Below are 115,343 nucleotides of genomic sequence, written 5' to 3' on the forward strand. Positions count from 1 at the left end.
TCCAGATATGCGCCTGAGGCGTCATTTTCGGGTCATCGTCCAGTGTCGCCACACGAACAATGACGTGGGGTTGGGCCAAGCGTTCAGCCATCAAGTGTGATCCGCAGACCGAACAGAAATGCCGAAGCTTGCCCGGCGACGATTCATAGCTGCTCAGACGGTCCTGACCTTTGGTCCAGCGAAAATGTTCGCGCATGACCCCGGCTGTCGAGGCGAATGCCGCCGCGTGTGCCTTGCGACAGGTTTGGCAGTGACAATGACTGATGGGCATGTCGAGGCTATCGACTTCGTATTCGATGGCTTTACACAAACAGCTGCCATGCAGGCTATTCATCGCGTGCTCCTGATTGCGTGAGGGTGGCTGCCCGCAGCAAAGCGTCAGCCGTGGCTTCGATGTCTTCACGCAAATGTAACTTCTCCAGCCAACGGTCGGGAATGCCCTGCACACCGTAATGAGCCCCGGCCAACTGGCCAACGATGGCGGCAGTGGTATCGGCGTCGTCGCCCAGGTTGGCGGCTTTCAGGATGGCGGCTTCAAAACTGTCAGTCTGATGAAAGCACCAGAGGGCCGCTTCCAGTGAAGCAACGCAGTAACCGCTGCCATGGATTTCGCTTTCAGGTTTACCGAAATAATCGCCTCGCGCGATGGCGGCCACTTTGGGTTCCAGGCATGTCGTTTCTGACAAGCTGAGTACTTCTGCCTTGGACGCGCCTTGCAACGCTCGGTAGATCAGCTCGGCGAACAACTGACAGCATTCGATCGCTTCCGGTGCGGCGTGGGTGGTTCGCGAGCTGTGTGCGGAAAAGGCGAGAACTCGGTCGCGGTCGGGAAAGTAATACAGCACCACCGGCACCAGGCGCATCAGCGAGCCGTTGCCTGCCGTGCGGGGATCGGTGGAACCGGCGAACGGTTCGCCAGTTTCCTGATAACGCGTCAGGGCGTCGCGTACGGTCATGCCAATGTCGAAGCATTCACCCGTCGAGCTCAGATAACCCCATTGCCACCAATTCAAGTAACGACCCATCTGATCGGCCGCCTCGAAGCCGTTTTTACTCAGCAGACTTTCGGCCAGGCACAGCGCCATCGAGGTGTCATCGGTCCATTGCCCGGGTTTCAGATTGAAAGGGCCGCCACCCACCATGTCGGTCAGGGGCTTGAACGAGCCGCGTGGCTGGAACTCGACGCTGGTGCCGACGGCATCACCGCAGGCCAGGCCCAGCAGGGCTCCGCGATAACGCTCCGTAAGTGAAAGCTGCATGAATCGTCCTTGTCTGAGTCAATTTCGTTTTTAACGTTAGCAGTTTTGGTCTACTCGTTTTGTTTTCAAACCAGCAGTTACACTTGGAAATGCAGCTGAATATTTCGTACAGGGTTGATTGCGATACCCGATTGATACAACTTTAGGGTTGGTCTTGTGGTCTTACAGGCCTACTGTTCAGTACAGGAGGTGACTTATGAATCCAGCATCAGATCGCATCGAAAGGAAGATCCTGCTCAAAACGCCGCGCTCGCAGGTCTGGCGTGTGCTGGCCAATGCCGAAGCCTTTGGGCAGTGGTTTGGCGTGGCGCTGGAGGGCAAGCGTTTTGTCGCCGGTGAATGGACCCAGGGGCAGATTACGTACCCGGGTTATGAACACTTGCTGTGGAACGTACTGGTGGAGCGGGTCGAGCCGGAACGGGTGTTTTCGTTTCGCTGGCACCCGTATGCCGTGGAGCCTGAGCTCGATTACTCCCAGGAACCCACCACGCTGGTGAAGTTCGAGCTCGAAGACATGGATGAAGGCACGTTACTCAAGGTCACCGAGTCCGGTTTCGATCACATCCCTCAGACGCGCAGGCTCAAGGCGTTCCGCATGGACAGCCGCGGTTGGGATGAACAGATGAACAACATCGAAGAGTTTCTCAAAGTCAGTGCCAAGGCCCGCGAGCGTCAGGAAGAGTGATGGCTGCATGTTCGAACCTTGGCTGAAACGCTGGGCGCTGGTGCCGGACGGTGAACCGATCATCACGCCCGGCAGTCGTTTATTACCGGTGCGCATGGGTGATGTGCCGGCGATGTTGAAGATTGCTGTCGATGCCGAAGAAAAGTTCGGCAATCTGTTAATGACCTGGTGGGGCGGCGAGGGCGCTGCCCGCGTCTATGCCCATGACGGTGACGGGTTGTTGATCGAGCGTGCCATGGGCCAGCGATCGCTGATGCACATGGCGCTCAACGGTCAGGACGACGAAGCCAGCCAGATATTGTGTGCGACATTGGCGCGGCTGCACGCGCCGCGGCCGTCGCCACCACCGCCCCTGGTTCCATTGGCGCCATGGTTCAAGTCGCTGCGTTTGGCGGCTGAACAGTTTGGCGGCCCTTATTCCCTCAGTCTCGCCACTGCCGAAGTCTTGTTGGCTGAGCCGCAGGACGTCGTGGTGCTGCACGGCGACATGCATCACGACAATGTTCTGGACTTCGGCCCGCGGGGTTGGCTGGCCATCGATCCCAAGCGGGTGATCGGTGAGCGCGGATTCGATTACGCCAACCTGATCTGTAATCCCGACTTGCCGACGTCGACTGATCCTCAGCGTTTCCACAGGCAGATAGCGGTGGTGGCTGACGCCGCCGGCCTCGAGCGTCGACGGTTACTGCAATGGGTGTTGGCGTTTGCCGGATTGTCGGCAGCCTGGTTTCTCGAGGATGACGACGCCCTGGCGGCCGAAGGTCAGCTACAGGCCGCGAAACTCGCGGCTTCAATGCTCGATACCTGAGCCGTCTAAGGGTTTTCGGAAGGGCGGCTATAGCGAATGTCCTACACGCGATGGTAGCTATGTCGTCTATTGCACATTGGATCCGAAGCGTAATCTAGCCTCATCAACCGAAGCACAGGAAGTGCTCGGGATCACGGATGATCGACCATAAGCAAGGAATCGCTGCCGACAGGGAGTCGTAATGGTCTTGGGAAAACCCGCTTCGGCGGGTTTTTTTTGGTCTGTCGAAAAGGCTTTGGGCAGATTAGTTTCGTGTAGCTGGAGAGGGCTTCATGACTGAATGGTCAATGGCTTACGCCAGAGCGCTGGTATGTCCTCTGTTTACGCTTCACCGATGTGTTTAATCTGGATCCATCAACTGAGTCGCAGGAAGCGCTCAGGATCACGGATGATCGACCATTGGCCAGGACGGCTGCCGACAGGATGTCGAAATGGTCTTGAGAAACCCGCTTAGGCGGGTTTTTTTATGGGCGATGGAAAATCCTAGGCGCATCATTTTCGCCGGGGGAATCGGCAGCCAGGCACTGGCTGCCGGTCGGGATGGATCAGCGTGCTGACAACTGATCGAGTTTCGCTGCTGCACGTTCAGTGATTTCCGAGCGCAGTTTCAATGACCCGGCAGCACGTTTGCGGGCTTCCTCCAGCACTCTGACCGGAGCCGTCTCAGGGCTGCCCGACGCAAACGGCGGTGCCGGGGCGTATTCCAGCTGCAACTGCACCAGCTCTGCCGTGTCCTTATCGAACAGCTCCGCGGCCAGGGTCAGGGCAAAATCGATGCCCGCCGTGATCCCGCCACCGGTTAGAAGATTGCCGTCGCGCACCACCCGATCCTTCACCGGGATCGCCCCCAAAGGCACCAGCAATTCGTGATAAGCCCAGTGAGTGGTGGCGTGTTTGCCCTTCAGCAACCCCGCTGCACCGAGCACCAGCGCGCCGGTACACACCGACGTGACGTAACGCGCGGTGGCAGCCTGCGTCTTTATGAAGGCCAACGTCTCTTCATCCTCCATCAACGGCCCGACGCCACTGCCGCCGGGAATGCAGATCACATCCAGCTTCGGGCAATCGTCGAACGTGGTGGTCGGTTTCAGCACCAGGCCCGTGCTCGCGGTGACCGGCATCAGGTCCTTCCAGATCAAATGCACCTTCACGTCCGGCAGCGAGGCCAGCACGTCGTAAGGGCCGGTGAGGTCCAGTTGCTGAACCTGTGGAAACAACAGAAAACCGATCTGCAACGTCATGGCATTTTTCTCATGAAGTGGGTGGACGACTTCACTTTAGGCTCGTAGGATTTGGCGTATACGCCAATAACCCCACGAATTACGCCAATCATGCCGAAAACCATTCACGTGCTCGCCTTTGCCAATGTGCAATTGCTCGACGTCACCGGGCCGTTGCAGGTGTTCGCCTCGGCCAACGATATTTCCCGCCAGCAAGGTTTTCCGTCACCTTATGCGCCGTCGGTGATTGCCAGCGGCGGCGGGGCGGTGATGTCCTCGGCGGGGTTGGCGCTGTTGGCCGAGCCGTTGCCCGAAGAGGGTAGTGACACGTTGATCATTGCCGGTGGCTGGGGCGTTTACGACGCGGCCGAAGACCAACCGCTGGTGGCGTGGGTACGTGAACATGCGACGGGGTGTCGGCGGGTAGCGTCGGTGTGCACCGGGGCATTTTTGCTGGCGGCCAGCGGCTGGCTCGATGGCCGGCGGGTGGTCACTCACTGGACCCGTTGCGAGCAGTTGGCGCAGCAGCATCCGCGGCTGCAGGTTGAGCCCAATCCGATTTTCATCAATGACGGTCCTGTCTGGACCTCGGCCGGGGTCACCGCCGGTATCGATCTGGCGCTGGCCATGGTCGAAGAAGATCTTGGCCGCACGATGGCCCTGGAAGTTGCCCGGCAACTGGTGGTGTTCCTGAAACGTCCCGGCGGCCAGTCGCAGTTCAGCGTGACCCTCTCTTTGCAAAAGGAAGGCAACCGTTTCGACGAACTTCATGCCTGGATCAGTGAAAACCTCACCAAGGAGTTGGGCATCCCGACCCTGGCCTTGCAGGCCGGCATGAGCGAACGCAGTTTCGTCCGCCACTACCGCGCCGACACCGGCCAGACTCCGGCCCGGGCCATCGAACTGATTCGGGTCGAGACCGCCCGACGTTTGCTCAGCGATACCGGCGTGCCGATCAAACGGGTGGCGGTGCAATGCGGATTCGGCAGCGAAGAGACGCTTCGACGCAGTTTCCTGCGGGCCATGGGCGTGACCCCGCAGGCCTATCGCGAGCGTTTCAGCGTCAGCCCTCCAGCAGATCCAGTATCGCTCTGAGCGTTGCCTCGGGCGCTTCTTCGGGAATGTTATGCCCGACACCTGCCAGCACTCGCCGCTCATAACGCCCGGTGAAATGGGCGATGTCTTCGTCCATCTCCGGTGCCGGTCCGACGCCATCGTCCGCCCCACACAGGGAAATCGTCGGTACGTTGATCGGCGGCTGTCGGGTCAGGGCTTCTTCGATCCACTCCAGCGCCGGGTCGCCGGGCGCGTACATGAACCGGTGGCGGTAGGAGTGAATCACCACCTCGACGAAATCCGGATTATCGAAGGCCGGGGCACTAAGGGGATACAGCTCAGGGCCCTTGGTCCAGGTCGGTGACCACAACGTCCAGAGTAATTCACACAAGGCTCGACGATTTTTCGTCAGGCCTTCGACGCCGCGTGGCGTGTGGAAGTAGTACTGATACCAGAGGCGGTACTCGGTTTCCGGGTCCAACGGTTCGGTGGAATGGGGAATGTCCTGAAGGTTGTAACCGTCGCCGGTCACCAGGCAACGAATACGCTCGGGCCATAGCGCCGCCACGATGCACGCCGCCCGACCGCCCCAGTCGTAGCCGCACAGGGCGGCTTGTTGAATGGCCAACGCATCCATCAGATCCAGCAAATCCTGAGCGAGGGCGGCTTGTTGTCCGGAGCGCAGGGTGTCGGGGTGGTTGAAACGGGTCGGGCCGTAACCGCGCAGATACGGGACGATGACGCGGTAGCCCTTGGCGGCGAGGGCTGGGGCGATTTCGTCGTAGGCGCGGGGGGAGTAGGGGAAGCCGTGGAGGAGGATGACGGCTTCGCCGGTGGTGGGGCCGTGTTCTTCGTAGGCGAGCGACAGACTTGGAGTTTTGGTGAAGTGGATCAGCGCTTCATTGTTCATTCGACACTCCAGAGAGGTTGAATTTGCCTAATTCCTAGACTTCCACTTCCGCCACTTGATTGAAGTACTTCGACCGATCCGGCGTAAACGTCACCACCATGTTGGTCCGCGAACAGGTCAACGCCCGTTCTTCACCCAAATCAATGTCCAGATCTTCCCCGCGTAACCCTTGCCACTGAGCGAGGTATTTGAGGGATCCGTATTTTTCGAGTTTTTTCAGGCTGCGGCTGACGCCACCTTTCCAGCCCAGCACCGGGAGTTCGCCGGCAAGGCAGCGTTGGGCGAGTTCGGGGAAACGGGCGGCGCGTTGGCGGCCGATTTCCCAGCATTTGATCAGGCCTTTGTCCTGGCCTTCCCACAATTCATCACGGTTCAGGCCTGACCGGAGTGGGGTGTCGATGCTGCGGTGGATGCGCTGGGTCATTCTGGTTCCTTGAATTCGGGTTTTGTTGGACAGCTCCGCTGTACCCGTTGACGGTCGATGGTAGGGGGGGAAGTAACGGCTGGCAACAAAGGATTTTCGGGTGTGGAGGCGGGTTTTGTTTAAGCAATGTAAGGCTTTGGCCTACGCAAAACCTGTGGCGAGGGAGCTTGCTCCCGTTCGGCGGCGAAGCCGTCGCAGACTCCGCCACCGCGTTTTATCTGACACACCGAGTGGGGCTGCTTCGCAGCCCAGCGGGAGCAAGCTCCCTCGCCACAGGGCTACCTGGTTTCACGGCTGCCAGAAACTCTTCTCCCCACTCAATTTCCGATCCAGAAAACTCGCCGCACTGATCAGTGCCAAATGCGTCAGCGCTTGCGGCGTATTGCCCAGATGCCGCGCATGGCTGTCGAACTCTTCGGCGTACAACCCCAGCGGGTTGGCGTACCTCAGCAACTGTTCAAATTCCAGATGCGCCTTTTCCACCCGGCCGGCGCGGGCCAGGCATTCGACGTACCAGAATGAGCACGCGGCGAAGGCGCCTTCGGTGCCGTCGAGGCCGTCGATTCGGGTGTCGTCATTGCGATAGCGGTAAACCATGCCGTCGCGCACCAGATTCTTTTCGATGGCGTCGAGGGTCGCGAGCCAGCGCGGGTCTTTGGCGCTGACGAAACGCACCAGCGGCATCAGTAGCATTGAACCGTCGAGGGCGGTGCCGCCGATGTACTGGACGAAATGTCCGCGTTCTTCGTTCCAGAAGTTTTCCCAGATGTCCGCGTAGATGGCCTGTCGGGTCTGGTCCCAGCGGGCGAACGGGGCGGGCAGTGAGCGTTTTGAGGCGAGGCGAATGGCTCGGTCCAGTGCGACCCAGCACATCAGCCGCGAGTGCAGAAAGTGATGCTGCTCGCCGCGCATTTCCCAGATGCCGACGTCCTTTTGCTCCCAGGTTTCGCAGACCTGATCGACCACTTCCACAGCGTGTTTCCAGCCTTCATGGGAGATGGCGTCACCGTATTTGTTGACCAGGTACACCGCGTCCATCAACTCGCCGAAGATGTCGAGCTGGACCTGATCGTAAGCCTGATTGCCAATCCGTACCGGTGTCGCACTGCCATGGCCGGAGAGGTGCGAGAGTTCGGTTTCCGGCAGTTCCTGGCGGCCGTCGATGGCATAGAGGATGTTGAGTTTCATCGATTTGCCGTGGCAATCGCTGACCCGCCCGCGCAGCCAGCGCATGTAATCATTGGCTTCCTGAACGAAGCCCAGGCGCATGAACGCGTAGACGGTGAACGAGGCGTCGCGGATCCACGTGTAGCGGTAGTCCCAGTTGCGCTCGCCGCCAGGCGTTTCCGGCAGGCCGAAGGTCGCGGCGGCGAGGATCGCCCCGTGTTTGCGCGAGGTCAGCAGCTTCAGCGCCAGGGCCGAGCGATTGACCATTTCCCGCCAGCGGCCGCGGTAGTTGGATTGGCCGATCCAGTCGCGCCAGAACTTCAGGGTTCGTTCCAGGCATATCGTGGCGACGCCTTCCTTGAACCGCGGATCGTCGATACCGCCCAGCATGAACTCGGCGGTCTGGTCCTGTTCGAGGGTGAATTCGGCGACTGCCGCATGGCCATCTATGCGTAAAGCCTGATCCGAAGACAGGCGCAGGGACGGCTGATTGGCGGCCTCGAAGGTCACGTCTTCTTCATCCATGCGCGCGCGGGTCTTGGCGCGAGCGTAGTCATGGCGCACGGCGCAGCGCATATAAAACGTCGCCTGGCCGCTGACCACACGAACCCGGCGCATCAGCACCGGCGTGGCATCTTCGCTGTCGCCGATGGGCAGCAGGTCGGTGACTTCGACCACCGCGCGGTCGCTGAGCCATCGGGTTTGCAACACATTGGTGTCGGGCAGGTAAATCTGCTCGCGGCGAGCGTCGGGTAAATCCGGGGACAGTTGGAAAATCCCGGCTTCAGGCGTATCCAGCAACGAACAGAAGATCGATGGGCTATCGAATTCCGGCCAGCAGAAAAAATCCACACTGCCCTTGTCGTTGACCAGTGCCGCGCTGCGCATGTCGCCGATGATGCCATGGGCATCGATAGCGCTTTGTCGTTCGGGATGATGATCAGCCATTGCCGCGAAACTCCGGATAAAGGCTCATGCCGCCGTCGATGAACAGAGTGGTGCCGACGATGTAGTCGGAGGCATCGGAGGCGAGGAAGACCACCGCGTTAGCGATGTCCTCGACATCGCCGACCCGGCCGTAGGGGATGAGTTTGAGCAGTTCCTGCTCATGGTCGCCTTCGGTGGCGGCTCGGTTGATGGCCGTACGAATCGCCCCCGGTGCGATGCCGTTGATGCGGATGCGTTGGTGGCTGACTTCCTGGGCGAGGGTTTGCATCAGCATGTCCACGCCGCCCTTGGACGCGGCGTAATTGACGCGACCGGCCCAGGGGATGCGCTGGTGCACCGAACTCATGTGGATGATCTTGCCGGCGGCCCGGGACACGCCTTCGCGAACACCTTGCTGGTTGAAAATCCGCAGTGCCTCGCGGGCACAGAGGAACTGGCCGGTGAGGTTGACGCCAATCACCTGGTTCCAGTCGGCGAGGCTCATGTCCACGGCCGGTGCGTCTTTCTGCATGCCGGAGTTGGCGACCAGAATGTCCAGAAAACCGAAGGCTTCGAGGGTTTGCGCAAACAACCGTTCAACGTCTGCTTCTTTCGAAACGTCGGCACCTATGGCGATGGCCCGACCGCCTTCAGCATTGATCTGCCGGGCCAGTTCTTCAGCGGGAGCAGCCTGGGAGTTGTAGTTGATCACCACGGCGGCACCGGCGGCGGCCAGTGCCTTGGCGGCTCCGGCGCCGATGCCTGAACTGGCACCGGTGATCAGGGCGACTTGTTGGTCGAGGGAAATCTGCATGAATGTCAGCGCCTTGAGTTGAGGGCTTAACTAGCTGACTGGTTTGAGTTGCAGAGAGTTCAGCTGCAAGGTCAAAAGATCGCAGCCTTCGGCAGCTCCTACAGTGGAATGCGATCTCCTGTAGGAGCTGCCGAAGGCTGCGATCTTTTGATCTTCAAGGCCTTCACATTGAACCAACAATTAGCTGCTTTCCCCTTGATCAGTCTTTGTGGCAACTTGCAGGCCCTTGTTGAGACATGCACCTATGGCAAACCCCTACCGCGAGCTGTTCAAAGCCCCAGGCAGCGGCGCTTTTGTGCTGGCAGGGATGATCGCGCGCATGCCCATTTCCATGACCGGCATCGGCCTGATCACCATGCTCTCGCAATTGCAGGGTGGCTACGGACTGGCTGGCGCAGTGGCGGCGACGTTTGCCCTGGCCACGGCGTTTTGTGCACCGCTGGTTTCGCGACTGGTGGATCGTTTCGGGCAGCGCCGGATCTTGCCGGTGTCGGCGCTGATCGGTGGCGGGGCGTTGTTGCTGGTGTTGCTTTGCACGCGCTTGCAGGCGCCGAACTGGACGTTGTTTGTGTTCGCCGCGCTGGCCGGTTGCATGCCGAGCATGTCGGCGATGGTGCGGGCGCGCTGGACCGAGGTTTATCGCGGCCAGCCAGAGCTGCAAACCGCTTATGCGTTGGAGTCGGTGCTGGACGAGGTCTGTTTTATTGTCGGGCCGCCACTGTCGGTGGGGTTGTGCGTGGTGGCGTTCCCCGAGGCGGGGCCGTTGGCGGCGTTGCTGATGCTGGCGATCGGGGTGACGGCGTTTGTGCTGCAACGTGACACCGAGCCGGCGATTCATCCTCATGACGACCATCATCAAGGCTCGATCATTCGTTCCAGCGAGATTCAGTTGCTGATGCTGTTGATGGTCGCCATGGGCACCATCGTCGGCGTGGTGGACGTGGTCAGCGTGGCGTTCGCCCAGCAGCAGGGCCAGCCGGCGGCGGCGAGCATTGTGTTGTCGGTGTATGCCATCGGCTCGTGCCTGGCCGGTTTGGCGTTCGGCGCGTTGCGCTCGAAACTGCCGTTGCCGCAACTGTTCCTGTACGGCGGGGTGGCGACGGCGGTGACCACGTTGCCGTTGCTGCTGGCGACGAACATTCTCGGGCTGTCGCTGGCGGTGTTCGTCGCCGGGTTGTTCTTTGCTCCGACGCTGATTGTTGCGATGGCGTTGGTGGAGCGCATCGTGCCGCCGGCCAAACTCACTGAAGGCCTGACCTGGCTGGTGACCGGATTGAGCATCGGCGTGGCGATCGGTGCGGCCAGTTCCGGGTGGCTGGTGGATGCGTTCGGCGCGCGCAGTGGGTTCTGGGTGGCGATTGCGGCTGGCGCTGTGGTCCTCGGTTCCGCAGTCCAAAGCTTCCGCCACCTCAAGTAAATCAAACACAGAACCTGTGGCGAGGGAGCTTGCTCCCGTTGGGTCGCGCAGCGGCCCCAAAACCATCCACGGTGATTTTTCAGGTACACCGTATCTGCCGGTTTTACGTCTGCTGCGCAGCCGAGCGGGAGCAAGCTCCCTCGCCACAGTCCTGTGTCCGACTAATTCCCCTCGGCGCTCATCCGTTCTCTTAACAGACAACTTTTCGAGGTAAACCCGGTGACCCAGCTGACATTGCTCTGCCTGCCCTATTCGGGCGCGAGTGCCATGGTCTACAGCCGCTGGCGGCGCAAACTGCCGGAGTGGCTCAAGCTGCAACCCGTGGAACTTCCGGGCCGAGGTGCCCGGTTTGGCGAACCCTTGCACACCGACATGCGACGTCTGGCGCTGCAACTCGCGCAGGAACAAAAAGCCACGCTCAAGACGCCGTATGCGCTGTTTGGCCATAGCCTTGGCGCGTTGCTGGCCTGTGAGATGGCCCATGCGTTTCGCTCGCTGGGCTGTCCGGAACCGGTGGCGCTGTTCGCTTCGGGCACCGCCGCACCGACCCTGCGTGCCGACTACGACCGGGGTTTCGCCGAGCCCAAAACCGATGCCGAATTGATCGAACAATTGCGCACCCTCAACGGCACCAGTGAAGAGGTGCTGGCCAACGAAGAACTGATGAGCCTGACGCTGCCAGTGTTGCGCGCGGATTTTCTATTGTGCGGACGTTTCGAGCCGCAACAGCGCCCGTTGCTCAAGTGCCCGGTTCACGTGCTCGGCGGCAAGGCTGATCGTGCCACCACCGAACAGTTGATCGGCTGGAGCAAGGAAACCCACGGCAGTTTCTCGGTGGACATGCTGGCTGGCGGACACTTCTTTATCCATGAGCACGAAGCCAAGGTATTGCGGGTGATGAAGGATCAGCTGGAGGTTCATCATCGGCGGCATGCCATGGCAGTCAGCGCCTGACGCAATACCTGTGGGAGCGAGCTTGCTCGCGATAGCGGCGGCACATTCAATATGGATGTGACTGACAGACCGCTATCGCGAGCAAGCTCGCTCCCACAATGATTTTCGACACACAGACACTCCGCGTTCTACCTCCTTTCTGATACTTGTTCTCATTCGCTAATTTTTCCGGTCTGCATTCGTTTTATAGGGACGACGTGCCTTTGTGCTTCCCGCCACTGATCCGGATGCTAAGAAATGAATGCTGAAGACTCCTTGAAACTTGCTCGCCGGTTTATCGGGTTGCCCCTGGAAAAGCGCCAGATGTTCCTTGCGGCCTTGCAAAAGGAAGGCGTTGATTTCGCCCGGTTTCCGATTCCTGCCGGCGTCGAAGCCGAAGATCGCCAGGCGTTGTCGTACGCCCAGCAGCGCATGTGGTTTCTCTGGCAGCTGGACCCGCAAAGCGGCGCCTACAACCTGCCGGGCGCGGTGCGTCTGACCGGGCGTTTGAACTTGTCAGCGCTGGAGCAAGCCTTTGCCAGCCTCGTCGCGCGCCACGAAACCCTGCGCACGGTGTTTCAGCGCCAGGCCGACGACACCTTGCTGCAAGTGCCGGCCAGCGCGCCGCTGGTCATCGATCAGGTGGATTTCAACGCATTACCGGCCATGGAGCGCGAAAGGGCCGTCGCCCAAGTGGCCGAGCAGCAATCCGTACTGCCGTTTGATCTGGCAACCGGCCCATTGTTGCGCGTCACCTTGCTCAAACTCACCGAGCAGGAACACGTCCTGCTGCTGACCTTGCACCATATCGTTTCCGACGGCTGGTCGATGAACGTGTTGATCGACGAGTTCATCCGCTGCTACGACGCTTTTGAGGCGGGCGCACAACCGCAATTAGCGCCGTTGCCGATCCAGTACAGCGACTACGCGTTGTGGCAGCGTCGCTGGCTGGAGGCCGGCGAACAGGCGCGTCAACTCGACTACTGGCAGGCGCAACTGGGCGACGAGCACCCGGTGCTGGAACTGCCCACCGATCATCCGCGCCCGGCGATGCCGAGCTATCGCGGCACCCGTTACGAGTTCGCCGTCGACGGTCAATTGGCCGAGCAGCTGCGGGCCACGGCGCAGAAGCACAACATCACCCTGTTCATGCTGTTGCTCGGCGCCTTCAACGCGCTGCTGCACCGTTACACCGGGCAGACCGACATCCGCGTCGGCGTGCCGATTGCCAACCGCAACCGCGCCGAGATCGAAGGCCTGATCGGCTTCTTCGTCAACACCCAGGTGCTGCGGACCCAGCTCGACGGCCAGACCCGCGTCGACGATTTGCTGCGTGCCATCAAGGAAACCGCCCTCGGCGCCCAGGCCCATCAGGACTTGCCGTTCGAGCGCCTGGTCGAGGCGCTGAAACTGGAGCGCAGCCTCAGCCATACGCCGCTGTTCCAGGTGATGTACAACCACCAGCCGCAAGTCGCGGACATTTCCACGGTCAGCACCGCGTCCGGTCTGGCGCTGGGCGTGATCGAGTGGGAAGGGCGCACCACCCAGTTCGACCTGACCCTCGATACCTATGAAAAGGGCGGCAAGCTGCACGCCGCGCTGACCTACGCCAACGACCTGTTCGACGCCACGACCATCGCGCGCATGGCGCAGCACTGGACGCATTTGTTGCAGGGCATGGTCAGTGATTCGCAGCAGCGCATCAGTGATTTGCCGCTGCTGGAGAACGCCGAATATCAGCGGATCGTGCATGACTGGAACCGTGCTGACGAAAGCTTCGCGCAGGATCTGTGCATTCATGAGCTGATCAGCCAGCAAGTCGCCGCGAACCCGACGGCATTGGCGGTGACCTTTGCCACGAAGCAGCTGACTTACGTCGAGCTCGACAATCAGGCCAATCGTCTGGCTAACAAGCTGATCGAACTGGGTGTTGGCCCGGAAATCCGCGTTGGCGTGGCGATGCAACGTTCCGACAACCTGCTGGTGGCGTTGCTCGCGGTACTCAAGGCCGGTGGCGCGTACGTGCCGCTGGACCCGGATTACCCGGCCGAACGCGTTGCCTACATGCTTGAAGACAGCCGCGCTTTGGTGCTGCTGACCGAGCAAGCTGTCGCCGCAACTTTGATCGTCACCGCCGACACCCAAGTGTTGCTGATGGACGATACGGAGTGGGTCGCTTACCCAAGTAGCGCGCCGATGACTCGCGTCACGCCGGACAACCTCGCCTACGTGATCTACACCTCCGGTTCCACCGGCAAACCCAAAGGCGTGGCCATCGCCCATCGCAATGTGCTCGCGCTGATTGACTGGTCGAAATCGGTCTACAGCCGTGAAGACATTCAAGGCGTGCTGGCCTCGACGTCGGTCTGCTTCGACCTGTCGGTGTGGGAACTGTTTGTCACCCTGGCCAACGGCGGCTCGGTGATCATCGCCCGCAATGCCCTGGAATTGCCGCAACTGCCGGCCCGTGATCAGGTGCGCCTGATCAACACCGTGCCGTCGGCGATCAATGCGTTGCAGCGCGACGGGCAGATCCCGCCGAGCGTGCGCATCATCAACCTCGCCGGCGAGCCGTTGAAGCAGAGCCTGGTGGACGCGTTGTATCAGCAGTCGACGGTCGAGCATGTCTACGATTTGTACGGCCCGTCCGAAGACACCACCTATTCGACCTGGACCCGTCGCGAGGCCGGTGGCCGCGCGAACATCGGCCGGCCGCTGAAACACACCGCCAGCTATTTGCTCGATGCTGACCTGCAACCGGTGCCGCAAGGCGTGTCCGCCGAGCTGTTCCTGTCAGGCGCGGGCATCACCCGCGGTTACCTGGCGCGTCCGGGCATGACCGCCGAAAAATACGTGCCGAACCCGTTCGCCAGCAACGGCGAACGCCTGTACCGCACCGGCGACCTGACCCGTTATCAGGCTGACGGCGCGTTGCAATACGTCGGTCGCATCGACCATCAGGTCAAGGTCCGGGGCTTCCGTATCGAACTCGGTGAAATCGAAGCGCGGCTGTTGCAGCAGGACGCGGTACGCGAGCTGGCGGTGTTGGCGCAGGACGGCGTCAACGGTCAGCAACTGGTCGCGTACATCGTGCCAACCGATCCTTCGCTACTGGACGACATCGACGCTCAAACGACCCAGCGTGAAACCTTGAAAGCTGCACTGCGTCAGCATCTGCCGGACTACATGGTCCCGGCGTTCCTGCTGTTCCTCGAACACCTGCCACTGACCCCCAACGGCAAACTCGACCGTAAGGCCTTGCCGGCGATTGACGGCTCGCAGCAACAACGCGAACACGTCGCGCCGCGCACTGCGATGGAAAAATCCCTCGCTGCGATCTGGCAGGACGTGTTGGCGATCGAAAATGTGGGTCTTGAAGACAACTTCTTCGAGCTGGGCGGCGACTCCATCGTTTCCATGCAGGTGGTCAGCCGCGCCCGTCAGTCCGGGATCGTGTTGAGTCCGAAAGACCTGTTCCAGCATCAGACCATTCGCAGCCTGGCCCAGGCAGCCCGCAGCGGTGAACAGCCGCTGATCGAACAAGGCCCGGCGGTGGGCGTGGTGGCGTTGGCGCCGGTGCAACAGTGGTTCTTCGAGCAAGCCATTCCTGAGCGTCAGCACTGGAACCAGTCGCTGCTGCTGGTGCCGCGCGAGGCGTTGAACGGTGCTGCGCTTGATCGCGCTTTAGAACAATTGCTGACCCATCACGACGGCTTGCGCCTGCGATACGAACAGACCGAAAACGGCTGGCAGCAGGCTTATGCCGCGCCGACCACTGAATCAGTTTTGTGGCAGCGTCAGGCGCAATCGCTCGAAGAACTCAACGCCTTGTGCGACGAAGCCCAACGCAGCCTCGACTTGCAGAAAGGCCCATTGATGCGGGCGCTTCTGGTCGCGATGGCCGACGGCTCTCAGCGTTTGCTGCTGGTCATTCACCACTTGGCGGTGGACGGTGTTTCCTGGCGTGTGCTGCTGGAAGATCTTCAACAGTTCTACAGCGACAGCACCGTTAAGATGGCGAAAACCAGCACCTATCAACGCTGGGTCGCCCGCCTGCAAGATCATCTTCCAGCCTTTGAAAACAGCCTCGGTCACTGGCAGACCCAACTGAAAAACGCGCCAAACGATCTGCCATGCGACCACCCAACCGGCGCGCTGGAAAACCGCTTCGAACAGAAACTCGAACTCAAACTCGACGCCGAGCAAACCCGCAAACTACTGCAACAGGCCCCGGCGGCCTATCGCACCCAGGTCAACGACCTGCTGCTGACCGCCCTGGCGCGTGCGGTTTGCCGCTGGAGCGGGCAGGGCAGCGCGCTGATCCAGCTCGAAGGCCATGGCCGCGAAGATCTGTTTGATGACATCGACCTGACCCGCACCGTCGGTTGGTTCACCAGCCTGTTCCCGGTCAATCTGATGCCGTCCAGCGATCTAGGCGCGTCGATCAAATCCATCAAAGAACAACTGCGCGCCGTGCCGGACAAAGGCCTCGGCTATGGAGCGCTGCGCTACCTCGGCACACCAACGATTCGCGCCGAACTGGCGGCGTTGCCGCAACCGCGCATCACCTTCAACTATCTGGGGCAGTTCGACCGTCAGTTCGACGATGCCGCGATGTTCGTGCCGTCCACCGAAGGCAACGGCATCGCACAAGATCCATCGGCACCGCTGGGCAATTGGCTGACGGTTGAAGGCCAGGTCTACGGCGGTGAGTTGTCGCTGAGCTGGGGCTTCAGCCGTGAGATGTTCGACACCGCGACCATCCAGCGTTTGGCCGACGATTACGCGCTGGAACTCAACGCGTTGATCGATCACTGCTGTGCCGTTGAAGCGCCACAAGCCACACCGTCGGACTTCCCGTTGGCGCGCATCAGTCAGGCGCAACTCGATGCACTGCCGGTAGCTGTTTCGACCCTCGAAGACCTTTATCCGCTGTCACCAATGCAGCAGGGCATGCTGTTCCACACCCTGTACGAACCCGAAGTTGGCGCCTACATCAGTCAGTTGCGCCTGGACATTCAAGGACTCGATCCGCAGCGATTCGCTCAGGCCTGGCAAACCGCGCTGGAGCGTCACGACATCCTGCGCAGCAGTTTCCACTGGCAAGGCCTCGACACCGCGCACCAGGCGATTGTCCGCCAGGTCGCGTTGCCGCTTGAAGTGCTTGAAGCGACCGACACCGATGCGCTGGCCGACGCCGAGCGCGCCCAGGGTTTTGCACTGGGCACCGCGCCGCTGTTCCGATTGAAACTGGTCCGCACAGGCGCCAATGACTGGCACCTGATCTACACCAGCCACCACATTTTGATGGACGGCTGGAGCAACGCACAGTTGCTGGCCGAAGTGATCCAGCACTACGCCGCCGGGCAATCGCTGCCGGCACCGACCGGGCAATACCGCGATTATCTGGGCTGGTTACAGCAGCAATCGGCCACCGCGGGCGAGCAGTTCTGGAAAGCGGCATTGGCACCGCTCGAAGCGCCGACGTTGCTGGCCGAAGCCTTGCGCCCGCCGGTGGGTGCCGAAGGCAGCGAAGAATACCGCGTCGCCCTCGACAGCCGCGCGACCCAGCGTCTGGCCGAGTTCGCCCGTCAGCAGAAAGTCACCCTCAACACCTTGCTGCAAGCGGCGTGGAGTCTGTTGCTGCAGCGCTACACCGGTCAGGATTGCGTGGTGTTCGGTGCCACCGTGGCCGGGCGTTCTGCTCCGCTGCCGGGGATCGAAGAGCAGCTCGGCTTGTTCATCAACACGCTGCCGCTGGTGTGCGCGATGAAGCCGGATCAAACCGTCAGCCAATGGCTGGGCGAGTTGCAAGGGCTGAACCTGGCCATGCGCGAGTTCGAGCACGTGCCGCTTTACGACATTCAGGGCTGGGCGGGGCAGCAGGGTTCGGCGCTGTTCGACAGCCTGCTGGTGTTCGAAAACTTCCCGGTGGCCGAGGCGCTGAAACAGGGCGCGCCGGCCGGATTGTCGTTCGGCAACTTGCACAACCACGAGCGCACGCACTATCCGCTGACCTTGGGCATCGAACTGGGCGAAGGCCTGAGCCTGGACTTCAGCTACGACGCGGCGCGGTTCAGTGCGGCGCAGGTTGCTGAGTTGTCGGCCAATCTGCAGCATCTGCTGACGCAACTGGTGGCGCTTCCGGACGCGGCATTGGGCACGCTGGAGTTACTCGATGAGGCCGGAAAAAATGCTGTGCTCGCAGTCAGCCAACCGGCGGCAGTTGAGTTATCCACAGCACTTTTGGCGCACGAACAAATCGCGGCTCAGGCCGCCGCTACCCCAGACGCGATGGCGTTGCAGGTCGACGGTCAGTCCCTGAGCTACGGCCAATTTAACGCGCAGGCCAACCGTCTGGCCCATCGTCTGATTGAAAACGGTGCCGGCCCCAGCAAGCGCGTCGGTCTTGCGCTGAACCGTGGCCCGCAACTGATCGTCAGCCTGCTGGCGGTACTCAAAACCGGCGCGGCTTATGTGCCTTTGGACCCGAAATACCCGGCTGAACGCCTGGCCTACATGATCGACGACAGCCGCCTCGACGTGCTGCTGTGCGAGTCCGGTCTGCTGGAAAATGTGCCGGGCGTGCTACGTCTCAGCCTCGAAGACAACGCCGACTACTCCGACAGCGACCCGCAAAACCACGCGCTCGCCGACGACCTGGCCTACATCATCTACACCTCCGGTTCCACCGGCCAGCCCAAAGGCGTGGCCATCGCCCATGCCGCGCTGCGCGAGTTCTGCCAGACCGCCGCCTACTATTCGCGGCTGTCGGCGTCGGACCGCGTGTTGCAGTTCGCGACCTTCAGTTTCGACGGCTTTGTCGAACAGTGCTTCCCGGCGTTGTGCGTTGGCGCGGCGTTGATCATGCGCGGCGACGATGTGTGGGATGCCGGCCGCCTTGCCGCCGAAATCGTCCAGCAGGGCGTAACCGTCGCGGACTTGCCGGCGGCTTACTGGTATTTACTGGCCCGTGAATGCGCGAGTGGTGTGGTGCGCAATCTCGGTGAGTTGCGCCAGGTTCACGTCGGCGGCGAAGCCATGTCGGTCGAAGGTCTGCGTTTGTGGCATCAGGCTGGTTTGAGCCATGTACGTTTGCTCAACACCTACGGCCCGACCGAGGCGACCGTGGTGTCCAGTGTTCATGAATGCCATCTCGAGGATGCCAGCGACGCGTTTGGTATCCCGATTGGTCGAGCCATCGCCGGTCGCGCGCTGTATGTACTGGACGCGGCCGGTCAATTGCTGCCCAACGGTGGCGTCGGTGAACTGTGCATCGGTGCCCCGGTCAGCCTCGCTCAAAGCTACTTCGACCGCCCGGCGCTGACCGCCGAACGCTTCCTTCCGGACCCTTTCGCCCGTGAGCCGGGCGCGCGGCTGTACCGCAGCGGCGATCTGGCGCGCTACAACGCTGAAGGGAATCTGGAATACGTCGGCCGCATCGATCATCAAGTGAAGATTCGCGGTTTCCGTATTGAAATGGGCGAGATCGAAGCGTGCCTGCAAGCCCGTGAGGACGTGCGCGAAGCGGCGGTCATCGCTCAGGACGGCACGCAACTGGTGGCGTATGTCGTGGCCAACGGCACGGTGGTTTCAGAGACGGAATATCTGGACGGCCTCAAAGCCGTTCTGCGTCAGTCGTTGCCGGAATACATGGTGCCGAATCACCTGGTTCTGCTGCCGAAACTGCCGCTCAACAACAACGGCAAACTCGACCGCAAAGCCCTGCCGCGCGCTGAAGCGGGCGATGCACAACGCGAATTCGTGACCCCGGCTGAAGGGCTGGAAACGCAACTCGCGCTGATCTGGCAGGAAGTGTTGCAGGTCGAACGCGTGGGTCGTGACGACAACTTCTTCGAGCTGGGCGGGCACTCGTTGCTGGTGCTTCAGGTGATCTCTCGGGTGCGTCAGCAGTTGCAACTCGAACTGTCCGTCAGCAGCCTGTTCTCCGCGACGAATCTGGCGGAATTTGCCGAGCGTGCCGCACTGGCGAACGCCAGCGACCAGCCGGTGCTGCAACGTGCAACGGTCGATCAGCCACAAACTCTGTCGTACGCCCAACAGCGCCAATGGATTCTCTGGCAGCTGGACCCACAAAGCTCGGCCTACAACATTCCCGCCGCACTGCGCCTCAAGGGCTCGCTGAACCGCGAAGCCCTGTGCGAAGCCTTCACTCAATTGCAGGCCCGTCACCAAACCCTGCGCACAACCTTTGAGCAGGACGGCCAGCAAGCGCGTCCGGTGCTGCACGACAATCTGGCGCTGCAACTGGATGAGCGCACGGTCGATCAGTCGTCGATCGACAAGGCCGTAGACGAAGAAATCGCCCGTCCGTTCGACCTGCGCAACGGCCCGCTGTGGCGCGTGTTGCTGCTGCAAGTGAACACCGACGAACACGTGCTGGTGCTCACCGTGCACCACATCGCCGCCGATGGCTGGTCGATGCAGGTCATGGTCGATGAATTCAGCGCGCTGTATCAGGCGGCCGTCGAAGGCAAGGCCGCGAACCTGAATAGCCTGCCGGTGAACTACAGCGACTACGCCCGTTGGCAGCGTGACTGGCTGGAAGCCGGGGAGGGCGCACGCCAACTGACGTGGTGGCGCGAGCAACTGGATGGCAGCGAGGCACCGCTGGAATTGCCGAGTGAACTGACCCGTCCGGCCCGTCGCACCGAGCGCGGCGCCAGCCTGGTGCTGAACGTTGATGGCGAGTTGCTGGCCGGTTTGCGTCAACGTGCCCAGGAACAACAAGTGACGCTGTTCATGCTGTTGCTGGCGAGTTTCCAGACCTTGCTGCATCGCCAGAGCGGACAGTCGAGCATCAGCGTCGGCGTACCGAGTGCCGGTCGTTCGCGCCTGGAAACCGAAGGCCTGATCGGCTTCTTCATCAACACCCAAGTGCTGCGTGCCGAGATCGACGGGCAGCAGTCCTTCAGCACTTTGCTGCAACAGGTCAAGCGCGTGGCATTGGGCGCTCAGGCCAATCAGGACTTGCCATTCGAGCAGTTGGTCGACGTCTTGCAGCCGGACCGCAGCCTCAATCACAGCCCATTGTTCCAGGTGCTTTACAACCACCAGCAGCAGTTGGGTGCGAGCGTCGAGCGCAGCGTTGCCGACTTGCAGGTTGAGCGCCTGCACTGGCAACAACTCACCACGCAATTCGATCTGGTGCTGGATACGCAGGAGCAGGGTGAAGCACTGGATGCCAGCCTGACTTACGCCACTGACCTGTACGACGAGGCGTCGATGAACCGCCTCGCCGAGCAGTGGCTGAACCTGCTGCGCGCAGTGGTCGCCGATCCGCAGCAGCGTGTCGCCGAGCTGCCGTTGCTGCAAGCGCCGCAATACGATGCGTTGATCCAGCACTGGAACCCGACGTTCCAGGTGCAACCACCATCGCCAACCTTGCACCACTTGTTCGAAGCCCAGGCTACCGAGCGGCCGAACGCAATCGCACTGGTCTACGAAGGCGAGCAACTGACCTACGCCGCGCTCAACGCCCAGGCCAACCGACTCGCGCGCAAATTGCGTGAACAGGGCGTCGGCCCAGAGGTGCGTGTAGGCATTGCCACCGAGCGGGCGATGCCGCTGGTGGTTGGGTTGCTGGCGATTCTCAAGGCCGGCGGCGCCTATGTGCCGCTCGACCCGCAATACCCGGCCGAGCGCCTGAGCTACATGATCGAAGACAGCGGCATCACATTGCTGCTGACCCAACAACACTTGATCGACGGTTTGCCGGCCCGCAACGGCGTGCAGGTTCTGAGCCTGGAGTCGTTGCAACTGGATGCCTTCAGCGACAACAACCTGCCAGCGCTGGCAACCCCGGACAACCTCGCCTACGTGATCTACACCTCCGGTTCCACTGGCCGGCCTAAAGGTGCATTGCTCAGCCATGGCAACGTCGGGCGTCTGCTGACCGCCACCGCTTCCGAGTTCAATTTCGGCCCGGACGATGTCTGGACCCTGTTCCATTCCTACGCCTTCGATTTCTCGGTGTGGGAGCTGTTTGGTTCGCTGTGCACCGGCGGGCGTCTGGTGATCGTGCCGTATTACATCAGCCGCGAGCCGCAAGAGTTCCATCGCTTGCTCTGTGATGAAGGCGTGACGGTGCTGAACCAGACCCCGACTGCGTTCCGCCAGTTGTTACCGATTGCCTGCGCCAGCCCACGAAACATGGCCCTGCGTCAGGTGATCTTCGGCGGCGAAGCGCTGGAAGTCGCGAGCCTGCGTCCATGGTTCGAGCGCTTCGGCGACCAACCGCCAACCCTGGTCAACATGTACGGCATCACCGAAACCACGGTGCACGTGACCTACCGCGCCATCCGCCTCTCCGACCTCGACGGCAAGGCCCAAAGCCCGATTGGCCTGCCGATCCGCGACCTGCGCTGGTACCTGCTCGACAGCCAGTTGCAACCGGTGCCGGTGGGTGTGGCGGGCGAGTTGTACATCGCCGGCGCTGGTCTGGCGCGTGGTTATCACGGGCGTTTCGGCCTGACGGCCGAGCGTTTTGTGCCGAGTCCGTTCGATGCGTCGCAACGCCTTTATCGCAGCGGCGACCTGGCCCGCCAGCGTGCCGACGGCAGCATCGATTACCTCGGCCGGATCGACCAGCAAGTAAAGATCCGCGGCTTCCGCATCGAACTGGGTGAAATCGAAGCCGCACTGCTGGCTCAACCGGGCGTGCGCCAAGCGGTGTTGAGCGTGCATGCCGGCGACGGCTGCCCACAACTGTGCGCCTACGTGGTGGCCGAGCAAACCCCGCATGACCCGATTGCATGGCGCGACAACCTGCGCGCCGCGCTCAAGGTCGATCTGCCGGATTACATGGTGCCGAGCCACTGGCTGCTGCTGGACGCCTTGCCGCTGACCGGCAACGGCAAGCTCGACCGCAAGGCTCTGCCGGTGCCTGACGCTCAGGAATGGCAGCGCCCGTTCGAAGCCCCCGAAGGCGACCTCGAACGGCAACTGGCGGCCATTTGGGCCGACGTTTTGGGCGTGGCGCAGATCGGCCGACGCGACAACTTCTTTGAATTGGGCGGGCACTCGCTGCTCGCCGCCCAGGCCAGTGCCCGTGTGGAACTGGAGCTGGGCATCGAGCTGCCGCTGCGCGCGCTGTTCGAATCCACCGACCTTCAGGCTTATGCCGCCATGGCCGGGCAACATGCCCCGGCTGATAACGATGCACGTCTTGATGCGCTTGAGTCGCTTCTCGACGAGATGGAGATCAACTGATGGAACACACCACTGCCCAGCGTATCGCCACCCGCTTCGCCGGCCTGCCTGCCGACAAGCGCCGCGAGTTTCTGACACGCATGCAAGAGCAGGGCGTGAGTTTTGGCCAACTGCCGATTCCGCCTGCTGCCGAGCCGCAAACGACCTTCGAACTGTCGTACGCGCAGCAGCGCCAATGGTTCCTCTGGCAGCTTGATCCGCAAAGCTCGGCGTACAACATTCCCGCCGCGCTGCGCTTGCACGGGCCGCTGAATGTCGCGGCGTTGCAGCAGAGTTTCGACGTGCTGCTGGAGCGGCATCAGAGCCTGCGCAGCCGTTTCGTCGAAGACGACGGTCAGGTGGTGCAGACACTGGCCGGGTTCACTTCGCTGCCGATCGAACAGATCGATCTGCGCGATGAACCTCAGGAACAGCGTCTCGATCTGGCCATGAAAGCGGTCGAGCAGGAAATCGCCCGGCCGTTCGATCTGCAGCACGGTCCGCTGTTGCGGGTCAGCCTGTTGCAACTCGACGCCGAAGACCATGTGCTGTTGCTGACCCTGCACCACATCGTCACCGATGGTTGGTCGATGGGCGTGTTGGTGGAGGAGTTTTCCCGACTCTACGCCGCGCATTGCCAAGGCCAGAATGCAGCGCTGGAAGCGTTGCCGATTCAGTATTCCGATTACGCCCTGTGGCAACGCCGCTGGATGGAAGCGGGCGAGCTGGAGCGTCAACTCAACTGGTGGCGCGAAACACTGGGCAGCGAACAACCGCTGCTGGAATTGCCCACCGACCGTCCACGCCCGGCGCAACCGAGCCAGCGCGGTGCACGTCTGGATTTCGCCCTCGATGCGACCTTGGCCAGCGGCTTGATGAGCCTGGCCAAACAGCTCGGCGTCACACCGTTCATGCTGTTGCTGGCGAGTTTCCAGGCCTTGCTCTATCGCTACAGCGGTCAGTCCGACCTGCGCGTTGGCGTGCCGATTGCCAACCGTAATCGCGCGGAAACCCGTGGGCTGATCGGCTTCTTCGTCAATACCCAGGTGATGCGTGCTGAACTGGATGGACGTCTGCCATTCAGCCAATTGCTCGACCAGACCCGCGCTGCTTCGCTGGATGCTCAGGATTATCAGGACTTGCCGTTCGAGCGTCTGGTGCAGGCGTTGCAAGGTGAACGCAGCCTCAGCCACAGCCCGTTGTTCCAGGTGATGTTCAACCACCAGCAAGCCAAACCGGCGGCGGTCAGCGGTTTGCTCGCAGGGTTGCGCGTCGAGGCACTGAACGCGACGGCGCACACCACGCAATTCGACCTGCAACTGGACACGCAGGAAGAGGGCGACAAGCTGTTCGCCAGCCTGACGTATGCCACCGATTTGTTCGATGCTGAGCGCATCGAGCACCTCGCTCGGCACTGGCGCAACCTGTTGGCCGGCGTGCTGGCGAACCCGCAATGCCCGCTTGCCGAGTTGCCATTGCTGGATGCCGACGAGCGTCTGCGCATTCTTGATGACCTGAACGACACGGCTCAAACCTATCCGGGCGAAGTCTGCGTGCAGCGGCATTTTGAAGAACGCGTGGTTGAAAACGGTGAAGCAACGGCGCTGGTGTTCCAGGGGCAATCCTTGAGTTACGCCGAGCTGAACCTGCGCGCCAACCGTCTGGCCCATCACTTGCGCGCCCAAGGTGTCGGCCCGGAAGTGATCGTGGGGATTGCCTGCGACCGTTCGTTTGAAATGGTCGTCGGCCTGTTGGCCATTCTCAAGGCTGGCGGTGCGTATGTGCCGTTGGACCCGGAATATCCGCTCGATCGCTTGAGCTACATGATCGAAGACAGCGGCATTTCGCTGTTGCTGACCCAGGAACATTTGCTGGCGCAACTACCGACCCCGGACAACGTGCGCACCCTGTGCCTGCATGCCGAGGCCGATTGGTTGAGCGACTTGCCGGACACTGATCTGGCCAACCTGGCCGTCGCAGAAAACCTTGCTTACGTGATTTACACCTCCGGTTCCACCGGTAAACCCAAGGGCGCGGGCAACCGCCATGTGGCGTTGCATAACCGTCTGGAGTGGATGCAGCAAGCCTACAACCTGCTGCCGAGCGACCGCGTGCTGCAAAAAACGCCGTTCAGTTTCGACGTGTCGGTGTGGGAGTTTTTCTGGCCGCTGATGAAGGGCGCCACGTTGGTCATCGCCGCCCCCGGCGAACATCGTGATCCGCAACGTCTTGCTGCGTTGATCGTCGAACAGGCGATCACCACGCTGCACTTTGTGCCGTCGATGCTCTCGGCGTTTATCGGTGCCGACGAAGCGCTGGCCTGCACCTCGCTGCAACGGATCATTTGCAGTGGCGAAGCGCTGCCGATGGAACTGCAACGCCAAACTCTGCGTAGCCTGCCGCAAGCCAATCTCTACAACCTGTATGGCCCGACCGAAGCGGCCATCGACGTGACCCACTGGACCTGCGTCGAAGAGGGCCGCGACAGCGTGCCGATCGGTCGGCCGATCGCCAACCTGCGCACCTGCATTCTCGACAGCGAACTGCAACCGTTGCCGCTGGGCGCGGTGGGCGAGTTGTACCTGGGTGGTGTCGGTCTGGCTCGCGGTTATCACCGCCGTGGCGCGCTGACTGCCGAGCGTTTCGTGGTCGACCCGTTCGGCAGTGGCGAGCGCCTGTATCGCACCGGTGACCTGGCGCGCTATCGCACTGATGGCGCCATCGACTACTGCGGGCGCATCGACCACCAAGTGAAGATTCGCGGTTTGCGCATCGAACTGGGCGAAATCGAAGCGCGCCTGCAAGAACATGCCGATGTGCAGGAAGCCGTGGTGCTGGCCCTCGATGGCACGAGCGGCAAGCAACTGGTTGCGTACATCGTGCCGCAAGATCGAGCCTTGGTCAGCGCCGTAGCCGAGCAGCAAGGCGCGTGGCGTGAAACCCTGAAAAGCCATCTGCTGGCCAGCCTGCCGGATTACATGGTGCCGACGCAGACCGTGCTGATCGAACAAATGCCGCTGAGCCCCAACGGCAAACTCGACCGCAAACGCCTGCCGGCGCCGACCGCACAAGTCAGCCAACGCGCGTTCGAAGCGCCGCGCACCGAACACGAACAGGTGCTGGCGCAGATCTGGCAGGACGTGTTGGGCGTGGAGCAGGTCGGGCGTCAGGACAATTTCTTTGAACTGGGCGGCGACTCGATCATTTCGATTCAGGTGGTCAGCCGCGCCCGCCGTGCAGGCCTGAGCCTGCAACCCCGTGACCTGTTCCAGCAGCAGACGTTGCAAGCGCTGGCCGCTGTGGTTAAAGAACAAGCGGCACCGCTGGCGCAACAAGGGCCGGTGGACGGTGTGCAGAAACTCACACCGATCCAGCGCTGGTTCTTCGACGAACCGATCCCGCAACGCGCGCATTGGAACCAGGCAGTGCTGCTGGTGCCGCGCGAAACCCTCGAATTGCCGCGCCTGCAAGCCGCGTTGCAACGCCTGCTCAAGCAACACGATGCCCTGCGTTTGCGCTTCAGCCAAGTCACCACGACACCGCAATCCCTGTTGGCCCCCTGTGGGAGCGAGCTTGCTCGCGATAGCGGTGGGTCAGGCGACATCCATGTTGCCGATGCTGACCTCATCGCGAGCAAGCTCGCTCCCACAGAGTGGTCGGCGCGTTATGTCGGGGCCGACAGCGCCGATGTGATCGACATGCTCTGGACCGCCCGCGTGGCCAGCGATGCCTCGCTGGAATCGGTGTGCGACGAAGCCCAGCGCAGCCTCAGTCTGCAAGACGGTCCGTTGCTGCGTGTCGCGTTGATCGCGCAGGCTGATGGCTCGCAGCGGTTGCTGTTGGTTATCCACCACTTGGCGGTGGACGGTGTGTCGTGGCGGGTGTTGCTGGAAGATTTGCAGGCCGCTTACCAAGGGCAAGAGCTGCCACCGAAGACCAGCGCCTTCCAGACCTGGGCAGACAAACTCGACAACTATGCACGCTCTGAAACTGCTGCCGGCGAACTGAACTGGTGGCAGGCGCAACTGAGCGTCGCCAATGATTCGCTGCCGGCGGCCAACGCTCAAGCCAGTCAGGCCGGGTATCTGCGCCAAGGCGTCAGCATCGGCCTGGACCGCGAGCAAACCCGCCAGTTGCTGCAACAGGCGCCAGCGATCTACCGCACCCAAGTCAACGACCTGCTGCTGACCGCACTGGCCCGCACCCTAAGCCGCTGGACCGGCGACGCATCGGCGCTGATTCAGCTCGAAGGCCATGGCCGCGAAGAGCTGTTCGACGACATCGACCTGACCCGCACCGTCGGCTGGTTCTCCAGCCTGTTCCCGGTGCGCCTGACGCCGACCGCCGACCTCTCGGGTTCGATCAAGGCGATCAAGCAGCAACTGCGCGAAATCCCCGGCAAAGGCATGGGCTACGGCCTGTTGCGTTACATGGGCGATGCATCGACCCAAGCGGCGTTGGCCGCGTTGCCGCAAGCACGCGTGACGTTCAACTACCTCGGCCAGTTCGACCAGAGCTTTGCCGAAGACGCACTGTTCACCCCGGCCCGCGAATCCAGCGGTGCCGCGCAATCGGCGGACGCACCGTTGCCGAACTGGTTGTCGGTGGATGGTCAGGTCTATGGCGGTGAACTGAAACTCGACTGGACCTTCAGCCGCGAATGCTTCGACCTGCGCGAGATCGAAGCGCTGGCCGCGGACTTCCGCAGTGAGTTGCTGGCGCTGATCGCCCATTGCCTGAGCGACGGTGCGGGCGGCGTGACCCCGGCGGACTTCCCGTTGGCGCGTCTGACCCAGGCGCAACTTGATGGTTTGCCGGTACCACCAGCACAGATTGAAGACCTGTATCCGCTGTCGCCGATGCAGGCCGGTTTGTTGTTCCACAGCTTGTACGAGTCGGAGTCCGGCGCTTACGTGAACCAGCTCAGCGTCGAAGCCCGTGGCCTCGATGCCGATCGACTGGGCCGCGCCTGGCAAGCAGTGCTCGACACCCATCCGATCCTGCGCAGCAGTTTCCACTTCCCCGATGGTTTCGAAGCGCCGGTGCAGTTGGTGCATCGTCATTTGCAATTGCCGATGACCTGCCTCGATTGGCGCGATCGCAGCGATCAGGCCGAAGCGTTGGTTCAACTGATCGACAGCGAACGCCTGCAGCTCGATTCGACTCGCGCACCGTTGATGCGTTTGACCCTGGTGCGACTGGACGATGATCGTCAGCAACTGATCTACACCCACCATCACCTGTTGCTCGATGGTTGGAGTAACTCGCTGCTGTTGAGCGAAGTCCTGCAGCGTTATGCCGGGCAAGACGTACAGGCGCCGATTGGGCGTTTCGCCGATTACATTGGTTGGCTGCAACGTCAGGATGCCCACGCCGATGAGATCTTCTGGCGCGAGCAGCTGGCGACCCTCGACAACCCGACCTTGTTGGCGCAGAGCCTGGCCCATGGCGACAGTAAAAATCCGTCGACGACGGAATTTGCCGACTACCACCAAACCTTCGACGTTGCCACCAGCCAGCGTTTCAGCGAATTTGCCCGTCAGCAAAAAGTCACGCTCAACACTTTGGTCCAAGGTGCCTGGGCACTCTTGCTGCAACGCTACAGCGGCCAACGTAGCGTCGCGTTCGGCGCGACCGTAGCAGGGCGGCCGGTAGATTTGCCGGGTGCTGAAAGTCAGCTCGGCCTGTTCATCAACACCTTGCCGGTGATCAGCAGCCCGGACGCGGTTGAAAGCGTCGGCCAGTGGCTGACCCGCTTGCAGGCGCAGAACCTGGAATTGCGTGAGCATGAATTCACCGCGTTGGGTGACATTCAGCGCTGGGCCGGGCGTGCCGGTGAACCGCTGTTCGACAGCCTGCTGGTGTTCGAAAACTTCCCGGTGGCCGAAGCGCTGCAACAGGGCGCACCGGCCGGTTTGAGCTTCTCGATCCCGCAGAACCATGAACGCACCAACTTCCCGCTGACGCTGGCGGCCACTGCCGAAAGTCAGCTCAGCCTGAACTGGAGCTACCAGTGCGCCCACTTCAGCGGCGAGGCGATTGCCCGCATGAGCGAGCACCTGGCCGCGCTGTTGGCAGCGATGGTCGCCGCGCCACAGGCTGCATTGAGTGAACTGGACCTGCTGACCGCGCCGGAACGTGCGCAACAATTGGTCGAGTGGAATCCCGCATTCACCGCGACGGAAAACCCGCTCTGCGTGCATCAGTTAATCGAGGCTCAGGCTGTCATCCGCCCGGACGCCACGACGCTGATCTTCAACGACCTGGAGTTGAGCTTCGACCAACTCAACCGCCGCGCCAACCAATTGGCCCATCGTCTGCGCGCACTGGGCATCGGCCCGGAAGTGCGGGTCGGCCTCGCGATGCAGCGTTCGCCGGAGATGATCATTGGCCTGCTGGCGATCCTCAAGGCCGGCGGCGCCTACGTGCCGCTGGACCCGGCTTACCCGACGGAACGCCTGCGTTACCTGATGGAAGACAGCGGCATTTCGCTGATGATCAGCCAATCGTGGCTGCGGGAAAAACTGCCGTTGCCCGCAGGCCTGCCGGTGCTGGAAATCGACCGCGAGCCGCTGGACTCCATGGCGGAAACCAACCCGGTCAACCTGACCTGCGGTGAAAACCTCGCCTACCTGATTTACACCTCGGGCTCCACCGGACGGCCGAAAGGCGTCAGCGTGGCCCACGGTCCATTGGCCATGCATTGCCTGTCGATCGGTGAGCTGTACGGCATGACACCGGACGATCGCGAGTTGCAATTCGCTTCGATCAGCTTCGACGGCGCCCACGAACGCTGGCTGACGCCGCTGGTGTTCGGTTCGGCAGTCATGCCGCGCGACGACGAGTTGTGGAGCGTGGAGCGCACCTGCGCCGAGATCGAAAAGCATGGCATCACCATCGCCTGCTTTACCCCGACCTATCTGGGGCAGATCGCCGAATTCATGGGCGAAGCGGGGCGTGATCTGCCGATCCGGTCCTACACCCCGTGCGGTGAAGGGATGGCCAAGCACGCGTTCGATGAAGTCCAGCAAGTGCTGCAACCCAAGCGCCTGATCAACGGCTACGGCCCGACCGAAACGGTGATCACGCCGTTGATCTGGCTGGCGTATCCGGATACCGAATTCGACTCGGCGTTCATGCCGATTGGCCGGCCGGTCGGCAACCGCAGCGCCTATATCCTGGACGGGGGCTTGCAGCCGTTGCCGGTCGGTGTGGCGGGCGAGTTGTACCTGGGCGGCGAGGGCGTCGCCCGTGGTTACCATCAACGTCCGGACCTGACCGCTGAACGCTTTGTGCCGGATCCGTTCGTGCCGGGTGCGCGTTTGTATCGCAGTGGCGACCTCGCGCGGTTCCGTGCCGATGGCGTCGTTGAATACCTCGGTCGTATCGACCAGCAAGTGAAGATTCGCGGGTTCCGTATCGAGCTCGGCGAAATCGAAGCCTGCCTGCTGGAACACGAAGGCGTGCGTGAAGCGTTCGTGATCGATCGCGAAGGCCCGGTCAGCCGCCAGTTGGTCGGTTACGTGGTGCCGCGCGATCCGCTCACCGACGAGCACGATTTGCGTGAAGCGCTGACCCTGCACCTGCGCAGCCGTCTGCCGGCGCACATGCTGCCGGCGCACTTGATGTGCCTGGCCGCGTTGCCGCTGACGCCGAATGGCAAGCTCGACCGTCAGGGCCTGCCAGCGCCTGAAGCCACTCGGCAGAACCACGATCAAGTGGCCGCCGCGTCGCCGGCCGAAGCGTTGCTGGTGGAGATCTGGCAGGAACTGCTGGGGCTGGATTCGGTGGGCGTCACCGAGAACTTCTTCGAGCTGGGCGGTGACTCGATCATCTCACTGCAAGCGGTGAGCCGTGCCGGGCAGCGCGGGCTGGTGTTCAGTCCGAAGCAACTGTTCGAGCAGCAGACCATTCGGGCACTCGCAGCGGTGGCGACCAGTCGTGAAGCGGCGTTGGTTGAAGCGCCGAAAGTCCCTGCTTTTGCGCTGGTGCCGCACATCGACATCGCCGTCCGTGAAGGGCTGCAAGACTTGTATCCGCTGTCGCCGATGCAGCAAGGCATGCTGTTCCATTGCCTCGATTCACCGGAGCTGAACCCCTACGTCAACCAGTTGAGCGTGGCGGTCGATGGTTTGCAGGTGCCGCGTTTCCGCGCCGCTTGGCAGACGCTGGTGGAACGTCATGAAGTGCTGCGCGCAGCGTTCCGCTGGCGTGATGGTCTGGCCGATCCGCTGCAAGCGGTGTTCGCCGATGTCGAGCTGCCGATCGAAGAACTCGACTGGCGTGACCGCACCGACACCGAACAAGCGCTGAACGAACTGGCGGCTGCGGAACAGGCCAAGGGCTTCGACCTGAGCTGCCCGCCGTTGATGCGCTTCATCCTGGTTCGCCTGGGCGATGACCGTTACCAGATGATCTGGATTTACCATCACCTGTTGCTGGACGGCTGGAGTGCTTCGCGCCTGTTGGGCGACATGTTGCGCCTGTACCACAACGACAGCCTGCCGACCCTGACCGGTCGTTACGCCGACTACATCGCCTGGCTGCAACGTCAGGACGGCGCGCAGGCCGAAGGCTTCTGGCGCGAACGCCTGGCGTTGCTCGAAGAGCCGACCATTCTGGCCAAGGCTTCGGGTGCCACAGGTTCCGGCCACGGCGTGATGTACAGCAACCTCGACGCCGAGGCGACGCGCAAACTGCACACCTTCGCCAAGCGTCAACGCGTGACGCTGAACACGCTGGTGCAAGGTGCCTGGCTGTTGTTGCTGCAACGTCACAGCGGCCAGCGCAGCGTCGCGTTCGGCGCCACGGTGGCGGGGCGTCCGACCGGGCTTGCCGGTGCGCAGGACATGCTTGGCCTGTTCATCAACACCTTGCCGGTGATCCAAACCCTCGATCCGCAACAGCCGTTGGGCGAGTGGTTGCGCGATTTGCAGGATTACAACCTGATGGTCCGCGACTACGAGCACACGCCGTTGTCGGACATCCAGCGCTGGGCCGGGCAGGGTGGCCAGGGCTTGTTCGACAGCATCATCGTGTTCGAAAACCATCCGGTGGACCGCGCCTTGAAAGGGGGCGAGGAAGGTGAATTGCGCTTTGCCGAAGTCGGCAGTGGCGGGGTGACCAACTTCCCGATGGACTTGATGGTCAGCGCCAACGAAGAAGGTCTGGAGGTCGAATACCTGTTCCTGCGTGATCGCTTCAGTGACGTGGAAGTTGAGCGGATTCGTGCGCAGCTCGAAGGTTTTTTGCGTGCGTTGCCGGAGGATGCCTTCTGCCTGCTCGGCAACATTGGTTTGCCTGAAGCACTGATCAGCCTGCCGCAAGTTTCTGAAGACAACGCCGATTTGCTGCACGCGTTCAATCAGCATGTGCGGACTCAGCCGCAGAAAGTCGCCTTGATCTGCGAGGATCGGGAAGTCAGTTATGCACAGCTTGAGGCACAGGCAAATGGGCTGGCGCAGCAACTGATCGGTCGCGGCATTGGGCCTGAAACACTGGTGGCGGTGGCGCTGCCGCGTTCCGAACGCACCATCGTCGCGTTCCTTGCGGTGCTCAAGGCGGGGGCGGCTTATCTGCCTTTGGACCTCGCGTACCCGGCCGAGCGACTGGCTTACATGCTCAACGATTCGGCGGCCAGTCTGTTGCTTTGCGACAGTGATCTGGGCGAACGGCTGACCCTGGCCGACAGCCCGCCACGTCTGTTGCTGGATCAACTGGCCGTTGCTGGCAGCACCGAGTGCCCGGTTTCCCAGCCGCTGCCGGGGCACCTCGCGTACCTGATTTACACCTCCGGTTCCACTGGCCAACCGAAAGGTGTGGCCGTGGCGCGCGGACCGATTGCCCGGCATTGCCGCGGCATCATCGAGCTCTACGAACTGGCACCGCGCAGCCGCGAGTTGCACTTCATGTCGTTCGCTTTCGACGGCGCTCAGGAGCGTTGGCTGAGCGTGCTGTTGGCCGGCGGCAGTCTGGTGATCCGCGATGACAGTTTGTGGACCCCGGAGCAAACCCTGGAAGTGTTGGATCGTCACGCCGTCACCGTGGCCTGCTTCCCGCCGGCGTACCTGCAACAGATGGCCGAGGTGGCTGAACGTCTGGGTAATCCACCGGCGGTCGAGGTGTATTGCTTTGGCGGTGATGCGGTGCCGGAGGCCAGTTTCGAGCAGGTCAAACGGGCTCTGCGTCCGCAGCGTCTGGTCAACGGTTACGGTCCGACCGAAACCGTGGTCACGCCGCTGTTGTGGCGCGCCGAGATCAGCGAAACCTGCGACGCGGCGTATGCGCCGATTGGTCGTGGTGTGGCCGGGCGTGGCTTGTATGTGCTGGATGCCGACCTAAATCCGTTGCCGGTCGGTGTCAGCGGCGAGTTGTACCTGGGCGGCGAATGCCTGGCGCGCGGTTACCACCAGCGTCCCGGCATGAGCGCTGAACGCTTTATCCCCGATCCGTTCGAGGCCGGTGGCCGCATGTACCGTACTGGCGACCTGGTGCGCCAGCGTGAATGCGGGTTGATCGACTATCTGGGGCGTCTCGACCAGCAAGTGAAGATCCGTGGTTTCCGTATCGAACTGGGCGAAATCGAAGCCCGCCTGCGTGATTGCACCGGGGTGCAGGATGCCGCTGTGGTGGTGCACGACACGCCGACCGGCAAGCAATTGGTGGGTTATGTGGTGGCGGCCGGTGCTGTTGGGCTGGATCGTCGCTTGAAGTCTGAGCTGCAAGCGCAACTGCCGGACTACATGGTGCCGGCGCGCATTCTGGTGCTGGAGCGCTTCCCTCTGTCGGCCAACGGCAAGCTTGATCGTCGCGCATTGCCTACGCCTGAATGGGCGCTCGGCGGTTATCGCGCGCCGCGCAACGATCTGGAAACGGCGCTGACGGCGATCTGGCAAGAGGTGCTCGGCGTGCCGCAAGTGGGCATCGATGACAACTTCTTCGAACTCGGTGGCGACTCGTTGCAGGTACTCAAAGTCATCTCGCGGGTGCGTAGTCAGCCGCAACTGGGCTTCGAATTGAAACTGCGCGATCTGATGCAGAAACCCTGCATCGCCGAACTCAGCGGCTATCAGGCTGCCGAACCGGCATCTGCGCCGGATCCGTTGCTGGCGCTGAATGCGCGGATCCCGAACGTGCCGGCGCTGTTCTGCCTGCACGCCGGTTTCGGCACGGTATTCGACTACGAACCGCTGGCCCGTCGACTGGAAGGCCGGCGCACGGTGTACGGCGTGCAATGCCGGATGCTGCTTGACCCGCATTGGCAGGATGAGTCGCTGTTGGCGATGGCTCAAGCCTATGCGCAACGGATTCGCAGTCAGCAGGCCAAGGGGCCGTATTACTTGCTGGGTTGGTCATTGGGCGGAGCGTTGACGCAACTGGTTGCTCACGAACTGGAAAGCCAGGGTGAGACGGTCGCGTTTGCCGGGCTGGTCGACAGTTACGTGGCGGGCACCGCAGAAGCGGGGGACTGGCGCGAGGATCTGGGCGACTTCCTGAAATTTGTGCTCGGTCTGCCGGCTGATGAGGCTCAGGCGCTGATCGCGCTGAAAGCCGCTGACTTGAGTGAGCGTGAGGGTTCCACGGTGGTGATCGAGGCAGCCATGCACGGTTCCAATGAGCAAGCGGCGTTGGGCGCGGGGGAACTCACGCAGATCTTCTCTACCGGCTCACGCCTCAAGCAACTGGCGCTGGCGCATCGGCAACTGCCGGCGATTCAGGTCACGGCGAATCGCTGGTGGGTGGCCGAGCGCGACGACGAACGTCGGGTGTTCGAGGCCCAGGTCGGTAGCCACGGCGTTGATCGCTTGTTGGCGGGTGGGCATTACGAGCTGCTGCGCGGTGATGAGTTGCTCGATGAGCTTGAAGAGCTGTTGGAGCGCAGTTTGGCAACCGCTTAAACGGGAGCGCCACGGTCCCCTGTAGGAGCTGTCGAGTGAAACGAGGCTGCGATCTTTTTAAGATCAAGATCAAAAGATCGCAGCCTCGTTTCACTCGACAGCTCCTACAGAAGCGTCGCTCGTTTCAAGATTTTGTATTGACCTCTTTATGTAAAAGGATTCGCCCCATGGCTGTGTTGCCAGAACTTGAAGCATTTCTCGAACTCGCCGAGTTCGGCCGGATGACCGGCAAAAGTCGCGCGATGCATGAGCAGTCGCCACAACAGGCGCGGCTCGATTTCGAAGCGTCGTCGGGGTTTCTCGATGTGCCGCTGGACAGCGTTTCCTGTGAAGACTTCACCATCGCCGCGCGAGATGGCCACAGCCTGTCGGCAAGAGTGTATCGCGATGGGCAATCGGTCGATGGGCTGCAACCGGTGGTGTTGTATTTCCATGGCGGCGGGTATGTGGTTGGCAGTCTCGATTCTCATGATGCGTTGTGTCGGCGGCTGGCCTCCCAAGGTGGTTTTGCCTTGTTGACGGTGGATTATCGTCTGGCGCCGGAATGGCGGTTCCCGACACCGGTGCAGGATGCCTGCGATGCGGGGAACTGGCTGGTTCGCGAGGGCGCGACGCGTGGCCTGGACGCAACGCGAGTGGCCGTGGCCGGTGACAGCGTGGGTGCGACGCTGGCAACAGTGTTGTCGATCATGGCGGTGCGTGAACCTGAGGAACTGGCGTTGAAACCCAAGGCGCAATTGTTGGTGTACCCGGTGACGGATGCCACGACCAAGCGCGCGTCGCATCGGGATTTTGCCGAGGGTTATTTGCTGGAGACGCCGACGCTGGATTGGTTCTATGCGCATTACGGGCGTACGCCGCAGGATCTGGCTGATTGGCGGTGCTCGCCGTTGCTGGCGGAGGATCTGTCGGGTGTGGCGCCGGCGCTGGTGTATTTGGCCGGGCATGATCCGTTGCATGACGAAGGGTTGGCGTATGCGGATCGGCTGCGTGTTGCCGGGAATGAGGTGACGTTGCTGGAACAGCCTGGAATGACCCATGACTTTTTGCGTATGGCGGGGTTGTTGGGGGAGGTTGAGGGGATTCATGCGGAAGTAGCAGGGTGGGTACGTTCGTGGTTTTGATTTGACGTGAAAAAAACCGCCATCCCTGGATAAGGGGTGGCGGTTTTTTTGTGTCCGGCGGAAGGTATTTGGTGGCTCTACAATCGCCATCGTCGGAATGCCGCCCAGACCAAGCTCGCTCCCACAGGGGTTTTGTAGACACTGGAGATCCAATGTGGGAGCGAGCTTGCTCGCGATGGCGGCATGAGACTCACCACAAATCATCGCCCAAAAAAAATGCCCGTATCGCGAGATACGGGCATTTTTCATTTCAGCTCAGCCACTCAGAAATCATACTTCGCGGTGATCTGCAGGTTACGTGGCTCGCCGTAGAACGTGGTGCCGAAGTTGCCCAGGCCGGTCAGGTACCTCTTGTCGAAGACGTTGTTGGCATTGGCGGTGAAGCTCAGGTGTTCGTCGTATTGATAACGGGTCATCAGGTCCACGAGGGTGTAGCCACCTTGCTTGAGCATGGTGCTGCCGCCCTCGCCACCGCCCACGTTGGGGCTGTAGCTCTGGCCGTAAAACGCGCTCTGCCAGCTGACACCGCCACCGACGGTGAACTGGTCCAGCGCGCCGGGCAGACGGTAGGTGGTGAACGTACGAATCACGTGTTCCGGTTTGCTGGTGGCCAGCGGGAAACCGAAGATGCGTTGTTCGTCCTTGTCACGGGTGCGGGCGTAGGTGTAGCCGGCAGACACGTTCCAGTCCTGAGCCAGTTCGCCGGCCAGTTCCAGTTCCACACCATTGGTGGTGGCGCCGTCGGTGGCTTTGAAAATGCCATCGCCCGTATTCAAATCGGTGCCGACCGATTGCGCGACGTTGTCCTGCTCAATGCGGAAGAAGGCCAGGCTGGCGTTCAGTTTGCCTTCGAAGTAGGCCGCTTTCAGGCCGGTTTCGTAGCTGTCGCCTTCGACCGGTGCCAGGGTCGAACCGTTGATGTCCTTGTTGATCTGAGGCTGGTAGATCTTGGTGTAGCTGCCGTAGACCGAGTAGGTATCGTTCAGGTCATAGACCACACCGGCGTAAGGCGTGACGACGCCATGTTCCTTGTAGCTGGCGTGAGTGTCGGTGAGGGTGCCGCCCGGATAGTAGGAGTAATCCTCGTTGTACTTGAAGGTACTCAGACGGCTGCCGAGGATGAACGACAGGTCGTCGGTCGGACGCAGACGTGTGGCCAGGTAAAGGCCGTTCTGGCTCTGGGTGCGTTCGTACTTGCCGTTTTTCGGGAAGTCCTGTTTCGGCAGGCTGCCGTTCCAGTCATAGATGCTGCCTGGGACCATTTCGAAGGCGCTGGTGTCGTACGTTGCACCGGTCTGGCGCGAGTGGGACGCCATGAAGCCGGCCACCAGTTCATGCTCGCGACCACCCAGGGAAAACGGACCGGAGACGCTGACGTCTGCGGTGTTCTGCACGCGATGGCCTTCCCAGCGACCCCAGTAAAAGAAATTGCCTTCGCCCGTGGCGCGGTCCGCGTAACCACCGCTGGCCGAGGCCAGTTGGGTGTCGTGATCGGTGGTTTTCTGGTCGAAGCTGGCCTTGAATTTCCAGTCATTGGCCAGAGCCTGTTCTAGCGACGAGAAGTAGGTGACGCTGTCGAAATCACGACGGCTCCAGTCAGCACCAGGGTTGAAACTACGAGAGAAGTCAGTACGGCCACCGTCGGTGAAGTACGGCGAGTTACCGGTCCAGGAGCTGCCGCGCGGGGTGGCACTGGACTTGTCGACGCCCAGGGTCAGCAAGGTATCGTCCGTCAGGTCGGCTTCGAGGATGCCGTAGAACAGGTCTTTCTTCTGGCTGTAATGATCGATGTACGAATCTTTGTCCTGCAGGGCACCGACGAAGCGACCGCGCACGCTGCCGGAATCGTTCAGCGAACCGGAGATGTCGCCTTCGGTGCGGTAGTTGTCCCAATAACCGGCGGTGGCGCTGACCGACGCCTTGAAGTCCTTGGTCGGTTTCTTGCGGATCAGGTTGACCGTGGCGGACGGGTCACCCGCGCCGGTCATCAGGCCGGTAGCGCCTTTGATGACTTCGATGTGGTCGAGGCTGGCCGCATCGTCGCTGTTGTTAGGGTTTTCACCGTACACGCCGTCGTAGGGGATGTTGACGCCGTCGTACTGAAAGTTGGTGATGGCAAAGCCACGGGCGGAAAACTCGGTACGGTCACTGTCGTACTTCTGCGTCGTGATGCCGGGGGTGTTGCGCAACGCGTCGCCAACGCTTTGTACGCCGCGATCGTCCATCTGCTGACGGGTTATCACGGTGACCGATTGCGGAGTCTCGCGAATGGTCAGCGGCAGCTTGGTCGCGGTGGTGGTGGCGCCGGTGGTGTAGGAACCGGTGTCTTCAGTGGTCAGGCCCAGGGCCTGGCCGGAAATGGTGGTCGCGCCCAGTTGCAGGCTCGAGCCGCCGCCGGACACCAGGGTGACGCTGTTGCCGTTGATCTGGAACGAGATGCCGGTGCCTTGCAGCAGGGCCTTCAGGGCATCGGACGGTTCCAGGGAACCGGACACCGCGCGAGACTTGATCCCTGCAACCTGATCCGGGCTGTAGAGGATTTGCAGATTGGTCTGCATGCCCAGCTCGGTCAGCGCGTTGGAAAGCGATTGACCTGCAATGTTCACTTTTACAGGTGCAGCATTGGCCATCGAGCTCCCCAGCAAGGTGGCGGTCAGCAGTACGCTAGTGAACAGGGTGCGATGCAAAGTCGAGCGCTGTACGGCCAGCGCGAGAGGTGTGCGGCGTGTTTGAGGTCGCATTACTTACCTGAGCTCCTGAAAAAGTGTTGTGCAGAGTTTTTGTTAATAGGAATGATTATTAGACGCAGCACGAACGTAAAACCGGAAAGAAACCGGAAAAATAAAATTCCGAAGGGTGGAAGGAGTTAGATTTTTCGCGGTCCTGTGGCGAGGGAGCTTGCTCCCGCTGGACTGCGCAGCAGTCCCATTTTTGGGGCCGCTTCGCGACCCAGCGGGAGCAAGCTCCCTCGCCACAAAGATGTGTTCAGCGATCAGGCGGGGGCGAGTTCGGTGACGACTCGTCCGCTTTCCATGCGCACCAGTTGGTCCGCCACGTCGAAGTAGCGGTCATCGTGGGAAATCACGATGATGGTCTTGCCCAGACGCTTGAGGTCCGGCAGCAGCTCGGTGTAGAAAATCCGTCGGAAAGTCGGGTCCTGATCGGCCGCCCATTCATCGAACACCAGCACCGGACGTTCCTCCAGCCACGCATTGACCAGGGCCAGGCGTTTGCGCTGGCCGGTGGAGAGGTCGGTGGTGGTGAAGTTGCCGTCCTTGACGCTGACCTTGTGCGCGATCTCCAGCCGTTGCAGGTATTTGTTGGCGTCTTCGGGGATGTGCGTATCGCCCTGGATCACGTCATCGAACAGGTAGTAGTCAGCAAAAATGGTGGTGAACAACTGGCGATAGTCATCGCGGTTGGCGGCGTCGATCACTTCGCCATTGACGTGGATTGCTCCCTGCTGCGGCGTGTACAGACCCAGCAGCATTTTGATCAGCGTGGTCTTGCCGCAACCGTTCTCGCCGACAATAAAGGTGATGTCGCCTTGCTTGATCGTCAGGTTCACCGGCCCGAGCTGGAAAGGTGCAGCGCCTTCGGCAGCCGGGAAGCTGAAACGTACATCGGCCAGCTTCAGTTCGTGCACCGCTTGCTTGACGTTGCCTTTATCGCTGAGCAGCAGATGAGGTTCCGGGGTGGAAAACTGCTCCGACAATTCGGCGATGCGGCGGAAGGCGATCTGCGCGCGGCTGACGATGGGCAAGGTGCTGATCAAATGCTCCAGCGGGCCTTTCATATAAAGCAGCACCAGCACAAAGCCGCTCATCACGGTTTTGTCGGCACTCGGCCAAAAGGTTTGCAGGGCCAGGGCCAGGCCGATCACCACGAAGAACAGCATCGAGCCGAAGGTCTTGGCAATGACGAACGTATTGATCGAACGCACCTGGGTGTTGCAGATGAACTCGGCCGTAGCCTTGATCCCCGAGACGAACATGCGCTGGCGGCGTGGACGATGAATGCGCAATTCCTTGGCGCCTTCGGCAATCGCGTTGTAGTGCTTTTGCAGTTCATCTTCGGCCTCTCGGGCGGCCATGAAACCCTGCACCCCTTTGCTCTGGGCGTAGGCCTGAATGGCGGTGCCGATCAGGATGGCGGCGACCATGATCAGGAACATCGGCCACGACAGAATGGCCAGGTAGCCCATGCAACCCAGGGCCACGGTGACGGAAATGGCCAGCGGCGCGAAGGCGAAAGCGAAGTCGCTGATGGTGTCGACGTCGTGGGTCAGCACCGGGATCAAACGGTGGCTGCGATAGCGCTCGATCTGTTCAATCGGCGCCGACAGGACTTTCTCGCCCAGCTGTTTACGCAGTTTGGCGATGATGTGCTGGCCGACATAGTTGGTGCCGATGTCCGAGCAGATCGAACTGGCCAGCGCCAGCAGGCACAGGCCGGCGAACAGGGCGACGACGCCTTGGGTCAGGCCGGTGTCCGAATGCAGGGCGTTGTTGATGGTCGCCAGCAATACCGTGACGCTCAGGCCGCCGACCATGCCCAGGAAAATGGACGCGGCGACGATGAGCCGAAAGGGTTTCAACAGGGCGAACAATTCGCCGATGGCGCCACGGGTAGGCTGGGTCATGGAAGACAGTTCCTTGGGTCGTGAAGGCAGATACCCAGTAGAACGTCTGGTGGAAGGCTTAATTTACAAGGTCACCGACTGGCGGCGGGGCAATGGTCACTGACTTCACACACAACCTTGTAGGAGCTGCCGAAGGCTGCGATCTTTTGACTTTGCTTTTAAAAACAAAATCAAAAGATCGCAGCCTTCGGCAGCTCCTACAGGGGGTTAGCGTATGGCTTAGAGGTCGCGCACGATGCGGAAACCCATCCAGTCGCCGCGCTCTTGCGGGTACTGGCTGTTGCGGTTGCCGGAACGGGAGAACACCGGCGCTTCCCCCCAGTCGTTGCCACGAATCCGCACGGCTTCGCATTTGGGTTCGACCCAGGCGCTGCCATCGGTGGGCGCACCGACGTAATCAGGGTGTTCGCAGTCTTCTACCCATTCGTAAACGTTGCCGTGCATGTCGTACATGCCGAAGGCGTTCGGCGGGTAGCTGCCCACTGGCGAGCTGAAGCTGTAACCGTCCGCCGGGCCATAGGTGTTGGCGTGTTTGCTGATGCTGTATTCCTTGCCCTCATCGAACGGGAAGGGGAAAGGCCCTTTGCTGCCGCCCCGCGCGGCATATTCGCGTTGGGCCTCGCTGACCATGTGGTACTTCTGCCCGGTTTTTTTCGACAGCCAGGCGACGTAGTTTTTCACGTCGTCGAAGTTCATGCACACCGCCGGCTGGCGCGGACTTTGCGGATAACGCGGCTTGCTGGCGACGCACTCGCGACCCGGCCGGGTGTCGCCATTGGCGATGGTCACGCCACTCTCGCGCACGTAGCTGTCCCATTCACCGGCGGTGACCTGGAAGCGGCTCATGGCGAACGGTTTGGCGAAGGTCACCTGGTGCATCGGACTTTCATCAGGCTCGCGCCCGACTTCGTCATTGGGGGTGCCCATGGTGAAGGTGCCGGCCGGCAGCACGACCATTTCCGGGCAGTCTCGGCAGTCTTTGAACACTTTGCCTGGTGGCGGGGTGGCGGCAGCCAGGGCGGCGCCAGGCAGCAGGCCTGCCACGAGTGCGGTCAGGGCCAGTGCCTTGAGCGGCAGGTTCAGCAGATCTCTGTTCATGTGTTGTCTCAATTTAAAAGAAAACGGGATGTCCCTGTGGCGAGGGAGGTCTTGCTCAACACGGCCATGAAACGGTCGATATCGTTTTCGGTGTTGAGCAGGCCGGGGGCGATGCGGATCACCGGGCCGACGTCGCGGTCCACCGAGTCGCAGACCACGCGGTTTTCCATCAGTTGGACGGCGACTTTTTCGCAGTCGCGATCCTTGATCCGGAAGAAGGTAAAACCGGCCGACAGGTCCGGGCTCTTTGGCGTCACCAGTTCGATCTGCGGGTGCTCCAGCAAGCGGTTTTTTGCATAGGTATTGAGCGCGTGGATGCGCGCCTGCACCTCGGCCTTGCCCAGGTCCAGGTGCAGCTTGAAGGCTTCGTTCAGGGCCCAGCGATGCTCAAAGCTGTGATAGCCGCCGGGGGTCATGATGGTCGAGAAGGTGGTGGCTTCGGAGAACGTCGGGATAGTCGGCGTCACGTCCTTGAGTTCGGCCGAACGGGCGCAGATGATCCCGGTGCCGCGCGGGCCGAACATCCATTTGTGGGTGCCGGCGATGAAGAAATCGCAATGCATGTCGGGGAAGTCGAGGTCCTCGACGCCGAAGCCATGGACACCGTCGACCACATACAGGATGCGGTCCTTTTCTGCGCGGTTGCGGTTCTGCTCGTCCACCAGTTTGCCGATCTCGCCGATCGGCAGTTTGACGCCGCTGCCCGATTGCACCCACGTCATGCCGAGCACTCGGGTTTCGGGGCGAATGCCTTTGGCAATCGAGCCCAGCACTTCATCCACGGAAATGTTGTGGCTGTTCTCGAACAGCTTGAGCTTGCGAACCTTGACTCCGTCCTTTTGCTGGCGGTAAGCCAAGGCATAGTTCGTCGCGTAATGTTCGTGTTCGCTGGTGAGGATTTCCTGATCGGGGCGCACGTGAATGCCGCCGTAGATCAGTGAAAGGCCTTCGGTGGTGCTGCCGGTAAGGGCGATCTGCTCGGGCTTGGCCTTGAGGTAGCGACCGGCCCAGACGCGAACTTCCTGCTCGCGTTTTTCGGTTTCCCCCAGGTCCCAGTCCATGGCCCGGCCGGGGTTGCGGTCGAGGTTGGCGCGGTGCATGTCGATCGCTTCACGCACCGGTCTTGGGTGTGAGGTCACCAGAAAGTTGGCGAAGTGCAGGTAATCCGGGTCCTGATTGAACATCTGGCGTAGTTGCGCCCACTTATCCTTCGGCAGCGGCGCCGGATTGGCGGCCAGCGCCGGCAGATTCACGGCAGCGCCCAGGGGCAGGCCGGCCGCGAGAATACCGGCCTGCTTGAGGAATGAACGACGGTTGGTCATGAGCTCGGTTCGCTTCTGCAAAAGAGAGAATCAGTTTTTCGCCACAGGCTTGGAAGACTTCTGCACCTGGTCCCAGACCCGCAGGAAGTTGCCGCCCCAGAGCTTGGCGATATCGGCTTCGCCGTAGCCGCGACTGATCAGCTCGGCCGTTACGTTGCGGGCCTCGCTGACGTCTTTCCAGCCGTCCAGACCGCCGCCGTCGTTGAAGTCGGAACTGATGCCGACGTGGTCGATGCCGATTTTCTTCACCGCGTAGTCGATCGCGTCGCCGTAGTCCTTGAGCGTGGCCTTGGGTTCCTCGTCGACGATGGCGTAGAGCTGACTGGCGTACTCGCCGAAACGTTGTTCGGACCAGACGGTGATCACCGGATCGCCCGGCATCAGCGCCATCTCCAGGCCTTGCAACGGTTGCAGGTCGAAGCGTGCACGCAGGGCGTTGAGTTTGTCCTGGGTGGCCTGGCTGAGCGGGCGGATGTAGGTCGGGAAACCGACAATCTGCACCACGCCGCCGCTGTTCTTGATCAGCTGCATTTCCTGATCGCTGAGGTTGCGCGGGATGTCCACCAGCCCGCGTGGTGCCGAGTGGGACGCGACCATCGGTGCACGGCTCAGTTGGGCGACTTGCTCCAGCGCCTTGGTCGACATCTGCGAAACGTCGATGATCACACCGAGGTCGTTGAGGCGGTGCACGGCCTGCTTGCCGATCTCCGAGAGGCCGCCGAGGGCGTCGCGGGAATCATTGAAAAACGGCAACGGCCGGGACGAATCAGCCCAGGCGTTGTTGCCCACGTAGCTGAAGCCGAACATGCGCATGCCGCGGGCCGCCCACTTGTCCAGGGCGTTCAGGTCGTTGCCCAGCGGATAGGCGTTGAGCATGCTCATGAAGATCGCGAACTTGCCTTCGCCATGCAGGCGTCGGAAGTCGTCGGGGGTGTAAGCGATGGCGACCTGATTGGGGAAGTCGCGAACCAGGGTGCTGATGATTTTGTAGCGGGTTTCCTGCTCGAACCGTGCTTCGTCGACGAAACCGGCGGTGGGGCGGTGCGGGGCGTTGGCACCGTTCCAGATTTCCGGCCAGCCAAAAATCGTCAGCGCCGCGCCGGACAAACGTCCGCGTCCGGTCTTGACCAGGTCGAACTGCCCGGTGCCGTCCTTGTCCGCTTCATTGCCGGCGGTGCCGAAGTCCAGCGGGACGGTGACGTGGCTGTCGAAGGAGAGGATTCGCTCGTGCAGCTCATCGGCCTGTTTCATCACCTTGACCGGGTAGCCGGGATTGTCCTTGAACCAGTAATCCCAAGCCGCAAAGCCTGCACCGGCGCTGATCGCCAGGGCCAGCGGCAGGCCGATGTAAAGAGCCTTTTTCGAACGTGGTTTTGTCATTGCTGTCTCAGTCAGGTTCGCCGTTGGGGGGGGCAGGCGCAGGGGCCTTTGCTATCTGGGAAGAACGAGTGGCCGACCATGGAATTTAGGTTGTCCTCAAAAAGATCGCAGCCTTCGGCAGCTCCTACATTGGTAAGGCTTACTCCCGTAGGAGCTGCCGAAGGCTGCGATCTTTTCGGGAGCACCATAAATTTCGGAGGGCGACGTACGTTCTAGCTTGGATAAAGCCTGCTTCATGGCTGACACAGGTAGGGCAATGACGATTTCTCGACGATGGTTCATGGCAGGCCTGGCGCTGACCGGTGCCGCCGTGCCTGCGGCTTTTTATGGGCATCGTGAATGGACCAGACCGGATCCGACGATCACCCCCGGCGAAGCGTCTTTCGATGTCGCGGATGTCGCTGGCCAACACTTGGCGAACACCTTGCGCGGTGTCTGGCAGATTCGTTTCGAGGGGCCTGACGCCGGCATCGAAGGCCTGCCACGGGACGGGCTGGAGGTGTTTCTCGACATCGGTCACAAAGGCCGCGGCCTGAGCGGGTTCCTCGACACCGCCGAGCGTTTGCGTTCGAGCGAAACGCCGCGTTATCGGGTGCTCGGCGATCTGGCCGGCGCCAAACCGGCGCAATTGAGCTGGCGACTGCTCAGCGTCAACGGTACAGCGGATTACGAATTCAGCATGGCGCTGGACGAAGTCTGGGCCGGTTTCGGCAACGCTGGCAGCGGCACTCTCAGTGGTCGGGTGGTGAATCTGGACCGTCCACTGATGTTGACGGCCCAGGACAACCGCTTCATTGCCGTCAAGCGCGTGTTCCCCGAAGCCCGCGAGCGCACCGGTCTCAATCCGTCGTTGCTGGCCTGGCTGGTGTCGCCCGAGCACCGGCTGTTTCATCAGCTCTGGCATGCCTCCCGGGACAAATGGCACACCCTGTCCGAAGACAAGCGCGGTGCCCTGCGCGGCATTGGCTGGCAGCCTGGCCCGCGAGACAAGGAGCGTGATGCCCGTGGCGCGCGCAAGGATCGTAACGGCTCGGGCGTGGATTTCTTCTTCATGCACCGGCACATGCTCGGCAAGGCGCGCTCCCTGCAAGACTTGCCGTCCTGGTCGCATTTCCCCTTGCCCCAGCCGGAACTGGCGCGTGATCGCGTCGGGTTCGCCCGTTATTTCGACAACCACGACGGCACCGCGCTGCCGCCGACCTGGCTGGCCGACGACGATGCCGAGTACTCGCAATGGGTCAGCGACATCAAGACCGCCGAGACCTACCACAGCAATTTCCAGGTATGGGAATCGCAGTACCGCGATCCGCGCTATCTGTCGAAATTGACCTTGGGTCAGTTCGGTTCAGAGGTCGAATTGGGGCTACACGACTGGCTGCACATGCGTTGGGCCTCGGTGCCGCGTGATCCGTCCAACGGTCAGCCCGTACCGTTCGCCCGGGATCCAGCGGATTTTTCCGCGCGCTGGTATGCGCCGGAAAATGACTTCCTTGGCGATCCGTTTTCGTCTCATGTAAACCCGGTGTTCTGGCATTTTCACGGCTGGATCGATGATCGACTGGAAGACTGGTTTCGTGCGCACGAGCGCTTTCATCCGGGGCAGGTCAGTCGGCTTGAGGTCAATGGCGTGGCGTGGTTTGCGCCTGGGCGTTGGGTCGAGATCGATGATCCGTGGCTCGGCCCGAGCACCCATGGCTGCAGCACCACGCCGGGGTTACAGGCCGGCAAGTCGGTGGAGATGGACCCGGAAACCATGAAGCTTGCGTTGCGGATTACCTTTGGTGATGACGAGAAGAAACTGGCGGATCTGTTCCGCAAGGTGCCGCAGCGGCCTTGGTATGCTCGGCATTTGAAGGCCAAAGCCTAGATCAAAAGATCGCAGCCTTCGGCAGCTCCTACATTGGCATGACGTACACCTGTAGGAGCTGCCGAAGGCTGCGATCTTTTGATTTTTAGAGTGTCTGCCACCCTCCACCCAGCGCTTTGTACAACGCAATACTCGCCTGCAACCGCGACAACCGCAGCTGCACATTCAAATCCTGCGCCGCATACAGCGTGCGCTGTGTCTCCAGCACCGTCAGCAAATCCTCGGCCCCGGCCTGATAACGGCTTTGCGCAATGTTGAATGCCGTCTGCGCCTGGTTCAGCTCTTCACCTTGCCACTGCCGCTGTTCATCCAAACCGCGAATGCTGTTCAACGCTTTTTCCACATCGGCGAACCCATTGATGATCGCCCCGCGATACGTCTCCAGCAGTTCTTCCTGACGGGCCGTGGCCTTGTCGCGCTCGGCGCTCAGGCGACCATTGTTGAAGACCGGTGCGAGCAGTCCGGCGGTGAGGTTGTAGAAGGGGTTGCGCAGGACGTCGGCGGCGCGGTCGGCACCGGAGCCGATTTCTGCGCTCAGGGTTACGGCCGGCAACATGGCGGCGCGGGCGACGGTGACGTCGGCTTGTGCGGCGGCCAATTGCGCTTCGGCGCGGGCGATGTCTGGGCGACGGCTGATCAGCTCGCTGGGTAGGCCAGCGCCAATGGTCGGCCATGACAGTTGATCAAAGCGTTCCTGACCCAAAGACAATTCCTGCACCGGCCGGCCGAGCAGGGCGGCAAGGCTGATCTGTGCGTCCTGAGCCTGTTGCTGCACCAGCGGCAATTGTCGCTGTTGCGCGGCGACCAGGCTCTTCTGCTGCGCCAGCTCCAAAGCCGTCGCCGAGCCTGAGTCAAAACGCGTCTGCACCAGTTTCAATACATTTTGCGCGTTCGCCAGATTCAGCTCGGCGATGCGACTTTGCTCGCGCAGCGACAAGCTTTGCGCGTAGGTGTTGGCAACGCCGCTGAGCAGCGTCAACTCCACTGTCGCCTGATCGAATTCGCTGGCCTGCAAGCCGAATTGCGCACTGTCGCGGGCGGCGCGTTGGCCGCCCCAGAAGTCAATTTCGTAAGTGGCGCTGAGGTTGGCGTTAAAGTAATCGACGGCCTTGTTATCGCCGTCGGCATCGAGCTGGCTGTAGCCGTTGCCGCGCAATAGTTTCTGCCGATTGGCGTTCAGGCCGGCCTTGACCTCCGGCAGCAGCGTGCCGCCGGCAATCACGGTGTCGGCCTGAGCCTGGCGCACCCGGGCGATGGCGGCGGCCAGATCGTAACTGCCGACCCGCGCCTGTTCGATCAGGCGATCAAGCTCAGGGCTGCCGAACTGCGTCCACCATTGCAGGTTGCTGCGGGTAGCGCTTTGAGTGTGTGGCGATTGCCAGGCAGCGGGCGGCTGGAGGCCGCTGTCCGGACGCTGGGCGGGACTGCCGCAGGCGCCGAGCAACAGGCAGAGGGTCAGCAGGCTGAGTTGCGGCTTCATGGATAGATCATTCACTGGTAAGGGCCGTGACCGGGTCGAGTCGGGCAGCTTTGCGGGCCGGCATGAAGCCGAAGACAACACCGGTGACCAGGGCGCAGCCGAAGGCGCCGAGCACCGCTATCAAGGAGAACGCGACGGCGACTTCGCTGAGGATCAGCACGCCGCCGACGATCAGCGCCAGGGCGATCCCGGCAAGCCCGCCGACCACCGAGAGCATCACCGCTTCGGTGAGGAACTGGCGCAGGATGTCCCGTTGACGGGCGCCGGTGGCCATGCGGATACCAATCTCGCGGGTGCGTTCGCGCACGGTCATGAGCATGATGTTCATCACGCCGATCCCGCCCACCAGCAACGAAATCGCGGCAATCGAGCCGAGCATCAGCGACAGGGTATTTTGCGTACGTGCCTCGGCCTGAATCATCGCCGCGTTGTTGGTCAGTTCGAAATCCTTCTTGCCGTTGTGCAGGCGCAGCATCAATTGTTCGATGGCTTTTTCGGTCTCTTTGACCTTGCGCGCATCCGCGGCGGCGATGGCCACGTATTCGGGGTTGTGAGTGCCGAACAGCCGCACACTCGCAGCGGAGTAAGGGATGGCAATGCGGTCGTCGCTGTCGGAGTCGCCTGAACTGGCGCCTTTTTCCGCGAGCACGCCGACCACCTGGAACGGCACGTTCTCAATCAGGATGTACTGGCCGATCGGGTTGGCGACGTCCTTGAGCAACTTGGTCCGCACCTTGTGGCCAATGACTGCGACGGCTGCTGCGTTGCGTTCATCTTCCTGGGTGAAATAGCTGCCTTCTACCACCGGCCAGTTGAAAATCGCCGGGAAATTGGTGTCGTTGCCACCGACGTAACTCAAGTGGTCGAGGTTGCCGAAACGCACCCCGGCCTCCTGGCCATTGACCGGCATGATCCGCATCACCTGCGGCAGGCTCGCCACCGCCGCGACGTCATCCAGGGTGACGATGCCCAGCGGCGTTCGCGGGTTTGGCGACGAGCCGCTGAGGTAAATGATGTTGGAACCGAACGCGCCCATTTGCGCCATCACCTGACGCTTGCTGCCTTCACCCACTGCCAGCATCACCACCACCGACGCGACGCCGATGATGATCCCGAGCAACGTCAGTGCGGTGCGAAAGCGGTTGATCCACATCACCCGCCACGCAGCTTGCACGGCATCGACCAGTTCGCCTTTCCACGCGCCGGTGGCTTCGGCGCCTTCGGTCAGGCGTTTGCGTAAGTCCACCGCTTGCAGCGCGCCGGGATTGGCCGAGGTCTGTGCTTCGGGGTTGTCCCGGGCGCTGTCGCTGATGATCAGCCCGTCGCGAATTTCGATGATGCGTTTGGCCCGGGCCGCGACTTCGCGGTCGTGGGTGATGAGGATCACCACGTGGCCCTGGCTCGCCAGTTCGTCGAGCAGGGTCATGACCTCGGCGCCGCTGTGGCTGTCGAGGGCGCCGGTGGGTTCATCGGCGAGGATGATGTGGCCGCCATTCATCAAGGCGCGGGCGATGGACACCCGTTGTTGCTGACCGCCGGATAGCTGGTGCGGACGATTGCCGGTGCGCGAGGCCAGGCCGAGGCGGTCGAGCAGGGCGGCGGCGCGGGCGTGGCGTTCGGCTGCCGGAGTGCCGGCGTAGATGGCCGGCATCTCGACGTTTTCCTGGGCCGAGCCGGACGGGATCAGGTGATAACCCTGGAACACAAAGCCGAAGGCTTCGCGGCGCAGCCAGGCCAGTTCGTCGCTGTCGAGTGCGGCGACGTTTTCCCCGGCGAAGCGGTATTCGCCCGAGGTGGGACGGTCAAGGCAGCCGAGGATGTTCATCAGCGTCGACTTGCCGGAGCCGGAGGCACCGACGATCGCCACGAACTCCCCGGCATGGATCGACAGGTCGATGCCGCGCAGTACGTGAACTTCCGGTGAGTCGCCGCCGCCGTAGGCTTTGCGGATGTCGTGCAGGTCGATCAGGGGCGTCAGCATTCAGCCGCCACTCCCGTCGGCCGGGCCGATCAACAGGTGATCGCCTTCCTGCAGGCCATCGAGGATTTGTACCCGCAGGCGATCGCTGATGCCGGTGCGCACGTCACGCTGCTCGATGCGGCCATTTTTGGCGACGACCTGCGCGGTTTGATTGTTGATTTGAGTGCCGGCTTGCAGGGCAGCGATGGGTGCGGTGAGGACGTTTTTCGCCTGCTCGGCGACGAAGAAGACTTGCGTGGTCATCTCCGCCATCAGCGCGTTGTCGGCGTTATCGACGTCGAGCAATACGGTGTACAGCACCACGCGAGCGCTGCCGCTTTTGCTCGAGCTGGCGGGGCTGCCGCCGCCCTGGCTGGTTTGGTCCAGTGGCTTGGGCGGCACGGGCAGAATTTGCCGCACGGTGCTGTTCCAGCGACGGTTGCCGCCGCTGAGGGTGGTGAACCAGGCCGTCATGCCGGGTTTGACGTGACCGATGTCGGCTTCCGACACCTCGGCCCAGACGGTCATCGGCGACAACTTGGCGATGCGCAGGATCAGTGGCGTTTGTTGTTGGGCGTTGAGGGTCTGGCCTTCACGGGCGTCGAGTGCGACGACGGTGCCGCTCATGGGCGCATAGATTCGCGTGTAACCGAGTTCTGCCTGATCGCTGCGCAGGCTGGCCTGGGCCTGGCGGATCTGTGCCTGGAACATGTCGATGCGGGCCTGGGTAGCGCGCAGTTCGGCCTCGGCGGTCTGCACGTCTTCTTCGCGGGTGGCGCCACCGGCCTTGAGGTTCTGCTGACGCTGGAATTTCTGCCGGGCGAGGTCGTGCTGCGCCCGTTGTTCCTGCAGCTGCGCCTTGAGGTTTTCGATGGAGAAACGTCCGGCGTCGAGTTTGGCCTGTTGCGTGGACGGATCGATTTCCACCAGCAACTGGCCTTCCTTCACCACATCGCCGACTTCCACGTGGATCTTGTGGATCTGCCCGGACGCCTGGGCACCGACGTCGACATAGCGTCGAGGTTGCAGGGTGCCCAAGGCCGTAACGCTGCTTTCGATGTCGGCACGGGAGACCTGAACGGTGGCGAACTGGTCTCGACCGGGCGGGATGATCTGCCAGGCGGCGACGGCGATAACGGGGATCAGACAAAGTGCTACAAGCAGGGCGCGTCGGGTCTGTCGTGGACGTTTCATGCAGGGTTCCGGCCAATAGGTGTCGGCCCGTCGTTCAAAGGGACGGGGAGCTGTCCTGTAAACGATGAAGGCAGCGTGGAATTTAGCCGCAGACATATGGCGTAACACCAGGTGAAGGGGTGTGCAGGTGCTCGAGCAGGACTATTTGTCGGGCAAGGTGAAGCAATACTTTAAATCTATATGAGAATTACTATAAATTACGCACCTCGAACTGCCACTATCGTGCCACTGCCTATTTCGGCGGTCGCCGGTCTGGCTCAAGGACAGAAACCGCACCCCTGCGGCCGGGAGTCATGTTGGAAAACTACTATCGCGAGCTGGTGTGTTTTTTGAACGCCAAGCTGGGCAACCGTCAGGTGGCCGAAGATGTGGTGCATGACGCTTATCTGCGGGTATTGGAGCGGTCCAGCGACACGCCGATCGAGCAACCTCGGGCGTTTCTGTACCGCACCGCGCTCAACCTGGTGATCGACGACCATCGGCGCAACGCCCTGCGTCAGGTCGAATCGCTGGAAGTGCTCGACAACGAAGAGCGCTACTTCACCCCATCGCCCCATCACAGCCTCGATCACGGCCAACGCCTGGAGATGCTCCAGCGCGCATTGGCGGAATTGCCACGGCTGTGCCGCGAGAGTTTCCTGCTGCGCAAGATCGATGGCCTGTCGCACCCGGAGATCGCCGAACACCTCGGTATTTCTCGCGCGCTGGTGGAGAAACACATCGTCAATGCAATGAAGCATTGCCGGGTGCGGATGCTGCAATGGGATGCCCATTGATCCGACCTTCAATCAAGCTGCATTAAATTTTTTTTCATTGTCCTCGTTCCCTTCAACAGACGATCTGCTGTCCTGCTCAAGGCCGGTCAGGTCACTTAGGCTTACTCCCCGCTGCTTCGGGGGTTCATCCAGAGGACACTGGAAATGACACAGGCAATTGCATCGCCCATCGTTCACGACCTGATCGGCGTCGGTTTCGGCCCTTCGAACCTGGCGCTGGCCATCGCTCTGCAAGAGCGCGGGCCGAGTCAGGGCGAGCTGGATGTTCTGTTTCTCGACAAGCAGGCCGATTACCGCTGGCACGGCAACACCCTGGTGACCCAGAGCGAGTTGCAGATCTCTTTCCTCAAGGACCTGGTGACCCTGCGCAACCCGACCAGCCCGTACTCCTTCGTCAACTACCTCAAGCACCACGGCCGTCTGGTGGACTTCATCAACCTGGGCACCTTCTATCCGTGCCGCATGGAGTACAACGATTACCTGCGCTGGGTCGCCGGGCAATTTGAAGCGCAGAGCCGCTACGGTGAAGAAGTGCTGACTATCGAGCCGGTGCTGCACAACCAGCAGGTCGAAGCGCTGCGGGTGATCTCGCGCGATACCCAAGGTCAGCAGCATGTTCGCACCGCCCGTTCGGTGGTGGTCAGTGCCGGCGGAACACCGCGCATTCCCGAAGCCTTCAAGGCGCTCAAGGGTGACAGCCGGGTGTTCCACCACTCCCAGTATCTGGCGCAGATGGCCAAGCAGCCGTGCGTGAACAACCAGCCGATGAGCATTGCGATCATCGGCGGCGGGCAGAGCGCGGCGGAAGCGTTCATCGATTTGAACGACAGCTTCCCGTCGGTGCAGGTGGACATGATCCTGCGTGGTTCGGCCCTGAAACCGGCGGACGACAGCCCCTTCGTCAACGAAGTGTTCTCGCCGGAGTTCACCGATCTGGTGTTCCAGCAGGCGAGCAGCGAGCGCGAGCGTCTGGTCAACGAGTACCACAACACCAACTATTCGGTGGTGGACATCGACCTGATCGAACGCATCTACGGCATCTTCTATCGCCAGAAAGTCTCGGGCATCGCGCGTCATGCGTTCCGCACCTTGACCACCATCGAAAAAGCCACCGCCACCGAGCGCGGTATTGAGTTGGCCGTGCGCAACAACGCCACCGGCGAAGTCACGGTCCGTCATTACGACGCCGTAGTACTGGCCACCGGTTACGAGCGCCAAATGCACCGCAAACTGCTGGCGCCGCTGGAGCAGTACCTGGGGGATTTTGAGGTTGATCGCAACTACAAACTGATCACCGACGAGCGCTGCAAGGCCGGCATCTATATGCAGGGCTTTTGCCAGGCCAGCCATGGCTTGAGCGACACCTTGCTATCGATCCTGCCGATTCGTGCGGATGAAATTGCCGGTTCGCTGTATGACCATGGCAAGGCGCGTGGGCATGGTCGTTCGATGATGGACTTGCTGTTGGCGACTGCCAGCTAAGATTTTCGGCTCCTGTAAAACCGCTATCGCGAGCAAGCTCGCTCCCACATTTGACCGTGTCTAACTGAAGAACTCGGTCAAATGTGGGAGCGAGCTTGCTCGCGATGGGGCCCTCAATAGCTCCACAAATGCCGAATCCTGAACCCTTCCTGAAGAACCCCGCAATTCCCCCGCCACCCACCGTTCCTTCGTTTACTCTCCAGAAATCGGGGCGTAAGCTTCGCGCGTTTTCAATCAATAGCGGAGACCCACAGTGGGTACTTGTTCGAGTGACAGTAGTCGGCCGGTTTCGATAACCGGCACCTTCCCGGCAAGATAACGCGCCACTTTTTTGTGCCGTTGTCTCGCCGAAAAGCGAGCAGCGGCATCCCGATCGCGGCCAGTCCTGGTCCGTGTCTCGACGTCCCTCTCATCGACGCTGAACCGTGCGTGATGTTCGACTTGTTGTCGTCATCGCGGCGTATCGACACGCCTGCTCGACGGTTTCCCGGCTGACCCTGGGGGAACTGCCATGAACCTGACCCTGCTCAAAGAATTCTTCGCCGGATTCCTGCGCACCCGCCACATCGCCCGACACTTCCGTCGCCTGGCGCTGCTGGAAAACTTCACCGACACCACGGTCAGCCGTGAGGTGCCGCCCACCCTGGCGCAAACCCTGGTGAGCGCCGCCAACAGCGACACTGGCCAACTGCTGAACAACCTCGGCAGCCACACCGATGGCTTGAGCGAACTCGAAGCCGATGCACTGCGCGTGCAATTCGGCCTCAACGAAGTCGAGCACGAACAGCCTCTGCCCTGGTGGACACACTTGTGGCACTGCTACAAAAACCCGTTCAACCTGCTGCTGACCTTGCTCGCGGTCATCTCCTGGCTGACCGAAGACATGAAAGCCGCCGTCGTGATTTTCTCCATGGTGGTGCTCTCGACCTTGCTGCGCTTCTGGCAGGAAACCAAATCCAACCAGGCCGCCGACGTGCTCAAGGCGATGGTCAGCAACACCGCCACGGTGTTGCGTCGGGACGCGCCACGTACCGAACTGCCGATCAAGCAATTGGTGCCGGGCGATCTGATCGTATTGTCGGCCGGCGACATGATTCCCGCCGATTGCCGGGTGCTCGGCGCCAAGGACTTGTTCGTCAGCCAAGCCGCGATGACCGGTGAGTCGATGCCGGTGGAAAAATTCCGCCGTCAGCAGGACAGTGATACCCGCAACCCGCTGGACCTCGACAACATTCTGTTCATGGGCACCAACGTGGTGTCCGGCACAGCCATGGCGGTGATCCTGACTACCGGCAACAACACTTATTTCGGTGCACTGGCGCAGCGGGTTGGCGCTACGGATCGTGCACCCACTTCATTCCAGACTGGCGTCAACAAAGTCAGTTGGCTGTTGATCCGCTTCATGTTCGTCATGGCGCCGCTGGTGTTATTCATCAACGGTTTCACCAAGGGCGACTGGACCGAAGCGTTGCTGTTCGCACTGTCGATTGCCGTGGGCCTGACCCCGGAAATGCTGCCGATGGTCGTCACCTCGACCCTGGCCAAGGGCGCGGTGTTCCTGTCGCGTAAAAAAGTCATCGTCAAACGCCTCGACGCCATCCAGAACTTCGGCGCCATGGACGTGCTGTGCACCGACAAGACCGGCACCCTGACTCAGGACAAGATCTTCCTGGCACGCAATGTCGATGTCTGGGGCAACGACTCCGATGACGTGCTGGAAATGGCCTACCTCAACAGCTACTACCAGACCGGCCTGAAAAACCTGCTGGACGTGGCGGTGCTCGAACACGTGGAAATCCACCGTGAACTGAAAGTCGGCACAGCGTTTCGCAAGGTCGACGAAATCCCGTTCGACTTCACTCGCCGACGCATGTCGGTGGTGGTCGCCGAGCGCGATCATTCGCACCTGCTGATCTGCAAAGGCGCGGTGGAAGAAGTGTTGGCGGTGTGCACGCGGGTGCGTCACGGCGAGGTCGATGAAGCACTGAACGATGAATTGCTGGCGCGGATTCGTCAGGTCACCGCATCGTTCAACGCCGAAGGACTTCGTGTCGTCGCCGTTGCCGCGCGGCCAATGATTGAGGGCCGCGATACCTACAGCCTGGCGGATGAACAGGCGCTGACGCTGATCGGTTACGTGGCGTTTCTCGACCCACCCAAGGAAAGTACCGCGCCGGCCCTCCAGGCATTGGCCGCTCACGGCGTGGCCGTAAAAGTGCTGACCGGCGACAACGAACTGGTGACCGCGAAGATTTGCCGCGAAGTCGGCCTGGAGCAGCAAGGCCTGCTGATGGGCAACGACATCGAGCGCATGAGCGACGCCGAACTGGCCGTAGCGGTAGAGAGCACCAACGTCTTCGCCAAACTCACTCCGTCGCACAAGGAACGCATCGTGCGTTTGCTCAAAGGCAACGGTCATGTGGTCGGTTTCATGGGCGATGGCATCAACGACGCGCCAGCGCTGCGCACCGCCGACATCGGCATTTCGGTGGACAGCGCCGTGGACATCGCCAAGGAAGCGGCGGACATCATCCTGCTGGAGAAAAGCCTGATGGTGCTGGAGGAGGGCGTACTGGAAGGGCGCCGGACCTTCGCCAACATGCTCAAGTACATCAAAATGACCGCCAGTTCGAACTTCGGCAACGTGTTCTCGGTGCTGGTGGCCAGTGCGTTCATCCCGTTCCTGCCGATGCTGCCGATGCACCTGCTGGTGCAGAACCTGCTCTATGACATTTCGCAGATCGCCATCCCGTTCGATAACGTCGACGAGGACATGCTGAAAACACCACAACGCTGGCAACCGGCGGACGTCGGGCGTTTCATGCTGTTTTTCGGACCGATCAGCTCGATCTTCGACATCACCACGTTTGCCTTGATGTGGTACGTCTTCGACGCCAATACCCCGGACCATCAAACCCTGTTCCAGTCCGGCTGGTTCGTGGTCGGGTTGCTGACCCAGACCCTGATCGTGCACATGATCCGCACACCGAAAATCCCGTTCCTGCAAAGCCGCGCGGCGATGCCACTGATGGTGATGACTGGAATCATCATGGCCGTCGGCATCTTCTTGCCGATGGGACCGCTGGCGCACTACTTCAAATTGCAGGCACTGCCGTCGCTGTACTTTGTGTTCCTGCCGGTGATTCTGCTGGCTTATATGGCACTGACTCAGGCGGTGAAGGGGTTTTATATTCGCCGGTTTGGCTGGCAATAAAAGTCAAAAGATCGCAGCCTGCGGCAGCTCCTACAGGGATCGCGTACTCCTGTAGGAGCTGCCGCAGGCTGCGATCTTTTCAAACGGACAAGAAGATCCAGGAACTGAATTCATGCAAGCTATCGACAACATCAACCTGACCTCCCTGGTCGACACCCTGGTCAGCCTCAGCGCGGCCTTCATCCTCGGCGGCCTGATCGGTTTCGAGCGCCAGTACCGCCAACGCACCGCCGGCCTGCGCACCAATGTGCTGGTGGCTGTGGGGGCGGCGATCTTTGTCGACATGGCTAACCGCCTCGGTGGTGCCGAAGGTGCCGTGCGAGTGGTGGCCTATGTGGTCTCCGGGATCGGCTTTCTCGGTGCGGGGGTGATCATGCGCGAGGAAGGCAATGTCCGCGGGCTCAACACCGCTGCCACCCTATGGGCTTCGGCGGCGGTGGGGGCCTGCGCTGGCGCCGACCTGCTGCTCGAAGCGCTGCTGGGCACGTTGTTCGTACTGGCGGCCAATACTTTGCTGCGGCCGATCGTCAACAACATCAACCGTCAGCCGCTGGATGTGATTTCGGCGGAAGTCACCAACATCGTGTACGTGATCGCCCGGCGCTCGCACCAACAGGCGGTACTGGCCTTGTTAGAGGCAGAGCTTGAGCGCAGCAACTACCCGGCGAGCGATATGGATGTGCACGCGTTCGGCACGGATGAGATCGAAATCGAAGCAACGCTGGCGACAACGTCGGTCGATGGCGATGAACTGGATGCACTGGTGGGGCGAATTTCGACGTCGACGTTGGTGGTGCAAGCGTTCTGGAGTCCGAGTACGACGGAATAGCCGTTCTTTCGATTTTCCTTCTGCCACCGGAGGAAGCGTCCTGGTTTTTAGGAAAAGTCCTACAGAAAGCTCGACAGGTCTTCCGTAGCCTTGCGCCCTCACGAATCTGACACTCTCCTGGGGGACCACGTTGTCGAATAAAGCCTTACGTATCCTGATCGCCGACGAGTTGCATTTTCACCGCATGAAGGTCGAGCGACTGTTCAATCAACTCGACTACTACCGGATAGCACCGGTGCACAGCCTTGAAGAGCTGTTGACCCTGGTCGAATACAGTTGCGAGCCATTTGATCTGGTGGTCATCAATGCCTCGCTGGCGGGCGGGGCGTTGAACCTGTTCGATTTTTTCCTTGATACCCAACAGGTTCATCACGCCTTGATCTATGACGGTCAGCAGGCGCAACTGCCGCCCATTCCTGCCTGCGTTCAACAGAAGGTTGAGGTGAGCCACGCAATGCTGCCTGATCTGGCGTCCATTCAGCGGCTGATGGCGATCGTCGACCCTCGTCTACCGTTCGTCGGCACTGTCATTTCTGTCAGGTAGTTGCGCCCGGTTTTCCATGCAAAAGTCTTTGTGCAGCCAATACGTTCAACCGGGCCGGGTTTATGGGCATTGATTGCTCAATCGTCGTTTTTGTTGCACAGGGAGTTGCCATGAAGTCAGTGCTGATTGTGGACGATCATCCGGTGGTTCGCGCCGCAGTCAAAATCGTACTGGTCCAGGAGGGTTTCAAGCGGATATACGAAGCGGCGTGTGGTAATGAGGTCTTGCCGAAGATCCGCGAACACAAGCCTGATCTGGTGGTACTGGATCTGGTGATGCACTCGCTCGACGGGCTGGATGTTCTGGCGCGGATCAAGACCAGTGGGGTGCCCTGCCGAGTACTGGTCTTCACATCCCAGAAGCCCATGTTTTATCAGGATCGTTGCATGAACGCCGGCGCCGCAGGCTATATCGACAAGTCCAATGACTTGCAGCACTTGCACAGGGCCGTGCACGCCGTGATGGCCGGTTACACCTATTTCGCCCAACTACCCTCGGCGTCGGTGTCGCTGAACTCGATACAACTGAGTGAAAAACAGATGATCGATAAACTCTCCGACCGGGAACTGACGATCTTTCAGCATCTGGCCCAGGGCATCAGTAACAAGGCGATCGCTGAAATCATGCACTTGAGTCACAAGACCGTCAGCACCTACAAGACCCGTTTGGTTGGAAAACTCAACGTGGAGTCAGCGGTGTACCTGAGGGATTTTGCCAAGCGTAATCATCTGATTTGAGTGAGCCCGATCATGCGCGATTGTTTGTGGGCTCTGTTGCTGTTCTGTGGTCTGGGCGCACCGGTGACGGCGGCCGATGAGCCAACGCTTTTGCATGTGCTGGGGCGTTCCGCGGTGGAGGGTTATCAGGTCCAGCTGGATGAAAAAGACTGGCAGTGGTTGCGTGGCAAACGAGTCTTGCGCCTCGGGGTGTCGGGGCCGGACTACCCGCCGTTCGAGATCACGCGTAACGTTGATGAGCTCGAAGGCATCACCGCAGACTATGCCGCACTGTTGGGGCAACTGTTGCACGTAAAAATCGACGTGCTTCGTTATCGCACGCGCGAGGCGGCCATGGACGCGCTTAAACGCGATGATCTGGACCTGCTCGGCACGTCCAACAACTTCGAGGCGGCTGACCCCGAGCTGACCCTGTCCAGTGCCTATGCCGAAGATCAGCCGATGCTGGTTACCCGCGTGGACGACTGGATGCCCGTCGACCTCGCGGGCAAACGCATCGCCATGGTCGATGACTATCTGCAGGCGCAGACTGTCGAAGCCTTCTATCCCGATGCGAGCTTGCAACGCTACCCTTCGGCACTCGACGCGATCGGGGCGGTGGCGTTCGGGCAGGATGATGTGTACCTCGGGGACTTCATCAGCGCCAATTACCTCATCAATAACAACTACCTCAGTAACGTACGCCTGGTGGGGCCTTCCGGCCTGGACGCCAATCCGTTCGGCTTTGCCTTCAGCCGGGGCAACCCTCGTCTGAAGAGCATTGTCGATAAGACTCTGGCGGCGATCTCCATGGATCAGCGCATGGCCATCGAGCAGCGCTGGAGTGCCGGAAGAGCCAACATGGCGGGTCAAGAGCGAGTACGTTTGAGCGCCAGTGAACAACGTTGGCTGGATCAACATCCGACGGTGCAAGTGGGTGCCGTCGAGAGCTTTGCACCGCTGACTTTTTACGATGCACAGGGACAACTCAGCGGGTTGACCGCGCAATTGCTGACGCTGATCAGCCAGCGCAGCGGCTTGACCTTCAAGGTGCAGCGGGGTAACTCCCTCGATCAGCAGATCCAGCAACTCAAGGACGGCAAGATCGACGTGTTGCCGGTGATCACGCCCGGTATCGAACGCGAAGTCGAACTGCGTTTCACTCGGGCCTACTTGAACAATCCGTTTGTACTGGTCAGCGCGACCGCCCCGGGAAGCCCCAGGACCCTGGATGATATGGCCGGTAAACGCCTGGCGATTTATCGCGGTCATCCGTTGCTCGGGTTCATCCGCGCTCGGGCGCCAAATGTGCGTCTGGTCGAAGTGCAGAGTCCGGCGCAGGGTATGGAATGGGTGATCAAGGGCCAGGCCGACGGGGCCGTCAGCTCATTGATCGTGGCTCGGTATCTGATCACCCGGCAATACCGCGAGCGTCTGCGGATCAGCAGCACCGTGGGTGATGAACCGGCGCGTATCGCTCTGGCCACCAGCCGTGGTGCGCTGGAGTTGCACTCGATTCTGAACAAGGCACTGCTGAGCATTTCGCCCCGGGAGATGGATGAGCTGTTAGCCCGCTGGAGCAATGATGTGGTGGTCGATGACAGCTACTGGCTGCGTCACCGCCAAGGCATTCTCCAGGCGTTTGCCGCTGCGGGCGCTTTGCTGTTGCTCGCACTGGCCTGGATTGCCTGGCAGCGTCGGCAGATCACTCAACGCCAACAACTGCTCGGGCAATTGCAGGATGCCAAGAACGCCGCCGACGATGCCAACCGCGCCAAAACCACCTTTCTGGCGACCATGAGTCATGAAATCCGCACCCCGATGAATGCCCTGATCGGCATGCTCGAACTGGCGCTGAAGCGAGCGGAAGAGGGCTTCACTGATCGCTCCGCCATCGAAGTGGCATCCAATGCCGCGCAGCAATTGCTGGCGCTGATCGGCGACATCCTGGACATCGCCCGCATCGAGTCCGGGCATTTGTCGCTGACCCCTGAGCGGGCCAATCTACGCACACTGGTGGAGTCGGTGTGCCGGGTTTTCGAAGGCCTGGCACGGCAGAAGAACTTGCAGTGGCGGGTCGAATTGGCCGAACACAGCGATCGTGACGTGTTAGTCGACCCCACGCGCTTCAAGCAGGTGCTGTCCAATCTGCTGAGCAACGCGATCAAGTTCACCCGTAAAGGTGAGGTGAGTCTGACACTGCGAGTAGAGCCCGGTGTCTCGGGGCATGTGGCAGTCAGTGTGCGTATTGAGGACAGCGGCATCGGTGTCAGTGTGGCCGATCAGCAACGACTGTTCAGCCCGTTCGTGCAGGCCGGTAACAGCCAGCAGTCAGGCCACAATGGCTCCGGTCTGGGACTGGTGATCAGCCGCACTCTGTGCGAAATGATGGGCGGCCGATTGCAGCTCGACAGCGTCCTCGGACTAGGGACGCAGGTCGACATCAGCCTTGATCTGATTGCGTTGCAACCGTTGGCCTGCAGCGAGCGGGTCGATAGCGGATTGCAGGTGGCCACTCGGTTGCTGACGATTCTGGTGGTCGACGATTACCCGGCCAATCGATTGTTGCTCTCACGGCAGCTGAGCTACCTGGGGCATCAGGTGCTGGAGGTTGAGGATGGCGAGCGTGGTCTTGCGAAGTGGCGCGAGCATGAGCTCGATTTGGTCATCACCGATTGCAACATGCCGGTGGTCAATGGTTATGAATTGGCGGGTGCGATACGCGATGAAGAGCGCGCGAATGGCTTGCCACCCACGCTGATTCTTGGGTTTAGCGCCAATGCGCAGCCGGAGGAAAAGATCCGTTGCCTTGAAGCGGGCATGGACGACTGTCTGTTCAAACCGATCCGGCTGGCAGATTTGAGTACCTGGCTGGCGTCCCGATTTGTGAATGAGCCGCCAGCGCCGGCTGAAGAGCAAGCAACGTCCGAGATCGACCTGACCGGCCTGGAGCTCTACGTCGGTGAAGACCGGACGCTGATCAATCAGTTGTTGCGCGAACTGGCCGTAACCAACCTCTACGATCGCGATGATCTGCTTGCAGCGCACGTCAGTGGCAATTGTCACCGGCTGCAAGATCTGGCGCACCGCATCAAAGGTGGTGCGCGGATGGTTCGTGCAAAACGTTTGGTCGAGTGCTGCGAAGATCTGGAACGTGCCTGCGCCGAGGGGCGCGCGGCGTTGATCGACGAGGCCGTCGATCAATTGCAGCACGCCATGGCACGTCTGGATCAGAGCCTCAAGCGAGACTGACGTTTAATCCCAGTGAGGCGCGATGCCTTTGGGGCTGGTCAGTCGATGGCCGCGATCCAGACCCGCGATCAGCGCCATGTCGGCGTCGCTCAAGGTCATGGCGCAAGCTTTCAGGTTGCTGGCGAGGTTGGCGCGTTTGGTCGACGAAGGGATCACGGCGTAACCCAGTTGCATGGCCCAGGCCAGGGTGACGTGTGCCGGCGTTGCCTGAAGGCGATCGGCGATCTGCTGGATCACCGGGTCTTTCAGCACTTCGCCGTAAGCGAGGGTCATGTACGAGGTGATCTGGATGCCCTGGCTCTGCGCGAATTCGACGACCTTGCGGTTTTGCAGGTAGGGATGCAGTTCGATCTGGTTGGTCGCGATGTTCTCGGCCCCGACCGCAGCGATCGCCTGTTTCATCAGGTCGACGGTGAAGTTGGACACGCCAATCTGCCGGGTCAGGCCGAGTTTTTTGGCTTCGAGCAGGGCGCCCATGAATTCTTCGACCGGCACTTGATCTTCCGGGGACGGCCAGTGGATCAGGGTCAGGTCCAGGTAGTCGGTCTGCAGTTTGTGCAGGCTTTCCTTGAGGCTGTCGATCAGGCGGTCTTTGGCGAAGTTGGCCACCCAGATCTTGCTGGTGATGAACAGCTCTTCACGGGCGATGCCGCTGGCCGCAATGGCCTCGCCGACCTCGGCTTCGTTCTCGTAGATTTGCGCGGTATCGATGGCTCGATAGCCCAGCTCCAGGCCAGTGCTCACCGAATCGATGACCACCTGGCCTTGCAAGCGAAAAGTACCAAGACCGAATGCGGGAATAGACATCAATGACTCCAGGGGTTGCAGTGGGAATGGGCACGAGTATCCGCGCCTGCATCCTTGAGAAAAACCGCTGGATCGGCAAAGCAATGTTTACCGCAAGTCATGAATCGGGGGACAGTCTGGGGGATTGATAGTGTTTGGTCGGCCGCCATCGCGAGCAAGCTCGCTCCCACAGGGGATCTGTGGCGTATATCAATCCAATGTGGGAGCGAGCTTGCTCGCGATAGCCGCAACGCGGTTTTAAAGCCTTACCCCCGAGCCTCAAGAATCATGCAGGTCGTCGACCCCGTCGCATACAACCGCCCTGGGGGATTGATAGTGTTTGGTCGGCCGCCATCGCGAGCAAGCTCGCTCCCACAGGGGATCTGTGGTGTACATCAATCCAATGTGGGAGCGAGCTTGCTCGCGATGGCCGCAACGCGGTTTTAAAGCCTTACCCCCGAGCCTCAAGAATCATGCAGGTCGTCGACCCTGTCGCATACAACCGCCCATCCACGTCATAAATCCGCCCCTCGGCCAACGCCGTCGAGCGCCCCAGATGAATAATCTTGCCCTCGGCCCGCACCGGTCCGCTGGCATGATTCAGCGCACGAACATAGCTGATTCGCAAATCCAGCGTCGTATAACCCTGACCCTTTTTCAGCTGCGTATGAATCGCACAGCCCATGCACGAATCCAGCAAAGTCGCGGCATAGCCGCCATGCACGCTGCCCAACGGGTTGTAATGCCGCGAATCCGGCGTGCCCTGAAAGATGAACATTCCGGCGGACCATTCGATCGGGATGAAGTCCATCAGCGTGCCGATGGGTGGCGAGGGCAGTTCACCGTTGCCGATGCCTTCGAAAAATTCGGCGGGTGACAACGCGCTGACCTCGGCCATGGACAGACTGCCCGGGCCGGCGAGGCGATCGCGCATGGCTTGTTCCTGGGCGATCCATTGGGCGAGCGTGGCTTCGCGGTTCGGGCTTTGCATGGGCATGTCCTCGGACGGTAATGAATATTATGGTTGTAATCCCAGCCAATATTATGTCCGAAATAAAAACTCCGCCAGCCCCATGTCGTTACGCGACCTGTAGCAGCTGGCGAAGCCTGCGTTCGGCTGCGCAGCAGTCGTGAAACCAGACAACGCGGTGTGTCAGAAAAACCTAGTGCTCAGGATTCACGACTGCTGCGCAGCCGAACGCAGGCTTCGCCAGCTGCTACATGGTGTGTGTACGGGCTTCTAAGCAATATCGCTGTGGCTGAACTCCTCGCCCAGAAAGTCGATCAATGCGCGCACCGATGGCAGCAGCCCACGGCGTGAAGGGAAGATGGCGTGCACGATCCCGCATTTCGGTGCCCAGCCCGGCACCAGTTCCACCAGACGGCCCGCAGCAATGTCATCGCGCACCACCACGCTGGGCAGGTGAGCGATGCCGATCCCGGCCACCACGGCATGACGCAGCGCCAACAGGTCGTCGGTGACCATTCGCGGCGCATGCCGAATCACCGCGCTGGCGCCGTCCGCCCCAAACAATTCCCACTGATATTCACGCTGCGCCGCGCCCCAATGCAGGCTCGGCAACCCGCTGAGGTCAGCCGGGGAGGCCGGTGAAGACAGGCGCGACACAAAGGCCGGACTGCCCACCAGGCACTGGGTGCTGTTACCCAGCACCTTCATCACCATGTCGGTGTTTTCCAGCGGCGGAAAGCGCACCCGCAAGGCGATGTCGAACCCCTCGTGGATCAAGTCGACCCGGCGGTTGGTGCTCTCGATGAACAACTCCACCAGCGGGTACTTGAGCATGTAGCGGGTCAGCATCGGTCCGACCCAGGAGTTGAGCAGCGCGGTCGGGCAACTGATGCGCACCAGGCCTTGGGGTTCGGAGCGGTTGCGTTCGATCAGTTCGGCAGCGCTTTCCGCTTCCACGCGCATCGCCAGGCAACGCTGGTAATAGGCCTGGCCAATTTCCGTCAGTGAACAATGCCGGCTGGTGCGGTGCAGCAGGCGTACGCCGAGGCGCTCTTCGAGCTCGGCAATCCGCCGGCTCAGCTTCGACTTGGGCATGTCCAGCGCCCGACCGGCCGGGGCGAAACCGTGGTGCTCCACCACTTGGGTGAAGTAGTAGAGGGTGTTGAGGTCTTCCACCATCGTTCTCCATATAGAACGCTAAGGCTGATTTTTGCAGTCTAGTGCATCAAAGGGTTCAGTTTTAAGCTTTGTCCATCGCGTCACACACCAGATTCGGAGGCGGAATGAAAAACATCATCGGTATCTACACCAGCCCACGGACCCATTGGGTCGGCGACGGTTTTCCGGTTCGCACGCTGTTTTCCTACGACAACCTGGGCAAACACATCAGCCCGTTTTTGCTGCTCGATCACGCCGGTCCCGCTGAATTCACCCCGACCACCGAGCGTCGAGGCGTTGGTCAGCATCCACACCGCGGTTTCGAAACCGTGACCATCGTCTACAAGGGCGAACTGGAACACCGCGACTCCACCGGCAGCGGCGGCAAGATCGGCCCAGGCGACGTGCAATGGATGACCGCAGCCTCCGGGATTCTCCACGAAGAATTCCACTCCGAAGGTTTCGCCAAAACCGGCGGCACCCTGGAAATGGTGCAGCTATGGGTCAACCTGCCGGCCAAGGACAAGATGGCCGACGCCGGTTACCAGACGATTCTCGATGGCGACATCCCAAGCATCCCGCTCAAGGACCAGGCCGGCAGCCTGCGCTTGATCGCCGGTGAGTTCGACGGCCACACCGGCCCGGCGCGCACGTTTACCCCGATTGACGTCTGGGACCTGCGCCTCAACGGCGGCAAGTTGCTGACCCTGGACCTGCAAGAAGGTCGTAACACTGCACTTGTAGTGTTGCATGGCACGGTTCAGGTCAACGGTGTGGAACTGGTGCGCGAAGGGCAGTTGGCGTTGTTCGAACGCAATGGCCAGCAGCTCAGCCTGGAAGCCAATAACGATGCCGTCGTGTTGCTGCTCAGTGGCGAGCCGATCGACGAACCCATCGTCGGTCACGGTCCGTTCGTGATGAACAGCGAGCAAGAGATTCACCAGGCCTTCGCCGACTTCCAGTCAGGCCGGTTCGGTCGGATAAGCGGATGAACTCATTGTTGTAACGCTGTGGCGTGCCGGGCGTGGGCGACTACCCTTGCTTGGCCGCGTTTTAACGAACTATCAGGTTTCTCTCACGCCGGCCTGTTCGGCATCGATAAAAAGCGAGGATTACTCCCATGACTACCTCTTACAAACGTCTCGACAAGGATAACGCCGCCGTTCTGTTGGTCGATCACCAGGCGGGTCTGCTTTCTCTGGTGCGCGACATCGAGCCGGACCGTTTCAAGAACAACGTGTTGGCCCTGGCTGACCTGGCCAAGTACTTCAAGTTGCCGACCATCCTCACCACCAGTTTCGAAACCGGCCCCAACGGCCCGCTGGTGCCCGAGCTCAAGGCGCTGTTCCCGGATGCGCCGTACATTGCCCGTCCTGGCCAGATCAATGCCTGGGACAACGAAGACTTCGTCAAGGCGATCAAGGCGACCGGCAAGAAACAACTGATCATCGCTGGCGTGGTAACCGAAGTGTGCGTGGCGTTCCCGGCGTTGTCGGCACTGGCTGAAGGCTTCGAGGTGTTCGTGGTGACTGACGCTTCCGGCACCTTCAACGAGCTGACCCGTCAATCGGCCTGGGACCGCATGTCGGCCTCCGGCGCACAGTTGATGACCTGGTTCGGCCTGGCCTGTGAGCTGCATCGCGACTGGCGCAACGACGTGGAAGGCTTGGGCACCTTGTTCTCCAACCACATCCCGGACTACCGCAACCTGTTTACCAGCTACAACGCGCTGACTAACAGCAAGTAACCCCTGACAACATAGATCCCCTGTGGGAGCGAGCTTGCTCGCGATAGCGGTCTGACAGTCACTGCATTGGTGACTGTTCTACCGTCATCGCGAGCAAGCTCGCTCCCACATTGGTTTTGCATCAAACACTCCTACAATGTGGCCAATGTGTGCGATCTTCCGTTCATTGGCCTTCGCTGGAGTTGCTTGATGCAGTCACTGCTTACCGATCACCCGTTGATCTGCGCGATGATTTTGATCCTTATCGATCTGGGGCTGTGGCGCCTGCTCAGTGCCAATGGCAGCAACTGGAAAATGCTCGTACGGCTAGTGATTTTCTCGTTGTTCAGTGTCCTGCTGTTCAACGAAGGTCTGAACCCCATGGAGACGGCGCCATGGGCCGACAACGTCCCACTGCACCTGGCAGCCACCGGATTGCAGATTGGCTGGTGGCTGTTCGGCGCGCGCACCCTGACGGTGCTGATTGGCGCGGTGATGATGCAACGGGTCGGGCACACCGGGCGCTTGCTCCAGGATTTGCTCGGCGCGGTGATTTTCCTGATCGCGATCATCGCGGCTTTGGCGTACGTACTCGATCTGCCGGTCAAAGGCGTGCTGGCGACCTCCGGCGCGTTGGCGATCATCGTCGGCCTGGCCTTGCAAAGTACCCTCAGCGACGTGTTCTCCGGGATCGTGCTGAACACCACCAAACCCTATCAACTGGATGACTGGATCTCCATCGACGGCACCGAAGGCCGGGTCATCGATATCGACTGGCGCGCGACGCGCCTGCAAACGTCCCAGGGCAGCATGGCGGTGATTCCAAACTCCCTGGCGGCCAAAGCCAAGATCATCAACTTCAGCCGACCCAGTGATATTTTTGGCGTGTCCATCAGCCTGCAATTGAGCCCGCACGCGCGTCCGCAAACGGTGATCGACGCGCTGGAACGAGCGATGCAAGGATGCCGCTATCTGTTGAACAAACCGGCGCCGTGCGTCGCGTTGAAAGGCTCCAGCGCCACCGGCGTGGAATACGAAATCAGTGGTTTCGTGGTTTCGATGGATCAGAAACGCATGGTCCGCAATCTGCTGTTCGACCTGGCGTACCGGCACTTGCAGGCCAGCGGTGTCAGCCTGTTGTCGAGCGTCGAACCGACTGCACCTGCCAACCTCTCACGGCCACGGGCATTGCTGGACGCGTCGAATATTTTCTCGACCCTGCGTCAGGAAGAGAAAGAAACCTTCAGCCAGAACATGACCCTGCAAAACTTCCGCGCAGGTGAATTGATCCTGCCGGCGGGGGAGGTCAGCGATCATTTGTTCATCATCGAATCCGGTGTCGTCTCGGTGGAGCTGAGCCGTGGTGGGGTCAAGTTCGAATCCGGGCGCATGGGCCCGGGTGAGGTGATCGGCGAGGGCGGGATTTTGTCCGAGACGGCGCTACCGGCGGACTTCAGCGCCAAGACCGCGTGCAGCTTGTACCGGATCGAAAAGGACTACCTCAAACCGTGTCTGGATGCGCGACATGACATCAGCGAAGCGATGAAGGCGTTACTGGATTTCCGCTTGAACAAGGCTCAGACGTTGACTCAGGAAGCGCCTAGGGTTGTGCAGAAGAAGGGATTTTTGCAGTGGCTGCGCAATCGAGCGTAGGGGTTTGAAGGTCAGCGGCTTTCTGTGCGCAGACTGCCGCGCTGTCGGTGACGTGATGGCAATCACCCCTATGGCATATTTTCAAGCCCGACCATTGGCATCCTTATCTTCCCAATAATTGGCTATTTGCTGTAGGTCAGTGCGGGATTAACGTAGCTCCACACCCCTTGTGACTGGAGCACACCATGCAACCGCGTATTGATTTCTACACCGCTTCCCCAGACGCACTCAAAGCCATGATCGCGCTGGAAACCGCTGTCTCGAAGCTGCCTCTGGAAAAAACCCTGATTGAACTGGTCAAGCTGCGCGCCTCCCAGATCAATGGCTGCGCCTTCTGCGTCGACATGCACACCGCCGATGCCCGCAAGGGTGGCGAAACCGAGCGTCGGCTGTACGCGGTGTCGGTCTGGCGTGAAACACCGTTCTTCACACCCCGCGAACGTGCGGCGCTGGCCTGGACCGAATCCCTGACGCTGCTGAGCCAGACCCACGCCCCTGACGAAGACTACGAACTGGCCAGCGCGCAGTTCACGCCCAAGGAAATGGTCGACCTGACCGTGGCGATTTCCACCATCAACAGCTGGAACCGCCTGGCGGTAGGTTTCCGCAAAATGCCTCAGGAGTAATAACTGGGCTCAATGAGCATCCGCACTCGGCGCGGCCGGTGGTTGCACCTTGCGCATCAAGGGCACCATCGCCGTGGCGATGATGAAGCAGACCATGATCATCAGGAACGCATCGCCGTAGGTTTGCGTCTGCGCTTCGCGGTAGGTCAGCAGCCAGAGCTGATGCAGGCTGGCGGTGACGCCCGCGTCACCGCTTTGGCCGAGGGCGGCGAAGTTGTTGCCAACCTGGGACAGCCACTGATTCAGTGCTTCATTGGTGCTGTTGAGGTTTTCCGCCAACCGGGTGAAGTGCAGGTTGGTGCGGTCATTCAGAATGGTCGCGCACGCGGCGATGCCGATGGCACCCCCAAGGTTTCGCATCAAGTTGAACAGTCCCGACGCGTGTTTGAGCCGCGCTGGTGCCAGTCCGCCGAGGGTCAGGGTCACCGCTGGTGGCACCGCCAATTGCTGGGCAATCCCGCGCAGCGCTTGCGGCAACATCAATTCCTTAGCCCCCCAGTCATGGGTGATCGGGCTGAAATCCCACATCGACAACGCGAACAACCCAAGGCCGGTCATCATGATCCAGCGCAGATCGATGCGGTTGGCCAGAAAGGCGTACAGCGGAATCGCCATGATCTGGAACACCCCGGTGGAGAAAACCGCCAGACCAATGTCCAGCGCACCGTAGCCACGCACCCGGCCGAGAAACAGCGGCGTCAGGTAAATGGTGGCGAACAGACCGATCCCGGTGACAAACGAAAAGAAACAGCCTAGGGCAAAGTTGCGGTCTTTCAGGGCGCGCAGATCGACGATCGGGTTGGCAACGTGCAGGGTTCTACCGATGAACGCCAGGCCGGCCAGTCCGCTGATCCATGCCGTGGTCAGAATCGTGCTGTCGCTGAACCAGTTCCAGCGCGGGCCTTCTTCGAGGGTGTATTCCAGGCAACCGAGAAACAGCGCCATGAACACCATGCTCAAGTAGTCGGCGCCTTTGAGCAGCGACAATTCCGGCTGGTCGATTTTCACCAGCATCGGCACTGCCACGGCGACGAAGATCCCCGGCACCAGGTTGATGTAGAACAGCCAGTGCCAGGAGGAAACATCGGTAATCCAGCCGCCGATTACCGGCCCCAGGGTCGGGGCCAAAGAGGCCACCGCGCCAATGGTGGCGGCGGCGATCACCCGTTGTTTGCCGGTGAAGAAAAAGAACGCGGTGGTGAACACCAGCGGGATCATCGAACCACCGAGAAACCCTTGCAGGGCGCGGAAGGCGATCATGCTCTGAATGTTCCAGGCCGCGCCGCAGAGCAGGCTGGCCAAGGTGAAACCCACTGCTGATGCGCAGAACAGCCAACGTGTCGAGAACACTCGTGACAGCCAGCCAGACAACGGGATCACGATGATTTCGGCAATCAGGTAACTGGTTTGCACCCACGCCGTTTCGTCGGTGCCGGCCGAGAGCCCGCCGCCAATGTCACGCAACGACGCCGAGACGATCTGGATGTCCAGCAGGGCAATGAACATGCCGATGCACATGGTGGCGAAGGCGAACACCTTGGTCGCCGTTGCCATATCGGCGGCATTGAACGGTTGCGCGGGGGCGGCGAGGGCGCGGCTCATGGCGCGCTGGCCACGGCCGGGGTTTCAGGTTCCTTGCGAGTGTCCACTTCAGCGGTGACCGACAGGCCTGGACGCAGATGGCCGAGCACGCCATCGGCCGGATCAAGCACGATGCGCACCGGCACCCGCTGAACGATTTTGGTGAAGTTGCCGGTGGCGTTTTCCGGCGGCAGCACGCTGAACTGCGAACCGCTGGCCGGCGCGAGGCTGTCCAGATGACCGTGGAATTCTTGCCCCGAAAGCACGTCGGCGTGAATGATCACCCGTTGTCCCGGTGTCATTCGCGATAGCTGATCTTCCTTGAAGTTGGCATCGACCCACAGCCCACTGGCCGGTACCACCGACAGCAGTTGCGAACCGGCCTGGGCATAAGCGCCGACCCGTGCCCGACGATTGCCGATCACCCCGTCTACCGGGGCCTTCAGTTCGGTGTAACCCACATTCAATTGCGCCAGATCACGTTCGGCACGAGCCTGCATCAGTGCGGCGCGGGCTTGCTGTTTCTGGGTTGCGATCACGTTCAGCTGACGTTGCGCCGCCAGCAGTTCAGCCTGGGCCCGAGCACTGAGGGCTTGGGCGGTCTTGAAGGTGGCGTTGGCGCGTTGGGCGCTTTCCACCGAGACGGCATTGCTGCCGACCAGTTTTTTGTAGCGAGCATCGTCATCCCGTGAGCGGGCGGTTTCGGCGCCGGCGGCATCAATCCCGGCGCGGGCCTGGCCGATCACCGCGTGTTGCAATTCTTCGGTGGCATCGAGATTGGCGAGCAGCGCTTCTTCGGCGGCCACCGCACCTTCGGCTTCGGCCAGGTTGGCGCGGTAGTCGCGGGAGTCGAGACGAATCAACACATCGCCGGCCTTGACCTTCTGGTTGTCGGTCACCAGCACTTCTTCGATGTAACCCGCCACCTTCGGCCCGATCACCGTCACGTCGCCGCCGATGTAGGCGTCGTCGGTTTCTTCGATGAAACGGCCGGCGGTCCACCAGTGAGTCGCGTACAGCCCGGCGAACACCAGGCCAGCGATGACCGCAGCGAGCAAGATCAACCGTTTGAGCAGGGAAGGCTTGGGTGTGCTCACCGGGACAGCAAGGTCGGGTTCAAGGCTGGGCATGCTGGTCATGGGGTTTACCTGTAGGAAACGGGTCTTTATTACGCGTGTAATATGACGCAGGTAATATTTAGTGGCAATTGATTTTTACTGCCGGTGGTCAGTTGCTTATTTGAGCCAGGCGCCCGGGGTGATACCGGTCATGTCCTTGAAGAAGGCGATGAATGCACTGTCACTGGCAAACCCCAGGTCGAAGGCGCTGTAGCCAATGTTCCGCCCGGTCGCGAGCAGTTCGATGGCGCGCATCAGCCGCCATTGCTGGCGCCACTGCTGATAGCTCATGCCGGTTTCACGCTGGAAGATTCGCCCGATGGTTCGGCCGCTGGCGCCGATCTGTTGTTCCAGGACTTGAAGTTCCGGTGGCAGCTGCTCGAGCGTTGCGAGCAGCGGCGCCAGGCGTTTGTCCCACGGCAATGGCAAGAGCATTGGTTGCGGCACGGCGTCGCGGATTTCGCTCAGGCACAGGCCCAGCAGATGAACGAATTTGCCCTGCTGCCAATTCGTGTCGAAATCGGCCTGGGCTATCGGCTCCAGCACCGCCCGCAGCAACGGGCTGACTTCAATCACACAAACCTGTTGCGGCAGCTCGGCGCACAACGCCGGTGTCAGGTAAATCGAGCGGTAGTCGACGCTCTGCTGCATCACCGCGCGGTGGACAGCCCCAGGCGGAATCCATGCGGCGCGGGAGGGCGGCAACAGGCACAACTGCTGCGCCAGGGTAATGCGCGTGCAGCCCTGCCGGGTGAACAGCAACTGTCCGCGTTGATGCTGATGCAGTCCGGAATCGTGATCGCCCAGGATTGAGGCGATGCCGATCACCGACGCTGGATAGCTGTCGGGATCGAATTGCGTGTGGGAATCGAGCCAGGCCATGGATTGTCCGATTTCAACGATTAATTGGCAGGGTTTGGATAATACGTCAGTCAGGGTTTCTTAAGCTGCTCGCCAGTTTTTCTGGAAGAGTGAAGTCGTGATGAACTCCAAAAGCCTGTTGGTATTGGCGATTGCCTTGCTGATGTTTCCGCAGATCGCTCAAACCCTTTACAGCCCGGCGCTGGCGGACATTGGCCAGGCCTTTGCCGTCGGGCCGCAAGAGGCGGCGCAAACCCTGTCGGTGTTTTTTCTGGCTTTCGCATTCGGCGTGGTGGTGTGGGGCCGGCTGTGCGACCGGATCGGACGTCGGCCGTCGATGCTCGCCGGGCTGGCGTTGTATGCCGGCGCCTCGGTGCTGGCGCTCAATGCCCGTACCTTCGATACCCTGTTGATGGCCCAGGCGCTGGCAGCTTTTGGCGCTGCGGTGGGGTCGGTCGTGACGCAAACCGTACTGCGCGACCGTTTCAAGGGGGCGGAATTGGCGCAGGTGTTTTCGGTGATGGGCATCGCGCTTGCAGCCAGCCCGGCGATTGGCCTGTTCACCGGGGCGAGCCTGGTGCAAGGCTTCGGCTATCGCGGCGTGTTGGGATGCCTTCTGTTGCTGTCCTTGGCGTTAGGGCTGTGGTGCCTGCGGGGCTTGCCGGAAACCCGACCCCTGAATCTGACCACGCCTGCTCTGTTCGAGACGTTGTGGCGAATGCTCCAGGACCGCGATATCTGGCGTTCGACGCTCTTGGTGGCGCTGTTCAATATCGCGTTGTTCAGCTACTACAGCCTCGGTCCTTTCCTGTTTCAGCGCCTGGGCTTGAGTGCGCAATGGTTCGGCTACAGCGGTGTGATCCTGGCAATGGGTTCCGGCCTTGGCGCCTGGCTCAACAAACGCCTGTTGCATCGAGGGCTCAATGGTTTGCAACTGATCCGGCTGGCGGCAGTGTTGGCATTGGCAGGCGGTGTCGGCGTTTGGCTGATGCAGGGCAGCGGTCTGTTTGTGCTGGCGATGCTGCTGGTGGTGCTCGCGTTCGGCATGGCGATCCCGAACATCCTCGGTTCGGCACTGGCCAATTATGGCGATCGATTGGGTACAGCCGGCGCGCTGTTTGGTTTGTTCTATTACGTGCTGATTGGCGGTGGGTTGATGCTGGCAGCCTGGGGGCAGGCGTTGGGTGAGACGTTGATGCTGTGTGGCGCATTGGCGTTGCTGTTGGCGGGTTCAGGCGGCAAACGTAAGCGTTGATGACCGTTGTCCAGTTCAACAAAGAATTAATACAAACGGAAATCGGAGACGGTCATTTCGGAAACTTCCCACAGCGAGAATTGGAGCTTCCCGGTAGGTTCAACGACCCCGGCACCCTGCCGGGAAACCCCAAGGAAGAACGAACCATGACCAGAAAGGCCGTTATCGTTTTCAGCGGCGGACAAGACTCAACCACCTGCTTGATCCATGCATTGCCGATTTACGATGAAATCCACTGCATTACGTTTGATTATGGCCAGCGCCATCGTGCCGAAATCGAAGTGGCGCAACAGCTTTCAAAACAGCTTGGCGTGAAGGTGCACAAAGTATTGGACGCTTCATTGCTAAACGAACTTGCCATTAGCAGCTTGACGCGTGACAACATTCCAATTGCGAGGAGTACGGGGAACGGCGTGCCTGATACGTTTGTGCCTGGCAGGAATATTCTGTTTTTAACGTTGGCTTCTATTTATGCCTATCAAGTCGGTGCTGAAGCTGTCATCACAGGGGTATGTGAAACAGAGAGCTCTGGTTATCCTGATTGTGGCGATGAGTTTGTTAAGGTGTTGAACAGTGCCATTGAGTTGGGAATGGATTATAAGTTGCGAGTTGAGGCGCCGCTTATGTGGCTGAACAAGGCAGAAATCTGGGCGCTGAGCGATTACTATAATCGGCTGGATTTGATTAACAATCATACGCTTACTTGTTACCGCGGGATAAAAGGAAGTGGGTGTGCCAGTTGTGATGCTTGTGGTCTCCGTGCAAAAGGGATGAAAACATATCTGGAAAACAAAACTGATGTCATGAAAGATTTAAAAATAAAACTTAACCTAAGATAGGCAACATAATCATGAGGGGTTGGATTTCAACCCCCTTGTCTCATACCGCTTGCTTGCCTGGCATGCGCTTTTGAAAAAGTGATCTTGCCCCATATGCGGGCAAAATATTAAAAACAGCAAAAAACATTTTTATAACTATCTGGATATAGATGATATTAAGTATGTCGCTATTTTGCATGGAGCCGTAGAATGCAATAAAGCAAAAAATAAAGCTGTCTATTATCACCGCAAAAAAAGTGCTGAAAAACACTCGCAGAAATAGAAATCTGGAGTTCGTGAGTTCTTTTATTCTGCAGAGAAGATACGAGTTCACGTATTCGGAAATTAGAAACGATATGGAGGAGGCTACTAAGATAGACGACACGTGGCCAATAACCTCGTTGTAGGATGCATCAAGTTTCCAGCCAGGTAGTCCCGGAAAGTAAGTCGATGCACCAAGCAAAACCATAATAAAGGTGTTGCATGAAAATACAAGAAGGATGACTTTTTTGGCCAGTCTAAGTCCGTAAAATTCATTTAATAGGTCAACGATTAAAAATGTAAGTGGGTACAGAAAAACTCCCGGCGTAACAACAATATTAAGTTGCTCTAAGTAAACGGGTTTTGCTGCGCCAATATTTGCAAAAATGTAAAGCGTAAAAAGTAGAAGGTTTAGTACGACGTACATGGCCCACGATTTTTCATGACGGTCAGTCATTTCGTATGCTGTCAATGCAGTCCCGCGCGAATAGAACTTTCTATATATATCCTTTATTTCTGCTTTGTTTAAATTGTCTAGTATGTCGCTTTTCATAAGCTTGCCTAAATTTACTTTGATGATTTTTCCCGTGGAAATAATCATTATTACTGCAAGCTCTTTGCTGTTCTCAAATCCTAATAGTTTGTACTTGCTGTTCTCGACTGCGCTTTTGTCAACCATTAAATCTTTCCTCTATAATTTCTCCTACGGTATAAACGACATCCGAATCAATAAGGTTTTCATTGGTTATAAATAATTTTTTTATTTTTTTGTCGTACATCAGTTTTTCTCTATCGCTATTTGAGACTCCTTTTTTTATGATCAATAGGTCTCCAGGTTCATTGGTCCCACTGATTTCGCTCTCAAGAAGCACTCCGATTAAATTGCACGCCGCACCGAAATAGTACGTCAAGGGATGAAGTGTCGCTAGCTCACCGATTCTTTTGTCCAAGCTCTGAATAAGCAAACTTTCTTTGATTATGGGGACTGCGGCTGGATTCATGTTTCCGTGAAGGGAAATACTGCTTTCGATTATCTCTTTCTTCTCAAAATCTATGCTTTCTATTTCTTTATAGGATACTCCGAAAAAATCAGAGATCTTGCGAACTGTAGACTGTTGGACGTTTACAACCTTGCCCTCCAAAATGTTGTATATCGTAGTTCTGGTTAAGCCAATGGAGTTGCATAGTGATAGTTGAGTTTCGCCGCGACTTTTTATCAAATACTTAATGTTGTTTTTTAAATTTTCTGTTTTTTCTTTTCTGTGCATTAAAAGTCACCGTTTGCTTTTTTGCTAGAGAAAATCTCCCCGATATAGCTGAGTGTTTTCAGAGAGCCCTACATCCTGCATGCCTGAATTATGTGCAAAATAATGTCGTAAGCACGCTGGCAAACGTTAAATAATGTTTCACAGGGGGACGTAGGGGTACATCACCGAAATTTCTTACAGAAATGAGGAAGTAATGGGTGTTTAATGTGAGGCACTGTTAACAGCGGAAAATATCGTCTGTATTTTTTGTAGCTATCGAATCTTTCGGAATGTACGAATATTAACCACTTATAATCATTTTCCTGCACAGATGTTCACTTGTTTGATTAATAAAGTTAAATTTATTATTAATAATTTTACCTCTCCGATAACACGCGTACAGTAGCCAACCTAGTCCCGGTCAACAGCGTGGGACTTGCATTTTTTAACTTTGCAAGGAGCTCTGTTATGAAAAAATTCGCCACCAAATCCGCGGCATCACCAAACGATTCCCCAAACGAAACCGTCGATTCATCCAGTCCCGCCAAAGTCGCCGAACAACTCGTCAGCGTGCCCCTGCGTACTCACACACGTCCCGCATCTGCCAGCTATTTCTTCGCCGTCGTTCCGGATGTCGACACGGAATCCCTGCTCTGTCATGCCTCTGAAACCCTCGCCTCCCTCAGTGTCATGGCCACCGATCTTGCCCGTGAACTGGAAGGCCCTCGTCGCCATGTCATTGTGGGTATTCAGCAACTTTCCGCGCTGGGCGAGTTACTGGTCAATCGAGCGCTGGACAACCTGGAACCGCCCCGGGGATCGTCTGAAGGTCGTCCAACTGCCAACGCTGAATAATCGTGTGCCTTTACCCAATGGAGGTTTTTCATCATGGATCGATACATGCCTATCACTGGCATCGACTGCAACATCCCATCATTGCTGATCGACACTGAGGCACCACTGGACGTGTTGCATGAAACCGCGGCCTATCGCATTCGTACCGCAACGCAACTGCTGGAGAGCATTGCGTTTGGCGAGGGTGTCCACAGTGAGCTGGCGCGGGTGTTGGTGACTTCACTGCGCGATGGCTGTGATTTGATGGATGTCGTCGGACGACGATTGCAGGGGCAGGTTTCAGTGTAAAAAAAGGGCGCCTTTCGGCGCCCCCGTTACAAACAGGTCGGCTGGTCGTTGTCCTGATTGCCACCACCCGCGCACAAGATCATCAGCGGATAGGCCGGGGGCAAAAACCGGTGTAGCGCCGATCTGGAATCCATTGCTTCCGGTTAATAGGAAGCATTACTATTCACGCCCCGTCTTCACAGCACACCGCAATGACCCCCAAGCTGCCCCGCAGACACGGCTTTTTCGAGCATTACGAAGAGTTGGTCGGGACCTGGACCCGTCGCCTGAGAAATCGTCAGCAGGCCGAGGACCTGGCCCACGACACCTTCGTGAGGGTGCTTGAGTCCGATTCGGCGACGGTTGCACAACCTCGGGCGTATTTGCACCAGACCGCGCGCAACATCGCGGTGGATGGTTATCGGCGGGAGGATCGGCGGGGCGCCATGGAGTCGGAGGCGGTTGATCACAGTGTGTCGTCGTCCGGCGACCCGGAGCATTTCATGCATGCGATCCAGTTGGCTGACTCCATCGAACGGGCGCTCACCGAGCTGCCGGTCAACTGCCGCAAGGTGTTTGTCTGGCAGAAGATCGAAGGCCTGACCCAGGCTGAAATCGCCGAACGCCTGGGACTGTCCAAGAACATGGTGGAAAAGTATATGATCCGCACGCTGCGGCATCTGCGCGACCGCCTTGACGGATTGCAGCCATGATCGGCGGTGCCTTCTCATCCCCACCCAAACAGGAACTTCCATGATGGATACTCGTGATTGTGCGTGCGGGCAAACAACGGTTCGCGACGATGCGGCGCGGTGGTTTGTGCGTTTGCAGGAACCTGCGGTGAATGTCGAAGAGTATCGGCATTTCGAAGCCTGGCTGGACGAACACCCTCAGCATCGCGACGAATTCCAGTTGCTCCAGGGCTTGTGGTCGGCGGCGGATTTGCTGCCGGCGGCACGTCTGCAAGCCTTGTGTGAAACCCCGCCCGCGCGCAGCAAACGTCGCCCGCTGGTGCGTTATGCGGTGGCCGCCAGTGTGTTGGCCGTCGCGCTCGGGTTGGGGTTGTTCAGCGGTTTGAATCACCCGGCGATCTACACCGCCGAATTTTCTACGGCCTTGGGTGAGCGACGTCATGTGGCGTTGCCGGACGGTTCGGTGATCGACCTGAACAGCCGCAGCCGCGTTCAGGTGCACTATGAAAACGACCGCCGCAGCATCGAGCTGACGCAGGGCGAAGCGATGTTCAGCGTCGAGCACGACACCCGTCGGCCTTTCGTGGTCGAGGCGGGCAGCGGCAAGGTTACGGTCACCGGCACCCGTTTTGATGTGCGTCGCGACACCGCCCAAACCCGGGTCGTGGTGGAGCAGGGCACCGTCAAGGTTCAGGGTCACGCAGCGGCGGACAGCGATTTCATCAGCCTCACCGCCGGGCTCGGTACGCACATCGATGCCCAGGGCAAAGTGGCCGCTGCCTACGCGGTCAACCCTGCGGAGCTGACCGCCTGGCGCAGCGGCAAACTGGTGTTCACCAACGCCAGACTCAGCGACGTCGCCGAGGAAGTCTCGCGCTATCGGGAGAAACCGCTCACCGTCGGCAACGACAAAGTGGGCAATCTGCGCCTGACCAGCGTGTTCAAATCCGGCAACACCGACGCACTGCTCAAGGCCTTGCCGAGCATTCTGCCAGTGGCCGTGCGCACCCTCGATGACGGCAGTCAGGAAATAATTTCAAAATAAATTCAGGTTTTTTTCGAGTTGATCGTCTTCCTGTCCAACTGCAACTGGTTTGCATTAACAAGCGCACACTCTTGCGATCCACAGGACTACGTTCGACGTGAAAAAATCCACCGCTAAAAACAACAAATCACCTTGGTTGCGCCTCGCTCTCGCCCTGGCTGTCACCACGGCGCTGCCCCAGGCGTTTGCAGCCGACGCGATTCACATCCCGGCGCAACCCCTGGGTCAGGCCCTGAGTGAACTGGGCCAGCAAACCTCGCTGCAGGTGTTCTTCAGCCCTGAGCTGGTCGCCGGCAAACAGGCCCCGGCGGTGGACGGCAACCTTTCGCCAGAAGACGCGCTGCGCCAGTTGCTGCAAGGCAGCGGTCTGCAATACCAGATCGACGAAGGTTCGGTCACGTTGATGCCAGCCCCGACTTCGGCTGCCAACGGCCCTTTGGAATTGGGCGTGACCGACATCAAGGTAGTCGGCGACTGGCTCGGTGACGCCGATGCCGCCGTGGTGCAGAACCACCCCGGCGCCCGTACGGTGATTCGCCGCGAGGCGATGGTCGAGCAGGGCGCAATGAACGTCGGCGACGTGCTGAAGCGCGTGCCCGGTGTGCAAGTGCAGGACGCCAACGGCACCGGCGGCAGCGACATTTCCCTGAACGTCGGCGTGCGCGGCCTGACCTCACGCCTGTCGCCACGCTCCACCGTGCTGATTGACGGCGTGCCGGCAGCGTTCGCCCCGTACGGCCAGCCGCAGTTGTCCATGGCTCCGATTTCTTCCGGCAACCTCGACAGCATCGACGTGGTTCGCGGCGCCGGCTCCGTGCGTTACGGGCCACAGAACGTCGGTGGCGTGATCAACTTCGTCACTCGCGCGATTCCGGAAAAAGCTACCGGTGAAATCGGCAGCACCCTGGAAACCTCCCAGCACGGTGGCTGGAAGCACATCGACACGGCGTTTCTCGGCGGCACCGCGGACAACGGCATCGGCATGGCGCTGCTGTACTCGGGCGTGAACGGCAACGGATACCGTGAACGCAACAACGGCAACGACATCGACGACGTGATCCTCAAGACCCACTGGGCACCCACCGATGTGGACGATTTCAGCCTCAACTTTCACTACTACGACGCCAGCGCCGACATGCCCGGCGGCCTGACCCAGGCGCAGTACGACGCCGATCCGTTCCAGTCCGACCGCAACAACGACAACTTCAGCGGACGCCGCAAGGACGTCTCGTTCAAGTGGGCACGGCAGATCGACGATCGCACCCAGGCCGAAGTGCTGACTTACTATTCCGACAGCTTCCGTGGCAGCAACATCGCCGCTCGCGATCAGAAAACCCTCGGCTCGTTCCCGCGTACTTACTACACCTTCGGGATTGAACCGCGGGTCTCCCGCGTGTTCGACGTCGGCCCGACGACCCAGGAAGTCAGTGTCGGTTATCGCTACCTCAAGGAAGGCATGCACGAAGAGGCGAGCCGCCTGGCGCTGGTCAACAACGAGCCGGTCGCGACCAAGAGTTCGGACGGCCATGTCTATCAGGACCGCACCGGTGGCACTGAAGCCAACTCGGTGTACGTCGATAACAAAATCGACGTTGGCAACTGGACCATCACCCCCGGCATCCGCTTTGAACACATCAGCACCGACTGGCACGACCGCCCGGTGCTCGACACCGCCGGCAAACCGGTGCTGGAAAAGAACCGCAGCATCGAAAGCAACGAGCCGCTGCCGGCCCTGAGCGTGATGTATCACGTGTCGGAAGAGTGGAAGCTGTTCGCCAACTACGAAACCTCGTTTGGGAGCCTGCAGTATTTCCAGCTCGGCCAGGGAGGCTCGGGTGACGAGCCCGCCAATGGCCTGGAACCGGAAAAGGCCAAGACCTACGAGGTCGGCACGCGCTACAACAATGATGTGTGGGGCGGGGAAGTGACGCTGTTCTACATCGACTTCGATAAAGAGCTGCAATACATCAGCAACGATGCGGGCTGGACCAACCTCGGCGCGACCACGCACCAGGGCATCGAGGCGTCGGTGCACTACGACATGGCGGCACTGGACCCACGGCTCGACGGCCTGACCGCCAATGCCGGTTTCACCTACACGCGTGCCGTTTATGAAGGCGAGATCCCGGGCTTCAAGGGCCGTGACCTGCCGTTCTACTCGCGTCAGGTGGCGACTGCCGGTTTGCGTTACGACATCAACCGCTGGACCTACAACCTCGATGCCTTTGCCCAGTCCAAGCAGCGTTCGCCGGGCGTCGCTGTGAACGCTGATGGCAGTTTCAGCGGCAACTACATCACCGAAGGCACCGCGGACGGCCAGTACGGCGACATCCCGGGCTACGTCACTTGGAACGTGCGCGGCGGTTATGACTTCGGCGCACAGCTGTCGAACCTGAAAGTCGGCGCCGGGGTAAAGAACGTTTTCGACAAGCAGTACTTCACCCGTTCCAGCGACAACAACTCGGGGATGTACGTGGGTGCACCGCGCACGTTCTTTGTGCAGGCCAGCGTCGGGTTTTAACGGCTGAAGATCAAAAGATCGCAGCCTCCGGCAGCTCCTACAGGATGTACGCCATCCAAATGTAGGAGCTGCCGGAGGCTGCGATCTTTTCGCTTTCAGACCTTCAAGACCTTCCCGCCAATGGCGACCGCCACCAGCAACACAGCCATCAACCCGAAAGCAAAACTCAAACTGCTGCCATGGGCGATAAACCCGATCAACGCAGGCCCCGCAAGAATGCCGGCATAACCGAGCGTGGTAATGGCCGGCACGGCGACGCTTTCGGGCATCACCGTCTGTTTACCCACGGCGGTGTACAGCACCGGCACAATGTTCGAACAACCCGCCCCCAAGAATGCATAACCCACCAGCGCCGCTTCCCAACTCGGGGCGAAGGTCGCCACAAACAGACCCGCTGCGGCCGTCAACCCACCGAACACAATTACCCGGGTAGCGCCGAGGCGACGCACGATCGAATCACCGGTCAAACGTCCGACGGTCATGGTCAACGCAAACGCCGCGTAACCCAGTCCCGCATAAGCGGTGTCGATCCCGCGCTCCTGCGCCAGGAACACCGCGCTCCAGTCGAGCGCCGCGCCTTCGGCGAGGAACACGATGAAACACATCCCGCCGATGAACAGCACGATGCCATGGGGAACGGCAAACGCCGGCCCCGAACTTTCGCTGCCGTAAGGCAAGAGGTGCGGCGCGGCCTTGGCCAGGGCGATCAGCAGCATCACGATCACCACCAGCGTCGCCCCCAGCGGTGAAACCCCGAAGCCGAGCAGGGCGCTGACGCCCGCCGCACCGACAATCCCGCCGAGGCTGAACAGCCCATGGAAACCCGACATCATGGTCTTGCCGCTGGCCCGTTCGACGATCACCGCTTGCAGGTTCACCGTCGAATCCACCGTGCCAAGGCCCGCGCCGAACATGAACAACGCAGCAATCAACGCCGGAATCGACGTCACCGTCGCCAACAGCGGCAGGGCTGCACAAATCAGCAACACCCCGGCGCTCACCACCCGGCGACAGCCGAAACGCGTGGCCAGAAGCCCCGCCATCGGCATCGCCAGAATCGACCCCACCCCCAGGCACAACAGCAGCAAACCGAGCGTCCCTTCATCCAGCCCGGCCCGAGCCTTGGCATAGGGCACCAGCGGCGCCCACGCGGCGATGCCGAAGCCGGCAATGAAAAAGGCGATGCGCGTGGACATCTGTTCCAGGCGTCCGGGAACAAATGCGGTTTGAGTGTTGAGGTTGGTCATATCAATCCTTGGCAAAAAACGTCGCGTACAAGGGACAGTGACTCACCGGTGAGGGTTCGATCAGCGTCCGCACAAGTTCGCGGTGAGGCAGGGTGACATCCTTGCACAGCCTGACCCTCCATCGCGAGCGCGGGTGTCAGTGCTGTTCGCACAATCCGCGCAGGCGTTCGTCGCGCACCTGCAGAATCTCGAACAAACCCAAAGCCCGTAACGCCGGCAAAGCCTCGACGATGTCGTGTTCGGCCAGACGCCGCTGTTCTTCGCTGGCAGCCGGATCGGCCAGCCTGCGCGCATTGATCAGAAAAGCCCCGACCGTGCCTTTGCGCACAGCAATGCCGTTGAATTGGCCTTGGTCGAGATGATCGGGAAGCAGGTCTTCAGCGCGCATAAAGGTGTCCTTCTGTTGAATGAGTGTTCAGCCTAAAGCGTTGTTCATGGCTAAACTGCGTCATCCAGGTCATTCGATAACGTAAAACTGCCAATGGTTAAACCGCTGATATCCACCGAGCTGGCGCAGTCTTCCACGGCGGCACGGGTGATCGCCATCACTCAGGACAGCCCGGTCGAGCGCCAAAGTGCCTTGCACCAGCATGCCCGCGGCCAGTTGCTGGGGGCACGGCGCGGTTTGCTGTCTGTTGACGCGGCTGATCATCATTGGGTGGTGCCGGCCACCCACGCGGTATGGATTCCGCCGGATTGCCTGCACGGCTTGCGCTCCCACGGTCCGTTCCATGGCTGGAGCGTCTATGTGGCGGCGTCGGCTTGTGCCGAGTTACCGGAGCAGCCGTGCATCATCGCGACCTCGGGCCTGCTCCGAGAGGCCGTCGACCGCGCTGCGACCTGGGGGGAGGGCGCGCTTGATGAGCGACAGGAGCGTGTCGCCCAACTCATTCTCGATGAAATCGCCGCATCGCCCGCCGAGCCTTTCGGCCTGCCGCTGCCCCACGATCCGCGATTGCGCCGGATCACCCAGGCGCTGGTCGATGACCTGGCAGACAACCGCTCACTGGATCAATGGGCGCAGTGGGGCGGTGTGTCGGCGCGAACCCTGACCCGACGCTTCGTCAGCGAAACCGGCTTCACCTTCAGCCAATGGCGCCAGCGCGCACGGTTGTTGCGCGCACTGGAGCTTTTGGCGGCAGGGGAGGCGGTGACGATGATTGCGTTGGAACTGGGGTATGAAAACGTCAGTGCGTTTATTGCGATGTTTCGACGTACGTTCGGGGTGACGCCGGGGCGGTATTTCATCGCCGGACATTGACGCCTAAAGTACAGGCACTTTCTGGCTGACTTCAGGACCGATCCATGACGCCGTTCTACGATGCTCGAGGCAATATCTATGCGGTTGTGGCGCCTGACGCCGTGCGCCGGGTAGGTATAGATCTACCCGAGCAGGCCAATCTCGCTGCGCAAACCCGTGCGGCATGGACTGTTTCGGCTATCGAGGCCTACTGTGGCTGGGCACCCGGCACACAACCGCCAGGCAGCAAGGATCATCGTTGCGATGGTTTGCTGGTCGGGCCGTTTCAAACCTCGCCACCGTTTGACCTGCTGATCGTCAACTCCGACGGCACGCTCGCCGAGCGCAGTGGCAACGGGTTGACGATTTTCTCTCAGGCCCTGAGTGAGCAAGGGCTGCTGCCGAGGGACGAGGTTTGTTTGCTCAGGGTTCATCACGACAAGGCTGATGCGGTTTCACCGGTGGACACTTCGGTGAAACCGGCCGAGATCGAGGGTGTGAAAGGCTTCTGGCTGGATTTGGGCAAACCCTTGTTCGGGCCTGATGCGGTGGGGGCTAAAGGGGTTGAAAGCGTGCTGTTGAACGGTCGCGACGTCAGCCGTGTGCAGCCGTTGTCGGCACTCGATCCCATATGGTCTCGAAGCCAGTTCGTGCGCATCGGCAATCCACATTGTGTGACGCTTTTAGAGAGCGCCGATGCATTGCCGAGCAATGAGCAGATGCGCGAGCCGGGATTGTCCGAAGGGTTGACGCGTATTGCTTATGCCATGCCGACCGGGGCGGGGGAGCCGTGTGCAGCTGGAGTGAATCTGCAATGGGCGATGCTTGAGTCAGAAGGGCGAGTCGTCGCGCGAGTATTCGAGCGCGGAGAAGGGCCGACGGCGTCGTCGGGCACCAGCGCCAGTGCGGTGGCTTGCGCTGCGTGGCGGGTGGGTTGGGTCAGTGCAGGGGAGGTAAAAGTGGTCATGCCCGGCGGTACTGCACCGATTCTTCTGGAGGAAGAGCAGGGTGAGTTGAGTCGAGTCAGGTTGTTCGGCACGGCGCGGTTGATGAGCTGATTGTTAGATCGCCATCGCGAGCAAGCTCGCTCCCACAGGGGGATCTTCAGTGACCACAAATTCTGTGTCAGACAGAGATCAATGTGGGAGCGAGCTTGCTCGCGATGAGGCAAGCCCAATCAACGCAAATCTCAGCTCTGATCGCCGAAGAACTCCACCACCGGCATCTGCCGCTTCATCAACACTTTGCCATCGCGCACTGAATACAGCGGCAGGCCCTGGCTGCGGATCACCTCGTAATCGCTGTCCGCCGACAGAATCAGCAAATTCGCCGGCCGCCCGCGTTCCAGTCCGTAACGATCACCCAGGTTCATGGCCTTGGCGCTGTTGTCGGTGACCAGGTCCAGCGCGCTTTGCAGGTTGCGGTAACCGAGCATGTGGCAGATGTGCAGGCCGGCTTCGAGCACACGCAAGATATTGCCGTTGCCCAGCGGATACCACGGGTCGACGATCGAATCCTGGCCGAAACACACGTTCATTCCCGCTTCCAGCAACTCATTCACTCGGGTCACGCCACGGCGTTTCGGGAAGTTGTCGAAGCGCCCTTGCAGGTGAATGCTTTCGGTGGGGCAGGAGACAAAACTGATTCCTGAATGCCCGAGCAGGCGAAACAGTTTGGCGCAGTAAGCGTTGTCGTAAGAGCCCATGGCCGTGGTGTGGCTGGCGGTGACCCGTGAGCCCATGTCGCGGCTGCGGGCTTCTTCGGCCAGCACTTCCAGAAAGCGTGAGTGCGGGTCGTCGGTTTCATCGCAATGCACGTCCACCAGGCAACCGGTGCGCTCAGCAAGGTCCATCAGGAATTTCACTGAGCTCACGCCTTGATCGCGGGTGTACTCGAAATGCGGAATGCCGCCGACCACATCGGCACCCATGCGGATCGCTTCTTCCATCAGCTCGCGACCGTTGCGGTACGACTCGATGCCTTCCTGCGGGAACGCAACGATCTGCATGTCGATCAGGTGACGGCTTTCCTCGCGCACTTCGAGCATTGCCTTGAGCGCGGTGAGCTGCGGGTCGGTGACGTCGACGTGGGTGCGCACGTGCTGGATGCCGTGGGCGGCGAGGGTCTGGATGGTTTTCTTGGCGCGGGTTTTGGTGTCCTCCTCGGTGATGGTCACCTTGCGCTCGCCCCAGCACTCGATGCCTTCGAACAGCGTGCCGCTCATGTTCCAGCGCGGCTCGCCGGCGGTGAGCGTGGCATCGAGATGAATGTGCGGCTCGACGAAGGGCGGCACCACCAGGTTGCCGCCGGCGTCCAGATCATCGGGGCCCAGGGTTGGGGCCTCGGTCTGTCGGGCGATGCTGCTGATCAGGCCGTTTTCCAAGTGCAACTCATGCAGGCCATCTTGGTTGCGCAGGCGGGCGTTGATGATGTGCATCAGGCGAATCCTTTTATAGATCTTGTAATGGTGCGTTGGCAGTACGGGCACCCAGCACGCCGGTCAGTAACATATACGTTAGCGCGGCAGCGGCAATCCCTACCAGCGGCGCGACCCACGGTGAACTGAACGCAGCGACAGTGCCGACTGCGTAGGCGGCCAAACCGGCCCAGTTGAATGCCGGCAATCGGGCATCGGCCAGACGCGGGTATTGACCACGATAGCGGTAGAAGAAGTCCGCCATGATCACGCCGCCAATCGGTGGAATCACAGTGCCCAGCAGAATCAGGTAGGGCACCAGCATGTCGTACATGCCGAGTAGTGCCAGCAACGTGCCGATCACCGCGCCAGCCAGGGTCACGGTTTTGCGACGGCCGGTGCGTAGCAGGTTGCAACCGGCGACGGCGAAGTTGTAGATGGTGTTGTCCTGGGTGCTCCAGATATTGAGCAGCAGCATCGCCATCGCCGCCATGGCGAAGCCTTGCAACAGCAGCACTTCGACCACGTCCGGTTGCTGGTAGACGATTGCGCCATAGGCACCGATCAACACCATCAGGCCGTTGCCGATGAAGAAACCGATCAGGCTCGCCAGCACCGCGACGCGTGCTGAACGGGAGAAACGCGTCCAGTTGGTTGCCTGGGTCGCACCACTGACGAAGGTGCCGAACACCAGCGTAATCGCAGTCGACCAATCCAGTGTTCCCGTCGGGACTACTGCGAGCAAACCCTCGAGCCCGCCGACCTTCACCGTGGCGACCCACATCGACAGCATCAGCAGCAACATCATCGCCGGTACGGCGATGTACGACAGAATCTCCAGGCCGCGATAACCGACATACGCGGTCGCGCAAAACACCAGGCCGAACAGCACCATCAGCCCGAGAACGGTGCCCTCGCTCAACTCAAAATACTTGCCCAGCACCACGGCGGCAGTGGCCGTGCCCCAGGCGTACCAACCGATCTGGGTAAAACCGAGGATCAGGTCGCTGAGCTTGCTGCCCACTTCACCGAAACAAAAGCGTCCCATCAACACCGAATTCAGGCCGCTCTTGAAGGCGATGTAACCCAAGCCTGCGGCGTAGATCCCCAGCAGCAGATTGCCGACGACAATCACCGCCATCATCTCGCCGAAACTGAAGGCCACACCCAGCTTGCCGCCGGCAAACATGGTCGCGGTAAAAAAGGTGAAACCCAGCAGCACCATGGCCGTTGAGGCCAGGCCTTTGCGGGCATGCATCGGGACTTCGCTGAGGGGGTAATCGTTGCCGGGATCGTTCTGCGTCATGGGGCGTTCCTTGCTGAATGAGTGACGCGGGGGCGTGTTGCAGTGGTCGTGCCAAGCGTGGGGTGGTGTAGTTATTTATAGCCGAGCGGGGGAGTTTGGCTTGGGGAAGGGCGCGAAAGAGGTGCACCTGACGGAACACAGAGCCCATGTGGGAGCGAGCCTGCTCGCTCCCACAGTGGATTCGGTTTCTTCAGGGGGATTTGTGTTGCGGCAGAAACCGCAGCAGCGCCGCGACGATCGCTTCCGGTGCATCTTCCTGAACCAGATGCCCGGCATTCGGAACCGCCTGAAACCGCGACCCCGGAATCATCCGATGCAACGCCCGCCCGCGCTCGATGGGAATCCACTGATCATCTTCCCCCCACAGAATCTGCACCGGACAACGAATCGTCGGGTACAGCCCTTCGGCCTCACGGGTATATCGCTCGTCCATCTGCGCGATCTGCCGATAGAACGCCGCTTGCCCCGGATCGCCGAGCCACGGCTGCACATACGGCGCCAGTTCAGGGTCGGGAATTTCGCGCTTGATCGCCCCGCGAATATAGGTCGGCACAATCGCCCGCTGAATGTAATCGGGCAGGCCACTGAATGCCGCCTCATGCTGACGCACATGCTGCACAAACGGCGAACCCCAGGGCGTCAGCGCCACGGGATCGATCAGCGTCAGGCTGCGGTAGTCCTTGCCGTTCAGCAGGTGAGCACGCAGGGCGGTGGCGCCGCCGAAGTCGTGAGCGACGAGGTCTGGTCGCTCCAGACCCCAGTGATCGAGCAAGTGAGCCAACAGGTCGTTCTGCACACCCAGCGACACATCGCCCTCGATTTTCTCCGATAGCCCATAACCCAGCAGATCAAAGTAATGCACCCGATGGGTGGTGATGAAGTGCGGAGCAATCCGGTGCCACACGTAAGAAGAGAAGGGCGTGCCATGCACGAACACCAACGGTGGGCCGTCACCCCGCACGGCGTAGCGAACGGAGCGCCCGTTGAAACGATAGGTCTGAGGCAGCGGCCAGTCAGTCATTGGGGGTGTCCTCTTGGCGTGGGGGAGCCAAAAAGCATAGGCATAAAAAAACAGCCATTGAAGGCTGTTTTTATATTCACTGACGAAACGCCTGTCCCTGTGGGGGCGAGCCTTCGATGGACGCAGAATTAGCATACGGCGCAAATCCCTTGTGGGAGCGAGCTTGCTCGCGATGGCGGCCTGGCAGTCAAATTGATGTTGAATGTACAGACGCTATCGCGAGCAAGCTCGCTCCCACAGGTTTTTAGTGCGCTCAGCCCAGCAATTTGCTCATGTGCACACGGCGCAGGCCATTCTCTTCGACGCGGTGGGTTTCGACATACCCGCGGCGGGTGTACAGCGTAATGTTTTCGCTCATGGCTTCGTTGGTGTACAGCCGGATCGTTGGGTAACCCGCGTCGAGTGCGTGGTGTTCGGCGAAGTCCAGCAACTGACGGCCATAACCTTGTCCCTTGACCGCCGGGCTGACCGCGATGTTGTCCAGCAGCAAGTACTCTTCCGTGTCGATCAACACCACAAAGCCGCTGAGTGTCTGCTCGTGGGCGAGTACATGGACGCGCCTGGCCAGCACTTGACTGGCGTAGTCATCCAGCATCGGTGCGGGTTTGCGGCCGATACGCTCGATGTAAGGCGAGTAAGCCGCCTCGACGATGGCCTCGATCTGCGCGATATCCTCAAGGGTAGCGGGACGAATAAGCAGCGACATCAGGCGGGTTCCTTTGGGCCAAGGATGAGGCCCGACTGTACCGGGGAGGACGGCGAAACGACAGGCATAAAAAAACCACCGTCGCCGGTGGTTCTTTTCAATCGGGTGTTTTTACTCACCGTGATAGATGCAGCCGCTGGTGCACGTCTCGTGAATGCGGATCGCGCTGAGTTCCGGCAGCAGAGGCTTCAATTCTTTCCAGATGAATTTGGCCAGCACTTCACTGGTCGGGTTTTCCAGGCCAGGAATGTCGTTCAGGTAGTTATGGTCCAGGCGCTCATAGAGCGGCTTGAAGATCGCCTTGATTTCCGAGAAATCGCGGATCCAGCCCGTGTGCGGATCGAGGTCGCCGCTCAGGTGGATCGCCACTTTGAACGAGTGACCGTGCAGGCGGCCGCACTTGTGGCCTTCCGGTACGTGGGGCAGGCGGTGGGCGGATTCGAAGGTGAACTCTTTGAAAATTTCCACAGTGGTTTCAGCTCTGTCAGGTGGCGATCGCCGCGGCGATGTGGGCAGGCGGCGAGTTTAACAGTTTGCGTTTGGCGTTGCGGGAAAACACTGACTAAAGGGTCAGCAAGCGCTCCCCGAGGCGACCGCTGGCAGCCAGTTCGAGGAACTCATCGCCCATGCGACGGCTTTCATCCATCGTCGTGCGCCAGTATTTCTGCCGGCTCGGGGCATCGCCCATGAAGCGTTTGAAGTCGTTGCGGTCCGGGAGTTTGCCGTAGGGCAGGCGCGCCAGGTAATCCTTTGATGGCGCCAGCAACAGGACATCCTGCAAGCGTGCAGGGCAAGCGCGACGCCACGGCAAGGTCTTGTCGAACCAGCCGGGAATGACCCGGTCGGTGAAGTGCGGATAGATCACGATGTCGTTGCCGCTGTAGGGCAGGTCGAGGTGATAGTCCAGCAGACCGCCATCGCGAAAAGTCCCGGCACCGGCACCCGGCAGGTCACGCACGCCTTCCATCACCATCGGGATCGAGCCTGATGCGAGCAAGGCTTGGCGCAGGTTGCCGGCATTCAGCGCAACGAAGCGCGAGGGGAAATCGTTGAGTGCGTTGACCGGCGGTGCCAGGCGCGGATCGTGAATGATCAGCCGCTCGAAATGCCGCGACAGCCGCGCGCGACCGCGCAGGTTGTCGGCGATCACCGATGACAGTCCCAGTCCCAGTCGGCCGCGATGATCGTCCGCCAGCAGGCCGTGGCTTTTGACCACCATGATGTTCAGTCGGTAATGGGCGTTGTCCAGAATCGAAGCATCGCGGCCATCAAGCAGCTCATCGAGCATGCGCCGGGAGCTCTGGCTGATCTGTGCCATGGTCACGCCCTTGGCGAAGTTCTGCTCGGTGTAGAGGTGACCGAGGCGGCGGATACCTTCGGCGGCATCCGGCAGGCACGCGCTGGCGAAGCGCCAGGAGCCCACCGACGCACCGATCAACGAGCGCTCCCGCGGTGCCGCCGGCAGCCATTCGCCGAACAACGCCAGGTCCAGACCTTGAATCCCCAGCGCCTTGGGACCACCGGCGGCACCCGGCAGTGTGCCGACATCGGCAGCGCTCAAACCGTTTTCACGGATGCGCGCCAAGGCGCGAGGGCCAGCCTTGAGGGTCAGCGAGGGGAACTTGATGTGGATAGCGGTCATACCGGTCTCGAATGCAGGTAAGCGGGGGATTATAAGTGCATGAATCCCCTGTGGGAGCGAGCTTGCTCGCGATAGCGGTGTATCAGTCGGTATTAATGTTGGCTGACACACCGCTATCGCGAGCAAGCTCGCTCCCACAGGGTTTTGTGTATGCCTGCGATGTCGTGTTGCCATCCTCAATGATGGCAATTCAGTTTCAATTAAGTTCGCCCCGTTAAGGTGCACTCCGTAGGCAACACATAAAAAAATACGGAGACACCCCATGAAAATCCTGACTGCCCTGTTCACCGCGTCCATCATCGGCATGACCGCCAGCATCGCCCACGCTCGCGACCTCGGCCCCGACGAAGCCCTGAGACTGCGCGACGCTGGTACCATTGTGTCTTTCGAGAAGCTCAACGCTACCGCTCTGACCAAACACCCTGGTGCCACCATCACCGAAACCGAGCTGGAAGAAGAGTACGGCAAGTACATCTATCAGGTGGAATTGCGCGACCCTCAGGGCATTGAGTGGGACCTGGAATTGGACGCTGTCAGCGGGCAGATTCTCAAGGATCATCAGGATACGTAATGAAGGTAAATCTATGCACCAGAGGTCGAATGGCTCTGGCGCTTCTGGCTTTTTGCTCGGTGGTCATGGCCCGCGACCTGGATCAGGACGAAGCCCTGCGCCTGCGTCAGCAGGGCGTGATCCTGCCGCTGGAGCAGCTGTTGCAGCAAGCGCTGGACCGCTATCCCGGGGCCAAACTGCTGGAAGCCGAGCTTGAAGAGAAACACGACGTCTATGTTTATGAAGTCGAGCTGCTGACCACCGAAGGTGTGGTCCGCGAACTGGACCTCGACGCCACCACCGGCCAGTTACTGAAAGACAAGGAAGATTGATCAATGCGTTTGCTTCTGGTGGAAGACCATGTGCCGCTGGCCGACGAACTGATGGCCGGCCTCAACCGGCAGGGGTACGCGGTGGATTGGCTGGCCGACGGTCGCGACGCGGTGTATCAGGGCAGCAGCGAGCCTTATGACCTGATCATCCTCGACCTCGGCCTGCCGGGTTTGCCGGGGCTCGAGGTGCTGACGCAATGGCGGGCCGGTGGTCTGTCCACGCCCGTGCTGATCCTCACCGCCCGTGATTCCTGGGCGGAACGGATCGAAGGCCTCAAGGCCGGCGCCGACGATTACCTGACCAAACCCTTCCACCCCGAAGAACTGCACTTGCGCGTCCAGGCGCTGTTGCGCCGTTCCCATGGCCATGCCAACCAGCCGACGCTCAAGTCTGCCGGACTGCACCTGGACGAAGGCCGCCAATGCGTGACCCGCGACGGCGCCGACATCCAGCTCACCGCCGCTGAATTCCGCCTGCTGCGTTATTTCATGCTGCACCCCGAGCAGATTCTTTCCAAAAGCCACCTCGCCGAACACCTCTACGACGGTGAAACCGAGCGCGACTCCAACGTGCTGGAAGTCCACGTCAACCACCTGCGGCGCAAACTCGGGCGCAGCGTCATCGAAACCCGTCGTGGCCAGGGTTACCTGTTCGGCGGGCAAGCCCAGTGAGGTCGATCCAGCGCCGCTTGAGTCTGGGGCTGATCAGCGTGATGGTGATCGTCGGCCTGGTGCTGGCGCAGACCAGTCTGTGGCTGTTCGAAATGGGTTTGCAACGCTACCTCGAAGCCGGGCTGCGCAACGACAGCGAAAACCTGCTGGTGGCGCTGGTGCGTGGGCCGCAGGGTTTACAGCTGGATGAGCGACACCTGTCGCCGGCCTATCAGCGACCGTTTTCCGGTCATTATTTCCGAATCGATTTTGCCGACAGCCATTGGCGCTCCCGTTCGCTATGGGATCAGGAATTGCCGCGCCTCGACCATGCTGGCCTGCACAGCAATCTGCAATTAGGGCCGGAAGGCCAGCAATTGCTGGTGCTGCGTTCAGACTATCGACGGCTCGGCCAATCGATTTCCATCAGCGTGGCTCAGGATTACACGCCGGTGCGCGAGAGCTTCCAGCGTATGCAACAGGTTGGTCTCGGCCTGGGATTGGCGGGGTTGTTGCTGATTCTGCTGCTGCAACGGATCACCGTGCGCCGCGCCTTGCGTCCGCTGGAAAAGGCGCGTGAGCAGATCGCCCAGTTGCAGCAGGGCCAGCGCTCGCAACTCGATGATCAGGTGCCGGTCGAGCTTGAACCGCTGGTGGCGCAGATCAACCATTTGCTGGCGCACACCGAAGACAGCCTCAAGCGTTCGCGCAATGCGCTGGGCAACCTCGGCCACGCCTTGAAAACCCCGATGGCGGTGTTGTTGAGCCTGGCCTCAAGCGAGAAGCTCGATGCGCATCCGGAGCTGCGCAAGGTCATTAAAGCGCAGCTGGAACAGGTCCAGCAGCGACTCAATCGCGAACTCAATCGCGCACGGTTATCCGGCGATGCGTTGCCGGGGGCGTTGTTTGATTGCGATGCTGAATTGCCTGGGTTACTGGCGACGTTGAACATGATTCATGGTGAGCATCTTGATCTCAGCTACCGGGCGCCGGCCGGTTTGCAACTGCCTTGGGATCGCGAGGATTTGCTCGAACTGCTCGGTAACCTGCTGGACAACGCCTGCAAATGGGCGGACGCCGAGGTTCGGTTGAGCGTGGTCGAGACGGCCGAAGGGTTTGAGTTAAGCGTGGAAGATGATGGGCCGGGGATTCCCGAAAACCAGCGCGATCAGGTGTTCAGCCGGGGTGCTCGGCTTGATGAACAAACGGATGGGCATGGGTTGGGATTGGGGATTGTGCGGGACATCGTCGATACGTGGGGCGGGGTGTTGCGGTTGGAGGAGAGTGAGTGGGGCGGACTAAAGGTAGTCATCGAACTACCCAAACGCTGAGTAACCTGTGGGAGCGAGCTTGCTCGCGATAGCGTCGGCACAATCAGCATCAATGTGACTGACAGTCCGCCATCGCGAGCAAGCTCGCTCCCACATTGGATCTTCAGTGGGCAGTAAGTCCGGGTCAGACCCGAAACTGATCCATCAAACTCTGCTGCTGATTCGCCAGGCTATTGAGTGACTGACTCACCCGCGCCGATTCATTCGCCTGGCCCGACAACGACTCAGTCACATCCCGAATCGTCGCCACGTTGTTGTTGATCTCCTCAGCGACGGCGCTTTGCTCTTCCGCAGCACTGGCGATCTGCAAGTTCATGTCGCTGATCACCGTCACCGCCTCACCAATCTGCCGTAACGCCGTCACCGCCTGACCCACCTGTTCGACACTGCTCTGAGCCTGACGATGGCTGTTGTTCATCGAGCCGACCACGTCCTGAGTGCCGCTCTGCAGCTGCTCAATCACCAGGCGGGTTTCTTCGACAGACTCCTGGGTCCGGCGTGCCAGGTTGCGCACTTCATCGGCCACCACGGCAAAGCCGCGTCCGGCCTCACCGGCACGAGCAGCCTCGATGGCGGCGTTAAGCGCCAGCAGGTTGGTCTGTTCGGCGATGGCCCGAATCACTTCCAGCACCGAACCGATCTTCTCGCTGTTGGCCGCCAGGCCTTCGACTTGAACCATCGCCGCGCTCATGTCAGCGGCGAGGTTGTCGATGCTGGCGGTGGTGCGGTCGATCACGGTCAAACCGCGGCGGGTGGCCTGATCCGCATCCCGCGCTGCCTGTGCCGCTTGCGCTGCACTGCGAGCGACGTCTTGAGCGGTGGCGCTCATTTCGTGGGAAGCGGTAGCGACCTGATCCACCTGACGATATTGCTGTTCCATGCCGGCGCTGGTCTGGGTGGCGATGGCGGACGACTGGTCCGCCGTGCTGCGCGCGTCCTGCACCGAGCGTTTGACCTCGGCGATGATCGGTTGCAGCTTGTCGAGGAAGCGGTTGAACCAGCCGGCCAATTGGCCGAGTTCGTCCTGTTTGTCATAGGCCAGGCGGCGGGTCAGATCGCCTTCGCCGCTGGCAATGTCTTTGAGCATGTGCGCCACACCCAGGATCGGCTTGGTCACGCTGCGGGCCATCAGCCACACCAGCAACAGGCCAATCAACGCGGCCAGCACACCCAGGCCGAGTTCGACCAGGGTGCCGGCGGTGTTGCTTTCATCGAGTTGTTTTTTTAGCGCTTCAGCGGGGCCGACCAGGACTTTCTCCGGCACCTCAAGCAACACGCCCCAGGACTTGCCACCGGGAATCGGCTGGAACGGCGACAGCACTTTGAGTTGTTGATTGTTGTGCAGGCTTTCGGTCTTGCTGCTGGCCGCGAGCATGCGGATCAGCTCGGCACCGTTGGTCTTGTCCACGGTGTCCAGGCGCTGGCTGAGCTTGCTGGCGTCCGGGCTGTAACCGGCCAGCAAACCGACCGGGCTGATGATGCTGACGTTGGTCTGGCCATCATAGAGCTTCTTGCTCGCGCTCTGGCTCATGGCTTGAAGGCTGTTGAGGTTGATGTCCACCGACAGCGAAGCGATGACCTTGCCGTTGACCATCAGCGGGAAAACGATGCTGGTCATCAGCACGTTCTGGCCGTCGATCACGTAGAAGTAGGGTTCGATCACGCAGGGCTTGAGGGTCGTGCGCGGGCAGGTGAACCAGGCGTTGGCCGGTTCGCCGCTAGGGCCGGTGCTGGTGTCGGCCATGTCGCTTTCCGGTAGCGCCATCGACGTCACCTTGCCCGGTGTCGGCTGCGACCAATAGAGCGCGAAACGGCCCTTGTCGTTGCTGCCCAACTCGGCCTGGCCGGCGAACAGATCGTCCTTGCCGTCCAGCGCGTTGGCTTCGAACACCAGCGAGAGGCCGAGCAGGTCCGGGTTGGCTTGCAGGGCCGACTTGACCTGACGCGTCAGGTCTTCACGCAGGTCAAAGGCATCGAGAAAGCGCTTCTCGGCCTGGTCGCGCAGGAACAGCACCTGACGCGAAAAGCCGTGGCCATATTGATAGGCATCCATGAACTGCTGGCGAATCCCCAGCGCCTGGTTTTCGCCTTGGGATTCGATCCGGGCCTGGGCAGCTTCGGTGAGCATCTCCATGCTGGATGCTTTCACCATCTCGGAGCTGTGCTCCATGCGATACAGCGAAAGACCCACCAGCAGGGTCACGATGCCGGCCAGGCACAGCCCGGCCAGCAGGGTGATTTTCCATTGAATGGAAAGTTGTCTGAGCGACATGGAGACGTCCTTTATTCGATAAATATCTGAGACTTTGCACTGTAACGGCCGCGATTCGGCTTTCTTTATGGTCCCTGACGAATAACCATTTCTCCCTGTAGGAGCTGCCGCAGGCTGCGATCTTTTGATCTTTACGTCCTTGATGGCGCCGGAAGATCAAAAGATCGCAGCCTGCGGCAGCTCCTACAGGGATTTGCGTTGGCTTTGACAAGGTGGCAGCGGTCCGGCACAGTGCGCGCCCTCTAATAAAACCCTCTCATTTAATCCGCTGGCGGCTCTTTGCAGACTGCCGGCCGGACTCTTTCCGTTTGCCTTGAGGTAACGATGATTAATGCTGTAATTGCCGCGGTCGGCGTCATGCTGATTCTCAGCCTGTCCCGCGTGCACGTAGTGATCGCGCTGATCGTGGGCGCCCTGGTGGGTGGTTTGACCGGTGACCTGGGCATCGATGCGACACTCAAAGCCTTCAATAGCGGCCTTGGTGGTGGCGCGACCGTCGCGTTGTCCTACGCATTGCTCGGCGCTTTCGCCGTGGCCATTGCCAAGTCCGGCCTGGCCCATGCCCTGGCCGACAAAGCCTTGCTGATGGTCGACCGCCAGCACGCCAGCGGTGGCCGTCAGGTCAAATGGCTGTTGATCGGTTTGCTGTGGGTGGTGGCCATCGCTTCGCAGAACATTCTGCCGATACATATCGCCTTTATTCCGCTGCTGGTGCCGCCACTGTTATATGTGCTGACCAAACTGCAACTGGATCGCCGGTTGATCGCCTGTGTCATGACCTTCGGCCTGATTACGCCGTACATGTTCTTGCCCGTGGGTTTCGGCAACATCTTCCTTAATGAAATCCTGCTGGCCAACGTCGCCCGTAGCGGTGTGGACATCAGCGGCATCAACGTCACCCATGCCATGGGGATTCCGGCATTGGGCATGGTCGTCGGGCTCGCAGCAGCGTTTGTCAGCTACCGCAAGAAGCGGGTCTACGATCTGGAGAAGATCGAGCAAGTCGAACAGGTCGCGGTGCAGTACAACCCGTTGAGCCTGATGGTCGCCGGTCTGGCCATCGCGGTGGCGTTCATCATTCAGCTGTTGCTGGATTCGATGATCATCGGTGCGCTGGCAGGTTTTCTGATTTTTTCGGTGTCGGGGATCGTGAAGTGGCGTGAAACCGACGACCTGTTCACCGAAGGCATGAAGATGATGGCGATGATCGGTTTCATCATGATCGCCGCGTCCGGTTTTGCCGAGGTGATGAAAGCCACCGGGCAGGTGCAGACACTGGTTGAAGCCTCTGCCTCGTGGATCGGCCACAGCAAAGGCATTGGCGCGTTGCTGATGTTGCTGGTCGGACTGTTGGTGACCATGGGCATCGGTTCGTCGTTTTCCACCGTGCCGATCCTGGCCGCGATTTTTGTGCCGTTGTGCGTACAGTTGGGTTTCAGCCCGATCGCCATCGTGTGCATCGTCGGCACTGCCGGTGCGCTGGGCGATGCCGGTTCGCCAGCCTCGGACTCGACTCTCGGCCCGACCTCCGGTCTGAACATCGACGGCCAGCATCACCATATCTGGGACACCGTGGTCCCGACCTTCCTGCACTACAACATTCCGCTGCTGGCGTTCGGCTGGGTGGCGGCGATGGTCCTTTGATTTCAGACCTGTAGGAGCACGGCTTGCCGGCGATGGCGTCCTTGAAATCGCCATCGCGAGCAAGCTCAGCTCCTACAGTTTTTTGTTGGCGTGCCGTTAAAGCCTTTAACCACGCCAATAAAATCAAAAAGAGTGAACCGTCATGCGCATGAGCCTGAAGGCTAAAGTCCTGTCCCTTGCCGTCCTCCCGGTGTTGCTCTTTGCGCTGGTCATCAGCCTGACCACGTTGTTCATTCTGCAGGAGCAGGCCCGCAAGGAAGTCGAGGAAACTCGCCAGCGCCTGCTCAGCGATGCCAAGGCGACGCTGCAAAGCTACGTCGCCGTGGCCATGACCACGATCAAACCTCTTTACGATGCGGCCGCCCCCGGTGATGACGCGGCGCGGGCCCAAGTGGTCAAGTTGCTGTCGAGCATCACCTACGGCAAGGACGGCTACTTCTTCGGCTACGACTCCAACACCGTGCGCCTGTTCAAGGCCAACAGCCCTGAAGGCGTGGGCCAGAGCTTCAAGGACAACCGTGATCCGAACGGCGTCTACGTCAACCGCGACCTGGTGAAAGTCGCCAAGGACGGCACCCACTATCTGCAATACAGCTCACCGCTGCCCGGCAACACCCAAGTGCTGGTGCCGAAACTGGGCTACACCGAATACCTGCCGAAGTGGGACATGGCGGTCGGTACGTCGGTGAACCTCGACGGTATCGAAGCGCAAGTCGCGCTGGTTCAAGCCAAGGTTCAGGAACGCATGGAAGGCGTGGTGCTGAGCATCGTCGGGATTGCCGTCGTGGTGCTGTTGGTGATTGCCGCCGCCGGGATGCTGCTGGCCAACACCATCCTGCGTCCGCTGAACCTGATGAAAGCCAACCTCGATGACATCGCGGCGGGTGAGGGCGACCTGACGCGTCGCCTGACCATCACCAGCCAGGATGAACTCGGCGAACTGGCCGGCTCGTTCAACCGCTTCGTCGACAAGATCCACGGCCTGGTGCGCCAGATCACCGAAATGACCTCGCAACTGACCGGGCTGGTGAATCAGGTCTCCGATCAGGCCCAGCGTTCGGATCAGGCTATGGAGCGTCAGCGTCACGAGACCGATCAGGTCGCCACGGCGATCAACCAAATGTCCGCCGCTGCTCAGGAAGTGGCGAAAAGTGCACAAAACGCCGCCGTGGCTGCCCAGCAGACCGACGAAGAAGGCCAGGCTGCCAAGCGTGTGGTGGCCGGCAGCATTGTGAAGATTCATGCGTTGGTGGACGATATTCGCAGCAGTGGCGTGTCTCTCGACAGCCTGCAAAAAGACGTGTCGTCGATTGTCAGCGTGCTCGGCGTGATCCGTTCGATTGCCGAGCAGACCAATCTGCTGGCCCTCAATGCCGCCATCGAAGCCGCCCGTGCCGGTGAGGCCGGTCGTGGTTTTGCCGTGGTGGCCGACGAGGTTCGAGCGCTGGCCAGTCGCACACAAATCAGCACCCAGGAAATCCAGGGCATGATCGATCGCTTGCAGGCCGGCACTCAGTCGGCGGTGGAAGCAATGCGCCGTTCCAGCGAGGCCGGCGACGGCACGTCGGCTCAGGCCAACGAGGCCGGCGCTTCGCTCGATACCATGGCCCAGCTGATCGGCACCATCAACTCGATGAACGCGCAGATCGCCAGCGCCGCCGAAGAGCAGACCGCCGTGGCCGAAGAGATCAACCGCAGCGTGCATCAGATCGCCGTGGCCGTGGACAGCGTTGCCGACGAAACCCAACTCGGCGCCCAGACTTCCCGCAGCCTGGCTGATCTCGGTCAGCGCCTGGGCAAACTGGTGGGGCAGTTCCGTATCTGACTTTATTCACCGAATATTGGAGGCAAACACTGAACCTGTGGGAGCGAGCTTGCTCGCGATAGCGGTTAATCAGTCACATTGATGCTGGATGTGCCGACGCTATCGCGAGCAAGCTCGCTCCCACAGGGATTGTGGTGCCAACAGACATTACGACCTGTCCCAGTAGGGCACTGTTCCAAAGCATTCCACGAAGAAATCAATCACCGTCCTGACCTTCACCGACAACCGTCGGCTCCCGGGCCACAGTACCGCAATCTGCTGCGGCTCAAGGCTGTTGGACACCTGATACGCCCCGAGTACCGGCACCAGCGTGCCGTTGCGCACCGCTTCACCAATCAGCCACGACGGAAACATCACCAGCCCCAAGCCTTGTTCGGCGGCTTGCGTCAGGGTGTCGGCGTGGTTGCCGGTGATCGGCCCCTTCACCGACCAGGGCGTCCAGTCCTGCTGATCCTTGCGGAAAAACCAGCGTTGCTGGCCGGTCACGCCCTTGTAGGCCAGGCACTGATGTGCAGCCAGTTCTTCGGGATGTTGCGGCGTGCCGTGACGTTCCAAATAGGCCGGGCTCGCGGCGACTTGAAAACGATGGGGCGCCAGAATCCGCGCCTGCATGCCCGAATCGTGCAGCGGGCCGATGCGAAACAGCAGATCGGCGCCTTCCTGTAACGGATCGACGTAGCTGTCGGTCTGCTGGATATCCAGTTGCAGTTTCGGGTAGCGCTCGCAGAGCTGACCCAGCCACGGCGTCAGGTGCCGCTGACCAAACACCACTGGCGCATTGATCCGCACCAGTCCGCTCGGTTCGCTTTGCTGTTCCTGCAAGGCCTGTTCGGCCTCTTCGAGTTGCACCAGCACCAGCCGCGCGTGATGACCGAGCATGCGCCCGGCTTCGGTGGGCGAGACGGCGCGGGTGTGGCGGTAGAGCAATTGCTGGCTCAGGGCTTGCTCCATCAATTGGATTTGCCGGGAAATCGAAGACGGTGCCAGGCCTTCGCGGCGGGCGACTTCAGAAAAACTGCCATGGTCCAGCACCGCTACAAACAGCCGAAGTGCCTTGAATCCCAGATCGTTGAGGCCATGCATGACGAATCCTGCTGTGCGAGTTGCGCAAAAGTGTTGTCAGGATGCTCCCATTTATCGCAAAGGATCGCCAGCCGATAATGCCCACCTATTCCACTGAGAACACAAAACCCTGTGGGAGCGAGCTTGCTCGCGATAGCGATTTGTCAGTCACATTGATGTTGGATGTTCCGGCGCTATCGCGAGCAAGCTCGCTCCCACAAGGGGTCGTGTTCTATCTGATAACTGGTAGGTGTCCCCTCATGCACACTTCTTCAATCGACGACGTTGATGTTGTCGCCACGCCGACCACCCAGACGGGGCTGCGACTGTTGCTGCTGCCGCTGGTGATTCTGGCCGGCATGGGTTTGTCCGTGGAGGCCGGTTTGCTCGGGCCGCTCGGGGTTCAGGTCGGGCACTTGTGGGCGACCTTGAGCATCTTCGGTGTCGGCTCGGCGATTCTGTTTTTGTTGTTGCTGTTCAGCGGTCGGCAACAGGGGCCGGCCTTGAATGAGCTGCCGCGCTGGCAGTTGATCGGCGGGTTTTTGGGGCCGATGTACGTGATCGTGCTGACCTTGGCCACGCCGCACATCGGCATTGCCATGACCATGATCGCGATCCTGTCCGGGCAGGTCGGCAAAAGCGTGTTGATCGACCACTTCGGCTGGTTCGGTGCCACCCGCAAGAAGGTCAACGGTGAACGTTGGCTGGCCTTGCTGCTGATTGTCGCGGCACTTGTTCTGATCGCTCGGGGTTGATGATGAATCTGATTATTTTGTTGGCGGTGGTCGTGGCGGCTGGTGCGGTGTTGAGTGTCCAGGCGGCGATCAATGGGCGGTTGGGCGAAACGGTTGGCGTGTTGCGCAGCAGTTTATTGACCTTCGTGGTCGGTGCCGTGACCACCGGGCTGCTTATCCTGTTTTTCGAACCGGCGCATGCCGTGAGTTTGCTGGACGTGCCGAAATGGCAGCTCAGCGGCGCACTGTTCGGGGTGGTGTACATGATGGTGATGGTTGGCGCGGTGCCGCGGGTCGGTACGGCAGTGGCGACGGTGGCGGTGATCGTCGGGCAACTGGGGATGGGGATGTTGATCGATAACTTCGGCTGGCTGGGCAATCCGGAGATCGAGTTGTCGAGTAGCCGGATGCTGGCGATGGTGTGTCTCGCGTTGGCGTTGCTGTTCATGTATCGCAGCAGTACCCGGCAGGCATAACGCTGACCCTCATGTAGGAGCTGCCGCAGGCTGCGATCTTTTGATTTTTTGTTTCAAAAGCAAGATCAAAAGATCGCAGCCTGCGGCAGCTCCTACACTGGTAAGACGGTGCACATCGGCGGCACCAGATGACCACAACCAATGGAGTCAGACTCATGATCGACAGTGAAAGTATCTGCGACTGCCCCAAATGCAAATGCAAACTGGGCGAACATCCGATCGCGCGCCACGGCAAGCACTATTGCTGTGAAGCCTGCGCCAAGCACCACGAACATGGCGAAGAATGTGCGAGTAAGGGCTGCAAGTGCGCCCAACGCTGACCACTCATCCAAAAAAAAGTGGAGCCTGATCAGGCTCCACTTTCATTTCAATTTGCCGGCCGCCACTTGACGTTTTCTACGCCGAACTTCTCTGCCATCGGCTTGCTGGTTTTTTGCACCTTCTCTCGGCCGAAGCGAGGGATTCGTCCGACCCCCGCATCGCAACTTGCCCAATGCCAAGCCTCCGCGTTATCCATCTTGTCCAGGCGGATGATGAAAGACTTGGGCACGCCATGAAGGGTGTATTCAATGACGAAAAGTTTTGCGTTGTTCATAGAGCCCATATTCCTCCCTGTGGTAATACAAGGATCGTTGGCGTTACGGAAAATTCACTCGAATTGTCAGATGGAGGCCGCCAGTGGCGACAACGCCGGTGGCTCGTTACCATGCAATCTCTGAAACCCCCAATGATTGCTGCCCATGGCCCTTGCCGCGCCCCCAGACCTGAGTGACACCGATGTGCCCGTGCAACCGCTGGCGCGCACCTATCCGCGCGGCTTGTACATTGAGCCGCATGAGCATGTCTGGGGGCAGTTGCTGTATGCAATGAGCGGGGTGATGTGGGTCGAAACGCCCCATGAAGCGCTGGTGGTGCCGCCGCAACGAGCGGTGTGGCTGCCACCCGGTGTGCCCCACGGGATTCGGGTGGTCTCGGATTTACAGATGCGCAACATCTACTTGCGGCCCTCATTGGCGGCGACGCTGGACGACACGGTTCAAGTGATCGAAGTCGGCGGACTGTTGCGTGAACTGATCGTCGGACTGGTGGAGCAGGGCAACGATGGCGCGCCCGAGTATTACGAAGCGCTGGTCGGCCTGGCGCTGCTGGAGCTTAGGCGAGCCAGGCGCTCGCTGCTGAAGATTCCGTTGCCGGATGATTCCGACCGCCGTCTGATGAACCTGTGCCAGGCGGTCATGGCCGCGCCATCGCTGGACATTGCCTTCGAACAACACGCCGAAAACGCTGGTGCCAGCGTGCGCACCCTGGCGCGGTTGTTCAAGGACGGTTTGGGCATGGGCTTCGCCGAATGGCGGCGGCAGGTGCAACTGGCAACGGCGGTGGCGGAGTTGATCCAGGGCGTACCGGTCAGTGCGATTGCCCGGGAGCTGGGTTATTCACCGAGCAGCTTCAGCGACATGTTCCGTCGGGAACTGGGTGTCGCGCCTTCGCAATTTTCCGCGAGCCAACACCAGCCCTAACGAAAACCTACACGTTTGCCTTGCATCCGGCATTAGCGCTTTGGCCGATATTCAGAAGCACTTGGCCGGTGCTCGTCGCTACCGATCTTTAGACTCCGGGCATACGTTAATTAGCCACGGAGTCTGCCATGAGCTACCTCATCTCATTGGTCATCGGTCTGGGCGTCGGTCTGCTCTACGGCGTTCTGGATTTTCGTTCCCCCGCACCACCGGCCATCGCGCTGGTAGGGCTGCTCGGCATGTTGGCCGGTGAGAAGTTGTGGCCAATGGGCCGGCAGCTGGTAACTGGCTGGATCTCCTGAACCGTTTATTCATTCGAGGGAAACGCTCATGAAAGCACTGCAATTCGACAAGACCGGTGACCTCGCGGCCCTGCGCTACGTTGAGGTGCCTACCCCCGTCCCCGGCACCGATGAAGTGCTGGTCCAGATCAAGGCCGCCGGCCTCAACCCCAGCGATGTGAAGAACGTGCTGGGGCGCTTTCCTTACACCACACTGCCGCGGATTCCCGGTCGTGATTTCGCCGGTGTGGTCGTTGAAGGCCCGCAGGCGCTGATCGGTCAGGAAGTCTGGGGCACCGGCCGTGAATTGGGCTTTTTCGCCGACGGCTCGCACGCACAATTCGTCAAACTGCCGGCCAATGGCGTGGCGCAAAAGCCGACCCATCTGAGTTTTGCCCAGGCGGCAAGCCTCGGTGTGCCATACACCACGGCGTGGGATGCGTTGGAGCGCAGCCTGGTGACGGCCGAAACCCGGTTGCTGGTGATCGGTGGCGGGGCGGTTGGCACTGCGGCGTTGGCGCTGGCCAAGGTGCGTGGCGCTCAAGTACTGGCAGCGGCGCGGCGGCCCGAGCAGGTCAAGGATTTGCAGGCCCAGGGGTATCAGACGCTGCAACTGGATAAGCCCGAGGATCTCGGCGCTCAGGTGAACGCCGTGTATGCCGGCGGTGCCGATGTGATTTTCGACACCACCGGTTTCTGGCTGCCGGCCTCGGTCCCGGCGCTGGCCGCGTTCGGTCGCATCGCGATCATCGCCGCACCGGTGGACGGCCTGGTGCAATTGCCGGCCCTGGCGCTGTATCGCAAGGGCGGTTCGGTGGTGGGGATCAACTCGTTGCTGTACGGCGTCCAGGCGTGTGCGGCGATGCTTGATCAGTTCGGCACGTTCTTCGATCAGGGCTTGTTGCCGTTGCCCGAGGGTTTGTTTGAATCGTCGTTGGAGGAAGGGCTGGCGCGGTATGCCGAGGTGAATCAGGGCGGCAGTGACAAGGTGATTTTGTTGCCGTGATTTGAAGGGCAAAAGATCGCAGCCTTCGGCAGCTCCTACATTGCATCGGCGTACACCTGTAGGAGCTGCCGCAGGCTGCGATCTTTTGATTTTGCTTTACGCCTCGGGAACGCCGTTCTCCCACGCCGACCAGTTCTTCAAAATCTCCTGCACCAACGGATTCCCCGTCCGGTACAGATTCTCCAGCGCCGGCACAAACCCACCTTGATCCGCATACTTGAGCAGGTTATCCACCTCACTCTGGCCCGGCGCCGGCCGGTCAAAATCGGAACCCGCACGCACCACCGCCAAACGCTGCACATCCACCAACCCTTCTCGACTCGCCCGCAGCAGCGCTTCATAAGTGGAGTTGTCTTCCTGCTGCGTCGTGCAGTACTCACCTTTGTTATCGGTCAGCAGTTTGGTCCAGACCTCGGCGCGCTCACTCAACCGCGTCCCGGAAAACCAGGTATTGCCCGCCAGCGTGTCGCACTGCGTTACCACCGGCGGCTGATTGGCCGGTGCCGACGGATACTTCATGCGCCATGCGGCCGACTCCTTGCTCTCGCTCAGCTCGACTTTGTGGCTGAGGGCAAAGGCCTTGGCCTGCAACTTCGGGTTTAGTTCGAAGACTTCGGTCTTGTAATCCAGCGGCGGTTTTTCGTTCGGGCCTTTGGTGTTGATGCCGATATAACCGGTCGGCCAGTCTTTCGGCGCGTCCCGGGAATCGATCTCCCACTGAGTGCCAAACTCCACCAGATAATGCGCCCACGCGGTGGTGCCGATGGTCCCGTGTTTCGGGCTGATGCCGGCAATCCCGGCGATCAGGAAATAGCTTTTACGCAGGTCGAATTTCGACGACAACGCCAGGGCCAGGGTCGACGCCGCGGCGTTGGTCTGGCCCATGCCGGTGACCATCAGGCACACCTGCTGACTATTGCAGCGAACGGTCGGGTACTCGGCGGACAGCCCCGGCACCCGCACTTCCTGCTTGAGTTCCAGGCGATCAATCCAGTTTTGCGCCTCGGGGGCGAACATGGTGATCAGCATCACTTTCGGCTGGATCGGCGCTTCAGTCGCCCAGGCCGTTGAGGAGAGCAGGGCGGCACAGGCCAGGGAAAGACGCGTCATTGCATGCATAAAACCTCCTGATTCAAACAAGACTTAAAACTGATAACCGACGCCGGCGTAATAACCCCAACCGTCGGAACGGGCGCGGAAGTTACCGTCGCCAAAATTCAATTCGCTGCCATCCTCCCAGTTGCCGCCGTTGTGGAAATAACGGCCGACCAGGGTGAAACGCAAGTGGGTGAACGAGTACAGCAACACGTTGGTGGCGACGGTGGCGTTGGCCGTGCGAGCCGGGTTGTCCTTGTGCAAATCCGAGCCGAAGTCGAAGTTGGTAAACCCGATGTAGGTCAGTGACGCGCCGTTGCTGAAGCTGCTGATCGGCACGATGTATTTGAGCTGGGCGCGATAGCCGTCCCACGAATACTCGTTGCTGGCACCGTAGTTTTCCCACTGGTAGCGGCCGTAGAAGTTGGCCGACAGGTTGACCCGCGAATGGGTGTCGATGTCGGTGCCCAAACCGCTGTACAGCGTATTGGCGCGGTTAGCGCTGTTACTGCCGTGGTCATAGATCCAGTCGAAGGCCACGTACCATTCCTTGAACGGCCCGATGGCCAGGCTGCGTCCGGCGAGGTAATCGATGGAAATCCGCGGTTCGTGCTCCATGAACACCGGCGAGCCGTGGTCCCACACGCCTTTGTCATGGCTGTTGCCGATGTCGAAGATCTTCGGAATGTCGATGTAGCCGTACAACTCGAACGGCCCCTTGCGCCCGAAGTACTCGTATTCCAGGTAGATATCGTCGGCCGGTTGCGGGCCGAAACTGATGTCTTTGCTGCCGATGACGGTCAGGTCCTGGTTGAACCAGTCCGAGAGGTACACGCCTTTTTTCGGTGGGCTGGCTTCAGGGCTGAGAGTTTCACCCTGGGCGGATTCTTCGGCGGGAGCGGGTTGCGCCAAAATGGTGCTGCTGAGTAGTCCTGTAACGCTGGCCAGCAGCAAGGAAACAGCAAAAGTGCGCGTGCAAGTCACGCGGCTGGACGTGCGGTGCATTAAAAGTCCCTTTTCGTGCGGATCGAAGGCCCGGTTCTGCGGGCTTGCGCGGTTATGTAGCGAAAACGCTTGTATCAGCGACTCGCAAACGTTTGCACAAGGCATACCAGTTTTGCTCAAGGTATGGAAAAGGTTGGGGAATTGGTGGTTTAACTGTCCTTTCGGTCAACGATTCGTGGGACCTCGGGGGAGACGACGTTGATGTAGACTCCTTGGCACTGACTTCACGAGGCGTGCCCCCCATGAGCGAACCGATTCGTCTGACCCAGTACAGCCACGGCGCAGGGTGTGGCTGCAAGATTTCTCCCCAGGTGCTGGAGGTGATTCTGGCCGGCAGCGGGGCGCAGAACCTTGATCCGAAACTCTGGGTTGGCAACGCCTCGCGCGATGACGCGGCGGTGTACGCCATCGATGAAGAACGCGGCGTGGTGTCGACCACCGACTTTTTCATGCCGATCGTCGACGACCCGTTCGATTTCGGCCGCATCGCCGCCACCAATGCCATCAGCGACATCTACGCCATGGGCGGTGATCCGTTGATGGCGATTGCGATCCTTGGCTGGCCGGTCAACGTACTGGCGCCGGAGATTGCCCGGGAAGTGATTCGAGGCGGGCGTTCGGTCTGCGATGAAGCGGGGATACCGTTGGCCGGTGGGCACTCCATCGACGCGCCGGAGCCGATTTTCGGCCTTGCCGTGACCGGTCTGGTGGAAAAGCGCCACATGAAGCGCAACGACACCGCCACCGCCGGTTGCCTGCTCTACCTCACCAAACCGCTGGGCATCGGCATCCTCACCACCGCCGAGAAGAAGGGCAAATTGCGCCACGCCGACATCGGCCTGGCCCGCGACTGGATGTGCACCCTGAACAAACCCGGCAGCCGTTTCGGCAAACTCGAGTGCGTCACCGCGATGACCGACGTCACCGGTTTTGGTTTGCTGGGGCATTTGGTAGAAATGGCGGACGGCAGCAACGTGACCGCTCGCATCGAGTACGACCGCGTGCCGCGTCTGCCGGGTGTCGAGTATTACCTCGACCAAGGCTGCGTGCCGGGCGGGACGCTGCGCAACTTCGACAGCTACGCCAGCAAGCTGGGGCGTCTTCAGGAAATGCACAAACGCGTGCTCTGCGATCCGCAGACCAGCGGTGGCCTGCTGGTTGCGGTCACCCCCGAAGGTAACGAACACTTCCTCAAAGTAGCCGCCGAGCTGGGCCTGACCCTCGAGCCGATTGGTGAACTGATCGAGCGACAGACAAACGCGGTCGAGGTGTTTTGATGTCCATCGAATTCACCGATTACCGCGACATCTTCCTCAACGACCGACCGATGATGGATGCCCGCGCGCCGGTCGAATTTCTCAAAGGCTCATTCCCCGGCGTGATCAACCTGCCGCTGATGAATGACCATGAGCGGCAACGGGTCGGCACTTGTTACAAGCAACACGGCCAGCAAGCTGCCATTACGCTGGGGCATCAGTTGGTGTCCGGTGAGATAAAAGCCGAGCGCATTCGGGCCTGGGCCGATTTTGCCCGGGCTCATCCTGAGGGGTATGTGTATTGTTTTCGCGGTGGAATGCGTTCGCAGATCGTCCAGCAATGGCTCAAGGACGAGGCGGGCATCGACTATCCGCGAGTGGGTGGCGGCTACAAGGCGATGCGCAGCTTTTTGCTCGACACCGTCGATCAAGCGGTTGCCCAGTGTGATTTCGTCTTGCTGGGCGGCATGACCGGCACTGGCAAGACCGAAGTGCTCACGCAGTTGCGTAACGGCCTGGACCTTGAAGGTCACGCCCATCACCGCGGCTCCAGTTTCGGTAAACGCGCGACCGGCCAACCTTCCAACATCGATTTTGAAAACCGCCTGGCGGTGGACGTGCTGAAGAAGCGCGCCCACGGCATCGAGCAGTTTGTGCTGGAAGACGAGAGCCGTGCGATTGGCAGTTGTGCGCTGCCGTTGCCGCTGTATCAGGGCATGCAGCAGTTTCCGATGGTCTGGCTGGAAGACAGCCTGGAAGGGCGGGTCGAACGGATCCTGCGCGATTACGTGGTGGACTTGTGTGCCGAGTTCATCGGCGTGCATGGCGATGAAGGCTTCGCGCTGTTTTCCGAGCGTTTGCTGGAAAGCCTGAACAATGTGCAGAAACGTCTGGGCGGTGAGCGCCATCGGCGGATATTGATTCTGATGGAAGACGCCCTGGCGGAGCAGGCGAGCAGCGGGGCAGTGGACCTGCACCGGGGCTGGATCGAAGGGTTGCTTCGCGAGTATTACGACCCGATGTATGCGTTTCAGCGGGAGAAGAAAGGGGCTCGCGTTGAATTCGCCGGGGAGCGGGCTGCGGTTCTGGAGTATCTACGTGAGCGTGGCAGTCAGCGGGGGTGATGTTGTTTTTGCCGGCCCCATCGCGAGCAAGCTCGCTCCCACATTAGATTTTCAGTGGACACAATATTTGTGTACGACAAAGATCAAATGTGGGAGCGAGCTTGCTCGCGATGAGGCCCTTGCAGACGCTATAAAACTTAAAGCACCGCCGACACTTACGTCGGACAGGTCTCCCGCCCATTATCCAGACCTTGCTTGTAGGCGTGGCTCTGCACACTGGCCTTGCCGTTGTGCCAGGTCAGGGTGAGCACGTACAGCGAGTCGTAGTCGTTGGATTCCCAGTCATCGGTGATGTTCTGTTTCTTGCCGACGGCTTCTCCAGCGACTTTGTTGATCAACTCCGGCAGGTAGCCGGAGGACCACGCGGTGTAGATGACCGAGTTGTGATACTTGTCGTGGAGCAATTCATCGGCCAGGTCGCTGGTGTCGTTGGCCGAGAAATTGATGTTCACCGGCAAACCGAGCTTGATCGCGCTGGGGCTGATGGTCATCAGGGGACGGATGTAGCTGTAGGAATTGTCCAGTTCGCCTTCCTCGACATTGCGCGTCGGGTTGGCGGCAAACACGTAGTTGGCCTTGCCGAATTTTTCCGGCAGCAAGGTGGCCAGGTCGATGGCACGGTTCAGCCCCTGGCAGTTGAGCTGGCCGAGGCCGCCTTCGGGTTTTTCCGCGTGGCGCAGGAATACCAGCGTCTGGGTGCCGTCCGCCGGTTGGGCGCGGCTTTCGCGGGATTCCAGCGCCAGAAACAACGCGCTGGCTGCCAGCAAGACGGGCAGCAGTAAATAAACGCGATGTTTGAAGCGGTTGGCGAATTTCAGAGGGTTCATCATTGAATTAAGGGTTCTTCAGCGCATTTCGTTAAGGCTGACAAACCTTTACACCGCGAATTTCCTGCGTCGGGGTGTTTTCCATGTCGTTAAGCCGGTCCGTTTTCAAAGGAGGCAGTGCTCAGAGTCCTCTGAAGCCCGTTTGGTTCGATTCCGGCGAAGAGCGCAGCAATGTACCGGTAACCTTTAACGGGTTGGAGTACAGGTTATCGACAGGATGTTGCGGATTTATGGACACGTTACACGTGTAGGAGCTGCCGAAGGCTGCGATCTTTTGATCTTGCTCATCAGTAATATTGATAAAGGCAAAAGATCGCAGCCTTCGGCAGCTCCTACATTATGATCGTCACTCTCAATTTCCTCGTGGATCCTTCCCATGACCGATCTGTCCGCGTTCCCGATTACCCAAAAATGGCCGGCTCAATACCCTGAGTGGATCCAGCTTTACTCCTTGCCGACACCCAACGGCGTCAAGGTGTCGATCATGCTCGAAGAGATCGGACTGCCCTACGAACCGCATCGTGTGGGCTTCGACACCAATGATCAGATGTCCCCCGAATTTCTTTCACTGAACCCCAACAACAAGATCCCGGCAATCCTCGACCCCCACGGTCCGGGGGACCAGCCCCTGGCACTGTTCGAGTCCGGGGCGATTCTGATCTACCTGGCCGACAAGAGCGGGCAACTGCTGGCCCAGGAATCGGCGGCGCGATACGAGACCATTCAGTGGCTGATGTTTCAGATGGGCGGCATCGGGCCGATGTTCGGCCAGCTCGGTTTTTTCAACAAATTCGCCGGCAAGGACTACGAGGACAAACGTCCCCGCGACCGCTACGTCGATGAAAGTAAACGCCTGCTGAGTGTGCTCAACAACCGCCTGGAAGGGCGCGACTGGATCATGGGCGAGCGCTACACCATCGCGGACATCGCGACCTTCCCCTGGGTGCGCAACCTGATTGGCTTCTATGAGGCCGGCGAGCTGGTGGGCATCGAGGAATTCACGAACGTCACGCGAGTGCTGGAGCGCTTCCTGGCGCGGCCGGCGGTGATGCGCGGGCTGGAAATTCCCAAGCAAAACGCTTCGACTTGATCAAGACCAAGGCAGGCCATGCATTCATTCGATTTCAAGCAAGTAGATGTCTTCAGCCGTGTTGCGCTCAAGGGCAATCCGTTGGCGGTGGTGTTCGGCGCCGATGAGCTCAGCGATGAGCGCATGGCGGCGTTCGCCAGCTGGACCAACCTCAGCGAAACCACATTCATACTCGAACCGCGCGATCCTCGCGCCGATTATCGCGTGCGGATCTTCACCACCCTGAACGAATTGCCGTTCGCCGGTCATCCGACACTGGGCACCTGCCATGCCTGGCTGGAGGCCGGTGGCGTGCCCAAGGGCGAAGAGATCATTCAAGAGTGCGGCGTGGGGCTGGTGCGGGTTCGTCGACAAGGGGCAGAGCTGGCCTTTCTCGCACCGCCATTGCTCAAAACCGGGCCCGTGGCGGCGGATGTGGTGGAGCGGGTACGGCGGGGGCTCGGGCTGGAATCGGGGGCGATTGTGCGCACCCAGTGGGTCGACAACGGTGCCGGATGGCTGGCCGTGATGGTCGAGGATCGCCAGCAGGTGCTGGACCTGCAACCGGATCATTCGCAAATGCTTGGCCTGGCCGTCGGTGTCATCGCGCCATGGCACCCCGAGCGCGATGGTGATGACGCACAGTTCGAAGTGCGGGCGTTCATCTCCGGCGACGGCATGCCGGAAGACCCCGCCACCGGCAGCCTGAACGCCGGGATTGCCCAATGGTTGCTCAGCGAAGGACTGGCGCCGGCGTCCTATATGGTCAGCCAGGGCCTGACCATGGGCCGCGCCGGACGCATTCAGGTCGAGCAAGTGGGCGACGAGATCTGGATCGGCGGCGCGGTGGTGACCTGCATCAGCGGAACCTTGAATCTGTAGCGCTGAGCGTCGCGGCCTAACGGTTACTCGCCGCCAGTTTGATCCCGAACCCGACCAGCGCCATACCGGCGACGCGGGACGCGATTTTTCGCGCCATGGGGATGGCTTTCAAACGACGGGTTGCGGCATTGCCCAGCAGAACCAGCAAACCCTGATACAGCGCGCTGATGAACGACACATGCAGCATCATCGCGACCAGGGTCAGGCTGGAGGCATCGGGGTGAATGAACAGGGGAAAAAACGCCACAAAAAACAGGATGACTTTGGGGTTGGTCAGGCTCACCGCCAGGGCAGTGCGAAAGTAGACCCGGGCCGACCGTTTCGGCTCCAGCCCCGCCGAGTCCCTAGTCGCTGGCGCGCGCAGCAATTGCACGCCGATCCAGCACAAGTACGCAGCGCCGAACCACTGCAGCATCTGGAACAGCAGGGGATTGGCTTGCATCACGGCCGCCAGACCGATGGCCGCCGCAATCATGTACGTCGCATCCCCCAGCAGCGTGCCACCCACGGCGCCGAACCCTGCGCCCAGGCCATTGCGGGCGGTGGCATTGAGAATGGCGAAGGTGCCCGGCCCTGGCATTAACTGGAAGATCAGAATCGCGGCAATGAAGCTGCCGTAGTTTTGGATATCAAACATGCTGCGTCACTCCCTGTGTTGGTTTTGCTCAATCCTGAACGTTGTCTTTAGCTGGCGCAATGAGGTCGGATTATTGCCGGGCCCGTAACAAAGTCTTCCACAATCGATGTTTGTGCCCCTGACCGTTGAGGGAATAAGCTTTGGCCCCCTACGACTTTCGTCTCGTCCTCCGTTTTTCAGGAACCCCTCATGTCCAGTCAGTTCCCCGAAGCACGTCCACGCCGTCTGCGCCGCAATGCGAGCCTGCGCAGCCTGTTCCAGGAAACCGAGTTCAGCTTGAACGATCTGGTGCTGCCGATTTTCGTCGAGGAAGAGATCGACGACTTCGTACCGATCAAAAGCATGCCCGGCGTGATGCGTATTCCAGAGTCGAAACTGGCAGGTGAGATCGAGCGTTATGCCCGGGCCGGGATCAAGTCGGTGATGACGTTCGGCGTGTCGCACCATTTGGACGGCAACGGCAGCGATACCTGGAGCGACAACGGTCTGGTGTCGCGCATGTCGCGCATCGCCAAGGATGCGGTGCCGGACATGATCGTGATGTCCGACACCTGCTTCTGTGAGTACACCGACCACGGTCATTGCGGCGTGCTGCATAACCACGAAGTCGACAATGACCAGACCCTGATCAACCTCGGCAAACAAGCGGTGGCCGCCGCTCGTGCCGGTGCTGACGTGATCGCGCCGTCGGCGGCCATGGACGGCCAGGTCCAGGCGATTCGCCGGGCGCTGGACGAAGCCGGTTTCACCCAGACCGCGATCATGGCCTACTCCACCAAATTCGCCTCGGCACTCTACGGTCCGTTCCGTGAAGCCGGCGGCAGCGCATTGAAAGGCGACCGCAAAAGCTACCAGATGAATCCGATGAACCGCCGCGAAGCTGTGCGCGAATCACTGATGGACGAGCAGGAAGGCGCCGACGCGCTGATGGTCAAACCGGCCGGCGCGTACCTGGACATCATCCGCGACATCCGTGAAGCCTCGCGTTTGCCGCTGTCGGCGTATCAGGTGAGTGGCGAGTACGCGATGATCAAATTCGCCGCCCAGGCTGGTGCGATCGATGAAGATCGCGTGGTGCGTGAGAGCCTTGGCGCGATCAAGCGGGCAGGGGCGGATTTGATCTTCACTTACTTCGCGATGGACCTGGCGCTGGCCGGGATCTGATCAAGATCAGAAGATCGCAGCCTGCGGCAGCTCCTACAGGAAATTGAGTACACCTGTAGGAGCTGCCGCAGGCTGCGATCTTTTGATCCTCAGCCGAAGTAGGGCCTGATCCCGTGATCCCGAAAGTACCGCTCGATCACCTTGGGATCGGCAGAGTTGTCGGCAATCGCCACATACGTATCTGGCCGCAACAGGTAAAACCCGTTACGCCCCAGGCCAGCCGCTTCAAACGCCGGCCGCCAGTCAAAAACATGGAGCGGCAAATGATGTTCGTGGCACCAGGCGATCATTTCGTCGCTGGTGTCGCCATACACATGCACCTGCCAGGTCAGACACTTTAGCGATTCGAAATTGTCCCCCTCACCGTCGTGAGCCCAGGGCAGGCGGTCGCCACCGTGAACATGACCGGCAACGCCCGTGCTCAACGGCATCCCACGATAATTCAGGGTGATCTGCGACACCGTGCGAAACAGGAATTCGCGCGACGCCTCAAACGATGCCATTTTCGGAAGCACGAACGGCGCCAAACGCGTGCGCAATAAATCGGCCATGCGCCCTTCGGCCGTGACGAAACTGAACACGCGATCGGTGGTGGCGACCAGTCTGCGAGCAAACGCGATTCGCTCGGTTTCGTAAGTGTCGAGGAGTTTGGCCTCAGCGCCGCCGCTCAACACCGCCGCGAGTTTCCAGGCGAGGTTGATGGCATCGCCAATGCCGGTGTTCATGCCCTGGCCACCGGCGGGGCTGTGGACGTGGGCGGCGTCGCCCAATAGAAACGCGCGCCCGGTGCGAAAATGGTCCGCCACCCGATGATGCACGCGGTAGGTCGAGAACCAGTTCAGTTGCTCGATCTTTACTTTCATATGCTCGATGGCCCGGCTGCTGACGTCTTCAAATTGCAGGGTGTCGACCTGGTCGGCGCGTTCGTCGCGTACGGTGCCGATCAGGCGGGCGCGGCCTTCGCCGGCCAAGGGAAACACCGCGAGAAAATCTGCTTCATCGAGATCCACATGCAGTTCGCCGTTGAACGTCGGCCCGCTGGCTTGCACGTCGGCGACGTAGAAAATCTGCTGGTAGGTGCCGCCGGGAAATCCGGTGTCCAGGGTCTTGCGCACGATCGACCGGGCACCGTCACAACCCGCCAGATAGCAAGCCTGGCAGGTTTCCTCCTGACCATCGGCCAAGCGCAGATAGGCGGTGATACCGTCACCGGTTTCCAGGAAACTCTCCAGCGCCGTGTTGCGCTCCACCTTGATGCCAAAGGTTTCGAGGCGGTCTATCAGCAGCCGTTCGTGTTCGTCCTGAGGAAAGATTTCGAGGAACGCATAGGGCGTCAGGCCTTCGCCGATGCGGCTCAGCGGCAAGCGGGCCACGGGTTCGCCCTTGACCCAGAAATTGGCGGCGGCTACACGATGGCCGTTCTGCACCACCGCATTGCTGAGGTCGAGCTGGCGATACAGCTCCAGCGTCCGCGCCTGGACGGCCAGCGCCCGCGATGTGGTTCCGGGTGCCGAGGTCTTGTCGATGATGCGCACTTTTACGCCAAGCTTGCTCAGCCACAGCGCCAACACCAGCCCGGTCGGGCCGGCGCCGATGATCAGTACGTCGCTACGGTTCATGAGCGGTCCTCCTCGGTGTGTGGCTGAAGTATGGTTCAGCCGCGACAGACGGGCAGGTTGTCTGCCAAACGGAAAAAGGTCCGCGCTGCTACGGGGAACAGTGGGGGGCGGCGAGAGTCATAGCTGCGCCATGCCATTGATCGTATGGTTAACCCGGCTCAACGGATTTGATGGAGCAACATGCAAGCCAATCGATTGATGATGAGCGTCGCCGCGCTGCTGGTGCTGGCCGGTTGCGGTACTCAGCGCACGCAGGAACTCCCTGCGCGCAAGCCTGCCGAGGTCAAGGCCGAGATCGTGCGCCTGCTGCCGGCCAAAACCACCGATCGCCAGGGCTGGGCTACCGATATTTACG

At 60.4% G+C, this 115,343-nt stretch carries 84 protein-coding genes and 2 pseudogenes (2 of these 86 only partly in view); 46 read left to right on the plus strand and 40 right to left on the minus strand.

The window, feature by feature from the left end; translation table 11 throughout:
* Positions 1–334 carry the 5' portion of a GFA family protein gene (locus ACA079_RS08515; RefSeq protein ID WP_497703187.1) on the minus strand. The gene continues 65 nt to the left of window position 1, outside the view, so 334 of the gene's 399 nt are visible here — the first part of the coding sequence; its start codon is at positions 332–334; its stop codon lies beyond the left edge, outside the window.
* Positions 327–1,259, minus strand: coding sequence for an ADP-ribosylglycohydrolase family protein (locus ACA079_RS08520; RefSeq protein WP_497703188.1), 933 nt, complete (start codon positions 1,257–1,259; stop codon positions 327–329). The genes ACA079_RS08515 and ACA079_RS08520 overlap by 8 nt, the downstream gene beginning before the upstream one ends.
* Before the next feature lie 196 nt (positions 1,260–1,455).
* Between ACA079_RS08520 and ACA079_RS08525 the strand changes: the two genes are divergently transcribed.
* Both ACA079_RS08525 and ACA079_RS08530 read left to right on the plus strand, forming a co-directional pair.
* Complete coding sequence (locus tag ACA079_RS08525) at positions 1,456–1,944, plus strand: SRPBCC family protein (protein ID WP_282480961.1); 489 nt, start codon at positions 1,456–1,458, stop codon at positions 1,942–1,944.
* Between the two features lie 7 nt (positions 1,945–1,951).
* On the plus strand, positions 1,952–2,752 hold the full coding sequence (locus ACA079_RS08530; protein WP_497703189.1) for an aminoglycoside phosphotransferase family protein: 801 nt from the start codon (positions 1,952–1,954) through the stop codon (positions 2,750–2,752).
* Positions 2,753–3,297: 545 nt separating this feature from the next.
* Here ACA079_RS08530 and inhA read toward each other — a convergent pair.
* Entirely contained in the window at positions 3,298–3,993 is a 696-nt protein-coding gene (gene inhA / locus ACA079_RS08535; RefSeq protein WP_497703190.1) for an isonitrile hydratase, read from the minus strand.
* Between the two features lie 90 nt (positions 3,994–4,083).
* On the opposite strand from inhA, the gene ACA079_RS08540 reads away from it, so the two are divergent.
* Positions 4,084–5,067 (plus strand): GlxA family transcriptional regulator, encoded by a 984-nt coding sequence (locus ACA079_RS08540; RefSeq protein ID WP_497703191.1) that lies wholly within the window; start codon positions 4,084–4,086, stop codon positions 5,065–5,067.
* Here ACA079_RS08540 and ACA079_RS08545 read toward each other — a convergent pair.
* The 4 genes from ACA079_RS08545 to ACA079_RS08560 all read right to left on the minus strand — a co-directional run bounded on the left by ACA079_RS08545 (position 5,036) and on the right by ACA079_RS08560 (position 9,270).
* On the minus strand, positions 5,036–5,938 hold the full coding sequence (locus ACA079_RS08545) for an alpha/beta fold hydrolase (protein ID WP_497703192.1): 903 nt from the start codon (positions 5,936–5,938) through the stop codon (positions 5,036–5,038). The two genes, ACA079_RS08540 and ACA079_RS08545, sit on opposite strands and share 32 nt — an antisense overlap.
* A 34-nt stretch (positions 5,939–5,972) precedes the next feature.
* A complete protein-coding gene (locus ACA079_RS08550) occupies positions 5,973–6,362 on the minus strand; it encodes a hypothetical protein (protein ID WP_497703193.1) in 390 nt (129 codons plus the stop codon).
* 288 nt (positions 6,363–6,650) lie between these two features.
* Complete coding sequence (locus ACA079_RS08555) at positions 6,651–8,477, minus strand: glycoside hydrolase family 15 protein (RefSeq protein WP_497703194.1); 1,827 nt, start codon at positions 8,475–8,477, stop codon at positions 6,651–6,653.
* Positions 8,470–9,270 carry a glucose 1-dehydrogenase gene (locus ACA079_RS08560; RefSeq protein ID WP_497703195.1) on the minus strand — a complete coding sequence of 267 codons (801 nt, stop codon included), beginning with the start codon at positions 9,268–9,270 and terminating at the stop codon, positions 8,470–8,472. The genes ACA079_RS08555 and ACA079_RS08560 overlap by 8 nt, the downstream gene beginning before the upstream one ends.
* A gap of 244 nt (positions 9,271–9,514) precedes the next feature.
* Between ACA079_RS08560 and ACA079_RS08565 the strand changes: the two genes are divergently transcribed.
* The 4 genes and pseudogenes from ACA079_RS08565 (at position 9,515) to ACA079_RS08580 (ending at position 35,852) form a co-directional block, all read left to right on the plus strand.
* A complete protein-coding gene (locus ACA079_RS08565) occupies positions 9,515–10,687 on the plus strand; it encodes an MFS transporter (RefSeq protein WP_497703196.1) in 1,173 nt (390 codons plus the stop codon).
* 219 nt (positions 10,688–10,906) lie between these two features.
* Positions 10,907–11,641, plus strand: a complete 735-nt coding sequence (locus tag ACA079_RS08570) for a thioesterase II family protein (RefSeq protein WP_497703197.1) — start codon at positions 10,907–10,909, stop codon at positions 11,639–11,641.
* Positions 11,642–11,878: 237 nt separating this feature from the next.
* Positions 11,879–34,728 (plus strand): annotated as a pseudogene (locus tag ACA079_RS08575) (non-ribosomal peptide synthase/polyketide synthase).
* A 167-nt stretch (positions 34,729–34,895) separates the two neighbouring features.
* Positions 34,896–35,852 (plus strand): alpha/beta hydrolase, encoded by a 957-nt coding sequence (locus ACA079_RS08580; RefSeq protein ID WP_497703198.1) that lies wholly within the window; start codon positions 34,896–34,898, stop codon positions 35,850–35,852.
* Positions 35,853–36,115: 263 nt separating this feature from the next.
* Here ACA079_RS08580 and ACA079_RS08585 read toward each other — a convergent pair whose 3' ends face one another.
* The 5 genes from ACA079_RS08585 to pvdM form a co-directional block, all read right to left on the minus strand.
* Entirely contained in the window at positions 36,116–38,593 is a 2,478-nt protein-coding gene (locus ACA079_RS08585; protein ID WP_497703199.1) for a TonB-dependent siderophore receptor, read from the minus strand.
* Positions 38,594–38,844: 251 nt separating this feature from the next.
* Entirely contained in the window at positions 38,845–40,494 is a 1,650-nt protein-coding gene (locus ACA079_RS08590) for a cyclic peptide export ABC transporter (RefSeq protein WP_497703200.1), read from the minus strand.
* 219 nt (positions 40,495–40,713) lie between these two features.
* Positions 40,714–41,592, minus strand: coding sequence for a dihydropyoverdine dehydrogenase (gene pvdO, locus ACA079_RS08595; protein WP_497703201.1), 879 nt, complete (start codon positions 41,590–41,592; stop codon positions 40,714–40,716).
* A gap of 8 nt (positions 41,593–41,600) precedes the next feature.
* Positions 41,601–42,914: a pyoverdine-tailoring periplasmic protein PvdN gene (gene pvdN, locus ACA079_RS08600; RefSeq protein WP_497703202.1), complete on the minus strand. Its 1,314-nt coding sequence runs from the start codon at positions 42,912–42,914 to the stop codon at positions 41,601–41,603.
* Positions 42,915–42,944: 30 nt separating this feature from the next.
* Positions 42,945–44,294, minus strand: coding sequence for a pyoverdine-tailoring dipeptidase-like protein PvdM (pvdM, locus tag ACA079_RS08605; protein WP_497703203.1), 1,350 nt, complete (start codon positions 44,292–44,294; stop codon positions 42,945–42,947).
* Positions 44,295–44,550: 256 nt separating this feature from the next.
* Here pvdM and pvdP point away from each other — a divergent pair, with 256 nt between their 5' ends.
* A complete protein-coding gene (gene pvdP, locus ACA079_RS08610) occupies positions 44,551–46,161 on the plus strand; it encodes a pyoverdine maturation tyrosinase PvdP (protein WP_497703204.1) in 1,611 nt (536 codons plus the stop codon).
* A gap of 85 nt (positions 46,162–46,246) precedes the next feature.
* On the opposite strand, the gene ACA079_RS08615 is transcribed toward pvdP, so the two are convergent.
* From ACA079_RS08615 to ACA079_RS08625, 3 genes are read right to left on the minus strand one after another with little or no spacing between them, the layout of a single operon-like run.
* Positions 46,247–47,641, minus strand: a complete 1,395-nt coding sequence (locus ACA079_RS08615; RefSeq protein ID WP_497703205.1) for an efflux transporter outer membrane subunit — start codon at positions 47,639–47,641, stop codon at positions 46,247–46,249.
* Between the two features lie 7 nt (positions 47,642–47,648).
* A complete protein-coding gene (locus ACA079_RS08620) occupies positions 47,649–49,622 on the minus strand; it encodes a MacB family efflux pump subunit (protein ID WP_497703206.1) in 1,974 nt (657 codons plus the stop codon).
* Positions 49,623–50,795, minus strand: a complete 1,173-nt coding sequence (locus tag ACA079_RS08625) for an efflux RND transporter periplasmic adaptor subunit (RefSeq protein ID WP_497703207.1) — start codon at positions 50,793–50,795, stop codon at positions 49,623–49,625.
* Between the two features lie 293 nt (positions 50,796–51,088).
* Here ACA079_RS08625 and ACA079_RS08630 point away from each other — a divergent pair, with 293 nt between their 5' ends.
* The 7 genes from ACA079_RS08630 (at position 51,089) to ACA079_RS08660 (ending at position 61,608) form a co-directional block, all read left to right on the plus strand.
* A complete protein-coding gene (locus ACA079_RS08630; RefSeq protein ID WP_046048427.1) occupies positions 51,089–51,571 on the plus strand; it encodes a sigma-70 family RNA polymerase sigma factor in 483 nt (160 codons plus the stop codon).
* Between the two features lie 144 nt (positions 51,572–51,715).
* Positions 51,716–53,053: a lysine N(6)-hydroxylase/L-ornithine N(5)-oxygenase family protein gene (locus ACA079_RS08635; RefSeq protein WP_497703208.1), complete on the plus strand. Its 1,338-nt coding sequence runs from the start codon at positions 51,716–51,718 to the stop codon at positions 53,051–53,053.
* Positions 53,054–53,564: 511 nt separating this feature from the next.
* Positions 53,565–56,267, plus strand: a complete 2,703-nt coding sequence (mgtA, locus tag ACA079_RS08640) for a magnesium-translocating P-type ATPase (protein WP_497703209.1) — start codon at positions 53,565–53,567, stop codon at positions 56,265–56,267.
* A gap of 112 nt (positions 56,268–56,379) precedes the next feature.
* Positions 56,380–57,096 (plus strand): MgtC/SapB family protein, encoded by a 717-nt coding sequence (locus tag ACA079_RS08645; protein WP_497703210.1) that lies wholly within the window; start codon positions 56,380–56,382, stop codon positions 57,094–57,096.
* A 130-nt stretch (positions 57,097–57,226) separates the two neighbouring features.
* Positions 57,227–57,640 carry a response regulator gene (locus ACA079_RS08650; protein ID WP_497703211.1) on the plus strand — a complete coding sequence of 138 codons (414 nt, stop codon included), beginning with the start codon at positions 57,227–57,229 and terminating at the stop codon, positions 57,638–57,640.
* 110 nt (positions 57,641–57,750) lie between these two features.
* A complete protein-coding gene (locus tag ACA079_RS08655; protein ID WP_497703212.1) occupies positions 57,751–58,377 on the plus strand; it encodes a response regulator in 627 nt (208 codons plus the stop codon).
* A gap of 12 nt (positions 58,378–58,389) precedes the next feature.
* Entirely contained in the window at positions 58,390–61,608 is a 3,219-nt protein-coding gene (locus ACA079_RS08660; RefSeq protein WP_497703213.1) for a transporter substrate-binding domain-containing protein, read from the plus strand.
* A gap of 3 nt (positions 61,609–61,611) precedes the next feature.
* Here ACA079_RS08660 and dkgB read toward each other — a convergent pair whose 3' ends face one another.
* From dkgB to ACA079_RS08675, 3 genes are all read right to left on the minus strand, one after another.
* Positions 61,612–62,415 carry a 2,5-didehydrogluconate reductase DkgB gene (gene dkgB / locus ACA079_RS08665; protein WP_497703214.1) on the minus strand — a complete coding sequence of 268 codons (804 nt, stop codon included), beginning with the start codon at positions 62,413–62,415 and terminating at the stop codon, positions 61,612–61,614.
* A 430-nt stretch (positions 62,416–62,845) separates the two neighbouring features.
* Positions 62,846–63,385, minus strand: coding sequence for a PaaI family thioesterase (locus ACA079_RS08670; RefSeq protein WP_497703215.1), 540 nt, complete (start codon positions 63,383–63,385; stop codon positions 62,846–62,848).
* 249 nt (positions 63,386–63,634) lie between these two features.
* Positions 63,635–64,543 carry a LysR substrate-binding domain-containing protein gene (locus tag ACA079_RS08675; RefSeq protein ID WP_129437126.1) on the minus strand — a complete coding sequence of 303 codons (909 nt, stop codon included), beginning with the start codon at positions 64,541–64,543 and terminating at the stop codon, positions 63,635–63,637.
* A gap of 104 nt (positions 64,544–64,647) precedes the next feature.
* Here ACA079_RS08675 and ACA079_RS08680 point away from each other — a divergent pair, with 104 nt between their 5' ends.
* The 4 genes from ACA079_RS08680 (at position 64,648) to ACA079_RS08695 (ending at position 68,527) form a co-directional block, all read left to right on the plus strand.
* The gene (locus tag ACA079_RS08680; protein WP_497703216.1) at positions 64,648–65,514 is read left to right on the plus strand and encodes a pirin family protein; all 867 of its coding nucleotides are present in this window, start codon (positions 64,648–64,650) and stop codon (positions 65,512–65,514) included.
* 128 nt (positions 65,515–65,642) lie between these two features.
* Complete coding sequence (gene ycaC / locus ACA079_RS08685; RefSeq protein ID WP_033061120.1) at positions 65,643–66,269, plus strand: isochorismate family cysteine hydrolase YcaC; 627 nt, start codon at positions 65,643–65,645, stop codon at positions 66,267–66,269.
* Between the two features lie 189 nt (positions 66,270–66,458).
* Entirely contained in the window at positions 66,459–67,901 is a 1,443-nt protein-coding gene (locus ACA079_RS08690; RefSeq protein WP_497703217.1) for a mechanosensitive ion channel domain-containing protein, read from the plus strand.
* A 185-nt stretch (positions 67,902–68,086) separates the two neighbouring features.
* Positions 68,087–68,527 carry a carboxymuconolactone decarboxylase family protein gene (locus ACA079_RS08695; RefSeq protein WP_497703218.1) on the plus strand — a complete coding sequence of 147 codons (441 nt, stop codon included), beginning with the start codon at positions 68,087–68,089 and terminating at the stop codon, positions 68,525–68,527.
* A gap of 9 nt (positions 68,528–68,536) precedes the next feature.
* Here the strand turns inward: ACA079_RS08695 and ACA079_RS08700 are convergent, their stop codons facing one another.
* The 3 genes from ACA079_RS08700 to ACA079_RS08710 form a co-directional block, all read right to left on the minus strand.
* Positions 68,537–70,129 carry a DHA2 family efflux MFS transporter permease subunit gene (locus tag ACA079_RS08700; protein ID WP_497703219.1) on the minus strand — a complete coding sequence of 531 codons (1,593 nt, stop codon included), beginning with the start codon at positions 70,127–70,129 and terminating at the stop codon, positions 68,537–68,539.
* Entirely contained in the window at positions 70,126–71,247 is a 1,122-nt protein-coding gene (locus ACA079_RS08705) for an HlyD family secretion protein (RefSeq protein ID WP_497703220.1), read from the minus strand. Before ACA079_RS08705 ends, ACA079_RS08700 begins: the two co-directional genes overlap by 4 nt.
* A 96-nt stretch (positions 71,248–71,343) precedes the next feature.
* Positions 71,344–72,108, minus strand: coding sequence for an AraC family transcriptional regulator (locus ACA079_RS08710; protein ID WP_497703221.1), 765 nt, complete (start codon positions 72,106–72,108; stop codon positions 71,344–71,346).
* A gap of 100 nt (positions 72,109–72,208) precedes the next feature.
* On the opposite strand from ACA079_RS08710, the gene ACA079_RS08715 reads away from it, so the two are divergent.
* Positions 72,209–73,342, plus strand: a complete 1,134-nt coding sequence (locus tag ACA079_RS08715; protein ID WP_497704296.1) for an MFS transporter — start codon at positions 72,209–72,211, stop codon at positions 73,340–73,342.
* A 146-nt stretch (positions 73,343–73,488) separates the two neighbouring features.
* Positions 73,489–74,181 (plus strand): 7-cyano-7-deazaguanine synthase QueC, encoded by a 693-nt coding sequence (gene queC / locus ACA079_RS08720; protein ID WP_497704297.1) that lies wholly within the window; start codon positions 73,489–73,491, stop codon positions 74,179–74,181.
* Between the two features lie 40 nt (positions 74,182–74,221).
* Here the strand turns inward: queC and ACA079_RS08725 are convergent, their stop codons facing one another.
* Both ACA079_RS08725 and ACA079_RS08730 read right to left on the minus strand, forming a co-directional pair.
* Positions 74,222–75,100, minus strand: a complete 879-nt coding sequence (locus ACA079_RS08725; protein ID WP_497703222.1) for a queuosine precursor transporter — start codon at positions 75,098–75,100, stop codon at positions 74,222–74,224.
* A complete protein-coding gene (locus ACA079_RS08730; RefSeq protein ID WP_497703223.1) occupies positions 75,093–75,689 on the minus strand; it encodes a helix-turn-helix transcriptional regulator in 597 nt (198 codons plus the stop codon). The genes ACA079_RS08725 and ACA079_RS08730 overlap by 8 nt, the downstream gene beginning before the upstream one ends.
* A 447-nt stretch (positions 75,690–76,136) precedes the next feature.
* On the opposite strand from ACA079_RS08730, the gene ACA079_RS08735 reads away from it, so the two are divergent.
* From ACA079_RS08735 to ACA079_RS08755, 5 genes are all read left to right on the plus strand, one after another.
* Positions 76,137–76,523 (plus strand): DUF6124 family protein, encoded by a 387-nt coding sequence (locus ACA079_RS08735; RefSeq protein WP_497703224.1) that lies wholly within the window; start codon positions 76,137–76,139, stop codon positions 76,521–76,523.
* A gap of 33 nt (positions 76,524–76,556) precedes the next feature.
* Positions 76,557–76,811, plus strand: a complete 255-nt coding sequence (locus tag ACA079_RS08740) for a hypothetical protein (RefSeq protein WP_497703225.1) — start codon at positions 76,557–76,559, stop codon at positions 76,809–76,811.
* A 191-nt stretch (positions 76,812–77,002) separates the two neighbouring features.
* Positions 77,003–77,503 carry a sigma-70 family RNA polymerase sigma factor gene (locus tag ACA079_RS08745; RefSeq protein WP_033061101.1) on the plus strand — a complete coding sequence of 167 codons (501 nt, stop codon included), beginning with the start codon at positions 77,003–77,005 and terminating at the stop codon, positions 77,501–77,503.
* 40 nt (positions 77,504–77,543) lie between these two features.
* Positions 77,544–78,527 carry a FecR family protein gene (locus ACA079_RS08750; RefSeq protein WP_497703226.1) on the plus strand — a complete coding sequence of 328 codons (984 nt, stop codon included), beginning with the start codon at positions 77,544–77,546 and terminating at the stop codon, positions 78,525–78,527.
* Positions 78,528–78,624: 97 nt separating this feature from the next.
* Positions 78,625–81,048, plus strand: coding sequence for a TonB-dependent siderophore receptor (locus tag ACA079_RS08755; RefSeq protein ID WP_497703227.1), 2,424 nt, complete (start codon positions 78,625–78,627; stop codon positions 81,046–81,048).
* Positions 81,049–81,143: 95 nt separating this feature from the next.
* Here the strand turns inward: ACA079_RS08755 and ACA079_RS08760 are convergent, their stop codons facing one another.
* Positions 81,144–82,295: an MFS transporter gene (locus ACA079_RS08760; RefSeq protein WP_497703228.1), complete on the minus strand. Its 1,152-nt coding sequence runs from the start codon at positions 82,293–82,295 to the stop codon at positions 81,144–81,146.
* A 136-nt stretch (positions 82,296–82,431) separates the two neighbouring features.
* On the minus strand, positions 82,432–82,683 hold the full coding sequence (locus ACA079_RS08765; RefSeq protein WP_497703229.1) for a hypothetical protein: 252 nt from the start codon (positions 82,681–82,683) through the stop codon (positions 82,432–82,434).
* Between the two features lie 93 nt (positions 82,684–82,776).
* Between ACA079_RS08765 and ACA079_RS08770 the strand changes: the two genes are divergently transcribed.
* Both ACA079_RS08770 and ACA079_RS08775 read left to right on the plus strand, forming a co-directional pair.
* The gene (locus ACA079_RS08770) at positions 82,777–83,556 is read left to right on the plus strand and encodes an AraC family transcriptional regulator (RefSeq protein ID WP_497703230.1); all 780 of its coding nucleotides are present in this window, start codon (positions 82,777–82,779) and stop codon (positions 83,554–83,556) included.
* A gap of 44 nt (positions 83,557–83,600) precedes the next feature.
* Positions 83,601–84,593 carry a diaminopimelate epimerase gene (locus ACA079_RS08775; protein WP_497703231.1) on the plus strand — a complete coding sequence of 331 codons (993 nt, stop codon included), beginning with the start codon at positions 83,601–83,603 and terminating at the stop codon, positions 84,591–84,593.
* Between the two features lie 131 nt (positions 84,594–84,724).
* Here ACA079_RS08775 and codA read toward each other — a convergent pair whose 3' ends face one another.
* From codA to ACA079_RS08805, 6 genes are all read right to left on the minus strand, one after another.
* Positions 84,725–85,972 carry a cytosine deaminase gene (gene codA, locus ACA079_RS08780; RefSeq protein WP_497633494.1) on the minus strand — a complete coding sequence of 416 codons (1,248 nt, stop codon included), beginning with the start codon at positions 85,970–85,972 and terminating at the stop codon, positions 84,725–84,727.
* A 13-nt stretch (positions 85,973–85,985) separates the two neighbouring features.
* Positions 85,986–87,257 (minus strand): cytosine permease, encoded by a 1,272-nt coding sequence (gene codB, locus ACA079_RS08785; protein WP_497703232.1) that lies wholly within the window; start codon positions 87,255–87,257, stop codon positions 85,986–85,988.
* 190 nt (positions 87,258–87,447) lie between these two features.
* Positions 87,448–88,278 carry an alpha/beta fold hydrolase gene (locus ACA079_RS08790; protein WP_497703233.1) on the minus strand — a complete coding sequence of 277 codons (831 nt, stop codon included), beginning with the start codon at positions 88,276–88,278 and terminating at the stop codon, positions 87,448–87,450.
* Between the two features lie 253 nt (positions 88,279–88,531).
* Complete coding sequence (locus tag ACA079_RS08795; RefSeq protein WP_497703234.1) at positions 88,532–88,984, minus strand: GNAT family N-acetyltransferase; 453 nt, start codon at positions 88,982–88,984, stop codon at positions 88,532–88,534.
* A gap of 111 nt (positions 88,985–89,095) precedes the next feature.
* Complete coding sequence (queD, locus tag ACA079_RS08800) at positions 89,096–89,452, minus strand: 6-carboxytetrahydropterin synthase QueD (RefSeq protein ID WP_008152165.1); 357 nt, start codon at positions 89,450–89,452, stop codon at positions 89,096–89,098.
* A 94-nt stretch (positions 89,453–89,546) separates the two neighbouring features.
* Complete coding sequence (locus tag ACA079_RS08805; protein WP_497703235.1) at positions 89,547–90,626, minus strand: patatin-like phospholipase family protein; 1,080 nt, start codon at positions 90,624–90,626, stop codon at positions 89,547–89,549.
* A gap of 262 nt (positions 90,627–90,888) precedes the next feature.
* On the opposite strand from ACA079_RS08805, the gene ACA079_RS08810 reads away from it, so the two are divergent.
* From ACA079_RS08810 to ACA079_RS08825, 4 genes are read left to right on the plus strand one after another with little or no spacing between them, the layout of a single operon-like run.
* Entirely contained in the window at positions 90,889–91,197 is a 309-nt protein-coding gene (locus ACA079_RS08810) for a PepSY domain-containing protein (protein WP_497703236.1), read from the plus strand.
* Positions 91,197–91,508 carry a PepSY domain-containing protein gene (locus ACA079_RS08815; protein ID WP_497703237.1) on the plus strand — a complete coding sequence of 104 codons (312 nt, stop codon included), beginning with the start codon at positions 91,197–91,199 and terminating at the stop codon, positions 91,506–91,508. Before ACA079_RS08810 ends, ACA079_RS08815 begins: the two co-directional genes overlap by 1 nt.
* Positions 91,509–91,511: 3 nt before the next feature.
* Entirely contained in the window at positions 91,512–92,180 is a 669-nt protein-coding gene (locus tag ACA079_RS08820) for a response regulator transcription factor (protein ID WP_046056064.1), read from the plus strand.
* Positions 92,177–93,490, plus strand: coding sequence for a sensor histidine kinase (locus tag ACA079_RS08825; protein WP_497703238.1), 1,314 nt, complete (start codon positions 92,177–92,179; stop codon positions 93,488–93,490). Before ACA079_RS08820 ends, ACA079_RS08825 begins: the two co-directional genes overlap by 4 nt.
* 124 nt (positions 93,491–93,614) lie before the next feature.
* On the opposite strand, the gene ACA079_RS08830 is transcribed toward ACA079_RS08825, so the two are convergent.
* Positions 93,615–94,370, minus strand: coding sequence for a methyl-accepting chemotaxis protein (locus ACA079_RS08830; protein WP_497704298.1), 756 nt, complete (start codon positions 94,368–94,370; stop codon positions 93,615–93,617).
* 102 nt (positions 94,371–94,472) lie between these two features.
* Positions 94,473–95,762, minus strand: a pseudogene (locus ACA079_RS08835) (methyl-accepting chemotaxis protein); the annotation flags it as partial.
* A 327-nt stretch (positions 95,763–96,089) separates the two neighbouring features.
* On the opposite strand from ACA079_RS08835, the gene ACA079_RS08840 reads away from it, so the two are divergent.
* Both ACA079_RS08840 and ctpM read left to right on the plus strand, forming a co-directional pair.
* A complete protein-coding gene (locus tag ACA079_RS08840; protein WP_497704299.1) occupies positions 96,090–97,406 on the plus strand; it encodes a Na+/H+ antiporter family protein in 1,317 nt (438 codons plus the stop codon).
* Between the two features lie 148 nt (positions 97,407–97,554).
* On the plus strand, positions 97,555–99,231 hold the full coding sequence (gene ctpM / locus ACA079_RS08845; protein WP_497704300.1) for a methyl-accepting chemotaxis protein CtpM: 1,677 nt from the start codon (positions 97,555–97,557) through the stop codon (positions 99,229–99,231).
* A gap of 147 nt (positions 99,232–99,378) precedes the next feature.
* Here ctpM and ACA079_RS08850 read toward each other — a convergent pair whose 3' ends face one another.
* Positions 99,379–100,314, minus strand: coding sequence for a LysR family transcriptional regulator (locus ACA079_RS08850; protein WP_497703239.1), 936 nt, complete (start codon positions 100,312–100,314; stop codon positions 99,379–99,381).
* Positions 100,315–100,553: 239 nt separating this feature from the next.
* Here ACA079_RS08850 and ACA079_RS08855 point away from each other — a divergent pair, with 239 nt between their 5' ends.
* The 3 genes from ACA079_RS08855 to ACA079_RS08865 all read left to right on the plus strand — a co-directional run bounded on the left by ACA079_RS08855 (position 100,554) and on the right by ACA079_RS08865 (position 101,823).
* The gene (locus tag ACA079_RS08855) at positions 100,554–101,048 is read left to right on the plus strand and encodes a DMT family transporter (RefSeq protein ID WP_497703240.1); all 495 of its coding nucleotides are present in this window, start codon (positions 100,554–100,556) and stop codon (positions 101,046–101,048) included.
* Positions 101,048–101,503, plus strand: a complete 456-nt coding sequence (locus ACA079_RS08860; protein ID WP_497703241.1) for a DMT family transporter — start codon at positions 101,048–101,050, stop codon at positions 101,501–101,503. The genes ACA079_RS08855 and ACA079_RS08860 overlap by 1 nt, the downstream gene beginning before the upstream one ends.
* Positions 101,504–101,658: 155 nt before the next feature.
* Positions 101,659–101,823, plus strand: coding sequence for a metallothionein (locus ACA079_RS08865; protein WP_008152144.1), 165 nt, complete (start codon positions 101,659–101,661; stop codon positions 101,821–101,823).
* A 47-nt stretch (positions 101,824–101,870) separates the two neighbouring features.
* On the opposite strand, the gene ACA079_RS08870 is transcribed toward ACA079_RS08865, so the two are convergent.
* Complete coding sequence (locus ACA079_RS08870; protein ID WP_047527456.1) at positions 101,871–102,098, minus strand: DUF6555 family protein; 228 nt, start codon at positions 102,096–102,098, stop codon at positions 101,871–101,873.
* 145 nt (positions 102,099–102,243) lie between these two features.
* Here ACA079_RS08870 and ACA079_RS08875 point away from each other — a divergent pair, with 145 nt between their 5' ends.
* From ACA079_RS08875 to ACA079_RS08885, 3 genes are all read left to right on the plus strand, one after another.
* A complete protein-coding gene (locus tag ACA079_RS08875) occupies positions 102,244–103,023 on the plus strand; it encodes an AraC family transcriptional regulator (protein ID WP_497703242.1) in 780 nt (259 codons plus the stop codon).
* A 128-nt stretch (positions 103,024–103,151) separates the two neighbouring features.
* Positions 103,152–103,325: a DUF1427 family protein gene (locus ACA079_RS08880; protein ID WP_497703243.1), complete on the plus strand. Its 174-nt coding sequence runs from the start codon at positions 103,152–103,154 to the stop codon at positions 103,323–103,325.
* Between the two features lie 28 nt (positions 103,326–103,353).
* Positions 103,354–104,310, plus strand: coding sequence for a quinone oxidoreductase family protein (locus tag ACA079_RS08885; RefSeq protein ID WP_497703244.1), 957 nt, complete (start codon positions 103,354–103,356; stop codon positions 104,308–104,310).
* Between the two features lie 96 nt (positions 104,311–104,406).
* Here the strand turns inward: ACA079_RS08885 and ACA079_RS08890 are convergent, their stop codons facing one another.
* Positions 104,407–105,429 (minus strand): purine-nucleoside phosphorylase, encoded by a 1,023-nt coding sequence (locus ACA079_RS08890; RefSeq protein ID WP_497703245.1) that lies wholly within the window; start codon positions 105,427–105,429, stop codon positions 104,407–104,409.
* 24 nt (positions 105,430–105,453) lie between these two features.
* On the minus strand, positions 105,454–106,410 hold the full coding sequence (locus ACA079_RS08895) for a nucleoside-specific channel-forming protein Tsx (protein WP_497703246.1): 957 nt from the start codon (positions 106,408–106,410) through the stop codon (positions 105,454–105,456).
* Between the two features lie 242 nt (positions 106,411–106,652).
* Here ACA079_RS08895 and selD point away from each other — a divergent pair, with 242 nt between their 5' ends.
* Both selD and mnmH read left to right on the plus strand, forming a co-directional pair.
* The gene (selD, locus tag ACA079_RS08900) at positions 106,653–107,687 is read left to right on the plus strand and encodes a selenide, water dikinase SelD (RefSeq protein ID WP_033057379.1); all 1,035 of its coding nucleotides are present in this window, start codon (positions 106,653–106,655) and stop codon (positions 107,685–107,687) included.
* Positions 107,687–108,790 (plus strand): tRNA 2-selenouridine(34) synthase MnmH, encoded by a 1,104-nt coding sequence (mnmH, locus tag ACA079_RS08905; protein ID WP_497703247.1) that lies wholly within the window; start codon positions 107,687–107,689, stop codon positions 108,788–108,790. Before selD ends, mnmH begins: the two co-directional genes overlap by 1 nt.
* 155 nt (positions 108,791–108,945) lie before the next feature.
* Here the strand turns inward: mnmH and ACA079_RS08910 are convergent, their stop codons facing one another.
* On the minus strand, positions 108,946–109,620 hold the full coding sequence (locus tag ACA079_RS08910; protein WP_497703248.1) for a histidine phosphatase family protein: 675 nt from the start codon (positions 109,618–109,620) through the stop codon (positions 108,946–108,948).
* A gap of 373 nt (positions 109,621–109,993) precedes the next feature.
* Between ACA079_RS08910 and ACA079_RS08915 the strand changes: the two genes are divergently transcribed.
* Together ACA079_RS08915 and ACA079_RS08920 are read left to right on the plus strand one after the other, a co-directional pair.
* Entirely contained in the window at positions 109,994–110,707 is a 714-nt protein-coding gene (locus ACA079_RS08915) for a glutathione binding-like protein (protein ID WP_497703249.1), read from the plus strand.
* An 18-nt stretch (positions 110,708–110,725) separates the two neighbouring features.
* Complete coding sequence (locus tag ACA079_RS08920) at positions 110,726–111,568, plus strand: PhzF family phenazine biosynthesis protein (RefSeq protein ID WP_497703250.1); 843 nt, start codon at positions 110,726–110,728, stop codon at positions 111,566–111,568.
* Between the two features lie 16 nt (positions 111,569–111,584).
* Here ACA079_RS08920 and ACA079_RS08925 read toward each other — a convergent pair whose 3' ends face one another.
* On the minus strand, positions 111,585–112,205 hold the full coding sequence (locus ACA079_RS08925; RefSeq protein WP_497703251.1) for a LysE family translocator: 621 nt from the start codon (positions 112,203–112,205) through the stop codon (positions 111,585–111,587).
* Between the two features lie 189 nt (positions 112,206–112,394).
* Here ACA079_RS08925 and hemB point away from each other — a divergent pair, with 189 nt between their 5' ends.
* A complete protein-coding gene (gene hemB / locus ACA079_RS08930) occupies positions 112,395–113,369 on the plus strand; it encodes a porphobilinogen synthase (protein WP_497703252.1) in 975 nt (324 codons plus the stop codon).
* 89 nt (positions 113,370–113,458) lie between these two features.
* On the opposite strand, the gene ACA079_RS08935 is transcribed toward hemB, so the two are convergent.
* Positions 113,459–114,988: an FAD-dependent oxidoreductase gene (locus ACA079_RS08935; protein ID WP_497703253.1), complete on the minus strand. Its 1,530-nt coding sequence runs from the start codon at positions 114,986–114,988 to the stop codon at positions 113,459–113,461.
* Between the two features lie 180 nt (positions 114,989–115,168).
* Between ACA079_RS08935 and ACA079_RS08940 the strand changes: the two genes are divergently transcribed.
* A protein-coding gene (locus ACA079_RS08940; RefSeq protein WP_497703254.1) for a DUF1615 domain-containing protein crosses the window boundary here: on the plus strand, positions 115,169–115,343 show its 5' portion. 920 nt of this gene lie beyond the right edge of the window; the window shows 175 of its 1,095 coding nt (coding positions 1–175); it begins with the start codon at positions 115,169–115,171; its stop codon lies beyond the right edge, outside the window.

The sequence above is a fragment of the Pseudomonas sp. LBUM1645 genome (assembly GCF_059716185.1).

Coding starts and splice junctions, on each gene's coding strand:
- ACA079_RS08625 (WP_497703207.1), bottom strand. CDS start 50,795: ATGAAACGTCCACGACAGACCCGACGCGCCCTGCTTGTAGCACTTTGT.
- ACA079_RS08700 (WP_497703219.1), bottom strand. CDS start 70,129: ATGAGCCGCGCCCTCGCCGCCCCCGCGCAACCGTTCAATGCCGCCGAT.
- ACA079_RS08830 (WP_497704298.1), bottom strand. CDS start 94,370: ATGGAACAGCAATATCGTCAGGTGGATCAGGTCGCTACCGCTTCCCAC.
- ACA079_RS08585 (WP_497703199.1), bottom strand. CDS start 38,593: ATGCGACCTCAAACACGCCGCACACCTCTCGCGCTGGCCGTACAGCGC.
- codB (WP_497703232.1), bottom strand. CDS start 87,257: ATGACGCAGAACGATCCCGGCAACGATTACCCCCTCAGCGAAGTCCCG.
- ACA079_RS08735 (WP_497703224.1), top strand. CDS start 76,137: ATGAAAAAATTCGCCACCAAATCCGCGGCATCACCAAACGATTCCCCA.
- ACA079_RS08550 (WP_497703193.1), bottom strand. CDS start 6,362: ATGACCCAGCGCATCCACCGCAGCATCGACACCCCACTCCGGTCAGGC.
- queC (WP_497704297.1), top strand. CDS start 73,489: ATGACCAGAAAGGCCGTTATCGTTTTCAGCGGCGGACAAGACTCAACC.
- ACA079_RS08690 (WP_497703217.1), top strand. CDS start 66,459: ATGCAGTCACTGCTTACCGATCACCCGTTGATCTGCGCGATGATTTTG.
- ACA079_RS08815 (WP_497703237.1), top strand. CDS start 91,197: ATGAAGGTAAATCTATGCACCAGAGGTCGAATGGCTCTGGCGCTTCTG.
- pvdP (WP_497703204.1), top strand. CDS start 44,551: ATGACGATTTCTCGACGATGGTTCATGGCAGGCCTGGCGCTGACCGGT.
- ACA079_RS08590 (WP_497703200.1), bottom strand. CDS start 40,494: ATGACCCAGCCTACCCGTGGCGCCATCGGCGAATTGTTCGCCCTGTTG.
- ACA079_RS08885 (WP_497703244.1), top strand. CDS start 103,354: ATGAAAGCACTGCAATTCGACAAGACCGGTGACCTCGCGGCCCTGCGC.
- ACA079_RS08560 (WP_497703195.1), bottom strand. CDS start 9,270: ATGCAGATTTCCCTCGACCAACAAGTCGCCCTGATCACCGGTGCCAGT.
- ACA079_RS08730 (WP_497703223.1), bottom strand. CDS start 75,689: ATGCACAGAAAAGAAAAAACAGAAAATTTAAAAAACAACATTAAGTAT.
- ctpM (WP_497704300.1), top strand. CDS start 97,555: ATGAGCCTGAAGGCTAAAGTCCTGTCCCTTGCCGTCCTCCCGGTGTTG.
- ACA079_RS08855 (WP_497703240.1), top strand. CDS start 100,554: ATGCACACTTCTTCAATCGACGACGTTGATGTTGTCGCCACGCCGACC.
- ACA079_RS08655 (WP_497703212.1), top strand. CDS start 57,751: ATGAAGTCAGTGCTGATTGTGGACGATCATCCGGTGGTTCGCGCCGCA.
- inhA (WP_497703190.1), bottom strand. CDS start 3,993: ATGACGTTGCAGATCGGTTTTCTGTTGTTTCCACAGGTTCAGCAACTG.
- ACA079_RS08915 (WP_497703249.1), top strand. CDS start 109,994: ATGACCGATCTGTCCGCGTTCCCGATTACCCAAAAATGGCCGGCTCAA.
- ACA079_RS08620 (WP_497703206.1), bottom strand. CDS start 49,622: ATGCTGACGCCCCTGATCGACCTGCACGACATCCGCAAAGCCTACGGC.
- ACA079_RS08875 (WP_497703242.1), top strand. CDS start 102,244: ATGGCCCTTGCCGCGCCCCCAGACCTGAGTGACACCGATGTGCCCGTG.
- ACA079_RS08880 (WP_497703243.1), top strand. CDS start 103,152: ATGAGCTACCTCATCTCATTGGTCATCGGTCTGGGCGTCGGTCTGCTC.
- pvdO (WP_497703201.1), bottom strand. CDS start 41,592: ATGAACAGAGATCTGCTGAACCTGCCGCTCAAGGCACTGGCCCTGACC.
- ACA079_RS08760 (WP_497703228.1), bottom strand. CDS start 82,295: ATGACCAACCTCAACACTCAAACCGCATTTGTTCCCGGACGCCTGGAA.
- ACA079_RS08860 (WP_497703241.1), top strand. CDS start 101,048: ATGATGAATCTGATTATTTTGTTGGCGGTGGTCGTGGCGGCTGGTGCG.
- pvdN (WP_497703202.1), bottom strand. CDS start 42,914: ATGACCAACCGTCGTTCATTCCTCAAGCAGGCCGGTATTCTCGCGGCC.
- ACA079_RS08645 (WP_497703210.1), top strand. CDS start 56,380: ATGCAAGCTATCGACAACATCAACCTGACCTCCCTGGTCGACACCCTG.
- dkgB (WP_497703214.1), bottom strand. CDS start 62,415: ATGTCTATTCCCGCATTCGGTCTTGGTACTTTTCGCTTGCAAGGCCAG.
- ACA079_RS08750 (WP_497703226.1), top strand. CDS start 77,544: ATGATGGATACTCGTGATTGTGCGTGCGGGCAAACAACGGTTCGCGAC.
- ACA079_RS08565 (WP_497703196.1), top strand. CDS start 9,515: ATGGCAAACCCCTACCGCGAGCTGTTCAAAGCCCCAGGCAGCGGCGCT.
- ACA079_RS08545 (WP_497703192.1), bottom strand. CDS start 5,938: ATGAACAATGAAGCGCTGATCCACTTCACCAAAACTCCAAGTCTGTCG.
- mgtA (WP_497703209.1), top strand. CDS start 53,565: ATGAACCTGACCCTGCTCAAAGAATTCTTCGCCGGATTCCTGCGCACC.
- ACA079_RS08740 (WP_497703225.1), top strand. CDS start 76,557: ATGGATCGATACATGCCTATCACTGGCATCGACTGCAACATCCCATCA.
- ACA079_RS08530 (WP_497703189.1), top strand. CDS start 1,952: ATGTTCGAACCTTGGCTGAAACGCTGGGCGCTGGTGCCGGACGGTGAA.
- ACA079_RS08715 (WP_497704296.1), top strand. CDS start 72,209: ATGAACTCCAAAAGCCTGTTGGTATTGGCGATTGCCTTGCTGATGTTT.
- mnmH (WP_497703247.1), top strand. CDS start 107,687: ATGTCCATCGAATTCACCGATTACCGCGACATCTTCCTCAACGACCGA.
- ACA079_RS08935 (WP_497703253.1), bottom strand. CDS start 114,988: ATGAACCGTAGCGACGTACTGATCATCGGCGCCGGCCCGACCGGGCTG.
- ACA079_RS08580 (WP_497703198.1), top strand. CDS start 34,896: ATGGCTGTGTTGCCAGAACTTGAAGCATTTCTCGAACTCGCCGAGTTC.
- ACA079_RS08810 (WP_497703236.1), top strand. CDS start 90,889: ATGAAAATCCTGACTGCCCTGTTCACCGCGTCCATCATCGGCATGACC.
- ACA079_RS08725 (WP_497703222.1), bottom strand. CDS start 75,100: ATGGTTGACAAAAGCGCAGTCGAGAACAGCAAGTACAAACTATTAGGA.
- ACA079_RS08790 (WP_497703233.1), bottom strand. CDS start 88,278: ATGACTGACTGGCCGCTGCCTCAGACCTATCGTTTCAACGGGCGCTCC.
- ACA079_RS08520 (WP_497703188.1), bottom strand. CDS start 1,259: ATGCAGCTTTCACTTACGGAGCGTTATCGCGGAGCCCTGCTGGGCCTG.
- ACA079_RS08870 (WP_047527456.1), bottom strand. CDS start 102,098: ATGAACAACGCAAAACTTTTCGTCATTGAATACACCCTTCATGGCGTG.
- ACA079_RS08805 (WP_497703235.1), bottom strand. CDS start 90,626: ATGACCGCTATCCACATCAAGTTCCCCTCGCTGACCCTCAAGGCTGGC.
- ACA079_RS08705 (WP_497703220.1), bottom strand. CDS start 71,247: ATGACCAGCATGCCCAGCCTTGAACCCGACCTTGCTGTCCCGGTGAGC.
- ACA079_RS08675 (WP_129437126.1), bottom strand. CDS start 64,543: ATGGTGGAAGACCTCAACACCCTCTACTACTTCACCCAAGTGGTGGAG.
- codA (WP_497633494.1), bottom strand. CDS start 85,972: ATGCACATCATCAACGCCCGCCTGCGCAACCAAGATGGCCTGCATGAG.
- ACA079_RS08695 (WP_497703218.1), top strand. CDS start 68,087: ATGCAACCGCGTATTGATTTCTACACCGCTTCCCCAGACGCACTCAAA.
- ACA079_RS08630 (WP_046048427.1), top strand. CDS start 51,089: ATGTTGGAAAACTACTATCGCGAGCTGGTGTGTTTTTTGAACGCCAAG.
- ACA079_RS08555 (WP_497703194.1), bottom strand. CDS start 8,477: ATGGCTGATCATCATCCCGAACGACAAAGCGCTATCGATGCCCATGGC.
- ACA079_RS08920 (WP_497703250.1), top strand. CDS start 110,726: ATGCATTCATTCGATTTCAAGCAAGTAGATGTCTTCAGCCGTGTTGCG.
- ACA079_RS08820 (WP_046056064.1), top strand. CDS start 91,512: ATGCGTTTGCTTCTGGTGGAAGACCATGTGCCGCTGGCCGACGAACTG.
- ycaC (WP_033061120.1), top strand. CDS start 65,643: ATGACTACCTCTTACAAACGTCTCGACAAGGATAACGCCGCCGTTCTG.
- ACA079_RS08615 (WP_497703205.1), bottom strand. CDS start 47,641: ATGAAGCCGCAACTCAGCCTGCTGACCCTCTGCCTGTTGCTCGGCGCC.
- ACA079_RS08710 (WP_497703221.1), bottom strand. CDS start 72,108: ATGGCCTGGCTCGATTCCCACACGCAATTCGATCCCGACAGCTATCCA.
- ACA079_RS08680 (WP_497703216.1), top strand. CDS start 64,648: ATGAAAAACATCATCGGTATCTACACCAGCCCACGGACCCATTGGGTC.
- ACA079_RS08765 (WP_497703229.1), bottom strand. CDS start 82,683: ATGCGCGCTGAAGACCTGCTTCCCGATCATCTCGACCAAGGCCAATTC.
- ACA079_RS08670 (WP_497703215.1), bottom strand. CDS start 63,385: ATGCAAAGCCCGAACCGCGAAGCCACGCTCGCCCAATGGATCGCCCAG.
- ACA079_RS08850 (WP_497703239.1), bottom strand. CDS start 100,314: ATGCATGGCCTCAACGATCTGGGATTCAAGGCACTTCGGCTGTTTGTA.
- ACA079_RS08635 (WP_497703208.1), top strand. CDS start 51,716: ATGACACAGGCAATTGCATCGCCCATCGTTCACGACCTGATCGGCGTC.
- selD (WP_033057379.1), top strand. CDS start 106,653: ATGAGCGAACCGATTCGTCTGACCCAGTACAGCCACGGCGCAGGGTGT.
- ACA079_RS08660 (WP_497703213.1), top strand. CDS start 58,390: ATGCGCGATTGTTTGTGGGCTCTGTTGCTGTTCTGTGGTCTGGGCGCA.
- ACA079_RS08925 (WP_497703251.1), bottom strand. CDS start 112,205: ATGTTTGATATCCAAAACTACGGCAGCTTCATTGCCGCGATTCTGATC.
- ACA079_RS08890 (WP_497703245.1), bottom strand. CDS start 105,429: ATGCATGCAATGACGCGTCTTTCCCTGGCCTGTGCCGCCCTGCTCTCC.
- ACA079_RS08525 (WP_282480961.1), top strand. CDS start 1,456: ATGAATCCAGCATCAGATCGCATCGAAAGGAAGATCCTGCTCAAAACG.
- ACA079_RS08895 (WP_497703246.1), bottom strand. CDS start 106,410: ATGCACCGCACGTCCAGCCGCGTGACTTGCACGCGCACTTTTGCTGTT.
- hemB (WP_497703252.1), top strand. CDS start 112,395: ATGTCCAGTCAGTTCCCCGAAGCACGTCCACGCCGTCTGCGCCGCAAT.
- ACA079_RS08795 (WP_497703234.1), bottom strand. CDS start 88,984: ATGTCGCTGCTTATTCGTCCCGCTACCCTTGAGGATATCGCGCAGATC.
- ACA079_RS08745 (WP_033061101.1), top strand. CDS start 77,003: ATGACCCCCAAGCTGCCCCGCAGACACGGCTTTTTCGAGCATTACGAA.
- ACA079_RS08775 (WP_497703231.1), top strand. CDS start 83,601: ATGACGCCGTTCTACGATGCTCGAGGCAATATCTATGCGGTTGTGGCG.
- ACA079_RS08770 (WP_497703230.1), top strand. CDS start 82,777: ATGGTTAAACCGCTGATATCCACCGAGCTGGCGCAGTCTTCCACGGCG.
- ACA079_RS08865 (WP_008152144.1), top strand. CDS start 101,659: ATGATCGACAGTGAAAGTATCTGCGACTGCCCCAAATGCAAATGCAAA.
- ACA079_RS08540 (WP_497703191.1), top strand. CDS start 4,084: ATGCCGAAAACCATTCACGTGCTCGCCTTTGCCAATGTGCAATTGCTC.
- pvdM (WP_497703203.1), bottom strand. CDS start 44,294: ATGACAAAACCACGTTCGAAAAAGGCTCTTTACATCGGCCTGCCGCTG.
- ACA079_RS08910 (WP_497703248.1), bottom strand. CDS start 109,620: ATGATGAACCCTCTGAAATTCGCCAACCGCTTCAAACATCGCGTTTAT.